88 protein-coding genes are annotated in these 113,031 nt (G+C 38.6%); 21 read left to right on the top strand and 67 right to left on the bottom strand.

Going from position 1 to position 113,031, the window contains the following annotated elements; genetic code table 11:
• Positions 1-5,210: FG-GAP repeat domain-containing protein (locus ACK4HU_RS12135; protein ID WP_409807096.1), on the bottom strand; the 5,210-nt coding region annotated here is incomplete at its 3' end.
• Positions 5,211-5,765: 555 nt separating this feature from the next.
• On the opposite strand from ACK4HU_RS12135, the gene ACK4HU_RS12130 reads away from it, so the two are divergent.
• From ACK4HU_RS12130 to ACK4HU_RS12120, 3 genes are all read left to right on the top strand, one after another.
• The gene (locus ACK4HU_RS12130; RefSeq protein ID WP_409807094.1) at positions 5,766-6,182 is read left to right on the top strand and encodes a sugar 3,4-ketoisomerase; all 417 of its coding nucleotides are present in this window, start codon (positions 5,766-5,768) and stop codon (positions 6,180-6,182) included.
• Entirely contained in the window at positions 6,179-6,598 is a 420-nt protein-coding gene (locus ACK4HU_RS12125; protein WP_409807092.1) for a sugar 3,4-ketoisomerase, read from the top strand. Before ACK4HU_RS12130 ends, ACK4HU_RS12125 begins: the two co-directional genes overlap by 4 nt.
• Before the next feature lie 72 nt (positions 6,599-6,670).
• Complete coding sequence (locus tag ACK4HU_RS12120) at positions 6,671-7,786, top strand: DegT/DnrJ/EryC1/StrS family aminotransferase (RefSeq protein WP_409807090.1); 1,116 nt, start codon at positions 6,671-6,673, stop codon at positions 7,784-7,786.
• Positions 7,787-7,791: 5 nt separating this feature from the next.
• Here the strand turns inward: ACK4HU_RS12120 and ACK4HU_RS12115 are convergent, their stop codons facing one another.
• The 12 genes from ACK4HU_RS12115 to ACK4HU_RS12060 are packed head-to-tail and all read right to left on the bottom strand — an operon-like array spanning position 7,792 to position 23,684.
• A complete protein-coding gene (locus ACK4HU_RS12115; protein WP_409807088.1) occupies positions 7,792-8,979 on the bottom strand; it encodes a DegT/DnrJ/EryC1/StrS family aminotransferase in 1,188 nt (395 codons plus the stop codon).
• The gene (locus ACK4HU_RS12110; RefSeq protein WP_409807086.1) at positions 8,980-9,585 is read right to left on the bottom strand and encodes a sugar transferase; all 606 of its coding nucleotides are present in this window, start codon (positions 9,583-9,585) and stop codon (positions 8,980-8,982) included. It abuts the gene before it with no gap.
• A complete protein-coding gene (locus ACK4HU_RS12105) occupies positions 9,585-10,826 on the bottom strand; it encodes a glycosyltransferase family 4 protein (protein WP_409807084.1) in 1,242 nt (413 codons plus the stop codon). The genes ACK4HU_RS12110 and ACK4HU_RS12105 overlap by 1 nt, the downstream gene beginning before the upstream one ends.
• Positions 10,823-12,733 carry a heparinase II/III family protein gene (locus ACK4HU_RS12100; protein WP_409807082.1) on the bottom strand — a complete coding sequence of 637 codons (1,911 nt, stop codon included), beginning with the start codon at positions 12,731-12,733 and terminating at the stop codon, positions 10,823-10,825. Before ACK4HU_RS12100 ends, ACK4HU_RS12105 begins: the two co-directional genes overlap by 4 nt.
• 12 nt (positions 12,734-12,745) lie before the next feature.
• Positions 12,746-14,890, bottom strand: coding sequence for a bi-domain-containing oxidoreductase (locus tag ACK4HU_RS12095; protein WP_409807080.1), 2,145 nt, complete (start codon positions 14,888-14,890; stop codon positions 12,746-12,748).
• Positions 14,891-14,903: 13 nt separating this feature from the next.
• Positions 14,904-16,868 carry an asparagine synthase (glutamine-hydrolyzing) gene (gene asnB, locus ACK4HU_RS12090; RefSeq protein ID WP_409807078.1) on the bottom strand — a complete coding sequence of 655 codons (1,965 nt, stop codon included), beginning with the start codon at positions 16,866-16,868 and terminating at the stop codon, positions 14,904-14,906.
• A gap of 45 nt (positions 16,869-16,913) precedes the next feature.
• The gene (locus ACK4HU_RS12085) at positions 16,914-18,449 is read right to left on the bottom strand and encodes a hypothetical protein (protein WP_409807076.1); all 1,536 of its coding nucleotides are present in this window, start codon (positions 18,447-18,449) and stop codon (positions 16,914-16,916) included.
• Between the two features lie 58 nt (positions 18,450-18,507).
• Positions 18,508-19,263, bottom strand: a complete 756-nt coding sequence (locus ACK4HU_RS12080; protein WP_409807074.1) for an FkbM family methyltransferase — start codon at positions 19,261-19,263, stop codon at positions 18,508-18,510.
• A gap of 43 nt (positions 19,264-19,306) precedes the next feature.
• Entirely contained in the window at positions 19,307-20,317 is a 1,011-nt protein-coding gene (locus ACK4HU_RS12075; protein WP_409807072.1) for a glycosyltransferase, read from the bottom strand.
• Positions 20,318-20,339: 22 nt separating this feature from the next.
• Positions 20,340-21,323, bottom strand: coding sequence for a glycosyltransferase family 4 protein (locus tag ACK4HU_RS12070; protein WP_409807070.1), 984 nt, complete (start codon positions 21,321-21,323; stop codon positions 20,340-20,342).
• On the bottom strand, positions 21,320-22,336 hold the full coding sequence (locus ACK4HU_RS12065; protein ID WP_409807068.1) for a glycosyltransferase: 1,017 nt from the start codon (positions 22,334-22,336) through the stop codon (positions 21,320-21,322). The genes ACK4HU_RS12070 and ACK4HU_RS12065 overlap by 4 nt, the downstream gene beginning before the upstream one ends.
• Positions 22,320-23,684 (bottom strand): hypothetical protein, encoded by a 1,365-nt coding sequence (locus ACK4HU_RS12060; RefSeq protein ID WP_409807066.1) that lies wholly within the window; start codon positions 23,682-23,684, stop codon positions 22,320-22,322. The genes ACK4HU_RS12065 and ACK4HU_RS12060 overlap by 17 nt, the downstream gene beginning before the upstream one ends.
• A 462-nt stretch (positions 23,685-24,146) precedes the next feature.
• Between ACK4HU_RS12060 and ACK4HU_RS12055 the strand changes: the two genes are divergently transcribed.
• On the top strand, positions 24,147-25,583 hold the full coding sequence (locus tag ACK4HU_RS12055) for an MBOAT family O-acyltransferase (protein ID WP_409807064.1): 1,437 nt from the start codon (positions 24,147-24,149) through the stop codon (positions 25,581-25,583).
• 2 nt (positions 25,584-25,585) lie between these two features.
• Positions 25,586-26,593 carry a hypothetical protein gene (locus ACK4HU_RS12050; protein WP_409807062.1) on the top strand — a complete coding sequence of 336 codons (1,008 nt, stop codon included), beginning with the start codon at positions 25,586-25,588 and terminating at the stop codon, positions 26,591-26,593.
• On the opposite strand, the gene ACK4HU_RS12045 is transcribed toward ACK4HU_RS12050, so the two are convergent.
• The 45 genes from ACK4HU_RS12045 to ACK4HU_RS11825 all read right to left on the bottom strand — a co-directional run bounded on the left by ACK4HU_RS12045 (position 26,590) and on the right by ACK4HU_RS11825 (position 83,067).
• A complete protein-coding gene (locus ACK4HU_RS12045; RefSeq protein WP_409807060.1) occupies positions 26,590-27,492 on the bottom strand; it encodes a hypothetical protein in 903 nt (300 codons plus the stop codon). The two genes, ACK4HU_RS12050 and ACK4HU_RS12045, sit on opposite strands and share 4 nt — an antisense overlap.
• Positions 27,489-28,355 (bottom strand): class I SAM-dependent methyltransferase, encoded by an 867-nt coding sequence (locus ACK4HU_RS12040; RefSeq protein WP_409807057.1) that lies wholly within the window; start codon positions 28,353-28,355, stop codon positions 27,489-27,491. Before ACK4HU_RS12040 ends, ACK4HU_RS12045 begins: the two co-directional genes overlap by 4 nt.
• A 133-nt stretch (positions 28,356-28,488) precedes the next feature.
• Positions 28,489-30,336, bottom strand: coding sequence for an asparagine synthase (glutamine-hydrolyzing) (asnB, locus tag ACK4HU_RS12035; protein ID WP_409807054.1), 1,848 nt, complete (start codon positions 30,334-30,336; stop codon positions 28,489-28,491).
• Between the two features lies 1 nt (position 30,337).
• Positions 30,338-31,531 carry a glycosyltransferase gene (locus ACK4HU_RS12030; protein WP_409807052.1) on the bottom strand — a complete coding sequence of 398 codons (1,194 nt, stop codon included), beginning with the start codon at positions 31,529-31,531 and terminating at the stop codon, positions 30,338-30,340.
• A complete protein-coding gene (locus ACK4HU_RS12025) occupies positions 31,528-32,691 on the bottom strand; it encodes a hypothetical protein (RefSeq protein WP_409807050.1) in 1,164 nt (387 codons plus the stop codon). Before ACK4HU_RS12025 ends, ACK4HU_RS12030 begins: the two co-directional genes overlap by 4 nt.
• A 15-nt stretch (positions 32,692-32,706) precedes the next feature.
• Positions 32,707-34,641, bottom strand: coding sequence for an asparagine synthase (glutamine-hydrolyzing) (gene asnB, locus ACK4HU_RS12020; protein ID WP_409807048.1), 1,935 nt, complete (start codon positions 34,639-34,641; stop codon positions 32,707-32,709).
• Positions 34,642-34,644: 3 nt separating this feature from the next.
• Positions 34,645-35,595: a glycosyltransferase family 2 protein gene (locus ACK4HU_RS12015; RefSeq protein WP_409807045.1), complete on the bottom strand. Its 951-nt coding sequence runs from the start codon at positions 35,593-35,595 to the stop codon at positions 34,645-34,647.
• A gap of 61 nt (positions 35,596-35,656) precedes the next feature.
• Positions 35,657-36,763 (bottom strand): glycosyltransferase family 61 protein, encoded by a 1,107-nt coding sequence (locus ACK4HU_RS12010; RefSeq protein ID WP_409807043.1) that lies wholly within the window; start codon positions 36,761-36,763, stop codon positions 35,657-35,659.
• Between the two features lie 44 nt (positions 36,764-36,807).
• On the bottom strand, positions 36,808-37,758 hold the full coding sequence (locus ACK4HU_RS12005) for a glycosyltransferase family 2 protein (RefSeq protein WP_409807041.1): 951 nt from the start codon (positions 37,756-37,758) through the stop codon (positions 36,808-36,810).
• Entirely contained in the window at positions 37,755-39,005 is a 1,251-nt protein-coding gene (locus tag ACK4HU_RS12000; protein WP_409807039.1) for a glycosyltransferase family 4 protein, read from the bottom strand. The genes ACK4HU_RS12005 and ACK4HU_RS12000 overlap by 4 nt, the downstream gene beginning before the upstream one ends.
• Complete coding sequence (gene asnB, locus ACK4HU_RS11995) at positions 39,002-40,858, bottom strand: asparagine synthase (glutamine-hydrolyzing) (protein ID WP_409807037.1); 1,857 nt, start codon at positions 40,856-40,858, stop codon at positions 39,002-39,004. The genes ACK4HU_RS12000 and asnB (ACK4HU_RS11995) overlap by 4 nt, the downstream gene beginning before the upstream one ends.
• 35 nt (positions 40,859-40,893) lie before the next feature.
• Positions 40,894-41,775 carry a glycosyltransferase gene (locus ACK4HU_RS11990; RefSeq protein ID WP_409807035.1) on the bottom strand — a complete coding sequence of 294 codons (882 nt, stop codon included), beginning with the start codon at positions 41,773-41,775 and terminating at the stop codon, positions 40,894-40,896.
• A 14-nt stretch (positions 41,776-41,789) separates the two neighbouring features.
• On the bottom strand, positions 41,790-43,055 hold the full coding sequence (locus ACK4HU_RS11985) for an ATP-binding cassette domain-containing protein (protein ID WP_409807033.1): 1,266 nt from the start codon (positions 43,053-43,055) through the stop codon (positions 41,790-41,792).
• Between the two features lie 6 nt (positions 43,056-43,061).
• Positions 43,062-43,919, bottom strand: a complete 858-nt coding sequence (locus tag ACK4HU_RS11980; RefSeq protein WP_409807031.1) for an ABC transporter permease — start codon at positions 43,917-43,919, stop codon at positions 43,062-43,064.
• Between the two features lie 38 nt (positions 43,920-43,957).
• Complete coding sequence (locus ACK4HU_RS11975; RefSeq protein ID WP_409807029.1) at positions 43,958-45,175, bottom strand: formyltransferase family protein; 1,218 nt, start codon at positions 45,173-45,175, stop codon at positions 43,958-43,960.
• 37 nt (positions 45,176-45,212) lie between these two features.
• Entirely contained in the window at positions 45,213-47,567 is a 2,355-nt protein-coding gene (locus ACK4HU_RS11970) for a GumC family protein (RefSeq protein ID WP_409807027.1), read from the bottom strand.
• 4 nt (positions 47,568-47,571) lie between these two features.
• Positions 47,572-48,405 carry a polysaccharide biosynthesis/export family protein gene (locus ACK4HU_RS11965; protein ID WP_409807025.1) on the bottom strand — a complete coding sequence of 278 codons (834 nt, stop codon included), beginning with the start codon at positions 48,403-48,405 and terminating at the stop codon, positions 47,572-47,574.
• Positions 48,406-48,469: 64 nt separating this feature from the next.
• A complete protein-coding gene (locus tag ACK4HU_RS11960; protein WP_409807023.1) occupies positions 48,470-49,774 on the bottom strand; it encodes a nucleotide sugar dehydrogenase in 1,305 nt (434 codons plus the stop codon).
• Positions 49,775-50,010: 236 nt separating this feature from the next.
• Positions 50,011-51,708: a capsule assembly Wzi family protein gene (locus ACK4HU_RS11955; RefSeq protein ID WP_409807021.1), complete on the bottom strand. Its 1,698-nt coding sequence runs from the start codon at positions 51,706-51,708 to the stop codon at positions 50,011-50,013.
• A gap of 9 nt (positions 51,709-51,717) precedes the next feature.
• The gene (locus ACK4HU_RS11950) at positions 51,718-52,806 is read right to left on the bottom strand and encodes a DUF1972 domain-containing protein (RefSeq protein WP_409807020.1); all 1,089 of its coding nucleotides are present in this window, start codon (positions 52,804-52,806) and stop codon (positions 51,718-51,720) included.
• Positions 52,799-54,394 carry a DUF4091 domain-containing protein gene (locus ACK4HU_RS11945; RefSeq protein WP_409807018.1) on the bottom strand — a complete coding sequence of 532 codons (1,596 nt, stop codon included), beginning with the start codon at positions 54,392-54,394 and terminating at the stop codon, positions 52,799-52,801. The genes ACK4HU_RS11950 and ACK4HU_RS11945 overlap by 8 nt, the downstream gene beginning before the upstream one ends.
• 13 nt (positions 54,395-54,407) lie before the next feature.
• Positions 54,408-54,995, bottom strand: a complete 588-nt coding sequence (locus tag ACK4HU_RS11940; RefSeq protein ID WP_409807016.1) for a glycosyltransferase family 4 protein — start codon at positions 54,993-54,995, stop codon at positions 54,408-54,410.
• Positions 54,996-55,458: 463 nt separating this feature from the next.
• Positions 55,459-56,637 (bottom strand): hypothetical protein, encoded by a 1,179-nt coding sequence (locus ACK4HU_RS11935; RefSeq protein ID WP_409807014.1) that lies wholly within the window; start codon positions 56,635-56,637, stop codon positions 55,459-55,461.
• A complete protein-coding gene (locus ACK4HU_RS11930) occupies positions 56,615-57,901 on the bottom strand; it encodes a hypothetical protein (protein ID WP_409807012.1) in 1,287 nt (428 codons plus the stop codon). The genes ACK4HU_RS11935 and ACK4HU_RS11930 overlap by 23 nt, the downstream gene beginning before the upstream one ends.
• 5 nt (positions 57,902-57,906) lie before the next feature.
• On the bottom strand, positions 57,907-58,884 hold the full coding sequence (locus ACK4HU_RS11925; protein ID WP_409807010.1) for a hypothetical protein: 978 nt from the start codon (positions 58,882-58,884) through the stop codon (positions 57,907-57,909).
• A gap of 185 nt (positions 58,885-59,069) precedes the next feature.
• Positions 59,070-60,947 carry an asparagine synthase (glutamine-hydrolyzing) gene (asnB, locus tag ACK4HU_RS11920; protein WP_409807008.1) on the bottom strand — a complete coding sequence of 626 codons (1,878 nt, stop codon included), beginning with the start codon at positions 60,945-60,947 and terminating at the stop codon, positions 59,070-59,072.
• On the bottom strand, positions 60,948-62,084 hold the full coding sequence (locus ACK4HU_RS11915; RefSeq protein WP_409807006.1) for a hypothetical protein: 1,137 nt from the start codon (positions 62,082-62,084) through the stop codon (positions 60,948-60,950). It abuts the gene before it with no gap.
• A 29-nt stretch (positions 62,085-62,113) separates the two neighbouring features.
• Positions 62,114-63,004, bottom strand: a complete 891-nt coding sequence (locus ACK4HU_RS11910; protein ID WP_409807004.1) for an NAD-dependent epimerase/dehydratase family protein — start codon at positions 63,002-63,004, stop codon at positions 62,114-62,116.
• On the bottom strand, positions 62,997-64,427 hold the full coding sequence (locus tag ACK4HU_RS11905) for a flippase (RefSeq protein ID WP_409807002.1): 1,431 nt from the start codon (positions 64,425-64,427) through the stop codon (positions 62,997-62,999). The genes ACK4HU_RS11910 and ACK4HU_RS11905 overlap by 8 nt, the downstream gene beginning before the upstream one ends.
• Positions 64,427-65,719 (bottom strand): hypothetical protein, encoded by a 1,293-nt coding sequence (locus ACK4HU_RS11900; RefSeq protein ID WP_409807001.1) that lies wholly within the window; start codon positions 65,717-65,719, stop codon positions 64,427-64,429. The genes ACK4HU_RS11905 and ACK4HU_RS11900 overlap by 1 nt, the downstream gene beginning before the upstream one ends.
• 9 nt (positions 65,720-65,728) lie before the next feature.
• Entirely contained in the window at positions 65,729-66,283 is a 555-nt protein-coding gene (locus tag ACK4HU_RS11895; protein ID WP_409806999.1) for an acyltransferase, read from the bottom strand.
• Positions 66,280-68,172: an asparagine synthase (glutamine-hydrolyzing) gene (gene asnB / locus ACK4HU_RS11890; RefSeq protein ID WP_409806997.1), complete on the bottom strand. Its 1,893-nt coding sequence runs from the start codon at positions 68,170-68,172 to the stop codon at positions 66,280-66,282. The genes ACK4HU_RS11895 and asnB (ACK4HU_RS11890) overlap by 4 nt, the downstream gene beginning before the upstream one ends.
• Position 68,173: 1 nt before the next feature.
• Positions 68,174-69,322: a DegT/DnrJ/EryC1/StrS family aminotransferase gene (locus tag ACK4HU_RS11885; RefSeq protein WP_409806995.1), complete on the bottom strand. Its 1,149-nt coding sequence runs from the start codon at positions 69,320-69,322 to the stop codon at positions 68,174-68,176.
• 38 nt (positions 69,323-69,360) lie between these two features.
• On the bottom strand, positions 69,361-70,341 hold the full coding sequence (locus tag ACK4HU_RS11880) for an NAD-dependent epimerase/dehydratase family protein (protein ID WP_409806994.1): 981 nt from the start codon (positions 70,339-70,341) through the stop codon (positions 69,361-69,363).
• 14 nt (positions 70,342-70,355) lie between these two features.
• Positions 70,356-71,321 carry a Gfo/Idh/MocA family protein gene (locus ACK4HU_RS11875; protein WP_409806993.1) on the bottom strand — a complete coding sequence of 322 codons (966 nt, stop codon included), beginning with the start codon at positions 71,319-71,321 and terminating at the stop codon, positions 70,356-70,358.
• Positions 71,322-71,378: 57 nt separating this feature from the next.
• On the bottom strand, positions 71,379-71,957 hold the full coding sequence (locus ACK4HU_RS11870; protein WP_409806991.1) for a DapH/DapD/GlmU-related protein: 579 nt from the start codon (positions 71,955-71,957) through the stop codon (positions 71,379-71,381).
• Positions 71,954-73,084, bottom strand: coding sequence for a DegT/DnrJ/EryC1/StrS family aminotransferase (locus ACK4HU_RS11865; protein ID WP_409806989.1), 1,131 nt, complete (start codon positions 73,082-73,084; stop codon positions 71,954-71,956). Before ACK4HU_RS11865 ends, ACK4HU_RS11870 begins: the two co-directional genes overlap by 4 nt.
• A gap of 8 nt (positions 73,085-73,092) precedes the next feature.
• The gene (locus ACK4HU_RS11860) at positions 73,093-74,196 is read right to left on the bottom strand and encodes a Wzz/FepE/Etk N-terminal domain-containing protein (RefSeq protein ID WP_409806987.1); all 1,104 of its coding nucleotides are present in this window, start codon (positions 74,194-74,196) and stop codon (positions 73,093-73,095) included.
• A gap of 3 nt (positions 74,197-74,199) precedes the next feature.
• Entirely contained in the window at positions 74,200-74,820 is a 621-nt protein-coding gene (locus ACK4HU_RS11855) for an acetyltransferase (RefSeq protein ID WP_409806986.1), read from the bottom strand.
• Positions 74,821-74,872: 52 nt separating this feature from the next.
• Positions 74,873-76,192: a UDP-glucose dehydrogenase family protein gene (locus ACK4HU_RS11850; RefSeq protein ID WP_409806985.1), complete on the bottom strand. Its 1,320-nt coding sequence runs from the start codon at positions 76,190-76,192 to the stop codon at positions 74,873-74,875.
• A gap of 10 nt (positions 76,193-76,202) precedes the next feature.
• On the bottom strand, positions 76,203-78,827 hold the full coding sequence (locus ACK4HU_RS11845; protein WP_409807109.1) for an SLBB domain-containing protein: 2,625 nt from the start codon (positions 78,825-78,827) through the stop codon (positions 76,203-76,205).
• A gap of 142 nt (positions 78,828-78,969) precedes the next feature.
• Complete coding sequence (locus ACK4HU_RS11840) at positions 78,970-79,488, bottom strand: DeoR family transcriptional regulator (protein WP_409806983.1); 519 nt, start codon at positions 79,486-79,488, stop codon at positions 78,970-78,972.
• A 108-nt stretch (positions 79,489-79,596) separates the two neighbouring features.
• Positions 79,597-79,968, bottom strand: a complete 372-nt coding sequence (locus tag ACK4HU_RS11835) for a hypothetical protein (protein ID WP_409806982.1) — start codon at positions 79,966-79,968, stop codon at positions 79,597-79,599.
• Between the two features lie 2 nt (positions 79,969-79,970).
• Positions 79,971-82,385 carry a penicillin acylase family protein gene (locus tag ACK4HU_RS11830; RefSeq protein WP_409806980.1) on the bottom strand — a complete coding sequence of 805 codons (2,415 nt, stop codon included), beginning with the start codon at positions 82,383-82,385 and terminating at the stop codon, positions 79,971-79,973.
• Positions 82,386-82,503: 118 nt separating this feature from the next.
• On the bottom strand, positions 82,504-83,067 hold the full coding sequence (locus ACK4HU_RS11825) for a DUF2911 domain-containing protein (protein ID WP_409806979.1): 564 nt from the start codon (positions 83,065-83,067) through the stop codon (positions 82,504-82,506).
• Positions 83,068-83,302: 235 nt separating this feature from the next.
• On the opposite strand from ACK4HU_RS11825, the gene ACK4HU_RS11820 reads away from it, so the two are divergent.
• On the top strand, positions 83,303-84,343 hold the full coding sequence (locus ACK4HU_RS11820; protein WP_409806977.1) for an endonuclease/exonuclease/phosphatase family protein: 1,041 nt from the start codon (positions 83,303-83,305) through the stop codon (positions 84,341-84,343).
• Here the strand turns inward: ACK4HU_RS11820 and ACK4HU_RS11815 are convergent.
• Positions 84,333-86,594 carry an efflux RND transporter permease subunit gene (locus ACK4HU_RS11815; RefSeq protein ID WP_409806975.1) on the bottom strand — a complete coding sequence of 754 codons (2,262 nt, stop codon included), beginning with the start codon at positions 86,592-86,594 and terminating at the stop codon, positions 84,333-84,335. The two genes, ACK4HU_RS11820 and ACK4HU_RS11815, sit on opposite strands and share 11 nt — an antisense overlap.
• Positions 86,595-86,719: 125 nt before the next feature.
• Between ACK4HU_RS11815 and ACK4HU_RS11810 the strand changes: the two genes are divergently transcribed.
• Positions 86,720-87,514, top strand: coding sequence for a thymidylate synthase (locus ACK4HU_RS11810; protein ID WP_409806973.1), 795 nt, complete (start codon positions 86,720-86,722; stop codon positions 87,512-87,514).
• Positions 87,515-87,586: 72 nt separating this feature from the next.
• The gene (locus ACK4HU_RS11805) at positions 87,587-87,970 is read left to right on the top strand and encodes a nuclear transport factor 2 family protein (protein ID WP_409806972.1); all 384 of its coding nucleotides are present in this window, start codon (positions 87,587-87,589) and stop codon (positions 87,968-87,970) included.
• A 94-nt stretch (positions 87,971-88,064) separates the two neighbouring features.
• On the opposite strand, the gene ACK4HU_RS11800 is transcribed toward ACK4HU_RS11805, so the two are convergent.
• From ACK4HU_RS11800 to ACK4HU_RS11790, 3 genes are all read right to left on the bottom strand, one after another.
• The gene (locus tag ACK4HU_RS11800; protein ID WP_409806970.1) at positions 88,065-90,875 is read right to left on the bottom strand and encodes an alpha/beta hydrolase family protein; all 2,811 of its coding nucleotides are present in this window, start codon (positions 90,873-90,875) and stop codon (positions 88,065-88,067) included.
• A 9-nt stretch (positions 90,876-90,884) separates the two neighbouring features.
• On the bottom strand, positions 90,885-92,804 hold the full coding sequence (locus tag ACK4HU_RS11795; RefSeq protein ID WP_409806968.1) for a M14 family metallopeptidase: 1,920 nt from the start codon (positions 92,802-92,804) through the stop codon (positions 90,885-90,887).
• An 88-nt stretch (positions 92,805-92,892) separates the two neighbouring features.
• Positions 92,893-93,429, bottom strand: coding sequence for a hypothetical protein (locus tag ACK4HU_RS11790; protein ID WP_409806966.1), 537 nt, complete (start codon positions 93,427-93,429; stop codon positions 92,893-92,895).
• A 373-nt stretch (positions 93,430-93,802) separates the two neighbouring features.
• Here ACK4HU_RS11790 and ACK4HU_RS11785 point away from each other — a divergent pair, with 373 nt between their 5' ends.
• The 10 genes from ACK4HU_RS11785 to ACK4HU_RS11740 all read left to right on the top strand — a co-directional run bounded on the left by ACK4HU_RS11785 (position 93,803) and on the right by ACK4HU_RS11740 (position 102,445).
• Positions 93,803-94,276 (top strand): Lrp/AsnC ligand binding domain-containing protein, encoded by a 474-nt coding sequence (locus ACK4HU_RS11785; RefSeq protein WP_111672109.1) that lies wholly within the window; start codon positions 93,803-93,805, stop codon positions 94,274-94,276.
• Between the two features lie 239 nt (positions 94,277-94,515).
• Positions 94,516-95,961 carry a Fe-S cluster assembly protein SufB gene (gene sufB, locus ACK4HU_RS11780; RefSeq protein ID WP_409806964.1) on the top strand — a complete coding sequence of 482 codons (1,446 nt, stop codon included), beginning with the start codon at positions 94,516-94,518 and terminating at the stop codon, positions 95,959-95,961.
• 79 nt (positions 95,962-96,040) lie between these two features.
• Entirely contained in the window at positions 96,041-96,805 is a 765-nt protein-coding gene (gene sufC / locus ACK4HU_RS11775; protein WP_409806962.1) for a Fe-S cluster assembly ATPase SufC, read from the top strand.
• 17 nt (positions 96,806-96,822) lie between these two features.
• Positions 96,823-98,091 (top strand): Fe-S cluster assembly protein SufD, encoded by a 1,269-nt coding sequence (sufD, locus tag ACK4HU_RS11770; protein ID WP_409806960.1) that lies wholly within the window; start codon positions 96,823-96,825, stop codon positions 98,089-98,091.
• Positions 98,092-98,095: 4 nt separating this feature from the next.
• The gene (locus tag ACK4HU_RS11765) at positions 98,096-99,319 is read left to right on the top strand and encodes a SufS family cysteine desulfurase (protein ID WP_409806958.1); all 1,224 of its coding nucleotides are present in this window, start codon (positions 98,096-98,098) and stop codon (positions 99,317-99,319) included.
• Entirely contained in the window at positions 99,316-99,747 is a 432-nt protein-coding gene (locus ACK4HU_RS11760) for a SufE family protein (protein WP_409806957.1), read from the top strand. The genes ACK4HU_RS11765 and ACK4HU_RS11760 overlap by 4 nt, the downstream gene beginning before the upstream one ends.
• Before the next feature lie 2 nt (positions 99,748-99,749).
• A complete protein-coding gene (locus tag ACK4HU_RS11755) occupies positions 99,750-100,088 on the top strand; it encodes an iron-sulfur cluster assembly protein (RefSeq protein WP_409806955.1) in 339 nt (112 codons plus the stop codon).
• A 26-nt stretch (positions 100,089-100,114) separates the two neighbouring features.
• Positions 100,115-100,537, top strand: coding sequence for a BrxA/BrxB family bacilliredoxin (locus ACK4HU_RS11750; RefSeq protein WP_409806954.1), 423 nt, complete (start codon positions 100,115-100,117; stop codon positions 100,535-100,537).
• A gap of 245 nt (positions 100,538-100,782) precedes the next feature.
• On the top strand, positions 100,783-102,069 hold the full coding sequence (locus ACK4HU_RS11745; RefSeq protein ID WP_409806952.1) for a citrate synthase: 1,287 nt from the start codon (positions 100,783-100,785) through the stop codon (positions 102,067-102,069).
• Between the two features lie 115 nt (positions 102,070-102,184).
• Positions 102,185-102,445 (top strand): acyl-CoA-binding protein, encoded by a 261-nt coding sequence (locus ACK4HU_RS11740; protein ID WP_409806950.1) that lies wholly within the window; start codon positions 102,185-102,187, stop codon positions 102,443-102,445.
• Between the two features lie 167 nt (positions 102,446-102,612).
• Here ACK4HU_RS11740 and ACK4HU_RS11735 read toward each other — a convergent pair whose 3' ends face one another.
• Together ACK4HU_RS11735 and ACK4HU_RS11730 are read right to left on the bottom strand one after the other, a co-directional pair.
• Complete coding sequence (locus ACK4HU_RS11735; protein WP_409806948.1) at positions 102,613-103,614, bottom strand: bile acid:sodium symporter family protein; 1,002 nt, start codon at positions 103,612-103,614, stop codon at positions 102,613-102,615.
• The gene (locus ACK4HU_RS11730; protein WP_409806946.1) at positions 103,611-104,360 is read right to left on the bottom strand and encodes a TrmH family RNA methyltransferase; all 750 of its coding nucleotides are present in this window, start codon (positions 104,358-104,360) and stop codon (positions 103,611-103,613) included. The genes ACK4HU_RS11735 and ACK4HU_RS11730 overlap by 4 nt, the downstream gene beginning before the upstream one ends.
• On the opposite strand from ACK4HU_RS11730, the gene ACK4HU_RS11725 reads away from it, so the two are divergent.
• Genes ACK4HU_RS11725 through ACK4HU_RS11715 form a run of 3 tightly spaced genes read left to right on the top strand, consistent with a single transcriptional unit; the run spans position 104,350 to position 108,287 of the window.
• Positions 104,350-106,797, top strand: a complete 2,448-nt coding sequence (locus ACK4HU_RS11725) for a BamA/TamA family outer membrane protein (RefSeq protein ID WP_409806944.1) — start codon at positions 104,350-104,352, stop codon at positions 106,795-106,797. The genes ACK4HU_RS11730 and ACK4HU_RS11725 overlap by 11 nt on opposite strands.
• Positions 106,798-106,803: 6 nt before the next feature.
• Entirely contained in the window at positions 106,804-107,715 is a 912-nt protein-coding gene (gene hemF, locus ACK4HU_RS11720) for an oxygen-dependent coproporphyrinogen oxidase (protein ID WP_409806942.1), read from the top strand.
• Positions 107,712-108,287 (top strand): phosphatase PAP2 family protein, encoded by a 576-nt coding sequence (locus tag ACK4HU_RS11715; RefSeq protein ID WP_409806940.1) that lies wholly within the window; start codon positions 107,712-107,714, stop codon positions 108,285-108,287. Before hemF ends, ACK4HU_RS11715 begins: the two co-directional genes overlap by 4 nt.
• Before the next feature lie 292 nt (positions 108,288-108,579).
• Here the strand turns inward: ACK4HU_RS11715 and ACK4HU_RS11710 are convergent, their stop codons facing one another.
• From ACK4HU_RS11710 to ACK4HU_RS11700, 3 genes are all read right to left on the bottom strand, one after another.
• Positions 108,580-109,926: a transglutaminase-like domain-containing protein gene (locus ACK4HU_RS11710; protein WP_409806938.1), complete on the bottom strand. Its 1,347-nt coding sequence runs from the start codon at positions 109,924-109,926 to the stop codon at positions 108,580-108,582.
• A gap of 367 nt (positions 109,927-110,293) precedes the next feature.
• On the bottom strand, positions 110,294-110,572 hold the full coding sequence (locus ACK4HU_RS11705) for a hypothetical protein (protein ID WP_409806936.1): 279 nt from the start codon (positions 110,570-110,572) through the stop codon (positions 110,294-110,296).
• A gap of 694 nt (positions 110,573-111,266) precedes the next feature.
• Positions 111,267-112,721, bottom strand: a complete 1,455-nt coding sequence (locus ACK4HU_RS11700; protein WP_409806934.1) for a sugar porter family MFS transporter — start codon at positions 112,719-112,721, stop codon at positions 111,267-111,269.
• Positions 112,722-113,031 lie beyond the last annotated feature (310 nt).

Below are 113,031 nucleotides of genomic sequence, written 5' to 3'. Positions count from 1 at the left end.
GGACTCTTTTGACTGATTTTATCGAAAAGCAATTCTTCCGGCTGGGTAAGGATTACCTCTTCGGTGGTGGAGCAATCCGAACCTACTTCGGTGATCTCTATCGTGTAAGTGCCCGCAGCAAAAACCAGAGCTTCCAATGCCGCCTGATTGATCGGTGCGGAACCGTTCACACTGTATCGGTAATTTGGATTTGAATTTCCACTCACCCGTATTTTCCCTGTAGTCTCACCAAAGCAAAGAATATCGACCTTCTCAAATACTGGATTAGGTGAGGCAATTACTGATACATCTGCTCTGGATGACACTGCGCAAATTGCAGCATCGGTTACTTCCAGATAATAGGTGACATCACCTAAAGCAAGATTGTAAACTGAAAGCTGACCATTGGCCGGGTCAATCTGATACATTAACCCAGTGCCAGTCGGGCTAAAGTTGGAAGCAATTGGCTGGGTCAATCCAGCGTCAAAGTACCAGGCAAAAGTTGGAGTCACTGTTCCAGTGATGGTGATTTCAGGTACAAGGAGCACTACTTCCCCTTCGCAGAAAACTACATCCAGATTATTACTCTGTACAGCATTTGTGTTATCTTCTACAAGAGTAAACTGACCTGTTACCTCACAGCCATTGGCATCAGTTATTCTGATGTCGTATTGACCGAGGGAAAGTGCAGTTACTAAGTAAATGTTGTTGGTCTTCGATACTTGAAATGCTGTAAGTGGCTGATTATTTATCGTGATAGTATAATCTTCCACCCCTCCGGCGATTTCAAATTCGATTTCTCCATCGTCTTCACCGCAAGCAGGACTCTTTTGACTGATTTCTGTAAAAATAAGTTCTTCAGGTTGTTCGATTACGATGTCATCAGAAATGGTAACACAATCGATTCCCTGTTGGGAAATTGATATTTTATAGGTGCCTACTGCAAAATTAAGTGCTTCAAGTTCTGTTTGGGTAATTGGAACCCCTCCATCGACACTGTATCGAAAGTCTGGGTTTCCGTTGGAAATTACTTTAATCTTTCCAGTCGGCAACCCGAAGCAGAGGACATCGGTTTTTTCGAAAATAGGGTTAGGCGCAGCTGACACTACGACAGTCGCCTGTTTGATATCTCCGGTACATTCTACTTTCAAATAAAACGAGTGTGTGCCTGCCGGTAGTCCTTCAATCAGTAAAACACTTTCGTCTGATATGGAATAAATAATTGAAGGATTTCCCAGATCTGCACCTGGAGCTAAAAGCGTTGTTGCAGCCGCATCTTTATACCAAATCAATTCCGTTGGAGATGCTCCTGACACTGTTTGAACAGGGGTGAACGTAACATCTTCGCCTTCGCAAACCGCCTGATCTACAATTACCAAATCAGGAAGGGGTAGCGGATCAACCGTGAAAGGAAAAACCTCTACACAACCTTTTTCATCACTTACTACCAAAAAATAATTTCCTGCGGCCAATCCGGTAATTTCAGGTAATTGATTGCCCAACAGAGCACCTGTGTTTGGATTGTCTTTTCTCCATTCTATCGTATAGTTTCCCCACCCACCGGTAACATTCACATTTTGGATGATCCCATTACTTTCATTACAAGAAGCTCCAATTATAGTAGGATCGCCTTGTAAAGAAATTGCAGCAGGTGGCGAGTCAACTGTAATTGTATTGGAGGTTGCGTTACAATTTTGAGCGGAGGTAACCGTAACTGTATAATCTCCAGCAGGTAAACCGGTAAAAATATTACTTGATTGAGCAGTGCCGCTATTTAGACTGTACATAAAATTACCGTCTCCACCCGTGGCAGTGGCGGTAATGTCTACCACATCTCCAAAGCATATAATTTCAGTAGCAGTGATACTTACTACTAACGGAGGGAGAACAGAGATGGAAACTGGTTCGATTACGGAGCAATATAGATCCCCCGAAACACCTACATAAAATTCTTTTGCCGCACCAGCAGGCAATCCTGAAATTACGATTCCTTCTCCATCAAAATCATACCTAATGTTTGAATTAATGGGATCCGGCCCGGCTGAGATTGGATTAGCTCCTAACAGGTCATAATACCATGTAATAATTCGCGGGTTTCCTCCAGTATCTATTATTGGAATAAGAATTGCGTCCTCACCTTCGCAAAATTCCTGATCCGCTAGGATTATATTTATCGGCAGTTTAGGATCATTTGTTAATTCAAACAGATCTGAGATTGTACAATTGTTTGTATCTGTAACTGTAAAAGTATAAGATCCGGGCGCAAGGTTGGTTTTGGTGTAATTTCCAGCTGATTGATTTGGTAAGGTTTCAATGGTGGTGCCAGCCAGGGATAGCGAAACCACGAAAGGAGCAACTCCCCCTTCAAAATCTATTGAATATTCACCATTAGGTAAATCACAAGAAGGAGGTGTCACGTCCTTATTGGTCAAAGTAATCGCCAGTGGCTCCTCTATTTCAAATGGAAAATCCGCAACACAGGCTGCGCCTGGATTTAGAGAAGCAATGGCTGTAAGTGTATAGTTACCTGAGGCGAAGCGTTGGATTAAAAGCTGATCATGTGTCAAAACAGTAGTTCCTCCATCAAGACTGTAAGTGATGTAGGGCTGGTGATCTCCAATTTCTATTCTACCTGATGTTTCTCCAAAGCATACAGCAGCAAATTCTAAAACAGTGATATTTGGTGCGGGATCGACATTCACTTCTATTTCTACAGGCGGCAGATTCGAGCAAACATCTTTGAAATAAAATAAATAAGGAGTCGCTGAAGCAGGCAGGTCATCGATTTGAAGGCTAAAATCAGGAAGAATGGTAAAGGTTGACCCACCTGGCCCTGGGCCATTAGAGATTATAGGTCCGGTAGGACTCCCCTGAAACCAGCTTACTTCATCTCCTATTAAGAGATTGGATACATTGTTGCCTACCTCGATAAGAATACTTCCATCGCCTTCGCAAATGGCAGGTGGAGGAGTAATTGTGAAGACTGGTCTTGGGATTAGCGGAATATCGAAAGGTGGATCATACACGCATTCTTCATATCGGAAACCATTAATATCAGGATTGATTTCGGCAACAAGTGGATCTCCGTCAGCCGGATTTACACTTGTTATAATTTTGTAGGTTGATATGAAAGATTGCCCAAATTGAAGTGGACCGTTATAGTCAGGTAAAGCGCTAATAGGGATTGTCTCTATTTCGGTTGCCGCCCCAAAAGAAAATTTTATCTGAGTGTCATCTGGCATTGGCCCTTCTCCTTCATTTTTAACAGTTACTTTAAATTCAATCACATTCGACCCCGAAGGATCAACACAAAGAAGTTTTGCCTCTTCTAGTAAAATTTTGGCATCCATAGCAGGAATACCTGAGGAAAAACAGCCATCTTCTGTATATAGGGTTCTCTGAACTAAAAAACTATTGAAAGGTCTCCTATCTGCAATTAGACATCCTGAGGCATCATAGGTTGGAAAAAAATAATCTTGTTCTCTTCCATGGTCGAGTTGGGGTTTAGGAATTGTCAAATCTTCATTAACATGAAAACTAAAGTAAGCATATTGATTCCAGACTGTTCGTGCAGGTGCCCATTTATTGCCATTGGATTTAAAAACTACTAGCCTTGCTTTAGGATCAGCTGGATATCTGCCTGTATTATAAGGCCTATCTTGAGAGTCAGTAACTATGATATCTGCCTCCCCATCACCATTAAAATCAGCAATTACCGGGCCTTCACCACCTGTTGCACCCCATACCGTTTGCGGAGGAACTCTATCAATTCCTAAACCATTTAAAATCCGAAGTGTTTTCTCATCCCTATATACTAACTCTTGACTTCCGTCTTGATCGAAATCGAACATAGTCAAAAGTGTATGGCCGGATTCATCATCAGTTGCCCTTGTCCATTTTTCAACTAATGTGGTATTTCCATTTACATAATTCAGCATGGAAATTTTGAATGGAGTGACAACCCCTATTTCAGAATCACCATTCCCATCAATATCACCAATAAATGCTAAACCAGTATTTCGATTAAAACTGTCAAAATCAAATGGCAAACCTGTGTCGTTAAATGTTTTTTGCGCTATCAATTTTGGAACTCCTCCTGGTTCTATGGTCCATACATAAACTAGTCGTGAGTTTGGAACATCAGTTCTTCCTGTAGTTACCACAATATCGAGTCTATTGTTGTACAAATCAATATTTGCAACAGAGGTTAATCCATCAGGAGTAAGTTCCCCATTCGCCATAGGGATTCTTAACTGAATGGTCGGTAACGGAGAAAAGTCCGGATTAAACTGATAAACTGTATTTCCACAGATTAACTCTAAGGTATTATTGCCAGGAATAACATCTGCAGCAACAGAAACTGAAACAGTACCGCCAAACGAACTTTTGCCTCCAGGGGTTATCCAACTAATACCTTGACCTCTGTCAGGATTCCAATCAGGTAATTTTCCACCATCAAAAACTTTATTGTCACCTGCATCAGGGTTTGCTAGATTAGTTCTCGATGGATCTAAAGTGAAGATCTCATTATAAATATAAACTGAGGGATGAATTGTATTGCTTGTTAAATCAAAATTTGCAATACCCGGAGTTCCTCCTGAAGCGTAAGTCCTTCCATTTTGACTTGCTGGCACATTTGCACCATATTTTTCAGAGGATATCCATTTGGGAAAAAAAATATCAGTACTCGTGTGATCATATGCTATCAATCTACTAGAAAGTTTCTGTCGATCTGCATAATCGAGATCTGCTGGATCACTTGCAATTGTTGATGAAGTAGCTACAATAATTAATGGATTGGCATATCCTGGGACTCTTGCAATCGCAAAAGGAGTGGGGCTTTCAAAATTAAGATCTGGTGTTGGAATAATTTTTTTTAGGACGAGTCCTCCTGCACCGTCTGAATTATAATTGTATACGGCAATGCCTCTTGTAACATATTCCGTTTCAGCTCCAGGATTAAAAGTGGGCATTTTCCACTCATTATTATCAACAATGTTTGTAAGTCGCCGGCCGGTTTCTGTTTTATATAAAATTAAAACTTCGACCTCTCCATCATTATCAATATCTCCTACGATAGGCGTTCCAAAAGTATTAACTTCTTCTTCACTTGCCCAGGCCGCTCTTCTAATATTAAAATTGGGGTTAAATGTAACAGTCTCAGCACAAATCAAATCTACTAGACCATTATTCTGGATTCTGAACCGTTCATCACCATAAAAAGAATTCACTTGAGCCCGTAAAAATTGAGGAATAAGGCAGGCTAATAATAAGAGAAATAATGAGTAGCGCTTTAAATTCATAGATGTTCCTCTCCCGTAATTCCAGCCATCATGTGATCTGTATTCCTAGCAGTTGTAAGGGAGAAATTTAATACCCAAACATACGCTTAAAATAGGCTTTATTCCACCTTTCAGCAATAAATGTGCTAATCATGAACTATCCTGTATTTGAAGAGAGAAAAAATGAAGATGAAGAAGTATGGAAGACAGAAAAAAAGTACGGAAGACCGATGTCGGCTGTTGGAGACGGGAGACGGAAGCAGGTGCGGAGCCGAGGACTAGAGAGGAGAGACAGAAATAGGTGGCATAACATAAAAGTCAATAAAATTCTCGAAAAATGTGATCAGAGCAGAAGTAAAACACTGAAGTTTAACTGGAATAAGGTGTTTGAAGTTTTGAAGTGGTCCTTCATCAAGAAATTTGGCCGATCAATTGATTCTAAAAAAGCTTTTAGGTTGATCGAGTCAATAAAATCAGGTTACTTCGCAGTCAATAAATCAAAGTATGAAAAGTTCCAGCCGCATAGGCGACGTCAAACTCATTAATCTCCCAAAATTTGAAGATCCGAGAGGTAACCTATCATTTTTGGAGGAATTAAAGCACATCCCTTTCAAAATAAATCGAACCTACTGGATTTATGATGTTCCGGGAGGTCAGGTGAGAGGTGGTCATTCTTTCATAGTTCAGGAAGAATTTATCATTGCCATCTCCGGAAGCTTTGACCTAGTAGTGAATGATGGGAAAGAATCAAAGACAATTTCACTTAATCGCTCCTACCATGGAGTATATATCCCAGCTGGGATTTGGAGACAAATGGAAAATTTTTCGACCAATTCAGTAGCAGTAGTGGTAAGTTCTACACAATTTGATCAAAATGACTACATCCGGGAATACAATGATTTTTTAAATTTCAAAATATGAATTTACATTCCTCATCTGTCTACGACTGCAGTATTTTGCGTTTGGATAAAATCCATAATCGAGCAGGCAATATCACCGTAGTGACTGGAGAAGAAACACTACCCTTCCCAATCAAAAGGATTTATTATCTATACGATATCCCAGGGGGAGAAGAGCGGGGTGGTCACGCTCACCGCGGTCTACATCAGCTAATTGTAGCTGTGTCCGGGAGCTTTGAGGTGATGCTTGACGATGGAAAAAACAAGAAAATAGTCCGATTAAATAGACCTGATTTTGGACTTATAGTTGTACCTGGTATCTGGAGGGAATTATTTGAATTTTCTTCCGGTTCTGTGTGCCTAGTTTTAGCCTCTGAAGTTTACACGGAAGCTGATTACATTCGAGATCACGAAGAATTCAAAACCTTAAAAGGCTAAACTAGCTTTAACACCCTATACCAGTACTCTAATCTTAAGTTAACGCTACTATAATTAATTTACTCTACTTTTATGATTAAATTCTTAGATCTCAAAGCTATAAATGACAGTTTCGAGCCCGAACTTTCAGATTCCATAAAAAGTGTATTGGATTCAGGTTGGTACCTTCAAGGGCAGGAAACTACTCAATTTGAGACTGAGTATGCGCAATACATAGGAAGCAAGCATTGCATAGGAGTAGCAAATGGCTTGGACGCACTTCGGTTGATCTTAAAAGCTTATCTTGTTCTGGGTATTTTTGAAGAAGGAGATGAAGTAATTGTTCCTGCCAACACCTTTATCGCTACATTTTTGGCAATTTCTGACAATAGGTTAAAGCCTATTTTGGTTGAGCCAGACGCTTACACATTCAATCTTGATTCTGCAGGAATAGAGGAGAAAATTGGTCCCAAAACCAAAGCAATCATGGCAGTTCACTTATACGGCCAAAATGCAATAGACCATAGAATCCTGGAGTTAGCAAAAAAGTACAATCTCAAAATAATTGAAGATAATGCCCAAGCAATAGGAGCTGTCTGGGAAGGAAGGAAGACCGGAAATATTGGGGATGCAACTGGACATAGTTTTTATCCAGGCAAAAATCTAGGCGCATTAGGTGATGGAGGGGCAGTCACAACCAATGATTCTGAGTTGGCTGAAGTGATCAGAGCATTGGCCAATTATGGTTCCATAAAAAAATATATCCACGAATATGCTGGATTAAATTCCAGACTGGATGAACTTCAATCAGCTATACTTCGAGTGAAGCTCAGGAGATTAGACCATGATAATCAACGGAGGAGAAATGTCGCAGCATATTATTTAGAAAACATAAAAAATATCCACCTACAAATTCCGGTTCTTCCTAAAAATGAGTTAGCAACCACCTATGAAGGTCATGTTTGGCACTTATTCGTTATAAAGTGTCGAAAAAGGGCTGAACTTCAAGCATTTCTTTCCGCACAGCAAGTTCAAACAATCGTTCATTACCCGATTCCTCCACATAAACAAAAAGCATATTCCGAACTTAGTCATTTGATGTTCCCAATTACCGAACAGCTTTCAGCTGAAGTAATAAGTATCCCTTTAAGTCCTGTGATGAAAAGTGAGGAAATGGAGAAACTAGTGGATATAATTAATTCATTTTAAATAGCTTAGCCGAACATTTTTTTAATTTTATCAACCACAAAATCAAGGTCTTCAGTTGTCAAATTCGATCCGCTGGGAAGACATAGTCCATTTTCGAAAATTCGATCAGAATTTTTATTTATGCCAAAAAACGGCGCGTTTTCAAAAATCGGTTGAAGGTGCATTGGTTTCCAAATTGGTCTACTTTCGATGTTAAATTTTTCCAGCCCCAATCTCAGCGTTTCTCTATCAATGCTATTGGTAAGTACGGGATCCAGCATAATTGTGGTCAACCATCGGTTTGAAAAAAAACCTTCTGGTTCGGCCAAGAAGCCAATTCCGGAAATTGAACCTAGTTCCCGCTTGTAAAATTCAAAGTTTGCTCTTCTTTGATTCACCCGATCAGGGAGGGCTTCCATCTGGCCTAAACCTATCGCAGCAGAGACATTACTCAGTCTGTAATTGTATCCTACTACTTTGTGTTCGTAATGAACTGCATTCTCTCTGGCTTGTGTGGATAAGAATCGAGCACGTTGGATGAGAATATCATCCGAACTAACTAAAGCTCCTCCCCCACTCGTGGTGATAATTTTATTGCCATTGAAGGAGAAAACTCCAAATTTCCCAAACGTGCCACAGGGTCTGCCATCCAAGGAAGAGCCTATAGCTTCAGCCGCATCTTCGAGGATCGGAATGCCGTATTTTTCACCAATAGCGGATATTTCATTCATTTTTGCAGGCATCCCATAGAGGTGCACCGGAATGATAGCTTTGGGTAGTTGAGCCTTTAGAAAACCTCCTAATTCGTTTTTTAGCACCCCATCCATTGAAGCTTTGATGGCATTTTCCAATTCTGATGGACACATATTCATTGTATCCATCTCACTGTCAACAAATACCGGGTGAGCACCCAGGTATTTGATTGGATTGGCAGATGCTGAAAAAGTCAACGATTGGCAAATGACAACATCGCCAGGTCCTACATCGGCCAGAATTAATCCCAAGTGAATTGCGGCGGTACCTGAACTCAATGCCGCAGCTGAGTAATTTAGGGCCAATTTGCTTATCTTTTCTTCAAAACGACCCAAGTGAGGACCCACAGGTGCAATCCAATTTGTTTCAAATGCTTCAGTTACGTATTGGTATTCTCGACCCGACATGTGTGGTGAGGAGAGCCAAATTTTCTTTAATTCTTGTTCCAATTTAATAATCAATCAATTGCCTTTAAATTTTTCCATCGTCACATAAGTTTCGGAGGATACTCCTTCTTTCTTAAACACTTTTACAGCAGTAATCCACACAATTTTGAGGTCAAGCATTAAGGAAATGTTGTCTACATACCAGACATCCAGCTTGAATCGTTCTTTCCATTCAAGTAGATTCCGACCATTGACCTGTGCCCAACCCGTAATGCCAGGTCGAACTTCATGCCTTCTAAGCTGGGTAGAATTATAAAATGGCAAGTATTCCAACAGAAGTGGTCTAGGACCAATTAGGCTCATTTTGCCGGAAATCACATTCAGGAGCTGAGGTATCTCATCCAAAGAGGTATTTCGGATGAATCTGCCGAGCTTAGTTAAGCGAAGATGATCTGGCAGCAAATCCCCATTCTTATCCCTTTCATTTGTCATAGTTTTAAACTTTATGACGTGGAAAGGGACTTGATTCTTACCTGGCCTTTTTTGTAAAAAAAATGGACTTCCTTCAATAGTTGCCTTCAACATGATGGCTACTAAAATAAAAATTGGAGATAAGATAAGAAACATAAGTAGAGACGCAACCAGATCTATGGCTCTTTTCCCAAATTTGGCGTAGATCATTACTGGTCAAAAACTTTTTCTTGAATAAGTGTCAAATATTTTTTTGCTAGAGCTTCTCTTTCAAAATTTTTCTTGACAAAATCATACCCATTCTCCCCTTCGATAATTGCCCGCTCTTTGTCTGATAAATAATCGGAAATGACATTAAAGTACTCTTCAGTATTTTCAGGTTCCACATAAGATCCTGCTTTGGACTCGATGATTAACTCTCTACTTACTCCATCAATTGCCATCAAAACGGGTTTTTTGCATGACATGTAATCAAAGGTCTTATTTGAATAGACCGTTTTAAAAGCATCAGCTTTTTTCAACACACTAGCTCCCATATCAGCGGCCAGAATGTATTTAAAAACTTCTGCCTTGGGAACTGGGTCAATAAAAAATACATTTTGCAAATTCCGGGTCACCTTTTCCTCTATCAAAAACTGTTTCCTCATACCCATTCCAATCATTACGAATACGACATTGGTGTGTATCAATCTTTCGGCAGCATCCAGCAACTGAACAAGATGATTAGCTACTCCATGCGCCCCGACATAAAGAACCACGAATTTATCCTCCCAACCCAACAATTTCCTGAAACTTTGAGCATCGAAGTTCTTGAGTAAATCCTCTGAAAGAATTAAGTCAGCAGCATTGGGAATCATGATCACTTTATCAGCAGGTACACTTTTCGTTTCAACTAGATGCTGTTTAAAAGCAGGAGTAAGGACATTAATTAATTTTGATTTTCTGTAGATGAAATTTTCAAATGCAAAAGCAAATTTTATCATTAGTCGATTAGAAAGGACTCCGGTATCAATTGCAGATTCAGGCCATAAGTCCCTTACCTCAAACACGAAAGGGATCTTCTTAATTCTACTGATGATATATCCTGAAAATCCGATAAAAAGTGGTGGTGATGTCACCAACACTAAATCATACTTTTCTTTTGCAACAAATATTCCCGCATAAAGTGAGGAAAACATGAAGGAAAAATATCCCCATAACCTCCCTACAAAACCCGAATTATAGGATTCGGATACATGAGATCTAATCACGCGAGTTCCATTCTGATTTTTGTTTTTTACGAACCTTCCCTTGTACTCTTTTGGTTTTTTACTTCCGTTATAGTGCACCATACCAGCAATCACCGTCACTTCATTTCCAAAATATTGCCAGGTTTTGACCATCTCATTAAATCGAGAACCACCAGGATCATCCTCTTCCAAAAAATATTGATGTATTAAAAGAATTTTCATAGTTCTTTTTTTGTGATAATTGTTTTCAAAAAATTATCGTCTGTGGAAATTTCGATTGCATTTTGAGTAACAAAACTACCGTAATAATTGCTTAAATATGATTTAATATTCAAATGAGATAATTGTGATTCGTTTTTGTCAAATGCCTTTAATTCATAAGTTTCTAAGTCAAGACCATGCCACAATTGATACATTACTGTTTGGCTAGGTAATTTGGAAATTTCGTCAATTATTTCCCATTTGAGCTCATTTTTCTGCTTTTTGACAATTCTTTTGTGTATAATCCCACTTTTTAGGTGCCTAAAAGCAGAAATTTCACCAATAATCATGTATTCTTTGTCACTTTCTTCAATTTTAAAACTTATTTTCTGCGTCCAAAAAAACCAAATGAACCTTTCTCCTTTCAGCATTTGGCTTTCTTTGTTCAAAGAAACTGTATTGTGCCCTAAAGTCCCCACAAAAAAAGGCGAGAGTTCCTCAGAGACATTATACCGATAAGATCCTGAGTCTTTTAAAATATTTTCTCCATCCACCCATAAGTCCAAGTGATTGTTATCAGCTTGTTGAGGTCTATCTTTATGACCTCCGCACCTTAGAAAGGTAAGTGAACCTGATTCACGGATTAAATAAAATCCTCCAACATCATATCGATTTATACCGAATTTCTTCTCTAAGGGTTGGAATATTAATTCTGATTTGGCTCTGTGAGGTATTAACCAAAATTCTTCCTCAAATTCACCTTGTTCATAAAGGTTTTTTTGACAGAGAAGTGTGTGTAAGCAGCTCAATTGAGGTCTGTAGTCTCTAAAATTTTGGGTGGAAAGAGAAAAAAACAAAGCTCCATCATTTGCTCCGTAATTTGGCAACCATCCATCTTTTTCATTTTGGCATTGATACAGAAAGTCCAGTGACTTATACGCCCTTTGGTAGACAATTTTAGAAAATGGCTTGCGATGAATTTGAGAAAGGGAAATCCCTAAGCTCAAAAGCTGTACAACTACCCGATGGTAGTTCATACTGAACTGGAGATAAGTTCCATCTTCATAGATTTGATAGGCTATTTCCTGTTCAAACCATAGTCTCCCTTCTTTGGCCCATTTTTTAGTTTCTGGAATAAACGGGAATACCATTTCAGACAAAGCTAGAAATAAGGTCTCTGTGATGGCATGGTTATTTCTGACTGCAATTCTTGAAAAATCGATATGGTGATAGACATGATGTAATGACCAGTAAATCACATGGATGATTTTATTCCAAAGTGAGGGTGTAAGGGATGGTGATTCTTTATAAAAATTAAGAGCGAACATCCAATTGAAAATCCGAAGGGAAATTTCCTGACTGCATTTCCAATTGGGACCTTGATTGATTGGGTTTTTCAAAATCCAATCTTCTATTTGACCTAATACATATTGACTATGATCTTCTTCATAATGGTAATCATAGCGAATAATATCGAACAAGAATGTAAATCTGGATTTTTCCCAAACGTATTTTATGTCACCTTGATATTCATTAAAATCTTGAATTTGACTCCAGTGAAGGTTAATATCAAACTTGAATCCTGTAACTGGATTGGTTATCCAGTCATAATCTTGGCCTAGATTTATCCACTCATTGAAGAAAAACTGGGTTTCGCCGGCTAGGATGCGATTTAGGTTATTTTCTAATTCGGTAGATTTTTTTTTGGGAAGACCAAGGCTTGATCGATCTTCAAAAAAAAACTCTGGGGTATCTTTTTTCCAATTTTCTAAACTTATAATTTCTTGAAAAGAAAAACTTGTGGGATGATTCTTCCGAAGTCGTCCAGTTCTTTTCTCTACCTCATGCTTTAAGCGGTAAAGCATATATTTGGAACCCATGTTTTGGGCTACCTGAAAATAGAGCCGCAGTTTGGAATTTTTTTTCAAGATTTCTTAAGGTTAATCCACTGAGATCCAAGACCTAGTTTTGAGACTTTCAATTGAAGCCAAAGCTGCTTTAGAAACGTTAATTATCTCAGATTTTTTGATTAGAGGTTCTCCACCTTTTTGCAGGAATTCAATGTATCTGTCGAATTGTGACTGATGTCCTTTGTCAAGTTTGGAGCTAACATCCTTAAATCCGCTGGCTCCAAAACCGGAAGTCTTTCGGAAGTTATCCATAACAAATGTTCGCTCGTTGGAGTAGACTTCAAGCCTTTCCTTGCTGTATGCTTTGGAGCCATTTGCGAAGTAATTGATTACTGCATTGCTTCCATTTTTGAATTTTACTAGAATGCTTGCATTGTCTGCGTTGATTTGAGGATTTTCACCTAGGGCATTGATGCAAATTTCCGTGATGGCAGATCCAGTAAGGAAGACACAAAGGTCTAAATAATGACATGCCTCACCAATTATTCTACCTCCTCCGACATTCATGTCATGTACCCAAACATTTGCAGGTATTGATCCAGCATTCATGGTGGCTACGATATTCATTGGACCCGGGCTAACACCCAGGTGTGATTTAATGGCTTGGATGTGCGGCGAAAATCTACGGTTGAAGCCAACCATCAATGATCCTTTTGTCTCTTCTTGATTAAGAACAGTAATTATCTTCTCTAATTCCTCGAAATTAATCGCAAGAGGCTTTTCTACAAACACGTGTTTGCCCGAATTTAAGGCTTCAATTACAAATCTAGCATGCGAATCATGTCTGGTAGTCACAAGAATTGCATCGACTTCAGAATCCTGAAGTATCACTTTATAATCGGTTGTACTATGAGTCACTCCAAATTTTTTGGCAAGCTGTGTACCCGATAGTCCACCTGATGAAGCGATGTATTTCAATTGAGCATTTGATCTCTTTAAGGCGGGCAACATGGTCATTTGAGCAAAGTTTCCTGCACCTATCAGACCCAAAATACCTTTGGAATTTGAGAACTTTTTATCTAAAAGTTTTAGTGTATTGAAATTGCTACCATCTGGAGTATTAGGATCTGAAGCAGGATAGACTAAAATGGAGGCAACCGATTTACTTGCACCTATAGAGCCATAAATATTTTGAAAGTCCCCCAAGTCACAATGATCAGTAATTAGTTCTTTGACTTTAAGTCTCCCTTGACTGATTGACTGCAATACAGCTTCGAAATTTCGCTTTTCGGTCCAACGGACGAATGGCAGAGGATAATCTTGACCTTTCTGTTCGTAATCTTCGTCATACCTGCCGGGTCCATAAGAGCAGGAAACCTGAAATGTAAGTTCTTTTTCATAAAAATCTGCTCTGCTAATATCAAGGCCAATTACGCCGACCAAGATAATTCTACCTCTTTTTCGGGACATCTTCGCTGCATCCGAAATTATGACATTTCCTTTTGCTGAGGCTGTAATAATTACTCCATCAGCACCTATGTTAGCTGTTTCGTTAAGTACTTCTTTGACCGAGTCACCACCTTTTGCTGGGTTTATAACTATCACTCCCCATTTTTCAGCAATAGCACATTTGGACTCATCGATATCAATTCCAATTACTCGGCAACCATTAGCCAGTAACATTTGCGCAGTAAGTAGTCCGATCAATCCGAGTCCTAGGACTACAATTGTTTCTCCAAAGGTTGGATTACAAAGGCGAATGCCTTGAAGTCCAATAGCAGAAATTACAGTGAAAGCTCCCTCCTCTTGAGACACGTTCTCTGGAATTTTTGCGACTAAATTTTGAGGTACACATACATACTCGGCATGAGGACCATTAGAAGCGACGCGGTCACCGACAGAAAACCCTGAAACTCCCTCTCCTACTGCTTCCACAAATCCAACATTACAATATCCCAAAGGCAAAGGTTGGCCAAGTTTGTTGAATACGGTCTCCAATGTCGGAAGCAATCCATCAGACTTGATTTTGTCCAAAACCATTTTGACCTTATCCGGCTGCTGTTTAGCTTTTTGGATTAAGTTGGCTTTACCAAATTCTACAAGCATTTTTTCAGTACCCAAAGACACCAAAGAATGGCTTGTCCTGATCAATAATGTACCTCTGGAAACTCTTGGAGCGGGCAACTCTTCAAGGGTAGTTTCACCTGTTTTAAATGATTGTATTATTTGTCTCATAATTATTTTAACTCTAAATTTTTGTTTTGAAATTTTGTCTTTGCAACATCCAAAGGTGGAAACAAACCATCCTCCATGGCTCAAAACTGAATTCAGTCAAGCCATCTTGCATTTTTCTCAGGTAATCCTTGCTTTCAAATGAATTTACTAGGTTTGGGTTTGTCTGACTAAATGCGTCAATTATTTCCATAAACCACTTCTTTCCTTCCAAACCAATCCAGCGTTCCTCAGGCGAAACGAATCCCATTTTGTCTTTCCTTTCCAAAATTTCCTTTGGAAGCAAATTTTCAAAAGTTTTCCTAGTTAGATATTTTTTTATGCCCCTAAAATAAATGAATCTCTCGGGCAGCCCTAATGTAAACTCCATCAATCTATGATCCAGATATGGATGCCTAGATTCTATTGAAAAGGCCATACTATTTCTGTCTTCATACCGTAAGATGGAAGGTAAAGGGTCCTCATTAATATGCCGAAGGAGCTGATCTTTTAGATTTAAGGGTTCCCCTAGTTCGTATAAAGAAGATCTTAAAGAAAGCCAAGATGGTTGGTAGGGCTTTGGTTTTCTAAGTTTATTTGGGAGTAGGAAATTGAAAAATGCAGGAAATTTGACCCTTAAAGCTCCGAGCAAGAACCCTTTAGGCCAGGTTCCTTTGGTCTTATAATAGGCTATACTTTCTTTAAATAATTCCATAAAATTCCAATTATCCAGCAAACCGGCATACAATGGCATGTCTAACCCCCAATACCCCCCTAGTTGTTCGTCAGCTCCTTGTCCGTTCAACATTACTTTTATGTCTAATTTTCCAGCGAGTTCGTAAACACACCACTGAGCAAACATGCTAGTACTTGCAAATGGATAATCCATGTGCCAGATAATTTTATCAAGATCATAAATCAGTTTCTCAAAAGAAGGGAAAACTTTATGAGCTTCGGTGTCTGCAGATTTTACTACCGTTTCTGCAAAACTCCATTCGTCATATTTAAGATCTTCACTGCAAGAGGTTATGCTTATTAATTTACTCTCTTTAGATCCGCGTTCATTCAATATTTCTCTTAGAAGAGAAAACACGGTCGGAGAATCAAGCCCACCAGAAAGGGCGCCTCCAATTTTAACATCAGCCCTAAGTCTGATTTTAATACTGTCCTTCAAGAGCTCCCTATATTGCTTCTGAGCTTCTATAAAAGAACCTTTCCATGGTTTGGGAATGAAGTTATACCATTTTTTTATTTCGTGAATTCCAGTTTCAAGGTTTACAATAATCATACTGCCCCTAGGACAGATTTCGATCCCTTTTTCCATAGTTTGGAAAGTATGATCTACTAGACCTTGGCTCAAGAAATCATAAGCCAAATTTAGGTCAAGATTAAATTCATATTCAGGCAAGACTCTTAGTTGTTTAACCTCGGAGGAAAATGCCAAATAAGTTTCAGAGATGGTATAGTAAAGCGGTTTTATTCCAAATCTATCTCTAACCACATATAATTTGTTTGTTTTGGTTTCGAACAGACCAAATGCAAACATTCCATTAAATTTATTAAGACAATCCTCACCCCATTCACTCCACGCTAGGATGATTATTTCTGTGTCGGTATTAGAGCTAAATGAATAACCAAGAACTTCAAGTTCTTTTTTGATTTCCAAATAATTAAATATTTCACCGTTGTAGGTTAAATATATCTTTAAATCATCGTTTCCATAGGGTTGATGACCTAAAAAGGAGGAATCTAAAATAGCTAATCTCCTATGTCCAAAGCCTAATTTCCAACCAAAAAAATCTTTGGGAATTCTTGATAATTTTAACCCACTTTTACTGGCTTTACTTGTTTCTTTACCCGAGTATTTTTCTATTTTTCCATCTTTGGAAACCAACAAATACCCCTCATCATCTGGTCCTCTATGGGAAACTTCAGATGTCATATCTTCTAAATAGGAAGAGGTAATTTGGCTATAGCAGAAAATTATACTAATTCCACACATTTAGTGAAATAATTTTTTAGATTAAGGTAGGAAAGGTATCATCATTTAATCATGAATTGGTACTTTCTTTTTGTATTCGTTTTCAAGTAGTAAGCTCAACTTTGTGGATTTCAGTGATTTCAATTCATCTCCTTTACTATTAGAGGTAATTTGTTGCCCAATTTCTCTATACATTTTCCTGAGGTAGGCCAATTTATCACAACTATATTTCCGAATGATTTTTTCATTACACTCACTCTGATAGTGCATAGAATCGGTAACTGTAGCCCTAAATCTGGAAGATGAAAATTCCACATATTCCCTCATCCCAATTCGATTGGACCCAACATCAGAAAGCGATATGATTCCAATGGCACCATTTTTTAGCCAAATAATGAGTAACAGCTCCTCTTTAGATAGAATTTCTACTTTAAAATCAGTCCAATCACAATAATCGTTCAGAAATAAGAAATGATCTATCCAATGACATGCATTTGAAATAATTCTACTTCCTGAAACTGGCCAGTTGTACCAATGAGCCTTATGAAGCGGGATTTCAAAAACTGTTGCTTTAAAGTGAATAGGTTCTCCTTTATTGATTTGGAAATCGTTGAAAATAAAATCATTGAAAATCTGATACCTTTTCTGAAAACATTGATAGAATGGTTTTTTTAATTGACTAACGGTAGCTTCAAAAGAATTGAAATCTTCCATTGTCGTTGCAATAGGTTTCTCGATTACCGGGATTACTCCCATTTTAAGCGCATCGATAGCTAAATTTGCATGCGTATGGTGAAAACCAGCAATTAGCCATACGGGATATTTCTCGTCTCCTAAATCTGCATGTGGGTTGGTGGATTTAGGTAAATCTCCTGCTTCAATGAGCAAGCAACTATCGATCTCATGGACTTTGTGTAAATGAATAAATGGTCTCAGGTAAGGCAAAGTAATTGTTCTGGCATAGTTTCCAAACCCAAATAAAACAGCCCCTATTTCATTCTTAGCCGGTAAATGTTTTTTTTGTTTCTGTTCCGGCTGCGTCAGAAATGCTGCTGAGATTGGTTTAAAGATTGATTTCTGCTTAATCAAAAGCGCTTGAATCTGATCAAAATCTAGTTCTAGAGAATTACTGGCACCTGAAATTGGGGGTAATTCATTGGCTAGGGCCTCAAGGGAAGAATCAATTTTTTGACCACCCGAAAGTTGACCCCAAAGTTTATCAGAATATTGAGGCTTTGTGATGGCTTTAGTCCAAAACGATGGTACCGCTATTAGGCTTTGGAAATGTTGGGCTGAAGAATGTGCAAAACAGAAATATTGATCTTGCTCATTTTTTCCTATTCCACATACCAGCCATTTGTCATTTCTGATTCGTTCGATTTTCTGTCTTGAAAGCACTTTTCTCAGAACATCAATTGGACGATATACTTTTGAATAGTTGAGAATCTTTTGGATTCCACTTTTTCCCTGTTCATAAATTAATCCATGGTTTCCATTAGGCCTAATTGCCAAATAAATGACTGGTTCCAAAAGAATTTCATTTTTATTGGGGGTTGGAACGAGAACTTCCTGATATAATTTAGATGCAAATCCAATTTCCATAATTTATTTTATCCCAAGTAAATATTCTGTCAGTTTTCCTTTTGGTGTTGAGCGCATGTTATCGTTTTACAAATCCCCAATCTTTTGTGATATTCGAATGAATAAATAAGGCATTTCCATAATTTTCTCCAATACAGATCGACCAATTACTGATTTCGTAAAGACCAAACATTTGATAACCCTGTTCATTTAAATGGTCTAGGATTTTTGAAAAGTAGGTATTACGTTTATTTTTCAGATCAAATCCGGTCTCTAGGTATATCAGGTCAATACTATTGGTTTTTAACATATTAGAAAATCCAGAAAGGACGTTCAATTCAAAGCCTTCAGTATCTATTTTCAGGAGATTGATGTGTGTAATATTATGCCTGATACAGAATTCGTCTCCACGCTGAACCTCTATTTCCTCTTTTTTTCCACACTCTGGATTCATAGCGAGTGGATTCAAAGAGTTCAATACAGAGTTTTCTTCCTCGTAAAAATTAATCATTACTTTTTCTTCTGTATCACCCAGTGCGATTTTGTTGAAATTCACGTTCGAAATATTACCCAAATTTTTTACCAAATTCTCATAGGTAGATTGGACAGGCTCAAAGACAAAAATCTTGGCATTAGGATGATTTTGAATCATTGCCTCAGAGAATGACCCGACATTAGCTCCAATATCAAAGACAGTAAGCAACGGTATTTGAATTTTATTTTCCAGATCAATCCATAAATCAATACCGATGGGTAAATCTTTAATCTTATAGATATAATACCCTGAAGCTTTCATCAATACTTTTCTTAAAAAGGTAGATGTTAAAAATCCCATACCTATCTGATTATAAGTTGATTATAATTAATTACTGATTAATTTAATTTAATTTTTCCAAAATTTGATCTATTTGGTTTGCGACCGAAAGTTTTGCGATGGGCAAATCATTATTTATTGCCACTATCATCGCATTAATGATTGATGATTTATCGTTTGGATTAAAGGTTAAAGATGGTTTAATAACCGCATGAACATAAGGGAGATCTGAGGCAAGAATCTTCATACCATACTGAGCCGCTTCTATAAGCCCAAGACCAAAACTTTCCTGATTAGAAGGGAAAATAAAAAAGCCTAGTTTTTGATACAACTTCCTGAGTACTTCTCTGCTGCACCAACCTAAATTCTCAACAGACAAACCTTCTGTTTGCATGGTATTAATTTTATCCAATAAAGCGGGATATTGGGGACTGATAGTAAGATATAATTTGCTTTGAGGACAAACTTTGAAAAGTTCTTTAAATGCTTCTAATAATTGAAGGTGCATTTTATTAGGATGTCCATCACTAATGTAAAGAAAGGAATATTTTTCCCGATTTGTGACAATTGTTTCTCGATTGTCAATCGAAGAATAAAAAGGCAAAACATCAATTTTTCCTGATCCTATATTCCAGTATTTGGCAAACTGAAAAGACATTTGTTCAGTTTGAACCCACCACTTATCTGTATTATTTTTGAATAATCGAATTAACCAAGATTTAGCCGAAATTAACAACCTTTCTTTAATCGAAAATTCTTTAGTGGTAAAAAAATAAATTGAGTTATGAAAATATGTATAAACATTTACTTTTAGTTTAAAAGTTGGAGGAATATTTCCAAAGCACAATACTGTGCTGAATCTATTCTGATTGGCCCGATAGAAAGAGTGTCTTTTTAGCAGCGAACTCTCCAAATATTGCACCTTATCTTCTTGAAGAAATTCGTAGTCTCCTTTTACTCGTAGATCTAACAAGTAAAAAACTTCCTTTTTACTCTTATAAAGTATTTCTACTAGATAATTTAAGAGAATCTTGCCCCCACTGTTATTTATATAGACTGCATCAAGAAGGACCATTTATTTACAATCGGAAAATAAATTAATTACTTAAATTTTTTTTGTATACATCTAAATATTGTCTAGCCACTTCAGATATGGTAAATCTATCCACATTTTTAAAACCTTGACTAACAAGTGTCGATACCATTGTAGAATCATGGATCAAATCCAGAATCGCATTTCTTATTGAATCAACCCGAAATGGATCTACAAAGTATGCCGAATTAGAGCCTGCAATCTCGGGCATTGAACTTATATTAGAAGTGATAACTGGTCTCCCGACAGCTTGTGCTTCAATGATTGGCATTCCAAACCCCTCATATTCAGAGGCAAAAAATAACATATCCGACTCCGCATAAGCTTGAATTAGCTGATCAAAACTTAAATCAGTTCGCTGCTCAAACTCAACTTTGCTTTCAAGCAATTCATCTAAAATAGATTTATCGTACAATTTATTAATAAGTAAAAGCTTAACATCCAATCCCGAACATGCTGCAATAAGACGACTTAAGTTTTTGTTTTTACCACTTCCAATTTGTAAAATGACCGGCTTTTCATTAACCACTTTTTGTATTTTTTTAAATCCGGGCAAGAGTGGATTAGGCACTACCACTATTTTATTTTCATTGACATTAATTGAATCTAATAAATCATGTTTAGTACATTCGGAAATAACAGTAATCACTTCTACTTTTTGACAGGGATCGGTGAGCCAAATTTTTTTATATACACGTTTCTTAATTCCGGATAATTCTTGATTGAAGTACCCTATGTCATGAATAGTCAAGATAGAATTTCTCTTAGGCAAACCATATGATAGAAAATGGACATCTCCAGTAATATGATTTATTTCTCCAGCATGTTTTTTAGCCCAAAGCACAGCTTCAAATCTATTCATACCTGTAGGGATATCATGATTGATGATATCCACTTCCTTTGACAATTCATTTCTTAAAGCACCAAATAATTGTTCAAAAGTGTAATTTCCGGGACGATTATCTCTATTAAAATGATGAACTATCATGCTTTGAAAGTACTATTTATATGCGAAATAACCGTTTGAGCACGCTGATCGAGACTGTGCTCTTTAAGAGATCTTTGATAACCAGCAGCAGCAATTTGGAGTCTTTCCGTTTCATTATTTAGGAAATACTCAATTTTGTCCAGAAGATCCGGAATCGACTCATAAAATCCCGCCTCAACATTTTCTTTGAAATAAAGGATAGATTCTTCGTTTTTTTCATGAAGTAAAAATCCTTTGGAAGCAGGAATATGAAAGGTACGTGAAGTAATTAAATCTCCGGATGATGCCCCCTTTACTTGTTCTGAAAGAATACCAAGGTTAATTTTTGAAGCACCAATAGCCGCGGCATACAAATCACCAAATACCCCTGAAGGTTGAATGTGACGATACAAAATTCTAGTTGTGCATTTTTCCCATTGAGTCCCCCATATCTTCAAGTTAATTGAAGGAAACCTCTGTGTGATTGCTTCAAGAATCTTTTGTTTTTTAGGGGAATAAGTACCGATAAAACTAACATCACAAAAATAGTCTGACGGAATAAATTCTTTTTCAATCGACTTATGAACTTCCGGGTCAAAGCCGTGAGGCACAAAAACCACATCTTTTAATCCTAATTGTTCCTGGTAATCCTTCGCTCCAAATGATTTGGTTGTAAAAATTTTGTCATACTTAGGCAATGTTTTTTGAAGCAAAGTACCGTGAGTGTGAAAACTAACATCTGGATAAAAATTTATAATTTTAACACCTTTTGATTTAAAAAAATCTAATGTCGAAGGAAAAACAAAAGCACCTTTATAAACTAAAACAAAGTCAGGAAGAAATCGGTCAAAAGCTTGAATGATCTGTCGATTAAAATCAACGAAGTAAAGAGGACGCAATATTTTTGATATTGACTTTATTAAGAACGAGGAAGCACTCAAAGGAATAAAATAGAATTCATCGACGACTTCAATGAGAGCCCCCGATCTTGAAAGTGCTTTAAAAAGACCACCTGCATTACTTCCTCTCCACATTGGACCTATACACAGTATTTTCATTTGATCTTTTAAGAATTAAACTAAGAATAAGTAAAACGATATAAATAGCCAAGTAAGTAATTAAAATTTGAAGATCAGCCCCAATTCCGAGAAAACCTGTAAACAACAAATATACTCCGAGAAAAGTACCTAATATATTAAATTTGGATCCATAAAAATTTGTAGAATCCCATAAAAGTTTAATAAAGACACCAATAAAAAAACAGCCGATAATGAGACCAGGCCATCCAAAATCAAGGAATAGATTGCCGGGAATAGTCATATTTATAGAATTATTATACCAATCCTCGGTTTCGCTAGCCGCATCTATTTCAAGCGCAAACCATACACCAAGGGCAATAACAGGTTTTTCAGGCCAAAATACTCTAGGCACCAAAGCAGCTGCTAAAGGAGCAGACGCAAGACCATTATAATATCCATTATCATAGGTCAAACCAATAATAGAGGAAACTTGAGCAATATTAGAAGAACGTTCAAAAGGGGACAATTTTTCTTCTTGATCAATGTCAAATAAAGCTTCGTTAGAAGCACCAACAAAAAACTGGGAAATTCGATCAAAACCAACGGACAATTGAGATCTTTGATCTCCAAATAAAGAAAAGAAGGAAAGGAAAGTTACTATAAGGACAATAACGGGTACAAATTTTAAAGAAAAGAAAGATTTCAAACTATTACTACCTATAAAATAGCTAAGTAAAAATACCAAAATAGGCAAAATTATTTCCATCCTTAAATAAGAAAACAGAAAAGCATTAAATCCAACTGAAACGGTCAGTATAATTGCAAGATTATATAGTGTTTTAATATTAAATTTTCCCGCATATTTTCCTAAAATAAATATACAAATTATAGGAATAACTTCAATAATGGTCTGAAAAGATCCTGGGAGTTCAAAGAAAATCCAATAGTTTTTGAAAGAAAATATAAGGCCAATATAGAATACTCTTTTCAAATTTTTTTCAGAAAGTTTAACTGAAAAATCTACTTTGGGAATTTTCCAAGTCATTATAGATTGATATCCGATACAAATTGCTTGATTTCCAATTGCGAAAACCAATGCTGCAATAGGGAAAAATTCGGGAATAGCATAGGGGTAAGCTGCGACACCATCCCCAAAATTAAAATCGTAAATCAACTGGATATTAGCTAAAACAGAAATCAGTAATCCTAAGAAGTAAAAATGAATGAGTGAAAACCTATTTTTTTTTAAAAAAACTGTAACTATTTCAATCAATAAAAAAAGAAAAAGAGAAATGGACGCTCCAAAATTTGGAATAGCCAAAAAAAACGCATAGTGAACAATGAACCAAAGGATGTGACGCATCAGTTAAGTAATTAACTTTTAAAGGGTTTTCAATGGAAAAATTTTGAGGCACAAGAGAATTAGATTCATCTTTTTTCAGTTACTTGCTTAAGACCGCAATTTAACACAAATTATTACTAATACAATAATGCAAAGTAATATTTTCTATTTTTAATATTAAATGCAAATAAGGAAAATAAAAATAATTTTTTGAGAACTTTATATCAACTTTTGATTTAATTGTCAAATTTATTAAATATTCCAAAAATATTATAAGTTATTGAAATGCAAGGACATAATATTTAATAAAATTATATAAATAGTTTAAAGTTAAAAAGAAGAAGCTATCCAAAATTTAAGCTCTTATTAAATTAATAATATTAAAAGCAAAAAATAATTTTAAAAAAAAAAAATTTTGAAAACAACTAAATCTGCCTATTTTTGTAATTAGATAATTACACAGCCTAAACACAAAATTAGTAAATGCTATTTAATTCCGTAGAATTTGCTGTATTTCTCCCTCTCGTATTCGCACTCTATTGGATACTAAAGAAAAAGGGAGTAGGAGCGCAGAACATATTTTTATTGGCAGCCAGCTATTTTTTTTATGGGTGGTGGGATTGGAGATTCTTGTTTTTAATATTATTCAGTACCCTGACAGATTTTTATTTGGGAAAAGCGATTTCAGCCGAATTTTCAGTTAGAAAGCGAAAATTGCTTTTGACTTGCAGTATTTTGATCAATTTGGGGCTGCTTGGATTCTTCAAATATTTCAATTTTTTCATTGAGAATTTCACCACAGCTTTCACAGTCCTAGGGGGCTCATTTGAATATTCCAGACTAGATATCGTCCTTCCTGTTGGAATAAGTTTTTATACTTTTCAAACACTCAGTTACACAATAGATGTTTACAAAAGAAAAATTCCGGCAACGAACAGTTTTATATCTTTTGCAACATACGTCAGTTTTTTTCCGCAACTTGTAGCTGGACCTATCGAGAGAGCTTCAAATTTATTACCTCAATTTGAGGAGAAAAGGAGATTCGATTATTTAAAATCAGTGGATGGACTCAGACAAATTCTGTGGGGCTTGTTCAAAAAAATTGTGATCGCTGATAATTGCGCCGAGTCGGTAAACATAATTTTTAATGATTATAATAATTTTAGCGGAATTACTCTTTTTTTAGGTGGAGTACTATTTGCATTTCAAATTTATGGCGACTTTTCGGGATACTCGGACATTGCTATTGGAACTGCCAGGCTGTTTGGCTTCAACTTAAAGCAAAATTTTGCATTCCCCTACTTTTCACGAGACATTGCTGAATTTTGGAGAAGGTGGCATATTTCCCTTTCCACTTGGTTTAGGGATTACTTGTACATTCCTTTAGGTGGTAGCAAAGGGGGATTAGCCATGAAGATTCGTAATACTTTTATTATATTCTTAGTAAGTGGCTTCTGGCATGGAGCCAATTGGACATTTCTAGTTTGGGGATTTTTGAATGCCTTGTATTTTTTACCACTTTTACTTAGAAACAAAAATCGTATAAATTTAGAGGTTGTATCAAAAAATAGGCTTTTACCAACCTTTAGAGAAGTTGTCTCAATAACTATGACATTCTTTGCAACAGTCATTGCTTGGATCATATTTAGATCTGAATCAATCACTGAGGCTTACCTTTACTTATTCAAGATATTTTCTTCGTCACCTTTGGATGGCCCAGAGCATCTACCCAAAACCACCATTTTTTTAACTATGATTTTTATTGTAATGGAATGGTTTGGAAGAGAGAATGAATTTGGAATCCAAAAATTAGGTTGGAAATGGAACAGAATTAGCAGATTGACCTTTTACTATATCCTTATTGGCTTAATTTTAGTTTTCTCAGGCCAAAAACAAGAATTTATATATTTCCAATTTTAATCATGAAATTGTTTATAAAAAAGATATTTTTATACTTCTTAGTGGGAACACTTCCCTTTATTGTTTTAATTATTGGGTATATAATTTTAGATCCATTTAGGGTTGTTTGGAAATATGACAATTATTCTAATCTTCATATCATTCCAAATCGTGATTATGTGACAACAGAAATGTATCTCAAGAATCGAAAGAATGAGGATTATAACTCTTTTATTTTTGGGAGCTCACGAACCTTAGCATTTAATCCAGACAGTTGGAAAAAGTATATCGGTCATGAAGCTAGACCATTTATATTTGATGCATCCGGAGAAACAATTTTTGGGATTTACAAGAAAATTGTATTTCTCGACAATTTAAATTCGAAATTAGAAAATGTTTTAATTGTTGTTTGCCCTGACTTAACATTCCAAACGACGGTCAATTCCCCAGGTCACCTTTTTATCAAGCATCCATCAACCTCAGGCGAAAGTTGGATTACTTTCCACTTGACTTTTTTGAAAAGCTACTTCAATACTTATTTCTTAAGAGCTTATTATGAATACACCTTTACTAAAAATATACGGCCTTTCATGTTCGATTACATCGAATTTAGAAATATATATTTTCATCCTATAACCAACAGTATGACCATTGAGGATAAAGAATTAGAAATAAACTTAAATCCTGAAAAATATTATGATGAAAGAGAAGGTGTGTTTTGGAAAAGACCTGAAAAGCAACAAGAGTATGATGAATTTATCGGAGTAACTCAAGAAAAAATGCTAAAAGAGATTTATCGCATTTTAAATTCAAAAAATAGTGAGTACAAGATAATTATAAGTCCACTTTATGAACAAAAGGAAATCAATGAAAAAGACTTGTATAAATTAGAAGAGATTTTTGGTAAAGATAAAATATTTAATTTTTCGGGCATTAATGATATTACTCTTAAATCTATAAATTATTACGAGTCAAGTCACTATAGACCTTCTGTAGGAGATAGTATTATAAACTATATTTATCAGAATTAATCCTTTGAATAACTAGACTCGAGCAATTTTGCTTTGACGACAGATTGTATATCAATATATAAGGATTTCAATTTTTCCGTGAATGTAAGTGAAACATAAGTCTGCTCAGGATCAGGAAGATCCATGATTTCCTCTGGTAATTGAAATGTATTTGGTACTGCTCTGTTATAATTTGCTCTTGAGAAAACACCAATATATTTAGTACTAGGCTCCCAAGCAAGCCATTTGTGCTTATACCAATTTCTATAGTCAAATTGGTGGCTATGTCCCCAAGTAGATATTTTTTTCAAAACTTGTTCATCGCTCAAAACCCAACAAAGATGGAGACATATTCCTTCAAGTTTGAAAGCTTTATCCATACCATTCACGAGTCTACTTATCTCAAAATGAATACCAGGCCATGAGACATTCACAGCAAAATTGGGACAAGATGAAATTACCTGATTTATTTTTCCTTCATGGTTTCTAGCCTCCATGATAAACCTTGTATTTTTCCAAAACTTTACCCAAGGACAGGTGTAGACGGGATGATTAGGATTATTTCTTATACCTTCTATATTTTTCATAAATTCTTCAGGTAGATAAAATTCATCGGCATCTTGAATGATTAAGTAGTCCATCCCCTCTTGTCGAGCCACCTGAAGTGCATGCTCTCGCTGAGCTTCGTCAGTTTCCCAAACTCCTTCGATAAATGTAATTTTTTCAGAATATGGTAGATCCTTTAGAGAATCTCGATTAAATTCAGAAACAAATTGCTTACGGGCGTTTTTATTGTACTTACTCCAAGGAACTGGACTATGGCTAAGATAGATTCTATCAACCATACCGCCGGTATTTTTAAGCATTCTATTTAAAGTTGAACTCCCATAAAATGCTAGAGTTAATATTCCAAATTTCATTGATTTCTTTTATAAATTTGATAAAACAGTCTATTTTTAATTTTAAATGCCTCTATATCTGCATGTAATTTTTCTGGAAAAAATCCATGGTTTTTCATATATAAATCAATTTCCCTCTGGGATACAACATAAACTGCATCTACATCAGGCTTGAATTCATCAATAGAAAAGCATACTGGATTTATGTTAATATAAAAACCTGGAATTTTTGATTGCAGTTTTTTACAGGTTTTAGGAATTAAAATTCGGTTATAATAGGCACTACGAATTGCATCAATAATTTTCCCCTCGGATAACAATTTTCTACCATCTTTCAAAGTACTAGCTACTTGCTGACTGATCATAAATTTATTGTCAATGTAATTAGGTGCCAAAATTGCAATTTTACCTTGATCGGAAACCAGTCTCATGCACTCTTCCAAAAACTTATGTGGGTATACGGTATGCTCTATTACAAAAACCGAAAATACCAAATCAAAACTTTTGGACTCAAAGTTATAATGCCCTGGATTTTTAATAACTTGAAAATTTGCTTTAGGAAATCTTTGTTTATTCCGATCCAAAATCTCAGATGAAAAATCAATCCCTGTGTACTTTTCTGAAAATTTAGGATTAAATTTTAGAATTGAGCTTTCCCCACATCCAATTTCCAAAATATTGGATGAAACGCTTGCCTGTTTTATAAGATGTCTATGAATTAATTGGGAATCTTCTTTCCAATAATTTTCACTTTCAGAGATATTTGAATAATAAGATAAGTTGTTGCTGTAAAATTGTGACATTTTTTCAGCCAAAGAATTTAATTTTTCTGTGTTGTTTGGGTCTAAAGAGGAAATCCAATCAATTTTATATTTTCTAAGCATATGTATTTCGTCTTAAATTTTGAAATTAATTATTTTAAGTTTATTTGACTCAGAAATAATTTTTCCAAAATTCTTAAACTTTCTTTCTTAAAATTTTGAGAAACCTTTCGGTTTAGGTAAAAAGTTTTACATTTCATAGTTCAACATTAAATATCTTAGCCCAAAGTGTGAGAGACATTGCCCTCCAGACTCTTTCGGCAATATTTCCATTTGATTTTCTTGACCTGATCATTTCAAGGTCTTGTTGAATCATTTTCTTCTCGACCCATGGAGAATCGGAAAGAATTTCTGAGACAAATTCAATTTCGTCTTGCAATATATGCTGTAAAGGAGTGAAAAAACCTAGTTTATCAGTTCGTTTATATACTTTTTCCGGTAAAAATTTCTTCCCAGCTTCTCTCAGAAGAACCTTAGATAACCCATTTTTAAAGAAACTATCTGGCTTAAAAGTAGAAACCAAGTCCAATATTCGGTGATCTAAAAAGGGCATTCTACCCTCAATCGATCTTGCCATTCCGTTACGATCGTCATAATGAACCAAATGAGGAATATGAACTCCCTTAATTGATTCCTCGATTCCTTCGTCCCATTCATAGGCCATTGCCAACTTAAAGCTGTTATTAGTTTGAGATGCTGCCTGTCTCAATTCTTGAGAAATAAAGTGTCTTCGATTTTCCCTTGATTTTTCTCTTAAATTTCTTTCCAATTCCGGAAATATTGCCCCAGCTATGATCCTGAAATTTTCATGCAGGCTTAAATTTGATTTATTCATTTCAGGAAATGTGTAGGAAAAATTCATCCTCCTTAGTTCATGAGAGAATAATTGCTTGATATTATGGGAATATCCTCTGAACAATTCATCTGCCCCCTGACCCCCCAAAACCACTTTGATCTTTAACTCGGCCGCCATATCCATCAAATAACCGTGCGCAATAATGGATGGATCACCGAATGGCTCTTCTTGAATCATTAATGTCCTTTCAAGCTTTGAGGATATTCTCACTTCGCCAAGATCTTTTTTAAATAGATTAAGTCTTCCTCCCCATTTTTCCATCACCGCATTTACGAAGGGACTCTCATCAAATTTTGAATTGGGAGTTTGAGCGGTAAACACGGATATTGGATTTAATGTAGTCGCCGAACTTGCGAGTATGCCCACGATAATACTGGAGTCTAATCCTCCACTCAAACTAGCCCCCAATGGCACATCAGCAATAGTTTGGGACACTACAGCTTCTCGAATGACATCTTCTAAATCCTCCAGGTCTTTGGTACCTACTTTTATCTTATCTTTTAATTTAACAATTGGAATATTCCAATAATTTATAATTTTCCCAAATTGTCTATTATGATCCACCCAAAAATAAGTCCCAGGCAGCACTTGTTTAATATCTCTAAAAAAAGTTTCTTCACCCAAATGACCGTAATTACCCAAAGCCAAGTACTCGGCTGCCATTAATGCATTTACTTTATTTTTTTCTTCAAATACCAATAAGGGTTTTATCTCGCTGGAAATCATCAGACTAGTTTTATTTTTTCGGATATAGATGGGTTTTTGACCATATCGATCACGTGAAACTAATAATTTTTCCCTTTCCTTATCCCAAATTACAATAGCCCACATTCCCACCATCAACTCAAAGCACTTTTCACCCATCAATTCGAATAGCTCTAGTATGGTTTCGGTATCTGAATGCCCTCTCCAACAATAGCCAGGGAAAAATTTTTGCCTTAGCTGAAGGTGATTATAAATTTCACCATTGAAAACCATCACATATTTAGAGCTTGAGGATATCATTGGTTGATGTCCTGCATCTGTAAGGTCTTGTATAGATAGCCTAGTATGGACCATACCTATCCCAGAATCCTTCCAAACACCCCGAGAATCAGGCCCACGATGGTGTAGTAATTTTTCAGACTTGGCTAGATAACTATCTATCAACAGGTCATCCTTACTCAGAATCACAGATATTCCGCACATATCAAGAAAATATTTTATATTTTATAGCTCTAGTTGCTACTATTACCCAAGAAAATTTAACTTTTAGCATGTACGAAAGTCTTTTTTGTGGAAATGCTAAAGGATTTATTTCCAGCGATTCACACAAAATTTTGTAATTTTTCACACAATTCTGTATTGAAAAACGTTCATCAGCCAAGCTTATCGCCTGACTTATTTTTTCTTGACTAAATTCATTCAATGCATCCTTCAACTGCGTAGCAGCAAGCTCAATGTCTCCAACTGGAAATAGTCTTACAACTCCCGAGGAATTAGAATCTTGCAGCAAATCTTCAACCCCACTTACCATACTACTGACTATTGAACAGCCCCCTCCTAAGCCCTCCATTACTGCTACTGACATACCTTCGTAATTTGAAGTTTGAAGCATCACTTTAGACTGAATAAGGTGAGCATTTATAATCTTATTATCTACCCATCCAAAAAACTTAATATGGTTAATCAATCCTTTTTCTTGAGTCAATTCTTTAAGTTCGTTTAATTTCGATCCATCACCAAAAACCAAAATTTTCCAATCCTGTATTTTTTTTTTCAAACTGACTGCTATAGGAATAATGTCTGATACACGCTTTTGTTCTTCCTCTACTCTTCCTATCCAAATAATTTGATTTTCTTTCTCGATATCGACACTTGGCTTTTCCAAAAAGATCCCGCACGGAATTACCACATGATGCTGGCAGTGACCGGATTGTTCGGCTTTATATTTTATTCGCTTTGAAACGGACACTGTTGCAGATAAGTATTTCTGATACTTTTGAAATAAGTTGTAATAAAAAGGATCATCACTGTGTAAAACCCCAATGACTTTATAATGCCGGGAGACAGCTAGGCAAGCTAACCAACAAGCCTCATCATCTGAAGGGATCAAACTAGCCCCTTTAGGGACGTGATTTAAAATTAAATTTCGATAGACATTGATTCTAAATTCTTGAGTTGCCAATTCAAAATTAAGACCTAGCTCAAGCAAATGAACATCTAAGGAATCACCCAGCATTGAAGCCATAGTAGGTCTATTTCCACCGGAAATAAATGGCTTTTTGGGCTTTATCGTTATAAATTTTGAAGAAATTCCTGAAGTTTGGCATTCCAAGAACGCATTGCACATCCATGAAGTAACTCCTCCTCTATGGTAAGGATGACATACAAATGCAATCATAAACTTTTCGATATTAGGTTTGACAAAAATTTAGAGAATTGAGCTTTATCAGAAATTGCCTTTGTACAATTAGCTGTCAGAAAAAGGTTACTTAGATCTCCTTTAGAATAATTATCCAAAGTTAAAGCAACTTGTTCTGCTGTTTCCTGAATCACATTAGGATGTCCCCACTCTTTAAACAAACTTTGAAAAGACCCGCTATCCTTACCGACAATCATGATAGGTTTATTAAAAGCACATGCTTCATAGAATTTTGACGGTATCACTTGGCGATCAGCAGTATCCCAGGCAAAAACCAAAATGATATCTGAATTCTGAAATGCGCTTGCCAATGTCGCTTCATCGAGATGTCCCAATTGGACAAACCTTAATCCTAGATAATTTAATTTTTCAAATACACCAATTGAACCTGCATAGTAATATTTAAATTTTGGGTCTTCCATAGAGACCTTTAGTAATTCGGGCTGCATTGCATGAAAGTGGATATTCCCGGCGTAGAAAAGCTTAATTTTATTATTTCCATCTTGTTGAAAAAATGAGTCAAGGGTATTTACTCGTCTTGGGCATTCAGGAATACAATGCCTTTGAACCAATATTTCTTTCCCGATTCTATCCTCGTCCAAAATTTTCCATTCAGGAGAGACATGAATAATATGATCAGCAGGCTTCAATTGCTTCTTGAGCCATTTTATACCAATCGCTAAATTTTTATTTGACAGACCTTCATCTAAGGAGTCTTGAACATCTACCCACCAAGATAGCTTAAATTTTTCCTTAACTTTCTTACCCAGCCAGATGGTACCTCTTGGGGTAAAAAACGATATGACCAAATCATAATCGTTTCTCAAGAAATTATCTATTTCTTTCTGACTCTTATAAAAACTATATCCGATGACATCCCCGAAAAAAATTAACACATAAAATGTAAAGAGCTTATTTAAAAATTTATTTTTGACATAATTCTCGAGCTCAATTTGTAAGACTCTTCCTGAGCTAAAATCAATTTTATCACTTGCTTTATTTTCTATAGTAATATAATCTATTTCCCATTTTTGATTTTCGAAAAATTGTTGATATTGCCCAACTCTCCTGACTAATGCAGCACTTTGGCTGTTATAATTTTTAGGGTGATGATAACAAAGAAATAATACTTTTTTCAACTTTAAAAAACTGATCTAGATCGACATTTTATTTACCCAAAAATTAAAGTTCAAAATCCGCCATGGTTCAAAACTAAATTCAATATCACCAGACATCACTCGATTAGTATAAGAAGCCACTTCATTGATGTTAAATTTTGTAGTATCCAATTTATCAGACACTATTTGGTCAAAAAACCAATCTTTACCCTCTTCTTTCATCCATCTTTCTTCCGAAGAAACAAAACCCATTTTGTCACGACGATTTAAAATTTCAGAAGGCACTATATCTTTGAAGGCTTTACGCAAAATGAATTTTCTCTCACCATTCTTGTAAATAAACTCCTCGGGAAGACCTAAAGCAAATTCCAATATTCTATAGTCCATAAACGGAGTCCTACTTTCTACCGAAAAAGCCATACTGTTTCTGTCTTCATACCGTAATAAGGAGGGAAGTGGGGAAATCTGAATTTGATCTAGCAAATTAGCTTTAAGGGATCTGTTCATTTTATTATTGGTTGTAGAAGAAAAATCTTTCAACCAAAATTGAGTTGGGTCGAGATCTGTCCGCATCCTTTCAGGATAGATCCCCTTTAAATTCTTAGGAAGTAAGGAATGGATTGCACCTAGCAGGAACCCAATAGGCAATTGGCCATGCTGAGATTTATAGGATTTAATTTCATTTTTCAGAACCCCAAACTTGCCTTTTCGGAGTAGACCGGAATAAAGCGGAAGGTCATTTCCCCCATATCCAGCCAATTGCTCATCTGCCCCCTGTCCGTCTATCATGACTGTTAAGCCAGCTTTATTTGCACCTTCAAAAACACACCATTGGCTAAACTGGCTTGTACTTCCAAACGGATAATCCAGATGCCATACCAATTTCTCCAGATCAGCCTGCAACTTTTCAAAATCAGGATACACTTTATGACTTCTGGAGTTAGTTTTCCTATTGATTATTTCAGCAAATTCAGTCTCATCGTATTTCTTATCCAGACTGCAACTAGTCACTGTTTCAAGGACCTTTGATTCATCCCCTGCCTCATCCAATAGTTCACGCATCAAGCATACAATAGTACTACTGTCTAGCCCACCGCTGAGTGCACTACCTACAGGAACATCACTTCTAAGTCGCAATTTTACAGCATCCTTGAGTAGTCTCCTGAATTCCTCACATGCCTGTTCAAATGTTCCAATCCATTTTTTGGGTTGAAAAGTGTACCAACTGGCAAGCTTAATGTCATCATTTGCCAGATCATAGGTCATGATTTGACCTGGCATGAGTTGGTTGATGTTTTTTTCGAAAGTATCCAACTCATGATCCAAATATCCATACTTTAAATAGTCAAATGCGATATGATCATTAAGTAGAAATTTATATTCATTTAAAAGTCTCAATTGTTTTACTTCAGAACTGAAGGCAACATATCCTGATTTTACAGAAAAGTAGAGTGGTTTTACCCCAAATCTATCTCTAACTGCCCACAGGATATTTTTCTTCCAATCCAAGATTAAGAAAGCGAACATCCCATTAAACCTATCTAAGCAGGCTTCCCCCCATTGATCCCAGGCTTGAAGAATTACCTCTGTATCCGAACCTGTTCTAAATGTTCTGCCCGTTTTCTCTAATTCGAGGCGGATTTCCAAATAATTATATACCTCCCCGTTGAAAATTATACATAAGGAGTCGAAAATCATCGGTTGATGTCCATGAGGACTCACATCCAAGATTGAAAGTCTTCTGTGGCCAAATCCCAATTTGAATTTATCAGCAGGTATTGATTCCAATTTATGCATTCCGATACTTTCCGAGTTGGTGTCTTTTCCCGCATAAATATTAGGTGAATCAAGGCCATTGTAAAGCATGTAACCAGAATCATCAGGACCTCGATAATTAATCAAATCGGTGCATTTAATTAAATGATTAACATCCACGCCACCTTTATTAATGAGGCCAAAAATTCCACACATAATTTAATTGAATAGTTGTTTAATTAATGTTGCATTCTTGTTGCCAAGTAGGTAAGCTAATAGCACGTACAATTTACCGCCTCTTACTTTCAGGTCAGGCTTCACCTGAATTGAAAATTTTAAAAACTCCTCAGCAATATTTGGTGTAGATTTTCGGATTTCAGCCCAAAATTGAAATAAAAAGTAGCTTAACTCCTCCTTCAAATCTTCATTAAACAATTGCCTATGCTCAAGTTCCCTGACAAATTTCTTTCTAAGGTCAAGTATTTGACTTAGCTTCAGTTCATTCCCGATAAATTTCCCAACTCGCATTTCCTCATGATCCCGGTATAGTGTTCTTGGAAGTTTGGCACCTGAAATTTTTGCCCCATTCATTAAGGCACGAAAAACCAAATCTACATCTTGATTGATCTTCAAAGTGGAATCAAATCCACCAATCTTTTCAATAAAGCTTTTCTTCCACATGATAGAACATTGGTTAATGTACCAACCTCCTAGTAGATTTCTTAAGATTAAACTTTCTTTACCATCCGAGTAGAGTGGGTACTCGGTTCTTCTTGGAATAATCGTAGGATTTGTCAGGGTACTTTCTGCGGTGATATGATCCCAAGGACCATAAATAGCATCCAAATATGGATGTGTTTGAAGAAACTCCAGTCGACCTAAAAAAAAGTCAGTCTCAATAAGATCATCAGAATCTAAAAAAACAACATAATCATTCTTGGCCAGTCCAATTCCTAAATTCCTTGCAGCCGTAGCACCCTGATTAGATGTTTTCATATAATTGTATTTCAGATTTGGAAATTCACTGAGAAGCATTCCCATAATATCTTCTATGGAACCATCATCAACTATAATTATTTCCTTATCTATTGAATCACATTTTTCAATTGATTCTAAAGTAAATTTTAACAAATCTTTTCTATTGTATACTGGGATAATAATAGAAACCATAAATTATAAAGTGGCAGGGCTAGGTTAGAAAAAAGCAATGCCAATACGGAAGATTGATTGGTCAACAAAATTGCTTTAAATTATTTTTAAATATAGATGGATCCAAATAGAAATTATACTTTTCATCGGATTTTTCTCCAATAATGGATTTATAATTGAAAGATAAGTAGTTGGAAAGATTTCTATAGTGTTCTGGAGTAAGTGATTCATCGGGGAAAATTTCAAAAAGACTTAACGAAAGTCCGCATCTGAAAATTATATTAGTCAAGCCTGCCCCATGGATTCCAATTATATGAGATGCACCAGAAAATAGTACAATTTGATCCTTAAGAGTAAGACTAGATGGATCAACTGGGATGAATCCGTGACTTTCTGCTATTTGGATAATTTCATCGTTATTAATAATTGCTCTTCCATGAACTTTAGGCCTGTATATAAATATTTTATCATTTCGATCCAATTCCCTTAAATGATCAACCGAATGTACTACATCCTTCACCCCTTCTGAAATAAATGAATCTTTTGATACAATTAATTTCTTCACGTGGTAGTATTCATTTTTTTTTTGGACTATTAACTTACGTTTGATAAAGGAGCTTAATTTCAAGAATTCCTGAACAAAAGGAATGGAACCAAAATAATAAGGCACCAGGATCGGAATGTGTGAGGGAACACCCTTGGACTCTAGAATGGAAATTTGGCCTAAGACGTCTATAAAAAAATGATAATAATTTTCCCATCCATACCTTAAACTTATTGCTTCATCGATGTGTGATGATTTACCTAGACCCAGAGCAAACTTGATATAAGAAGGAAGTATTGGCTTAGGCCTCCACGGATCTTCCACAAGCGGAAAAGAGAATTTGAAGACAAAATATTTACTCAAGATTATCCAACCCTGAGAGGGTTCCAAAATGGTATTTTCGAGCTTGTACACATAAGAAGAATAAATGTGTAATATAAATTTATGCTTTGCCGGGGCCTCAAAAAACAATTTTTTTAAAAAATCTTCACTGTAAAAATTAAGAATTTGGTCTTTATGGCTTGAAAAATGCAAAACTTCTATTTTGTCATTTTCTTCTTGAATTTCCCAAACTTTACTGTCAAGAAATTGAGAGAGTAAAAGACTTGTTTTACTTTTAAATTTTAGAAGTAATTGTTTAATCATTATACATTCAAGTGGTTCAGAAATATAAAAAATAGTGATTTAACTCAGCCAGATAAAAATTGTCGGAAGACAACAGCACGTTCATTTCCGAAAATTTCAGCAAAAAACCTTAATATAAATCTACCCTTTAATTTCAGATTAGGATTCAGCACTCTACTAAAGATTAGAAATTTCTTAGCTTCAGTTGGCATACTAATTCTATAAATAGACCAAATTTCAAAACAATAGTAAGCCATTGAATCCGAGTAAGATTGATTCCAAATATCATTTTGAATCATCATCTCCTTGAATTTAACACGAAGTTGAAATATCTGATTAATTTTCAGGGGATTTTTTTCGATAGCTCCCACCCGCTCGTTACCATGTTCCCGAATCAAGGCCCTACCGCCAGATACTCCAGTAATATTACCATTGGCCAATATGGCTCGAAAAAGTAAGTCTACATCCTGGTTTATTAATAGATCCAACCTGAAACCTTCAATTTTTTCAATAAATGATCTTTTCCAGAGAATGGAACAAGGATGAATGTACCACCCCGCCAGTAAGTTATAGAGAATCCTATCTTCATTACCGATACTATACAGTGGATAATTTAATGTTCTTGGTACTTCATTCTCAAATTTGTAAGCATATTCGCCCGAAAAAAAATCAAAATTACCATAAACACAGTCTAAAGTGTGATTTAAGTCAAATTCTTTCACTCTAGAACCGAAGAAATCACCTTCCAGAATATCGTCAGAGTCCAAAAAAAGAATAAATCCTCCTGTAGATTCTTTTAATCCAAGATTCCTGGCAGCAGGTGCACCCTGATTTTTTTGTTTTATAAATCGAACAGCCGGATATTTTGATCTGACGATTTCCTCTGTACCATCTGTAGAACCATCATCAACTACAATTACTTCTAAATCTATATCTTTAGGTTCAAAAATGGAATCCAAGGTATAAGATATTAAATTTGCTCTATTGAAGGTTGGGATAATTATGCTGACCTTCATTCTTTTGAAGGAAAGGCAACTGTTGTAGAATGGTACGAGAGCTTCTCAAGAAGCTTTTTTGAATTTGAAAGGTATGAACCGACTTTTTGAACTTGATTTCTTGTATTAATTTGGTTGCCTTGGTATTTGATAACCTTGAGAATAGCAGTTCCAAGCTGGTCTATGTCACCTGGATCGATAATCGAACAATCAGGAGATTCTTCAAATATTTCAGAATGCCCACCAACATTGGTAGTTATCAATTGGATATTGCTCGCAGCTGCTTCCAGAAGTGCATTCGCCATTCCCTCATTGTAACTTGCAAGAACAAAAGCATCCGAGGCCCTATAAACCTCAGCCAATTTAGAATGAGATATCTGTCCCAAATTGACAATTAAATGATCAATTCCTCTTTTTGTTGCTTCAGATATCAGATCCAGGGTATCGTTACTAGATCTATTCACAGCCACACATAGCAACTTCCAATTTTTTAAGGAATTTTTGACAGATGCCATGGCATCGAATAATACCAGCCAACCCTTTAGTTCCACTGGAGTGGCTACACAAATAAAGTAGTTAATTTTTTCATCCAACTTCAGCCTTTTCTTTATCGTTATTTTTTCTCCTTTTTCGGCAGGTCTGAACTTATCCATATCAACCCCATTGTAGACGACGCCTATTTGCCGTTGAATAGCCTTTGGAACCCACTCATTTGCGTCTTTAGCTAGCCGCCCACTGTTTGCCAAAACAAGATCAGAATTGATAAAAACTTCTTCAATGTGATGTATAAGCTTTGGATTTTCTAAAGGCCAGGCATGAACATCATCTCCCCTTGCTATGGCGGCTAATTTTATCCCTGTTTGCTCTTTGATTTTTGTCCCTATGTACCCAAAATCAGTTAAAAAATGTGCGAAAATCCAATCTGTATGTTTTAGTTCCGGCTTTGTGTTTATATATCTTGAAAAGGAGTCCGCTATCCTGTCATAATAATTATCAGAAAATAATCTATTAGGCATTTTAATGAAGGTAGGCACTCGATGAATCTTTATTCCATCTACCTCTTTAAAATAATTCTTGAAGGTCTCAAATCCTGTTTTCCAATAGCTATGAAATTGATGCAGTCCGAATGGTGGAAACCAATTAAAATCCACTAAAACATGGCATTCACAACCTAGTTCGCTGAGGGCTTTTATTTGTTGATGAATAAAGATGCCATTCATAGGTGCATTTCTCCTTGGATAATTTGGAGTGATTACAATAATTTTCAATTTATTTTCAGGAATGACTCTAATGCTACAAGTCCAAAAGCTAACGAAGGGTTAATACAGTCAGAGTGCTCTTTCAAAAGCTCCGATAACTTTTCTTTATTCAATAATTCAGAGTTTTTCAGTGCCAATACTTTACTCAAATACAAATTACGAGTGGGAAGATCTTTACAGAGCATTGATTTCAAAGGAGAATTAAATCCTGTCTTCTTTCGGTAAGCTAAATCTGAATTCAAATGTTTTTCTACCAAAAATCTGAGTGGAAGCTTTCCCCATTTTTCATTTTGTTTGAATTGGCTCGGTATAGCGAAAGAAAACTCTACGAATCGATGATCCAAAAACGGCACTCTAGCCTCTATGCCTTGATTCATTGTCATTCGGTCCACTTTGGCCAACATCTCATCAACTAAACTGGTTTTCAAATCCAAATACAGCATTTTGGTCAGTAAATCCTCTCCCGCACATTCCTCCCAAAACCCCTGAATTCGCTTTTTATATCTATTGACGTCCACCAGGGACCTTAGGGCAGGATTTATCATTTCCAAGCATTTTTCTTCTTCAAGAATTCTGTACCTATCCAAATACTTGATAGAGTCATTAATTTGAAGGTATGCCGAAGCCTCCTTAAAAGATTTAATTCCAAAAATGGAGCCAGTATATTTTAGCAATGAAGATCTTAGAGAAATCGGAAACCCCTGTAATACTGGTGGATTAAAAAAAGGAACATGGCGGTCGTATCCACCCATGAGCTCATCCGCCCCATCACCACTAAGCACCACTTTAACCTTTGACTTTGCCAGGGCACTGATTCTGCTTAAAGAGAGGGCACTACTGACCCCAAATGGCTGATCCAAATTCCCATAATGAGAACTCCAAGATCCAAAAAAGTCTGTGTTGATATCAAAGGTTTCATGGGTTGCACCTATTGAATTGGCTGTCTGAGATGCAATAATGGACTCATCCTCGGGCTCACCCGGAAAAGCCGCGGAAAAGGAATGAATTCCGTTATTTTCTTTAGCCGCATAATAAGATATGAGACTGGAATCTATACCTGCTGACAAAAATGTACCTACCGGAACATCAGCCACTAAATGATCCGATACAATACAACTAAGAAGCGAATCAGAAGCTTCAGCTACTTCTGCCACTGAATTAAACCCAACAGTGGAAGTGGAGGGAATATCCCAATAATTTTGTTCGCGAAAAAGGTTGTTTTCCCAGATTCCAAAATGGCCTGGTGAAAGTGCTTTAATTTCTTTAAACCAAGAATTTGGCTCGGGAACACTTCCTAACAAAAAATATTCAAAAATTGATGTGGGATCAGTTGAGACACTTATTAACCCACAAGTTGCTATAGGAGATACTTCAGATGCAAATAAAAAATTTTTGTCTGAAACATGGTAGTATAGTGGCTTGATACCGATCCGATCTCTTGCGATAAACAATTTTTTCCTGGAAATATCCAGAAGTGAAAAAGCAAACATCCCTGTGAGTTTTTTCAATACTGCACTAAAATCTCCGTCTAATTCTTCATAAAGATGCAAAATAACCTCACTATCTGAACTAGAGTGGAACTTATGACCTTTTTTAATAAGATCAGACCGGATTTCTACATAATTATAAATCTCTCCATTGCATATTAAAACCAACGAATTATCCTCATTTTTCAATGGCTGATTTCCCTTTGTACTTAAGTCAATGATTGATAATCTAGTATGAATCAGAGCCAAGTCTTCATTCTCAAATACCCCATAACCATCGGGCCCTCTATGATGCAGCGATGATGCAAATTTGTCAATGAATACAGAGTAATCCTTAAGACCATCTGCTTTAATAAAACCTGCTATACCACACATAAATAATTAGATAAGAATCAAAGAAAAAATAGGCATCACTTAATTTGGTATTCTCTTTTATACTCTTTGGAGATTAAGTTTATAATATAAAAAAGAATTTTCTTAAGAATTCGATAAATAAAGCCATCCTTAGTGGAAATGTAACGAAGTAATATCACCCAATTTTGTTGATAATTGTATCCATATACATATTTCATGGTGTGCAGATAATTCCTTTCAATACGTAAAAGTGAAGTTGAATTATAAAAAGAATTGGATAAAACTCTATACTGGCATAAAATCTCCATCATACCTTGGCAGGCATATTTTTCAAGCAGCCTGATATTCATCTGAAAGTCTTCGAATGGAATATCTTCATCGTATCTTCCTATCGCGTGGATACAGGATGTCCTGTAAAGTAAAGTTGGAGCGCACAGGGAATAATTTTGAATGAACTCCGACCTAATCTTGCCAGCCGGAAGATCATATACAGAATGCCAACCATTCTTCTCAAACCGATTCATTTCCGGTAAGACTTTACCATGCTCATCGATAAAATCAAAATTCCCATAAATAAAGGCGAGTGAGTCGGGAAGTTTATGGAAAAATGACACTTGAAGTTCAATTTTATTAAAACTCAAAATATCATCGCAGGAAATAAATTGGAAAAACTCTCCCTTCGTATGTTCAAGAGCCAAATTTAATGCAGCACAAACCCCCAAATTTTTATGGTTTGGGATGAATAGAGGATCTAAGGAACTAGTCTTTATCCACTCATTTATTTTTCCAACTGAGTCATCTTGGGAGTTATTATCTAGGATGATTAATTGGATTTGTTTGTAGGTCTGGTTCTGGATGCTATTTAAGGTTTCAACCAAAAATTGTTCGTGATTGTAACTTAATGCCACAACAGTAACCAGTGGTAAGGTCTCGTTCATGTTAAAAAATCGACCTAAGTATGAAAATCAACTACATAAGGAATATCAGGCCTCAGAACACCGGGCAAAATTTCGGTGTTTGAGCCAAATGATTCATTGGCAATCTCAAAACCGATTATTTCTGATTCTTTAAAAAGTAGATACCTTTGATTTTCCCCAAAAATGACATTGAATTTATATTGACCTGCATTAATGGTATAGGGGTCTAGTTGACCTTTTATGGTATAGATCCCCCTTTTACTATCCTTTTCTGTAGAAACAAATGCGCCATGATGGAAGATCTTAACTTCCTCAGTATTGACCAGTTCAAAAGTTACGTCCAAATTAATATTGGCCTTTTCATTGTAAAAAGTACATTCAAAATATACACCTGAGGAGATGGAAATATAATCCCCTTTCAGAGAACCTACTTCAAACTTCAAAATTTTAATATTTTCATTACCAATAATATTGGGAGATCCAAGTTCAAAATTCACAGATTGATTTAATTCGGAATTTTGTTGGTAATAATTCACCGCCTCTTGTGTTGAACCTTCAAATCCATGCATTCCGTTATGAAGGACAAGTCCCTTGGTACAAAGGCTTTTAACCGAAGCCATATTGTGGCTGACAAAAAGTATGGTTCTGCCCTCTTTGCTACTGATATCGCCCATTTTTCCCAAGCACTTTTTTTGAAACTCAGCATCACCGACAGCAAGGACCTCATCAATAATTAATATTTCGGATTCTAAATGGGCTGCTACTGCAAAGGCCAGTCGGACATACATCCCACTGCTATATCTCTTAACAGGGGTATCTACATATTTGGCAACTCCTGCAAACTCTACTATCTCATCAAATTTACTTTTGATTTCCAACTTGGTCATCCCCAAAATGGCACCATTCAAAAATATATTTTCTCTACCTGTCAATTCTGGATGGAATCCTGTTCCCACTTCCAAAAGAGAAGCTACCCGACCTTTCACATCAATAAATCCCTGAGTGGGTAAAGTCACACGGGAAAGTATTTTCAAAAGGGTACTTTTTCCAGCCCCATTTCTTCCGATTATGCCAAGAACATCCCCCTGATTGACCTGAAAATTTATATTCTTTAGTGCCCATGCATATTCACTACCGTCATTTACAGATCGATCGTTAGTAGAACCGATTTGAGCAAAGGGATCTTCTTTTCCTCTGAATTTAGCCCACCATCTATTCAAATCATGGCTTATGGTTCCCGTCCCAATTTCTCCTAATCGGTAGAGTTTGGATACATTTTCAACATTAATTACTGGACGCATAATAAATTAAACGGTATCCACAAATGATTTTTCAATTTTATTAAAAGTCAAAGCTCCCAGAAAAAGTAAGACCGAAGTAAATAGAAAACTATAACCCAACCATATCCAGCTCAAAACTCCTGAACCCAAAAAAGCATATTTGAAACTTTCAACAATGCTTGTAAGGGGGTTCAACCACAAAAAGAGCTGATACTTCTCTGATATTGAACTCATGGGGTAAATGACAGGAGTAGCATACATCAGAAGTTGTACACCGAATGCTATCAAGAAAGTAAGATCTCTATATTTAGTAGTCAATGCGCTTGATATAAGGCCAAATCCTAACCCCAATCCCCCCATTAAAAGTAAAAGGAATGGAGTTAAAAGAATAAATATATTTGGAGCGACATCTTTTCCTAATAAATAATAGATAATCAGGGTAATTAGGAACAAGCCAAATTGAATAGCAAATTTTAGGAGGTTGCTGATCACCTTACTCAAGGGGATAACTAGTCTAGGAAAATAAACCTTTCCAAATATTGGTGCATTTTCAGTAAATGTCTTGCTAGTTTGGGTGAGTGTCTCGTTGAAATAATTCCAAATCGTCACACCAGATAAATAAAAAAGAACCTGTGGAACTCCATCCGTACTCAATCCGGCCAAATTTCCAAAAATGAACATAAATGTTATTGTGGTCAATATAGGCTGGATAAAAAACCATAATGGTCCTAAGATTGTTTGTTTGTATACAGTTACGATATCCCGTTTAACAAATAACATTAATAAATCCCTGTATTTCCAGACTTTAGAAAAGCCTACACTTAGAGGTTCATTATTAGGCTCTATTCTAAAATCCCAGTCAAGAGATTCTTTTGGATTATTCATGATTGTTTTAAACAAACTTTTAAAAGACTGTATTTAGATCAATGGGTATTTTTGACAGGCTGATTTACCCTTTCCAAAAATTCCACTACTGTTGAATTGTTTTGTTTATTTCCGTATTCTTTAAGCGAAATATGATTGAAATCACAATGGTGTAGATCTGCACCAGATGAAATTAACCTTATCATGGATTTCAATTCGCCGGTTTCAGAGGCCTTAGTCATTGCGTACATGAGTACACTTGTGCCATTAACATTTACCGAATTAGGGTCGTAACCTTGTTTCAGTAGGTAGTCAAGCACATCGTAAGCACCATTATATGCCGCTACAATGCCTGCATCCCATCCGTTCTCATTTTTTTCTAAAAAATTATATCCGTTCTTCCCACACTTTTGAATAAAATTCAAGTTATTCTCAGCTGAAGCATTTAATATTTCATCCAGCCGATCAGGATAAAGCTCAATATCAAAATCGATTGTTGAATAGGTGCAACATTCAGGATCATTTCCCGTGATTTCGCCAGGTTTACTAATTGATCTTTTGGAAGTGATCTTGGAATGGCTAATTTTAAAATCTTCAATCGTTGCCAATTGATAAGGGCGAAATGAAAAAGCACGTATGAAGTTATGGATTTGGAAAGCAGTTTTCTTGAAATCCACGTTAATTTGGGAAAAATCAACAAAGCCTTTAGGGTAATAGGATGAATTTAAAACACTTTGAGGACATGAGCTTTCCTGTCCAATTAAAATTTGTTGAATATTTCGCTTGAATAAATCAAACCCTTGCAAATGATAAGTATTGAATAGTTCAAAACTATTCATAGTAAGCGGAAGTGGAAAAGATATCTGATCGACTATCTCACCTGTATCAATCCCATCATCTATCCGGTGTAAGGTTACTCCTGATTCATGCTCCCCATTTAACAATGGAAGGCAAGAAGTGTACATGCCTTTATACTTTGGCAATAAGGAAAAATGGATGTTGAAAAACTTTGCAGATTTAAACTTTTTAGTCCTTATGATTTGATCAAACTCAAGAGAAAAGAACAGTAAATCTTCTACCTCATAAAGTTTATCCAGGGAAACAATATCTACTTCTAACTTTTTAGCACAAAAAATAAGTGATCGCTGCCAGGTATTGACTTCAGAATCACGATTGCTTTTACAAACAACAATATCCTTCTTATCTATTCCTAATTCGATTAAATAAGATAGCGCATTGCAAGCCATTTGGTGGCTACCCCCAATTGCTATTTTCACCTAAACAAATGTATCTTTTATAATAAAAGAAGATGCATTATTTCTTATCATCATCATAATACCCATAACCGTATCCATAAGTGTACCCATAGCCATAGGTTACTTTTTTACCATCTACACCATTGAATATTGAATAAATATTCTTGATACCGTTCTTATTTTTTAGACCATTAAGTGCTTCCACGAAGCTTCTATGCGAGAAATTCTGACGAAACACGAAAATGGTTAAATCCACGAAAGCCAGCAGATCAAGCGTTTCACTAACTAGACCGACTGGAGGTGTATCCAGAATAATTACATCATACTCATTTTTTAACTCCTGCATTAAATTCGCAAATAGATCTGTGAAAAGAAGTTCTGCTGGATTGGGAGGCGTAGGGCCAGAAACAAGAATATCGAGATTTTCGTACCCGGAGTTTTTAACAATACTTCTCCAGTCTGATTCCTGTTGGCTAAGAAGAGTCGATAAACCTTTATCATTTTTCAAATTGAAATCTTCAAAGATTTTAGGCTTTCTCATATCACATCCAACAAGAATTGTTTTTTTTCCTGTTAAAGAATAAACAGATGCCAAATTCATAGAACAAAATGTTTTACCCTCACCCGAGACAGTCGAAGTAACCATTAATGTTATTTGTTCGTCCTTTGGAAGAATAAACTTGATATTCGCTCTTAAAGACCTAAATCCTTCAGCAATACCTGACTTACCATGATCCAAAACCACCAGATTACTTTTACTTTTATTGAATAAAATGGTAGATAAAACTGGGATCTTTAATCTATTCTCCAGGAATTTGACATCTTCAATTTTTGTCCTTGTCAATTCTCTACCAAAAACAATCACAATTGGGAAACAAAAACCCAAAAAAGCAGAAAGTATATAATTTCTAAAGTCTTGCGGACTTACTTTACCAAGCGATGTAGCTGGCTCAATTATTTTATTATTGGCCGTATTTGAAGCTTTTGTTATGGCTGATTCTGCACGTCTTTGCATCAAATAAGTATAAATATTCTCATTTAGATCAAATTGCCTTCTGATTCTAATTAAGTTTTGTTCAGTTTGGGGCAAACTTCTAAAAGACTCATCTATATTGGCAATTCTTCTTTTAAGATCCTGGATCAAGAATGCAGAGTTAGCATCGACATTTGACAAGGCCTCTCGAATTGAAGAGTTCAAATTAGCCATCTTTCTATTCGCTTCCTTAACTGCAGGAGATTCTTCGGTATTTGTGGCTAATAGTCTTGATTTATCTGTTTGAAGAGCTAACAAATTGGTAATTAATGTATTTAAGATAGGGTCGTCAATACCTAAACCAGCAGGAACAACTAAATCCCGGTAATTCTCTTGAACTAAATACTGTTGCAACTTTTGGTAGAAAGTACGCTTGAATTCTTCTTGATTCAATTGAGTTTCGTATTGCATCAATTGTTCATAGACAACAGAACTCTCATTCTCTAAATCATAAATTTTGTTGGTTGATCTAAAGGTCTCCAACTGTCCTTCAAAAAACCTGAGCGAGTCAGCGACACCCGCTACTTGAGAATCAATAAAATTAATTGTGCTTGCCGCTATTTCGTTCTTTTCGGAAAGTTCAAGGTTTAAATAAGTCTCCATCAACTTATTGATATAAACTTCCCCTTTTACTGGATTTGAAGTAAGTAATGATAAATTTAGAATAGAAGCATTTCGATCAACCTTCTGAATTTGCAAATTATTAGAATATTCCCAGACAAGAGAACTTAAATCTCTCAACCGAATTAATATTTCTCCTGACTCTTCGACATTTGTTTTTGAAACCTTAAAAGTGAAGTTGTTAGTTTTTACTTGTTCATCAAATTTAAACTCCTGTGCTTCAGGGATCAATTCTAAACGAGTTAAATTTCCATCAGGTAAAAATTTGAGATAATCGTCATCGATAAAAGCCACAGAATAATTCTTAGAATTATTCCAACTTATTTTTAAAAGACCATTTATGACTTGTGGAGATTTCCAATCAACCTCTACCAAGATTGGAATATTTTTATAAATTTCATTATTAATAAACCTGCCTTTTTCAAAATATTCAACCGTGAAATCAAGTTGATTGAGAGTGGCCTCAGCGATTGGTTTAGATTTAATTATAATAATTTCATTAAGCAAACCTATGTTACCATTATCCAATATACTTGGGGAATCAAAAAGTGCTAATGCTGACTCTTTCTCTTTTACAAAAAACAAACCAGATACCCTGTATAGCGGGATGGTCATTTTAGTCCATAAATAACCTGCCCCAGCAAATAAGATTACAGATAGAATAATAAATGGCCATATCCTTATTATTTTGGGAATAAGCGCTTTAAAATCAAATGATTTATTACCTTCTTGAAAAAGTAATTCTTCCTGTTCTTTCATTTATTTAATTTTTGCTAAGGGTGTAGATTAAAACAAATGTAGAAACGATAGTGGTCAAAAAAGTTAGGGTTTGTAGAAAATTAGCTCCAGATCCTATCTCTCTTACCTTAAGTGGTTCTGCATACAACAAATCATTTGGCCTTATAAAATAAAAATCTGACTTCAAAAGATTCTTGTCATTGAGATTAATTTTATGAATTTGGGAACCATCAGGATATTGTCTCACCAAAACAATCTCATCTCTTTTTGCCAATACATTTAAATCTCCAGCAATTGCAATTGCATCAAAAATCGTCGCTCTGTTTTGGAGTATGGTTTGTTTACCTGGCATATTAAATTCGCCCAAAGCACTAAATCTAATTCCACCTAGTCGTACTCGAACAAAATATTCTCCTTCTTTAACGTATTGCCTTACCGCAATTTCAATAATAGTCTTTGCCTCCTTCAAGTTAAATCCTTGGAGATTCACTTCTCCAATCAGGGGCAATTCGACTATGCCATTTTCATCTAGAGAATAACCATTCATAAAGAATACATCACCACCATTTTGACCTCCCATCATTCCTGCATTGGCATTATCACCATTTGTCATATCAAATAGCAGATTAAGCTCTGGACTGGTCGTTTTGATATTAATTTCTATAATATCGTTGGCTTGCAGTAAATACTCTTCCGAATTATAGGGAATAAGCTCACTGGATGTAACTAAAGGCTGAGAATCTACGCCTAAGTCTTGCATGTAAATTAATTTTTTATTAGAAATGCAAGAAAAAGAACCAGCAACCAATAAGGCTATTAAAAGCTTGGATTTATGCTGTTTTTTAAGTGAATGAATCATTTATTTTTTTATTATGATTATTTCTTTTTAAAGAAATGTTTCGTTGAAATTAATTGAGCTCAGATTACAACCGAGCATCCACATTGTTTTTATCCAAATTGCCTTTAACATCGAAGACAACTTGACTGCTTGATTTTACTATTTCAAATTTGGCAAATTCCTTATGTGCGACTGCTACGATTATAGCTGAATAATCCTTCAATTCAGGAAGCTCTCCATTCGATTTAATGCTAATCCCATACTCATGCATTACCTCATGTGGATTTGCCCATGGATCATAGACATCCACTTCCATATCAAAGGAACGTAATTCTTTGTAAATATCAATAACTCTGGTATTTCGCACATCGGGACAGTCTTCTTTGAAAGTGAATCCCAAGATTAAAACCTTGGCGTCGATCACTTTAAGGTCCTTTCGCATCATAAGTTTAATTACCTCAGTAGCCACGTGCTTGCCCATACTGTCGTTCAACCTACGGCCTGCAAGAATAATTTCGGGATGGTAGCCTACCTCTTGTGCCTTTTGAGCCAAATAGAACGGATCGACACCTATACAATGTCCACCAACTAAGCCTGGCTTAAATTTCAGGAAATTCCATTTGGTTCCCGCTGCTTCCAATACCTCATGCGTGTCGATTCCAAGCAAGTTAAAGATTTTGGAAAGTTCATTGACAAACGCAATATTAATATCCCGTTGACTATTCTCAATAACTTTGGCCGCTTCGGCGACTTTAATCGAAGACGCTTTATGAGTACCGGCTGTTATTACCTGCTTGTAAAGTTGATCCACATATTCAGCGGCTTCGGGGGTACTACCTGAAGTTACCTTTAAAATTTTGGCCACCGTATGTTCCTTGTCCCCAGGGTTGATTCGTTCAGGAGAATACCCCGCAAAAAAATCTGTATTGAATTTCAGTCCAGACACTTTTTCCAGAACAGGCACACATTCATCTTCTGTTACTCCAGGGTAAACAGTAGATTCATAAATTACCACATCACCTTTTTTGAGATATTTACCAATGTTCTCGGAAGCTTTGAGCATAGGTGTCAAAACTGGACGATTGTATTTGTCTGTAGGAGTAGGTACCGTCACAATGTAAATTTGGCAATCACTTAATTCCGTAGAATCAAAAGTTGGAAAAAAGCCATTTTGCCCCACACTCGGCTGGACTTTTTTCAAAACCGAAGATAAAAGTTTATCTTCAACTTCTAATGTGTAATCTTTCCCCGAGATTAAATCACTAATTCTCTTTTTATCTATATCAAAACCGATGACTGGAAACTTCTTAGCAAATTCTACTGCTAAAGGTAGGCCAACATACCCTAAACCTATAATCGCAATTTTACAATTTTTGATTGGTGTCAACATGACTTAAATATTTGATTTTTAGATTAAAACAAAAATAATTTTACTGCTCCGCTCTTTCAGTCACAAAATGACCTAGCATCTATAAAGGATTTACAAATATCTTTCAAAGAAAATAGCCATTTTGGCCATTAAAACTAAATTATTAAGAAAGGTATTTATAACATCAATTAATGAGTACCAAAGTTACTCATTTTTAAGAGATGTAGAATATTATTCCAAATCATATTCCAAAATTCCTAGTGAAAATTATAAATCAATTTTAAAGAGGAAGAGTAGGTGAATTTCTGTTTTCCTCCTTTAAATTCAGCAGAGGAAGATTCTTCACCTATCCACTGATAATTAGAGGAAGTGACAAATTGATTTGAAGTACTGACTATTAAATTTTTCCAGACAAAATCGTACAAGAAACCTGTTGAAAGATCCACCCAAGGATTTTGATCAGGTATTTCGTTCTTAATCCGATAATAAAAATCCTGATGGTTTTCAAGCCGCTGTAAGCGAATCCCAATTTTTGAAATTCCTTTGACTATGGAAGCTTCTAATAGCTGAACATTTGCCCCTACCCCTATACCAGTCCCCATGGATTCGCCAAAATTAGTAAAGCCTCTCACTTGATAGTGAGTTTGCCAACTGGTGTTCAATTCTCCCAATACAGGATATCGGATGTATCGATTTACTGATTCTTGCTGATGAACGATCTCGCCACGAAACTGCAGAAATTTTCCGGGTTGATTTAACTGTACCAATTTTTGAAACCCAAAAATATAAGCACGCGCATGTTCAGGATTTAATATGAATTCCCTCCAGTTAAAATTATGATCCCTTTTCCCAAACTCAGAATAAACTTCAAATCTACCTTTCACATTTTTGTATCGAAAAAAGACTGAAGCTTGCTGATCCTGAGCTTTCTGATCATAGAAAACCGTATTATCATTTTCGAAAAATTTCTCTTTCTGAAAAGCCTCAAAAACTGGCACCCTTCCTAGTAGAGTTTTCTCCACATCCGCATTGTATTGCTGGAAAGTACGATTCAAACCGACAGTCAGATTTTTCAAAAATGACGGTTGAAACGAAAAAGACATTCCGTTCACATACCGCCAATCCCCGCTGAAAGGTCTAAAATATTGGGCATTAAGTAGGGTATTTTGGGTAGGTTCTAAACCGGAATCTTCGGCTCTTCCAAAAATCATTTGAGCCTCCAACAAACCGATTCCAATATTTGCCGGGGATTTAGTTTTGATAAAAAAGTGCTTCATTCCCCTGGCATTATCACTAAAAATCAAAGATGAAAACTGCCCTGGTCCCCACCAAATATTTTGAGTACTAAATCCAAGCTCAGCTTTGCCAAATGTCAGAGAAACGTAGGATTGACCCCAGCTTGCAATCTGATTATAATCTCCATAAAACCGTTCGGGATGATCTCCGAAATTCCAAAAACGGAATCTGGCAAAAATAGAATTATCCGAAAACTGATCTGAGAACCCTTCAAATGGTTTATTTTGACTAAAGACAAACTCAGGTCTTAGCTGAACCTCTAAAAAATGAAACTTAAAAAACGCTCCCGTGGAAAATAAGGTTTGAAGCCCAGCTCCATTTTGCACCCCATAATTCCCCCAACCAAAGGGGCGATTGGAATTATAAACTGTTGTGCTCAAGAGGGGGAGAATTTTAGCTGATTTCTTATCAATTTGAGATTGAACCTTAAGCCCTACACTATCACTGGTTTCTTGATGTAATAAATCAGCAGTTTCCTGCTCCCAGATCAAAGGCCTTGAACCGAATGAGTATTTATGATAGCCTATACCCAAAAGCTGTGTTCTTCTGGCAGCTTCCTCCCAGACTGGAAAACCTGCAGGCAAGGTCTGAGACTTTAAAACCAAAGGATGGGTGAACAAAAAGAAAAACAATGAAAAATATACCCTATTAATACCCATAACTCCACTTCAAATCAACTTAAACATCTTCACATATTTTTTGGTAATGGCTTTCCAGGAATAATTTTTCTTTGCCAATTTGGACAAGTCTTCTATCATTGCAGCCCTATCCAATTCCCTAATTTGAAAAAGCAGTGTTTTCAATTCTACGAAATCGTTAAAATATAAAGCTTTCCCAAATGTGGTCTCTATGTTGTAATTTACCCCATAAGCAATAACCGGGAGTCCGAGATACATTGCCTCAACAAGGGAAGGATTTGTCCCACCTGCACTGTGACCATGTAGGTAAAAGAATGAATTTGATCGAAGCACATTCAATTCTTCCATCTCATAGATTGGGTTATACAGGATGATATTGTGGACTTTAGAGTATTCATGGTAAAGTTTCATGCCATAATCATTGGCATTCCAATTACCCACTACTACATAAGGCATGCCTATCTCACATTCCCTGAAGGCTCGAAGCTGCATTTCCACGTTATTTTCCGGTTCAATTCGACAAACTGTAAATACATATGGTGAACCTAGGAAGGAAAACTTTTTCTGGTAAGGGCCAGGTTCCACACTACTCACGTGATTGGCCCCATAGGCGATCAAAAAAGAATCCTTGCCATATTCTTCAGTTACATAATTCTGAATATGCTTGTTGTCGGAAATCACACTATCTGAAAATGTAACGGCCAGTCGTTCCGAGAACTTGAGGAATTTTTTGGCAAACCATCCCCATTTATCCCGCTTCCACTCCAACCCATCTATATGAGTCACAATTTTTGCTTGGGTAAATGTTTTGATCAACGGAATCATAATTGCCCCCGAGACACCCAATAAAAGAATGTGATCATGACTTTTGTAGGATTTCAACAGCGAAATCGAATCATATAGGATACTTTGTGCACCATTCGCCTTCCAATTTACATACACAAGTTTGGCTCCTTTGTAAGTTTCCAGCTTCTCCGGATAGGATTTACTTTCACAAAAAACAGTAACATCAAAGAATTTCGGTAAAAGATCAAGTAGATTGTCAACTAGTGTCTCAAACCCTCCATAATTTGCCGGAACACCGACAATCCCAAGAATTGCAAGTTTTTTCTTAATCATTCAAATAGTTCTTCATGGCCTGAATCATCTGGTTTCTCTCCGCCTCTACATTGATAAGGAAATAACGGTTTGTCGCCTGTATCATCTCGGCTGGATCTTGTACTCTGGAAATAGTCTCAAGCTTACTCATTTCCTCCAAAGCATCTTTTAAAACCAAAAATCTTAAAGAAACCTGACCATCGGGGTATATCAGATGCGCATCTCCTGAGGGCAGATCCGAATATATCGCTGATTGCAAAATATCAGAAGTCCAGAGATTGAAGGCCCATCTCAGCATTCCATCATAGCCTTTTGCTTTGGCTAGTTGAGTGAGAAAATAGATATCCCGGTAATCAGAAGTGAGTAATAGATTAGGTTGATTTTCTTTTTCAAAACAGGAGGTATAGAGTGAAGTCTTCTGGGAAGAAAGCACTCTTTTTTTAAGTTCGCCGGGTTCTACTACCACATTTACCGGCATAGAGTAGTCCTGTATCCATTCAGACAGAAAGGGGTAAAAATCACCTGCATACCCAAGCTTAAATTCCGGACTCACGGTTTTAATCCACTTCGCCAATTCAAGTGTTGTATTTGGATCTCGTTCATCAATAAAAAGCACGGTTTTTTCCAACCATCCTTTTTGTTTTAAATGCTCCGAAAAATCAATGAGAAAGGGCTTCCAGAAAGCTCGATATTCCACAGTTCCAGGTTTAGCCTGAACCGACACCACACTAGAGGAGCTTTCGTCGTAATAAAATAAAAATTCATTCCATGGAAATAAATTATGAACTGCTACTTGTCTACTAATTCCTTTGGAATGGGCCAATTCCACGTATTTATCAAAAACTCTAAAATCATAAGTGAATCGACCTTCTTTGGACTTTTTTACTTGAATCATCATTTCGTCAAAGGGTCGAATTCTTGTATTGTACAAATCCCAAAATACTGATGTGGTGATGGAGTTTTGATTGATTTGGCAGAGCTGATCAAACATTACCTCCAGCTTTTGCCAATGGCTTTGAGACCAAGGTTTAATCTGATGATGATCTGCCATCGCGATAGGAAACTGCCAGAAATCTGAGAAAAAATCCAGACTTGCCAGATCTTTTACCACCCTATCTTTGATAGTAAGCTTACCCTTTACTTCAGTCTTTTTTCCTTGTTCAGAAAAAGTAATGGAGTAAGGAAAAATGCCAGAGTTAGTGAATGAGCTTATTTTTAAATAGACGATAACCCATTGATTTTCTTCTGAGGGCAAAAACTTAAAATCAGGTTTGTTTTCTGCTCGATCAGGAACTTTTACTTTATTAAAAATCCCATTTGTCTTGGCCTCACCACAATTGCCCGCTGAAAAATCCGCCCAAATATCATGCAATTGGTAGAGCTGAAAATCAGCATCAGGCCCGGTATAAGTCACGCTGACTTCTCTCTTTGATTTTGACTCATAACGGATCGGGATCAAAATTCCATCATTTTTCCAGGCCACAAAATTCCCTTCGGCAACTTGCGGCTCATACAATTTATGCAATTCAAAAACTCTTGCTTTTTGAGCAAAATTGCACTGAGGGAATAGGAAAATGAGCAAAAGAAGATTTTTCAAAAACCAATTCATGTGATCAAATATTTTATTCAGGAGCCACTTGAAATCTCAATAATTGGCTCATTTTTTCATTAAAATTTTCCCTTGAAAATTTCCGGGAATGCTCCAGTGCATGTTGACTCAATCCTTGCCAAAATTGAAAATTTGTTTGCATTTCCTCAACCACTCGTTTAATCTCATCCAGATCGTAGTAATCAATTTGAAAGCCGTTTTGTCCATCCAGAACCAGTTCGGTTACTCCACCCGCTGTAGGAACGATCGATGGAAGCCCAAATTTCATGCCTTCAAGTATCGTCATTCCAAAAGTTTCTAAACATTCATCCTTATGTGTGAGGTTAATGACCACCGAGGCACTTTTATACCACGGTATGACATTATTTTGAACAGATAGAATGGTGAGATTTTCTGGAATATTTGACTTCAATTTCCAAAAATCCACATCTTCTTTTGAATCACTCAAAATCAAATCAAACCCTATTTGGGGCATTTCTTCAGCAAGTTTTAAAAACTCATTAACCCCTTTGTATGGACGCAAGGAAGCCAGCATCAATACTTTAAATTCTTCTTTAAGTTCATCATTGGCACCTGCTTGTTCCTCAATTTCCTGATTCACACAATTGTGGACTACGTGTGATTTTCTCGGTGCCAAAGACGGATTTTTGGACAAGAAATTGGAAACTACGATTATTTCATCTGCATAAGTTCTGACAGTCCAGAAAAGGAAATTATTGAGCAATCTGGGACTGATTTCGTATTCATGGACGTGAACGAGAACTCTCTTGCCTAGAAATTTCCCGATCCAAATTGCAGAAAAAGGAAGGATCGTATTTACATAAAAAGTACAGGAATCGCCCCAATGCCTCATCAAACGGATTGCCAACAGAAATTGGCTAAAAAAAAATGTAAACAAAGTAATTACCTTAAAACGCGAGCGGATATAATTGTTTGAATGATAAATGATGCCTGAGATTCCGGTTAAAAATCCTTCACTTTTACTTGTGTAGAGGTGCACTTCTTTCCCCATATCTCTAGCTAGGAGAATGGTATTTTTCAGTACTAGGGGACTCCCTGTATAATTATTGAGTAGGTGAAAAAAAAGAAGTTTTTCTTTCAATTTTGGATTGGTTGTAGAAAATTATTAGGAATACTGACAATAGAATATAAATAGTTGTCGAAAAAAATTCATGGGTAAACTGCTGTGCAATGATGAAAATGTAAAAACACATAGCCGAATAAAATACCAACCCCCTCCGAAAAAATAGCACTGCGAAAACAATCACAGATATAAGGTAGATTAGGTATCCTATAAATCCATAGGTATAAAGCAGTACTGAAGTCCCATTTTCGATATATCCAGTCGAATAGACGGTTCCTTTTGCAATACTTTCTTCGACAATGTTATTACCATGCCCAATCAAATACCCCAGCCAGTCTGTTTTTTCAAAAAATGCAATTCGGAATGCCTGTAATAAGTCTGACCTGGAAGTGAGCGTGCTCATGTTAAAAATGAGCTTATTGATAAATTCAAAAAAATACAAATAGAAACCAAAAGCTACGACAAGGCTTAGAACAAAGACTTTTCGATGTCTAAAAAACATAATAATATAAAACACCAAGAAACTATTTCTATTGAAGGTGAGGACAAGACCTATGGTTGAAATCCAAAATGCAACTCTGTCCAAAAGACCGGTTTTATTTTGATCCTGCTTCCAATAGTAAAGCAAAAACCAACTGATTAGCAAAGTTCCAAAAGCCTGAACAGTAGTGGTAAAGCCCTTTGCAGCATGCAAAAATGGTAAACCCTTATCATACATCGGATGCACATGTAGGTTCATCCCCACCGCATAAGAGCTGATTACGAAAAAAATCCCGAAGACAATATGGATGAATAGTGCCTTATACAAAATATCAAGTATGCCATGCTCTTGGCTTACTAAGACCACGAAGGCCAATCCTATGATTGGAAAGAAAATAATCAGTGAGGAGTCTGGTAAATTGGTCAAGTAGGTGACCAACATAAAAATCATTAAACTTACCAACACATATAAGCTTGCCACCGGTACCGTTTTCTTCAACACAACAGAATGAAAAATCAAGGCTCCTGTCATCAGTGTCATTAATGCTTTGTCTAACTGAAAACTGACGAGTTCGGTGCAAGTAATCAAGAAAAAAAGCAGAACAAGAATCACATGGAGCCCTTTTTCTCCTACCAAAATCAAAATTGGAGAAGGCCTACTTTGCGAGAGAGGTTGCAAGGATTTGAAGTTGATTTGATCGGGAATACTTCATTATTTTTTCTCTGGATTGAGCTTTCAGCTCATTCAGGCTATCGGGGTGTTGATAGAGGTCCATTATCCTCAAGACTGCATCCACTCCTTCTTTTTCATTAGAAGCAAAAAAACCGAGACCTGAATCCATCAAAATGGATTCCATCTGATCGGAATCCTTGGGACAAAGCACAACAGGTTTTCCAATCGCGAGGTATTCATAGAGTTTTGAAGATGGTATTCCTTTCATTGTTCCATAGGCAATACCTAAAAGTATGTGTGCTTTTTGAAGCATTTCTAACGCTTTTTCCCTTGGAAACCGATCGGTCACCTCAACGAAAGCGCTTAGGTGTGCCGGGACCAAAGCTTCGATTCTCTTCTTTTCCTTGATATCGTATCCAGCTCCCAAAAATATCAATCGGAATGGATAATTTTTTGTGTAGCAAGCTTCCAACACACTCAGTATCGGCCTTACATCTTGGGAGGGATAGAGCACCCCGCTATACATAATTGTAAACTGATCAGCTAATTGTGTAGAAGGAAGCTCAAGCAAACTTTCCTCGAATCCATTTTGAACTGTAATACCGGGTTTTTTAAGAAACTCAGAAATGCGCTGAGTGTAAGGTTTGGAAACTGAAACAATCAAATCGGCAGATCCAACCCATTTTTTTTCAAACTTAGACTCCAAACTTGCGATCCACTTTCTGATTTTTCCACCCGATCTTTCCATTTGAAGTTCATTGGTGGACCAGTCATCACGATAATCTGCAATCCAGGAGATACCAAGCTTTTTATGAAGTATGTACCCCAATCGAAACAGATAAAACGGTTCGCCGGAAATTAGAAGTTTCTCGGGCTTTTCTTTCTCAACCAGTTGTCTTAGGTAAGGCAAAAAATTGGAAAAAGAAGTGAATGCTAAGGTGAATTGAGCTAGGAATACGTCCAGTAATTTGGTGACTAAAAACAAGGGACGAAAAACACCTTCCCCAAATCGCCTGTAAGCTTGATCTAGGATTCCCGGTTTGAATGGAAGGTAATGCACTTCGTAATGGGGAAATTTTTCGATGATCACTTTATCACCAAGGGCCACTTTGGTATCCAAGTGCGTCTTTTGGTCTTTGGTCCATGCACGGGTTACGATGATGGGGTAAAATCCAAACCTGTAAAAATTCTGTGCCCAGTAGGTTAGCCGTTGCGCCGGAGTAAGGGTGCAAGGAAAAAAGTAGAAAGAAACTAAAAGAATTTTTTTCAATTCGATTAATTGACCGATTCCAATGAAGGTTCCACATTCGATAAGTTTAAGTCACGGAGTAGGTTTTCCATGACTTTTTCATTTTGGTGGTTGGAATATTTCCATGCGATTTGGTGAGAGATTTCTTTCTTTTTTTGAATTTCTTCTATTGAAATCGCATTCAAGGCTTCTCCCAATTCTTTCTCTTCAAATGAAGAGCCTACGATTCCATTTTTTTCTTCAAGGACTATTTTGCTCATCTCCGGAGAAGGACCAATTGCAATAGCTAGGCGGGCTTGGATAAACTCAAAAAATTTATTGGGAAGGGCATTGGCATAGTTAAAATTGACAGGCTCCAAAATGAATAGACCTATATCAAATCGATTAATGAATGAGGAAATTTCTTGGGTAGGAACTGGAGGTAAGAATTCAATTCTTTTTCCTTTTGCCAATTCTTTCAACTCTTGATAATAAGCCGGATCTGAAGGAATAAGCATCAATTTCAATTCAAACCGCTCATCTAAATAGTCCATGAGGTGGATCATTTTCTCAATTTTTCTGCTTCTGTTGGCTATACCATGATGAATAATCTGAATTTTATCCTTCTCAGGACTTGGGGTCAAGTCAGGCTCATATTCTGGTGTATTTAGAATCAAATATGCCTGGACTCCATAATCTTTCGTGTAATCTTTGGCTATTCCATCGCAAACAGTGATAAATTTATCAGCCTCGGGAATGTATTTTTTACAGACAAAATTGACAAATCGCTTGTGAAACCATTTCCAAATCAACATTTCACTAAATTCCTTAGCGTACTGTTCATGTGCATCAAATATGACTTTAGACTCGGGATGAGATTTTTTTAAGGCTACTGCTAATGGCCATGTTTCGGCATCATTTGCCAAAATCAAATCAAATTTTGGCTGCACCAAACTCAAATCTTTCAGACTACTATGACGCAAAAATTCCTTCACTCGAACACGAGCTAATCTTGTCACCATCATACCTAATTTTAAGGCGCGGAAAAATGGAGACTTTGCTTTGGTTAATGGGTAAAAAGGACGTATTCCAGCGTATTCAAGGCCACTCAGAACAATATCAAATCCTTGTTTTTCAAAAAAGGAAATCTGCCTAAGCACCCTCGGATCAGCATGCATTCGGGAAAAAGATAAAATGAGAACCCGCTTTTTCAAGATTCAAAAAGATTAGCTATCATTAAATGATTCCAACTACCATCTCCCTTAGTATGAGCTATTTGAGATTCAATGGGAAAATTCTCTGCGCCTTTTTTCAAAATTCCTTCTTTGCTCAAGATTTCCCGTGAAGCTTTGATTTTTTCCTGTGTTTTGGGATTATCCATCCAGGATTTTTGAGGAGGCTCAAAGCCGATTTTATCTTTTCTCCAAGCAATTTCTTTCGGAAGTAAATCCTCAAATGCAGCCCGCATCAAAAATTTAGTCCATCCGTCCTTGATTTTCAATTCAGAAGGAAGGCTGAATACAAATTCCACCAGTTCATGTGAAAGGAAAGGAAGCCTGACTTCCCTGCTATGAGCCATGGAGTTGCGATCCGCATATCTCAATAGTGTGGGCAATCCTATTTCAAAAGTCGAGAAATACAAATGACTATTCAAGTGACCCAAATCGAAGTTGAAATCATTGTGGGAAGACTTTCGAAAGGTGGCGAAGAAATCATCTGACATGAGCGTTGAGTTTTTCATCTTTCTATTCAACACTTTTCTTCCTACTTTATTTACCAAAGTTGGAAAATTAGCTGCAATAGATTGCCGAAATCCAGGTTTTGGTATTTTGGTATTGATGGTATTTTCTTCGTGAAGTTGTAGATAGGCAGAAAATTCATTTTGAAACTGAGCTCCTGAACGCTTCCGGATTTCATTAAAAAATGTCGTGAAATAAGGATGGTAGCCAGCTAGAATTTCGTCAGCTCCTTGTCCATCCAAAAGGACAGTTACTCCCTTCTTTTTGGCCAACTCATATACTTGATATTGGACCAATATGCTAGCTGACCCAAAAGGTTCCTCCTGATGATAGCAAATTCTGTCGAATACTCCTTCCAATTCGTCTATTTCACTGTAGATTTCATGTGAGTTTATTCGCGTTTTTTCTTTGACTTTTTCAATGAAGTAACCCTCGTCTTTATGAAAATTCTTGAACCTGGCCGAAAAGGTATTTTGAATTGATTCCGGATGATCCTTAAGTAAGTGATCAATCACACAGACTACTAACGAACTATCGATTCCACCAGACAAGCTCGAGCCCACTAAGACATCTGATCGAAGTCTTCGGCTTACCGACTCGATGAAGAGTTCACGGAACCGATATTTGGCATCATCGAGCCCAATCGAAGTGCTTTGAGCAAGGGGATTGATCGCCCAGTATTTTCTCACAGAGATTGATCCTTTTTTCCAGATCAGGTAATTTCCAGGAGCCAACTTCCTTACGCCTTTGAAAAAAGTCTGTCCCAGATCCGAATGGTTATCCAAGAGATCAAAATGCAGGTAATTGAATATCATCTCAGAGTCAGGACTTTTCTTCACGCCCACGGCCCAAAATTCTTTCATTTCTGAAGCAAAGTAAAATGCATCTTCAAATTGCGTGAAGAAAAATGGCTTTTCACCAAATCGATCCCGCGCACAAAAAACCTCCCCAGTTTGATTGTCATACAAGGCAAAGGCAAACATTCCATCCAAGTCCTGAAGACAGTCTTCCCTTTTTAGATCAAACAAAGCAAGAAGCACCTCCGTGTCAGAATTGCTACGAAACTTATAACCCTTTTTAATCAGATCCGCTTTGATTTCAAGATAGTTATAGATCTCTCCGTTGAAAGTGAGTGTATATCGATCCAAGTAATGCATCGGTTGAGCACCTGACTCGGATAAGTCCAATATTGACAATCTTCTGTGACCAAAACCAATCCTACCGTCTTCGCTCATCCAATGCCCAGACCCATCTGGACCCCTATGGATGATTGAATCAGTCATTTTCACCAGCTTTTCCTTGCTGATTAGATTCGGGTTTTCAGAAAGAATTCCTGCTATTCCGCACATTTACTTTTCTATTTCAAGTTTAGCCTCTTTATAATCATGTACTAGTCTATTTGCGATGGCTATAGGATCATGCCATTTGAGAACAAATTCTCTGCTTTTTTTTGCCAATTCCAACAAATCCGCTCTTGGCATTTCCAAGACGGATTTCAGTCCGGCTTTGATACTCTTGGAATGAACATTTATAAAAGGAAGTTCTTGTTTCATCTGAATTGGAATGTACTTGAGGTCTTCTTCTCTAATGTAAACCAAAACCGGCTTACCCAGCGCCATGGCTTCCACTGCCAAACCTCCATACCATCCAAAAAACAATTGATCGACCAATACATCAATATCCTGATAAATCAGTTTTGCTTCTGCGTTGGAGACTCCTTCGATGAGTACAAACTCAAATTGATATCCTTCAGATTTGAGCTCATCCAGAGCCTCAATTACGTAATCAGTACCTTTTCCTTTTCTATTACTTGGTGCATGCCCTATACGCAACGGTCGATCCATCAATTGGGTATAATGTGGTTCCCATTCTTCAAAAGAAATATGGGAGTAAGGTAAAAACTCAGCCCCCTCGGGTAGTACATAGAGCAAGTCTGGGTTAAGACCATAGACTTTGGAACAGAACTGGGACATCCGATGGATTTGGATTCTTTTCTGGGCATCTGTTCTTTCATTATAATAATCAGATCCCACTTGAGTTGCTGCTGTTACTTTGAAATTTTTCAGGCAAAAATCCCCCTGCCTTGCATCATCGCCTTGGTATTGTACAAACATTGGAATCCTACGCCATTTCAGTACACTAAGTTCTATGCCTTGCATCAAATTCAAATATCTCGAATAGAATTTCCTAAACAGATTGCGGGCCAGAGATGGAGTGGCGATGTATGGTTCTTGAATATACAAGGTGGTTCCAAAATTGAAATGGACTGCATCCCAATTTTGAAAAACATAAGTCAATGCTTTTAGCCTTTTCCATTCCCTTTGGAAAAAATTGTCCGAATCCTTCCATATAACTTTGTCTACTGGGTAACCCAAATAGTTCTGTCTCAAAGCCCAGGTTTGACTATCCACTTCAAGAATTAGCATATGTTTACTGATCCCTTGAGGATTTCCTCCTACAGTTGTGGGAAGATGGAGTACTTTCATTTTAAAGATATTCTTAAAAAATTATGCAATCAGGAGGTCACCAGATTTTTGACTTCATCTAGGTGATCCACAAGTAAGCGTGATGGAATATGAAGATCTCTTTTCATTGCCGAATTATCTCCAATTAAATCTCGTGGTTCCCCTTCCAAATATGAAAACTCGGGTGCAATTCCACAAAATATTCCCATTTGCTCCGCTATAGTCTTCAGTGAAAGAACCTCTGGGCCTGAAATATTATAAACTGTTGAACTTTCGCTAAGCATGGCAGCACGTGTGGCTATAGCTGCATCTGCTACATGAATGGGGTTAATCCGAATCCCTTGTTGACCATGTAGTGTAATTGGACGATGATTAATCACACTTTCCATTAATCTGGGAATCAACATCCCCATTTTTTGATTTGGGCCATAAATAAAAAAGAATCGGAGGACATTGACTGTAAAAACGTCAGAATAGCTTTGGGACAAAACTTCACCTGAAAGTTTACTACCTAGATAATAACCAAGCAAACCCGGAGAAGAAATGGCGGAATTTTCATGAAAGGCCTGATTGCCATTTCCATAAACACCTCCAGAAGAGGCAAAAACAAAACTTTTAACTCCAATTTGTCTGCCGTAATCCAATAATTTGGCTGTAGAAGCAATGTTTACTTTAAAGACATTCATAGCCTTCTTAGGAAAATCTCTAAAATGTGCGGATTGAGCCAAGTGAACGATGGCATCAACCTGTTCAGGCAGCTGATTTTGATTCCATTCCGTTTCAAGATCAATCGATAGGTAGGTTACATTGGGGATTTTTTTTGATGGTAAATTGTGAACCAGTCCAACCACTTCAAATCCTTCTGAGACCAGCAGTTTACAAAGTGATTGTCCCAACAGTCCGTTGGCACCAGAAATAAGAACAGTTCGAATTTTAGACATTCTTCATGTTTTTTAAGGGAATTATACTCAGGCCCAAGCCCAAGAATGCGAAGATTAGGCCGATTTTTATCAGTATTGTAACAGCGAATAATTCAGGCTTATAGAACCAAAAGGATAGGAAAATCACTGCAAAAGTCATGGCTAGAATCAAAGTCAGCCTCGTATAACTTATCTTAATTGGATGAAATCGCTGAGTAAAGAAGAAATAACTACCTGTGAGAAATAAATAGGAAATAGCAGTTGCCCATGATGCACCCAAAGCTCCATATTGAGGAATCAAAATCCAATTTAAGCCGAAGTTAATGACCGTCGTAACCCAAGAAAGGTGGGCAAACAAGATGGTCCTTTTTTCGAGAGAAATTCCAATACCTGTGATTTGTTGGGAAGCTTGAAAAACAATGGCAAATGCTAATAAGACCATAGGTAAGGCGCTTTTCAAATACTCCTCCCCCATCAATAAATGAATGATTTCGCCGGAAAAAAGTCCAATCACTCCCGCGATCAAAGCCATACCGAAAATCAAAATCATCAATACATCCCCATAAATTTTGGGATAAGACTCAGGATGATCAGCTCGAATTTTCATTGCCACCGGACTCCAAGCCTGTCCAAAAGCGGCAGAGACAAATAAAATAACAGATGCAAACCGGAATGATACCGAATAAATCCCTACTTCCTCTACAGAAGAAAAAGAAGCCAACATCCACCGATCCTGAGAGGTGAAAATCCAATAGGCCAATGCCGAAAAAATAAAAGGATAACCATACTGAAGAAGTTCTTTTGCCCATTTCTTAGAAAATGATGCAATTGAAAACTCATTTTTAACTATAAAAAGTGCCACAGGTAACACCAAAATGACAACCACTGCCTGTGCACCCAAAAGTCCGTCAATCCCTTTTCCCAAATAGACAACAGCGATCAATCCCAAGACCGCTGAGAGGACCCTTGAAATCATCGAAACCGTAAGAAAACTCCAAGGTCTAAATTGAAGCCGTATCACATCCAATAAATATTGCGTCCATTGATTTGCTGCCATTAGTAATAAGGCAGCAAATACGCCCAACCAAGTAAAAGCATAGGCTGTGCCTACCTCCGGAAAAAACACCAGACAAATTCCAGCGGCGAGAACCAATAAAACCGACAAAATCAAAACCTGGGCAATCAAACCCGAACTAACCAATTCCTTACGGTCTGATGGCTGCACCTCCGGATCCCAATAAAATCGCTGGAGTGAATTATTCAACCCAAAATTCCCCATGACTCCCAAAAGCGCTGTGCTGGTCAAAATCAATTCTAGGAACCCAAACGACTCGGGTGAAAGTGCTTTGGCAATGAAGGGAAAAGTAAAAAAATTAATGGTTTTGGATACCAGATCCGCTCCTCCGTAGATTGCGGAATCTTTTGCTAACTGCCTAAAAACCATCAGTTGGGGATTCTGTTATTTTTCAGAGGATGGCTAATTTTAGGTGACCGTTTTGGATATTCTCCCAATAAAGGATGAAATAAATTGATTAGGCTATCCCTTTCGCCTTTGAGTTTTGCTATGATTTCTCCAAAAACATATTGGCAACTGTCCAAGCCATGATATTTTTCAACATAAGCGCGTCCAGCTTCTCCCAGACTATGGCGAAGCGAAGGCTGAGTGACTAGTTTTCTTAAAACCTCAGTTATATTCTCAGGAGTTGCTGATACTATCGGACATTCATCAAAATATGACCAACGCCTGAAAGGAAGCATATAAGATTCATCCTCCAAGTTAGATATAATTGGTAAACCAGAGGCTAGGCCTTCCAATCCATTCATACCGTGGCCAGTGGCAATTAACTGCTCCACCAAAATATCGGCGTCTTCTGCTAAAATCCGCTTTACTTCTGCATTTTGAAGTTTTTCAAGTAAAATTAACCGAATCTTCAATCCTTCCTCCTGAAGCTCTTTTACTGCTTCCAAGATAAACTCTGATCCTTTAAATCCTCTATGATTGGGAGCATGTACTATGGTAACTACTTCAGTGCTACCATCCGCTTGACTTCTTCGTTGAGAAGCCTTCCAAAGGTCAAGGTCGATGTATAAAATGGTCGGTGCTAAAATATCCCAGCGACCGAATCCATCAGGCCCCATAATACCGGAAAATTGGAAATCAGCATGTCTTGTCCAATATTTTACACGCTGTTCGACAAGATCTTGATTTTTGGCTGCTTGGGGATAGGACATCATCAAGCCATGAATCAGAGATGTTGAGCGAATAGAGCGGTAAGAATACGAATCTGAACCGTAAGGTAGCATTACCGTTTTTTTTCCAGCCCATTTCAACCAATAGGCCTGAATCCACCAAATGGGCGTGGTGCCAATAAAAAAGCCATCGAAGGATAGGAAAAACACATCGTATCTTCTAATGGCATCCAAAAAGCCGAAATAAGGTTTAAAAGGATGTGGCAGAATAGAAAACTCCTCAGACAGAATTCTACCCCAATCTTCACGCTTGTTGATGCTGGAATAAAAATCAAGGGTAAAAGTCTCCGAAGTGAATCCCTTAGCCTTCATTGCTTCTGACCAATACTTGTTATTAATGATAGGCGTACTTCCCCAAACCAATCTTGGTTTAGCTGACAGGGAATTTATTCGGTGAAAAAAGACCCAAAGAGTCCCAAAAATCAAATAGATAGGTAGTCCTATCGCTAAAACTAGGGTAGAAAGAATTGCTTTTAAAAAATCCATCACAAAAGATTACTTAGAAGCAGGGGAAATATTCCTCGCTGGTGATCCGGCAATTTTACTTCCTGCGGGAAAACTTTTATTGACAAAACTATTGGCACCGACTATACAGCCGTCACCCAATATTACCCCGGCACTTATGATTGCATTAGGGCCGAGGTAACAATTGTTTCCGATTTGAACTGGCGCATACTCATAAGGTGAAGTTCCTCCCGATACTGCCCAATTCACGCTATCATGAGAATAAATCTGGACTCCGGAGGATATACTACAGTTAGATCCAATGGATAATCCTCCAGACCCATCCAATACCGTGAAAGGTCCAATCCATGTCTTTTGACCTACAGAAATTTCTCCAAAAACATAAGAAGAATCATAAATAGAACTTCCCTCACCAAATCCCAGTGATTTCGCTCTTTCCCAACGGTCAAAAATCAAATCAGCAAAAGGAAGGGATCTATTGAATTCTGACTTGAAAATCAGATCAAACTCCTGTTTTAAAGTTTGAAGCTTTTCGAAAAATTCCAGTTGTTCTGGAGAATGTTCTAATTTCTCAGACCTTTTCATTCAAAGGATTCATTGTTGAGGAAGATCTTACACCACCACTCAAAGTTCATGAAACTCCAGATCAAAAGTCGGTGGTTCACATGATCATTGACGTGTTCGTTCACGATTTTTCGAATATAGTCCGGATTGATGTATTCTGAAGAAACAGTTTTTTTATTGAGTAGCAATTCCTTGATGTAATCTGCATTCTCTCCTCTATACCAGCTTTCATCCGGTGCTGAAAAACCTTGCTTCTTTCTATTTATAATTTTTTCAGGCATGAAGTTTAACATAGCTTTTCTGAGCACATTTTTTCCATCATCAAATTCTTGATAGGTTTTGCTACGTTTCCTGAAGTCATTTTCATTAATCTTCAACATTTGCTCCAAATTGCCAAGCTTGTATTTTACAGGAATCTTCTGTGCAAAATTTACCAAATCATTGTCCAAAAAAGGAAATCGTTCCTCAAGGCTATTGGCCATACTGAGTTTATCTCCTACCAGCAATAGGCCAGGCAAGAAAGTCTTCGCCTCAAAATACAGGGAATTGTTGATGTGATCTTCTGGATGATCGTACTTCAATTTATCATTGAAAGTAAATACCCGCTCAAAAACGGTCTTGGGATGATTGAAATCTACGGCTTTTCTCACATCGGGAGTGAAGAGTTCTTCCCGCTGATGGTCTGGAACTAGGCGCTGCCAAAACTCATAATACAAATCAAAAAACTCACGCTGACTGACCGATTTGAAAATTCGATAATACCTCCAAGGATATCCACCGAAAAGTTCATCCCCTCCTGTACCCTGAAGGCAAACTTTGACAAACTTGGAGGCTAACCTTGAGATATAGTAGTTGGGGTAAGACATACCCACCCGCAAATCCTCTAAGTGATACACCACCCTAGGCAAAGACCATCGAATATCTCCAGCGTTCAAAACTTGCTCGTAATGCTCTGTTTTGAAATGATTTGCCATCAATTCCGCATCCCTTCGCTCATCGTAATTTGCCTCAACCCCAGAAACTTCACTCATGTCAAAGCCACAGGTAAAGGTGGTAAGACGGTTAACATGTTTACTCGCTTGGGCAGTAATGGAACCTGAGTCCATGCCACCGGAAAGATAAGATCCTACCGGCACATCGGAAATCATCTGTCGGGAAACGGCATTTTTAAACAATCGCTCAGTCTCTTTGGTGGCAGCCTCAAAGCTCAAGGAATCATCCTGAACTGAGAAATCATAATCCCACCAGGATTGGTGCTTGATCTGGGTGGTTTCAGCTGTGATTTTAACAGTATTGGCCGGAGGTAGCATCGACACCCCCTTGAACAGGGTGTTGAAGCTGAACATATTTTGGAAAGTAAAATACTCATTGAGCGCTTCCAAATTGAGTTCAACGCGAAACTCAGGATGCTTAATTATACTCTTGATTTCAGATGCAAAAACTACTGTTTTACCCGTAAACCAATAGTATAATGGCTTAACTCCAAATCGATCTCGAGATAAATACAGACTCTGCTCTGATTTATTCCAGGCTCCAATAGCAAACATGCCATTGAGCCGCTTAAAAAAATCAGGGCCATAGGCTGAGAGCCCTTCCACAATCACTTCTGTATCTGTGGTGGAAACAAATTCATGACCTCTTGATCTGAGTTCTTGCTTGAGTTCTAAAAAATTATAAATACAACCATTGAATACTACTACCCAATTACCATCCTTGGAGGTCATGGGTTGAGCTCCTCTTGGAGAAGTATCTAAAATAGCCAATCTTCGATGAGCAAACGCAATTTGATTATCCACAAAATAGCCTTCCCCATCTGGCCCACGGTGAGCCATCTGCTTAGCCATGGATTTAAGTGCAGAGAGCCCAAAAGGCTCTCCATTCAAATTAAAAACGCCAACAATTCCACACATACTAGAGTGACTTCAGCACTTCGACTACAAAAGCAAAATCCTCATCACTCATTCGATTATGAAGAGGAATTGACATAGAATGGTCATTTGCAGTTTGTGCACCTGGGAAGTCAGAAGGTTGAATTTGATATTTTTCTTTGTAAAAATTCAACATATGGACAGCATGAGTTCCTGGTCGGGTGGAAATCCCTCTTTCCTGTAATAGTTCCATGATTTCATTTCGAGAAGTAGGAGCCTTGGATTCATCCACTAGGGTGACATAGGATTGCCACCCATGTTGATATTCAGATCCAAATGTTGGAGTACTCAGCCATTTAACCTCTTTCAACTGGTCTGAATAATAAGCTGCCCACTTAGCTCTTTCTTGAATAAATTGATCCAACTTTTTGATTTGCACCACACCGACTGCTCCTTGAAGGTCAGTCATGCGATAATTATAGCCTAAAAGATTGAAATCGGGTAGAATATAAGGCCTTGGTCCATGATGACGTTGCTCTTCTGAAATGGACGCACCATGGTTCCGAAGCATACCTAAAAGCTCTGCCAATTGATCATCGTTAGTGGTGAGCATTCCCCCCTCTCCTGTAGTTATGGATTTTCGGGGATGAAAGCTAAAACAACCGATAGTACCCAGTGCTCCGGCAGGGGTTCCTTTGTACCCGGCTCCTGCTGCGCAAGCTCCATCTTCTACCAAAGGAATATCTCCGGCAATTCGCTTGATTTCATCCATATCGGCACAAAGGCCAAAAAGGTGAACAGGAATTATGGCCTTTGTCCTTGAAGTAATTCGTCGGGCAAGATCTGCTGGATCAATATTAAAGGTGAGTGGATCAACATCAGCAAAAACCACTTTTGCTCCGCAATACAAAACAACATTTGCCGTGGATACCCAGGTAAAAGCAGGAACTATCACCTCATCACCGGGCCCGACACCTAATGCTACCAAGGCAAGGTGAAGTGCCGTAGTGGCGCTTGTCACTGCGAAGGCATGCTTCACTTGATGTCTTTCCGCAAACAGTTGCTCAAACTCCCTGACCTTGGGACCGGAGGTAATCCAGCCACTCATTAAGGGTTCTTTAGTTGCCTCCCATTCCTCAATTCCAGTAACAGGAAGTGAAATCGGAATATTTCTTTTTTCTACAAGACTCATTTTATGTCAATTTTCAATAAAAAAAAATGGGCTCTTGATTATCCTTTGTCTACCCCTGTAGCAATTCTCCAATCAATCAATTTTAACAGTCCTTCTCTAAGACTGTATTTATATAAGAAACCCAACTCCTCCTCCGCTTTTACCCTTGAACCGATTCGGTTCTGAACCAAGGCTCTTGCATCATCTGCCGAATACGGCTTATAGGCTACTTTAAGATCTGAGTTCTTGAGTTCCAAAATTAAATCACAAAGTTCCCGGATGGATGTCTGAACTTCAGTTCCGACATTGTACATTCCAAACTTCACATCACTTTTCAACGCTTGGACATTGCATCGGGCTACATCTTCTACGTAGATAAAATCATACGCCTGACTTCCGTCTCCATTAATTGAAGGAGATTCGTTGGCCTCGATTTTATTCAGCATAATCGGAACAACACCCGTATACGCAGCAGTTTGATCTTGATGAGGTCCATAAACATTCATGTAGCGGAGGCCAATTACCTGAAGTCCATAGCGGTCATGGAAGGCTGTGGCCATTGCTTCTCCTGCGATCTTAGTCGCTCCGTAAAAATTCTTATTATTAAACGGGTGGGATTCTGTCATTGGAAGTTCGACCGCATCGCCATAGACCGAAGCGGAAGAGGACCAAACAAGCTTTTTGATTTTATGCTTTACACAAGCCTCCAATACATTGAAGGTACCAGCAATATTTACTTCAAAGGCAGTTCTAGGGTAATCCTTGCAATGCAATAACCACATCGCAGCTAAGCATATTACATAGTCCTTTCCCTGTATGGCCGTATCCAGAATATCGATTTCTCTAACATCTCCACCAATTGGAAAAATGCTGCATCGTGGATCTTTTAGCTGCTCTACGAGATAATCCTTCTGACCTCTTGCAAAATTATCATACACCACAACTTCCCCTACGGATTCCTTTAATAGTTCAGAAACCACGAAACTTCCAATGAATCCGGCACCGCCGATTACAAGGACTTTTGAATCTTTCAATTCCATAAAATATATTTTAATTAATTGTCAAATGGATGTTTAGCCAAGTCCAACTTGGCAAAGGGATGGTACTCTCCTACCAAACCTAAGGGCTTCATATGTCGAATGTCATGTACCAGCTGAATGCTACTCATGGCTTCTTCCAATCCAAACCCATTACCGTCCAGGATGTGTTGGTAGCTATGGGTATGAAGTTCAGTAAATCCATCGCTAAACTCAATTTTTTCACCTTCCATGGAGAGTGACCGGAACGTTCTTCCTCCTTTAGTCTTAACCGAATCAGGTAGTGTATCGGCATTAATACTCAAAAACCATCTGACTCGGGCTTTTTCAAGTTCGAGGTATCCCGCTGCGCGGTCATGAGTATGAACATGGACCTGATTAGTTTTTACCGGTCCGAAAACCCAGGTCAACATATCGTAAAAATGAACCCCAATATTGGTTGCGATGCCTCCGGATTTACTCACATCGCCTTTCCAAGAAGTGTAATACCAATGGCCTCTCGAAGTAATATAAGTCAGATCAATGTCATAAATCTTGTCTTTAGGTCCGTTTTGAATCCGTTCCTTCAAGGCAATTATGGAAGGATGAAGTCTAAGCTGTAAAATATTATACACCCTTTTGCTGTGTTCATTTTCGACTTCTTTCAGCGCTTCGATATTCCACGGGTTCAAAACCAAAGGTTTTTCACAGATTACATCAGCTCCTACTCTTAGTCCAAACCGGATATGAGAATCGTGAAGGTAATTTGGAGAACAAATGCTTACAAAATCAATTTTTTGCCCAGCGCGCTTTAACTTTTCAATATGTCGATCAAAGCGTTCGAACTCAGTGAAAAAATCAGCATCAGGAAAATGGCTATCCATCACACCAACACTGTCAAATTTATCATAAGACGCCAAGAGTCTATTCCCGGTATCTTTTATCGCTTTCATATGCCTAGGAGCTATATAACCTGCTGCTCCGATGAGGGCAAAATTTTTCATAGATTTGATTTTTTAATTTTTCGACAAGCGAATTTTCAAATATTTATTTCGGAAAAATCAGGGAACAACCTTGGAAACTTTCCCTGCCTTGAGCTGATATTCCTCACCAGACTCTGAGCAAACAGCCTTTCCTTCATTATCAAAAACCAATTTGTGTCCGAACTCACTCATCCAACCCATCTGACGGGAAGGATTTCCTACTACTAAAGCATAGGCAGGGATTGTTTTAGTTACCACGGCACCTGCACCTATAAATGCAAACTCACCGATATCGTGTCCACATACAATGGTGGCATTCGCTCCTATCGAAGCCCCTTTACCCACATGTGTTTTAGAATATTGACCGCGTCTATTTACTGCACTCCTTGGGTTCGTTACATTGGTAAAAACCATGGATGGACCTAAAAAAACATCATCATCACAAGTGACCCCTGTGTAAATTGAAACGTTATTCTGCACCTTTACATTTTTACCCAAAACTACTTCAGGAGAGATCACGACATTCTGCCCTATATTACAGTTTTCACCAATTTTACAGTTGGGCATGATGTGGGAAAAATGCCATATTTTGGTTCCTTTACCTATTTCGCAGCCCTCATCAACGATTGCTGTCTCATGTGAATAATATTCCTTCATTTGCTAAAAAAACTCTTAATCGTTTCAATAATATATGTTTGTTCCTCCTTTTTCATTTCAGTATGAATGGGCAGGGATAGTACTTTTTTACACAGCGATTCTGCCACCGGAAAGTCTCCTACATGATATCCAAATTCCAAATAGGCATTTTGGAGATGCAAAGGAACTGGATAATAAACCATAGAAGGAACACCCTTATTCTGCAAATGTTCTTTCAATTCTTCTCTTGAAGCACCTTCTACCTGAATGGTATACTGATGAAATACATGAGTTGAATTTGTTGCTCTTTTAGGAGTTTTGATGTGGGGATGGTTCAAAAATGCCTCATCATATCTATCAGCTACTTCATTCCTAGATTCAGAATACCGTGATAAATGCTTAAGTTTCACACGCAAAATAGCTGCTTGTAAGGTGTCTAGCCGAGAATTAACACCTATCGAATCGTGGTAGTATTTTTTCTTTTGGCCATGGTTGGCAATCATTCTTAGTCTTTCGGCCAATATTGGATCATTGGTGAACATTGCTCCTCCATCTCCATAACATCCGAGATTTTTTGATGGAAAAAAGGAAGTGGTACCGACATCTCCCATGGTTCCTGCCTGAGCTTTTCTACCATCCGAGAACGTATAAATTGCACCAATCGCTTGAGCAGTATCTTCAATAATTTTTAGGTTATGCTTCTGAGCAAATTCCAATAGATACTCCATATCAGAGCATTGCCCGTAAAGGTGAACCGGCACAATGCCAACTACTTTCGGACCGATGGCCTTTGCCAATTGAGTTGGATCGAGTTCGTAGGTGTCAGGAAGAACATCGACAAATTTTGGTTTTAAGCCCAATAGCGCAATGACTTCAACCGTTGCTACATAAGTAAAAGTGGGAACGATGACTTCTTGACCTGGCTTAAAGTCCAAGGCCATCATGGCTATTTGCAAAGCATCGGTTCCATTTGCGCATGGAATCACAAATTTTGCTCCTGTAAAAGCTGCTAGCTCTTCGGAAAAAGCCTTGACATCCGGACCATTTATGAATGCAGTATTATTTATAACTTGCTGTATTGCCTGATTTACTTCTGGTTTAATTTGTTCGTATTGCGTACGAAGGTCAACCATTTGAATTGCTGTCATCAATTATTCTACTTGATATTTTCCACCAAAACTTTATACACATTAAACAACACCCCAACGAACAATCCCAAAAAGATCGAGAAAATAAGGATGAGAGGCTTGTTGGGTTTGGAAGCTCCCAATGGAATAGCCGCTTTTTCCAAAACCGTGAAAATCGGGGTTTCTTTTTTTAGCTCAATAGCCGATTGCTCCAATTCTTGCTTGAGCGAATTGTACACGTTGTAGGCAATATTGAATTCAAATTGAAGTTGCTCTTCACGTGTTCTCACTCGTTGGGAAATAAGTCCTTGATTTCCATCCCGAAAGGAAGCAAGTCTCATCTGTGCTTCATTGAATTTTTTTTCTGTTTCAAGGACTCTTTCTTCGATAAACTCAATGTTTCTTCGCTGACGACCCACCTTATATTCTGTCACATAAGAGATCAATCTATCGAGTACCATGGCATTTACTTGGGCAGCGATCACCGGTTCGGGCATAGATACATTCAGGCGGATCATTTTGCCTTTCAGATCAATCAGAATCCTTTTCTTCAATTCACCTACGGCATACAATTCTTGCGAAGTCAAATTCAGGTATTCTTCTTGTTTTTCAGCTGTAGCCGCCAAATTTGCGGGAAACGGATCTGGCTTGGCAAACCAGCCAACGATCATTGCAGGAATGTTTATCACAAAACTCAGCGTTTTCTTTACAACGTTTGATGGCTGTTCCTCATAATAATATTCCTCCAAACTCTGAACCTGTCCAGCTTTAGATTCAAACCTGAACTTCTCTTTAGAGATTTCCCTCAAGAAATCTCGACTTTGTATTACATCGGGGAAAATTTCTGAAGTGAGTGCCATTTGGCCCGATTGCAATTGGGACATATTGATTCCTGCTAAACCTGCCAATGCCCCCATTTGACCTATTGAACTTCCTCCTCCTCCTTCTGATTCCAGGAGAATGTAAGAGGATGATTGATATTCTTTAGGAGTGGTGAAAGCGATCAAAATCCCAAAAACCAAACCCAAGGCTGAAAAAAAAATGAGATTTTTTTTCCTCTCAAATACTGACTGGATAAGCCCGATATAGTTGAGGGGTTCAGTAGATGGATTACCGGGTGAATTTAATGTCATAACTTATTTATTACCTAACCGAACCGCTGGGACACCAATAATAGTCTGATTTTCTGCTGTATTTTTAGTCACAACTGCACCGGCACCCACGATTACATTTTCCCCCAAAATTACCCCTGGTAAAATCACTGCTCCGGCTCCTATTCGACACATAGCCCCTACTTTGGCTCCACCCAGCACAATAGCTCCCGGACCAATCTCTGCAAAATCACCAATTTCGCACTCATGATGTACATGAGCTCGGGTATTAATCAAGACCCCTTCACCAAGTTTTACTTCAGGTCCGCAGAATGCGAATTCCATTAAGTCGGATCGTGTATTTGATCCAGATTGGTTGATTGCTGTTTTAGCAAGAATCCCCAAATGTATACCGCCTGAGTTAGTCAATTTTACTTTGAGACTTTTTCTGAAAACAGGATTTCCTACACCTAAACAAAAATTTGGGTTTGTTATAAAACTATCCCTTAATTCTTGGTCTTCAGTTAAGACTTTTTTTCCAAATGTAAAATTCTCCCTCTTTGAAGCATCATCATCAAAAAAGAATAGCTTGTCTGAGTCAAGTCCCAGTGAAAGCAACACTGAGTAAACCTCAAGTCCATGCCCTCCGGCTCCGGCAATAATCATTTATTCAAAATTCTACGCCCATGATAGTATTCTTCAGATTCTCTATTCATCATTATTTTGATCCAATTCCAAAATGTTCAAATCCTAAGGTCTTAAGGTATTTCTTATCATAAATGTTTCTACCATCAAATACCACTTTATTTTTTAGGAGCTTGGCCACAACTTCCCAACTTGGGATTCTGAATTCGGACCATTCGGTCACCAAAAGTAGCGCATCTGCATCCACCAAAGCATCATAGGCATCTTTACAATAAGTAACTTTATCAAAGAGATAATGTGCTTTAGCTTCTTCCATTGCCACCGGGTCATAAGCTCTTACCGTCGCCCCAGCTGCTCTCAATTCATCAATAATTACTCCCGCTGGTGCCTCACGCATATCATCGGTATTTGGCTTAAAGCTCAATCCCCACATTGCGAAAGTCATGCCACTGAGATCCTCACCAAAATGTGCTTTGACTTTCTTAGCAAGTACATGTTTCTGGGCATCGTTTACTTCTTCTACTGCTTTGAGAACCTTTAAATGGTACCCGTATTGCTTGGCAGTTTTGATGATTGCTTTCACATCTTTAGGAAAGCAAGATCCCCCATAACCAACACCAGGATAAATGAATTTATTTCCAATCCTTGGATCTGATCCTATACCTTTCCTTACCATGTTGGCATCTGCACCCACTATTTCGCAAAGGTTGGCAATATCATTCATGAAAGAAATCTTAGTAGCAAGCATAGCATTTGCAGCATACTTGGTCATCTCTGCTGAAGGGATATCCATGTAGATCATTCTATCTCCACTCAATTGAAAGGGCTTATACAAGCGTTGCATGATTACTTCAGCACGCTCGTCATCGACTCCTATTACTATTCTATCCGGCTTGAGAAAATCTTCAACTGCCGCACCTTCCTTTAAAAACTCAGGATTGGAGGCAACTGCAAATGGAAGATCCGAGCCGCGTCCGACCAAAGCAGCTTTGATCGCTGCTCTTACTTTTTCTCCAGTTGTTACTGGAACAGTGCTTTTAGTAGCAACTACGATATAATCGGTCATTTTTCTACCGATTTCATCTGCTACAGCAAGTACATATTTCAAATCGGCGGAGCCATCTTCTCCGGGAGGAGTACCGACAGCGATAAATGCAACTTCTGCACCTTGTATGGCGTCACCTAGGTCTGTACTAAAATGAAGTCTGCCACTTTTATAGTTCCTAAGTACCAATTCTTCCAAACCGGGCTCATAGATTGGCATTATGCCATTTTTGAGTTTTTCTATTTTGTTTAGGTCAATGTCCACACAGGTCACATCGATTCCCACATCGGCAAAACATGCTCCTGAAACTAAGCCAACATAGCCGGTCCCTACTACAACGATTTTCATAAACTATTAATTATTGACTACTGCTGTTAATTAAACTTTGTACCAAAATCCCAAGAGTTGCCAAGCTAGATGCTATTCCGAGCCAAGCAGCTGTAGAAAGCCGCTCTCTTTGAGGCTTTTTTGGAACTACTATTTCAGCACCCGGTTCGATTGGAGGGTAAAACTTAAACATGAGAAGTGAGTGCGTTCTACGAGCATCGCCATTAGCATAGATGACATAAGCCTTACTTTTTCTAGCTTCTTCTGTAAAGCCACCCGCTTGCGAAATATAGTTTCTCAAGTTGTTGTTTTTGACATATCTGGCAGTGGTAGGCATTAGTACCTCGCCCACCATTCTGATGGTCTGAAGTTCCTTTGGAACTCTTAAAATATCTCCTTCTTGAAGAATCAAATCCTCACCCGTACCGGGATTTCTTAAAATCACCTCCAGATTTATACCAATGATATCCTGCTGTTTAAATCTTACTTTGTTATAAATAGAATCTCTTGATGTTGAATCAAGGTTTGACATCTGATTATAATTTTCTAACAGTTTCCTTTGATCCTCTATTAATTTTTTTTCTTCAATAGTATTGATTTTGCCATCCAACCTTTCAAAAAGCAATAATTCGGCTTGGTTTAGTTGAGGAATTAGCTCGGGATCCACCTTTTCTCTAATTTCCTTCAGGTTTTTCTCTTTTATCTCTTTGGGAGAAATATCTTTGAAATAGATTGTCCTTCGAACGAGGCTAGCCCCTTTTGGATAAGCAAACTGGTTGAGACCTCCTGCTCTTTTAATTACATCTGAAATGCGCTCATTCGCAGAGGAAATAGCAAACTCGCCGGGGTAAGTTACTTCACCTTCCACTCTAATCAATTGTTCTCTCTCAAATCCAGGACTCTTTCTGATAAATATATGATCAAATGGCATCAATGGCCGATTACTTTCTTCTTCAGAAAGTTTCAAATCAGGATCAATAGTTAGTGTGTATAGTTCCGCCAACCTTCCCGAACTTGCATCGCGCACACGCCTGGCAATTTCTATGTAAGAATTGGAAGCTGACTGAAGTAATCCCCCTGCTTTCAATATCAAATCTCCTACAGTCATCGTAGAAGCATAAGGAAAAGTACCTGGAATATTGACCTCTCCGGATATTTTGACGTAGGTTTCTTCTTGAATATCGTATCGACTGGGAATAAAAAGTAAGTCTTCATTTTTAAGCTGAACATCTACTAGCGTTCCATCCAAAATCCCTTTTAGATCCAATGTAGTAGCTGCCAATGTCAAATCATCATTGGTTCGATACAAAGTGGCTCTATTTACAAAAGCTTCTGGTTTCAGACCTAGTGCCCGTTCAATAAGCATTTTTACTGAAGTCCCATTTTCTAAAGAATATTCACCTGGTCGAATGACCGCCCCACTTATTTGAACACGGTTTGCAAAACGGTCCATTGACTCACCAACAAGAATTTCATCTCCATCCTTTGGATTAAAAGTGTTAAAATCTGTTAGGCCGATATCAATTACCCTTCGCTCGTTGTTTTCAATTCTTCTAATTGTGAGGCGCTCTTTAAAGGCATTGCTAGCAAACCCGCCTGTATATATCTCTAAATCCGAAAGAGTTTCATTTGCCTTAACTTCAAAGAAACCTTCACGTCTGACTGGACCAATTACTTCTACTCTACCCTGTACTGGGGGAACAATTACCACATCATTATCCTGGAGGGAAATATTCGATTGAGAATTTCCCTTGGATAAAAATTCGTAAATATCAACTGTGGCTACTAGCCTACTATCGCGATATAACTGAACATTTCTAAATGAGCCATTTTCGTTAGGCCCTCCAGCTGCAAAAAGTCCATTGAAAACTGAAGCAAAGGAAGGTAAAGTATAGGTTCCGGGTCGGGATAACTCTCCCACCATAGATACCTTTATAGATCTAATATTACCCAGCCTTACTTGGATAAAGGTAGATGGATTAGAGCCCGAAAGCCCTGAGTAAATTCGACTTAATGAGGCTTTCAATCTGGCCGTAGCGGCTTCGATCGAAGCACCTCCTACTTGAATGGGGCCGATATTTGGGATCAAAATTCTGCCTTCTGGAGAAACTGTGACGTCAAATGACTCTTGAGAAGCACCATAAATGTCAATTAGGAGCTGATCTCCCGAACCTACAATGTAACCTTGAGGCGTAGCAATATTAAGACTTGGATTGAAATCCAGCTCTCTGTTATGAAACAATTTAAAACCGAAGATTTTTTTCTGAAAAGGTGTCAAATCATAGTAAGGATCCGCAATTCGGATCGAGTCAAAGGGGTCCTTTTGTGTCTGAGCACCTAATCCCCTTGCCCCTTGAGCACCCACAGAAGCATTTTGGGGATTAGCAGAATTCTGCAAGCCCATAATCCGTTGGCGGAGCTTACCTGCTTCGATAGGAGAAAGTCCCTGTTCCCGTGCCATTCCTTCAAGCTGTGAAGAGGTTAAGCCGCTTGCCTCTGCCCGTTTGATCAGTTGTTCGATCTGTGCGTCTGACAAATTATCTACTTTCAGTTTGCTTAAATCGCTAAGGTTTTGAGCTAAAACTGAACCTAAAATCAGAAAGAAAATAATTACTGTAATTAGAAATTTAGCCTGAAAATGTGTTTTGAAGTCTATCACCTTTTTATTAGATAATAATGGATTGCATATTTTTTTATACAAAAATCGCATCTTTTATTTACTTATTCTACGTGGTACAGCTTCGCCTCTTCAGTCCCAATACAGAACCTAGCAGAAAAACCCAGAAAGTCCAAAAAAATTAAATCCCCGCCTCTCGATCAAAGAGTACCAACCCACCGGAAGAAATGCGACTGGTGGCTAAAGTAAAGATCACTTTTCGTTCAATTAATTGCTCTATTCGCGCAGTAAGGTGGAGGATATATTCATCATTTAGATTGGCACCGGTAACCAATACGTCAATGGTACCCGTATCGCTACCTCGGGCTATGTCACCTGTGAGAACCACCTGTTCCACATCTCCCATTCTTTCCAGAATCTGTTCCAAAAGCATATCAATCCCCAAATATTTTCTGATAATATCCCTGATATTCACATAGAAGGGATGTTTTACGTTGGCTTGATATTCAATTTTATTTTTATCGGAATGCTTGACTAGAATACCTGCGCTAGTAAGATTATTTAGTTCCTTGCGAATGGCATTGGTAGATTCACCAAATTCTTCTGCAAGACCTCTGAGATGACTATGGTTTTTCGAATTCACAAAAAATTTCACCAAGAGGCGCAGACGAGTCTTAGAAGTGATTAATGATTCCAGCATAAAAAGTCCGACGAATAATGAGTAACAAAGGTACTCATTCAGATTACCTGAAAAAATAAAAAATCGTTTTTCGATGAAAAAATAGGATTTTTTTAAAAGGTAACAAGATTAGCCTTTATAGACATTAAAAGTGGTTTTCTGCAACATTTTTCTAAATAGGACTCCTGTCCATCCACTAAATGCCCCGAGCACAAATCCAACCACACCAGTTACAGCTATTAGAGTCATACCCGATCCCAACCCCATTAATTCACCCATCTTATCGGGGAGTGAACTTGCAGTAGTTATCCCCAAATAAATACTTTGACCAAGCCAAGTCAGTCCCATACCCAAACCACCACCGAAAAAACCCCCTGCTCCACTTGGGTAAATCAACGCAGTCAAAACACAGATTGCGATCATAACGACCCAAAAGGGGCTTAATGGATTAAGAAATACAACCACTAAAGCTGTTAGAATAGTCAAAAATATAAATCTCATAATTATTTCAGGATAGTTTTGAATAGCACACCTTCTTGATTTTCAAGGGCTCTCAGGTTGAAGTTTAAATATTCACCATTAGCCCAAATAGGAATAAAATTAGAATAGAATTTACTTCCTGGATTTCCAGATTGCCCGCCAGGATATATCCCAAAAGCTTGGATTTCAGATCCCAGCTCAACCACCATTCGCCAACTGGCACCATGTCTACTTCCTGTGGCATTCAACATTCCGGATCCTCCTCCTGTGTAAATATTTACTGCCGAGAACGGACCAAAATTAGGAACCAAATGCTGAATGGTGGTTTTTTTGAAATTTGCCCATGAATAATCACCTTCTTCCATTTCCCATTTTTTCATAGTAACCAATAATGAATCGAAGCCTGCCCGAGCATGATAATCAGCAGTCTCTACCTGTGTTGTTGATTTAATGTCAAATACAGGATCAGAGGAGGATCTTGACATCAACTCTACCGTTTGGTAGGTGTTAGGTCGGACTACTGGAACTCCTTGATCCACAAATTCCCTCCAGATACTTTCGAATGTTTCAGAAGACCAAATCGAGTAAAGCGTCTGCCCTTTTTGATTTGGGCTAGCGGCAAAATCCCAAGATTTTAACTCCTGAAGGTATTTATCCGCCTCAGGCGAATCAGATTTGTAGGTCCCAAGTAGCTTAATCAATACTGGTAAAGCCTCTGCTGCTTGGAGATTATAGTCGTCAAATTGAAGTTCTTTCATTTCCTCAACTGTAATCTGAGTCAATTCCCGTAGCCTTCTATTCAGCCTCCTATTTCTATAATGTTCATAAGAATTGTCAAAAACATAGTAGGGATAAGACGGATCAACAGGATGCTGATTGGCCGAGGAAACAAATCCACGTTCGGGATTAAGCGTTGCAGGATTGTGATCATTGGGAATAAATCCTTGCCACTCCATAGATGGATCTGCTCCATCCATAAAGAACTTGCCTTGACCAGGCCATTTGAGCGGGAATTTCCCTTGAATTCGCATTCCGATGTCTCCCGATTTGGAGGCAAAAACAAAGTTCTGTGCAGGGGATGTGTAATAGTCCAAGGCTTCATTGTAATCTGCATGATTTTTTGCCTTATTCATTGAAATGAAGGTTTTTTGCTCATTTGAGCCCATGTGGACCGTCCATTTCAATGCAAAATTCACGTCCTGTCTATCGCTTCGAAAAGTTTGGTCATAGACTACCGGACCATGATGGGTATATACCACCGTGTCTATAAAGGCTGCTTGACCCTTCACTTTGATTTCTTCAATTCTAAAGTCTGATGGTCTCCATTCATTTCCAAATTTGTATGCTTTTCGGGTGTCATCCTGAAAAGTGATCTTATACCAATCTCGGGCATCTTTTGTCGCATTGGTTACGCCCCATGCGATATCTTGGTTGAAGCCGGAGATAATGCCCAGTGCCCCAGGTAGTGTCGCTCCTTTTACCGAGTAAGTAGGCGTACTCAACTGCATGGAATACCACAGGGAAGGTAAATTCAAACTTAGGTGAGGGTCATTTGCCAAAATGGGATTTCCGTTTTTTGTCTTTCTCCCTGCTACAGCCCAATTGTTTGATCCCGTGCCTTCTACAGGCTGGGTAAGTGGGCTCATAATCAATTTTTCATCTGGATATTTTACAGTGTCAGGTTTGGAAACTGGAATTGGGGTAAAGTTCCACGTTTTTTCTGCTTCGATTATGGGATCATTTTCCCTCGGAAAATCAGGAAAAAGTTTGTTCAAACCTGCCTCACCGAGAATTTGACGGAGATTAGTGTATTCCAGATCCCGGTCCCCTACCAGCATATCGGACATATATTTGAGAAGTAAAAGGGATTTGTACGCAGACCAAGGTTCGGGACGGTAGTTGAGAATTTTATATTCAACAGGCAATCTTGCATCTGAAAGCTGAGAAATGTATTGATTCACCCCATCTGAATAGGCTTCGACCAGCTTCAATGTTTCAGGATCATTTTCCTGAATATATTTCAATCCGACTTCTGCACCAAAGGCTAGACCTTTTCTTCGGGTCATCCGGTCCAATTCGATGGCAATAGGTCCAACAATTTCAGAAATACGACCTGCTGCTGCCATGGTCTGAAATTCCATCTGCCAAAGTCTGTGCTGTGCGGTGACATATCCTTGAGCCCGATAGAGATCCAATTCGTTTTGTGCAAAAATGTGTGGAATCAAATTTTCATCAAATACCACTTCTACAGGTGCACTTAGGTTCTCAAGTTTAATTTCCTCTTGAGCAAGTTGATCTTCACTTTGGGTGTTTTGCCAAAATCCGTGATATGGATCTAATAGTGGTGCTATTGGGGGGATTTGGCCGAGTGGTATCGATACTATTACTGCCAAAGCGATGGTGATGGCCAAAACCAGAAAGAATGAAAAGTATTTCATGGTAGGGTGATAAATTAGAAAGAAGTGGGTCAATAATTCAAGCTTAGGATCGAATAAGACCCGCAAAATATAACAAAAAAATCCCCAGTGATCATCTGAGGATTTCAATATTGAGATTTTATTGAATAGCAATAGGGAGTTTTAGCTTTTCCCATCGAATGACTAAACCCGGGGATTCTACACTAATTGAAAGTCTCTCAGAAATGCTTGATTCCCATGTAGGCGTAACTTGAACTCGTAAAACATCCTTTTTCTCATCATATTGAAAATGACCATGCTCAAGCTCCCAATCTGAGTTGAAAATCACAGTCCAAGGACCACTTTCCTTTGGAATAGTAAATAGGGAATACTTACCCGCAGCAAGTGTCTTTCCCTCCACCATTACATCCTGAGCAAGGACTATATAAGTCGCTTCATTAGCCCCTGTTCTCCAGACTACGTTATAGGGTACAAGATCTCCCCAAATTGTCCGACCTTTCACCGATGGCGAACCATAATGTACACTAATAGTTTTACCGGATACTTGTCCTTCTTTAGTTTCGAGTGGACTTGGTCTTTGTTCTTCTTCTGAGGCAATTTCTGCAGGGGTGAGTTCTACTGTGGTTTCAGTAGATTTTGGCTGACAAGACAAGAAAAAAGAACAAGTCAGTGCCATCAACCAGTAAATAGAAAGCTTTTTCATAAAGGCGAGGGTTAAATTAAGGGTAAGTACGTAAAATTACTCCAAATCATGTGATTCCAAATAGTCGGGTTGAAAATGGTTTGTGATCAAATCATTTTCTACTTGTCACTTTGTTGCTTTCTTACCTAATCTTGAGAGAATTTTAGAACCCAAATACAGAAATCACGAGGGAATTTGGTTCAAAATTTGTCACATTTGATCTTGGGTATCTTAACTTGCTCTCAACCCAACCTAAATGAAATTTGTAACCGGACTGGTATTTTTATTATCTCTTCTCCTCTTTTCGAGTGTTTTCGTTTCGCCAGAGGTGTTTCCCTATGCGGGTTTACTACCATTTCTGATTCCTCCAATCTTGATTGTAAATTTCCTCCTTTTGGCAATTTTGCTTTTAGCTTGGAGAAGATTGGTGCTTTTGCCGATTTTGACTCTGGTGCTCGGTTACAAATTTTTGCTCATTTCATTTCAGTACCATCAGAAAAATCCGGAGGCAGAGGGATTAAAGGTGTTTACTTATAATGCCCATGGTTTTTTCTATCGGGACATGAGAACTGACGATAACGACAACGTTTTTACTTGGCTTGCCGATCACCCCGCTGACGTGAAGGTATTTCAGGAGTTTTACCAAGATAATACTTCCGCAGGAAGAAATGCCATAAAAATCATTGGAAAAAGCGGCGAATTTGAGCATTCTTATCACATTATTGATGGGAATGAAAAGAAAAAGTCGTTTGGGATGATTATTTTTTCTCGTTACCCCATCGTAAACGAAGGAGTGGTATTTGATACTAAACGAAGCAATGGGACAATTTTTGCTGACATTCAGGTCGGTGGCGATACCATCAGGATTTACAATACTCACTTGGAATCCATGGCTATACAGGCTGAATCTTTGAATAATTATGAAGAGGCCAGGTTGATCTACCGTCAAACATTGGGCAAACTTCATCGCGGAAGTCTTGCCAGAAGTCAGCAGCTTTCCATCCTATTTGAGCATCTCAATAATAGTCCTCATCCGGTGATATTAATGGGGGACTTGAATGAAGTTCCTTACTCTTTCGCCTATTTCAAATTGAGTCAAAAATTAATTAATGCCTTTGAAAAGGCTGGAAGAGGCTTTGAATTCACCTATAACCGAGTCCTCTTTTTCTTGAGAATAGATCATATTTTCGCAGATCCATCTTTGAAACCTGTTCATTTCAATACCCATCGTGAAGTGGACTATTCGGATCATTACCCCGTGACAGCGACCTACACCTGGGATGGATTTAAGCCTTAACTCTGGTAGCGGCTTTTTTATCCCATACTTTTTTGAGGGGAAAAAGTAAAAGTGGCAAAAGGAACAAATCTGCTAAAAAGGCAAAAACCAAGGTAAAACTGATCAATATCCCCGTGAAATGTGTGACTCCAAATTGGCTGAAACTTAGCAGCGCAAATCCTGCCACCAAGATAAGTGTCGTGAGAAAAATAGCACGGCCAGCCTCCAAGAAAGTCCGTTTGATTGCATAAAGCAGGTTTTTACCGGTATCCAACTCAGTTTTTAATTTGGTCATAAAGTGAATCGAATCGTCCACCGCAATCCCAAAGGCCACAGTAAACAGAATTGAGGTCGTCAGCTTAAATTCAATACCCAACAAAAACATCAGTCCTAACATCCAAACCAAGGGGATGATATTGGGGATCAATAATATAAATGCAAGCCTCCAGGAGCGAAATAAAAATCCAGCGACCAATCCAACCACTGCGAAAGCAACAAGCAAACCCTGAAGCATTTGGCGGGTCACAGATTCATGTCCTCGTTCGATCAAATAGGCTGTTCCAGTCCATCGGACTTTCAGCAAGTCAGGATTGATTTCCTTCTGAACAAAGTCCAAAATATCCGTCCGGCGTTTCCCCATTTCCAAGCTGCCCAAATCGGCCACTCGTGAGCTTATTCTACCAAATCCTTGATCAGGACTAATTACTTGAGGACCTTCCAGTTTGAGGATTTGATCAAAATAGCGTTGCATTCTGAGGTATTGTCCCTGCGATGGAAAAGTAAATGCTGCCGGACTTCCTTGGTTTTGAGCCTGATTCAAAGTCTTGACCAAACTGAGTGGTGAGATAAATTGCCTTTCACCAAAGGTTTCTGAAAGCTTGATTTCCAACTTTTCGATTTCCTTCAAAACTTTAAAGTCAAGAAGTGAAGCAGCACTATCACCCGCTCCCAAGAAAATTTCCAAAGGATTGGAACCGCCAAATTGCTGATCAAAATAGGCGAAATCCTCCTGTATCGGATGATCAAGTGGCAAATTGTCTAAGAGATATCCATTCACTTTGAGTTGGAATCCCAAGAAAATACAAAGGGAAGTAATTCCGAAAAATGTGATAAATACTACTTTTCTTTTCAGTAAAATCCAAGAAAACAATCCCTGAAGCATAGGTATTGAAACCTGTGCTTTTTCCCGATTTTTAGATAAAGTAAAAAGATATAGTAAACCGGGAGTCAACAAAATGACAGCAAAAAAGATGACCACTATTCCAACACCTGTCCATAGTCCAAAAGCCTTTAAAGCTGGAATGGAAGTGAAATAAAGTGACAGGAATCCAACTGCAGTCGTAAATATCGTTAAGCCTACAGCAAAGGTTAGCTCTGCGAAAGTGGAAAGTATAGCCGCTTCTTTGGAATACCCGCTTCTCAACTTTTTGAGCAAATGGGTGAAATAATGAATCAAGGCACTCAATCCTACAATCAGAAAAATGGTCGGCTGCATGACCGACATGATGTCGAGTTGCTTTCCAGAATATAAAATCGCTGAGAAAGCCCATAAAATCCCCAAACTCAAAACCAAAACAGGAACAATAACACCCCACCAACTTCGAAAGATCAGCACCAAAGTCACCAGAATTAATACTAAAGATGCGCTGAGAAAAAGTGTGAACTCAGATTGCATAAGACTCACAAAATCACCCTGCGTCTGAATTTTTCCTGCAATTGCTTTTGGATTGATTTCATTTTCCACGAAAACTTCTTGAATCTTCTGATAAAGTGTGTCTCCCTGTTCTTTACTGAGACCGGGATGATTTTTTATCAGAAAAAGCAAACTTTGCCCATCAGCTGAAATAAGGGAGCCCTTGAATTGATCTAGGTTGGACTTAGTTTGACTCAGCCGTTCCGCATCACTCCAATCCAGGACTTTTGAATAGCTGATTCCAAAAAGACCAATAACAGGAATCTCCAGATCGAGAATGGATAGTAATGTATCAATCCCAGGAATATTTGAAATTTCACTTTTTGCAGCGTTAGTTTTTTCAAGAAAAAGTATCTCTGTTAAAGCCCTGCCATCATTTTGAAGTGCGATCAGGAGGTAGTCATTATCGCTTTCGAAGTCTCGTTCAAACTGTTGATAAAAAGCCAAGTCCGGATCATCTTGCGGAAAAAACTGCTCAAAATCGTAGTCGAAAGCGGGAGTTGGAGGAAAAATTAGAATTAGAATACTTAAAAAAATACCGAATCCTAAGAGTGCAATTGCGATTGGTTTGCTGAACATTGGCTTAGGAAAATTGATTTTGAAATGAGCTTTGAAGTTACTTTTTAAAAAAGCAAAGCGATGGAAATGTTTATAAAATTATTCGAATCGCTAACTTGCCGACAAAGAAAATTTCAGAAATAACCATGCAGCAATACCACGATTTGATGAAACGAATCCTTGAGGAAGGAGTCAAAAAAACCGACCGAACCGGTACAGGAACACTTAGTGTTTTTGGACATCAGATGCGGTTCAATTTGGCAGAAGGATTTCCAGTGGTTACAACCAAAAAACTTCATTTACGCTCTATCATCGTAGAATTGCTTTGGTTCCTCAGAGGTGACTCCAACATCACTTGGCTCAAAGAAAACGGCGTGTCCATCTGGGACGAGTGGGCTGACGAAAACGGCGACTTGGGCCCGGTCTACGGCTATCAATGGAGACATTGGCCGGATGGCAAAGGGGGTGAAATCGATCAGATCAAAAATCTGATCCATCAGATCAAATCCAAACCGGATAGCCGCCGACATATCGTTAGTGCATGGAACGTAGCTGATGTGGATCACATGGCTTTGCCACCTTGTCATACGATTTTTCAGTTTTATGTAGCCGATGGCAAGCTTTCCTGCCAGCTCTATCAGCGAAGTGCGGATGTGTTCTTAGGGGTTCCATTCAATATTGCTTCCTATGCCTTATTCACGATGATGATTGCACAGGTTTGTGATCTTGAGCCGGGAGATTTTGTACACACATTCGGGGATGCACACTTATATTCCAATCATTTGGAGCAGACGGAATTACAACTCAGCAGAGAATTAAGACCGCTTCCTAGGATGAAAATAAATCCTGACGTAAAAGACATTTTCGAGTTCAAGTATGAGGACTTTGAATTGGTAGGCTATGATCCCCACCCGCACATCAAAGCTGCTGTGGCGATTTAAGGGATCGGGGATTTGAAATTCGAGATTTGAAGTTTTGGCTGAAAGTAATTTTGGCCTTTTTTACTAGAGCCTATGAACTCAATCGAACGTGAAAAACTAATTCATCACTATCTGGAAGCTTACAATGGGATGGATGTGAATGCTATGCTTGAGGTGCTGGATAAGGATATCCTTTTTGAGAATTATTCATCAGGGGAAAAAACCCACGAATTGTGCGGAATGGATGCTTTCCAAAAGCAGGCTGAGGAAGCCTTGGGTTATTTTTCAGAACGAAAGCAATCTATTGAAGTTATTACTCACAGGGAAGATGAAAGTGAAATTCATATTTCCTATCGGGCGATTGCGGCAATGGATCTTCCAAATGGAATGAAAAAGGGACAGGAAATCCGGCTACATGGAAAGTCTATTTTTCGATTTTCGGAGGAAAAAATTTCCGAGATTAGGGATTATTCCTGAGGTAGAAATAAACTTTTCCAAAGTTTGAAACTTTGGAAAAGTTAAGTCAGAAAGTAAATGGCCCCGAATTTTTACAGATTCGGAGCTTTCACATTTAGTCTCCTAGTTCGTATTTCAAGGTTTTTCCTTTTTCCACTGCAGGAAGACCTTCCGTCATCCAAAGTGGGGCCGGAGCACCTTTGAGGTAGTGGTCAAAGAATTGACTCAGGCGAACGGACAAATCTTTGGCATTTTTCCGCTGAACGAGGTTATGATCTTCTCCATTGTATTGAAGCAGCCAAGCTGGTTTGTCAAGGCGCTTCAAGGCCATAAACATTTCAATTCCCTGATACCAAGGAACTGATCCATCGGCATCGTTGTGCATGATCAAGACTGGAGTTTGCACCCGATCCATGGTGAATAACGGAGAGTTTTCAAGATAGTAAAGTGGCTTTTCCCATAGTGTTCCACCAATTCTGGATTGGGTTTGCTCGTATTGGAACATCCTGCTCATTCCTGTTCCCCAACGGATTCCACCGTAAGCGGAAGTCATGTTTACCACAGGTGCACCAGCACCTGCAGCTTTGAACATATTGGTGCGAGTGATCAAGTAAGCAACTTGATATCCTCCCCAACTCTGACCTTGGATCGCCATATTGGCTACGTCCACTCCACCTTTTGCAATGACAGCCTGCACACCGGGAATGATGCAATTGTATGCACTTGGTCCCGGTAGACCTAGATCATACTTGATATCCGGCACGAAGACCATATAATCATTGCTCACGAAAAACGGAATATTCACTGTAGATCTGCTTGGAGCGGGAGCTCTATAAGCGTGAAAAGTATCACTGTTTCGCTCGTAGAAATAAGTCATCAGTGGATACTTTTTGTTTGGATCAAATCCTTCTGGCTTGAAAAGCAACCCCTGCAATGGAGTCCCATCATTTGTTAAATAGGAAATCAATTCCACCGATCCCCATTTCATATTGGCCTGCTGAGGATTGAGATTGGAAGCTTTTGTCAAGGTTTTGAAGGTCAAATCCCCCAAATAGACATCTGCATTTTCCTTATAAGTACTTCTTCTCACTAGGATTTGATTTGAATCTTTGGCTTTGGTCAGTCCTGCATATCTATGGGCAGACATCAAAAGTTGCTTAGGAGCTGATTTTCCATCATAGGTCGTCGAGTAAAAACCAGCGTCCTTAGTCATTTCATTGAAGGAAGAAAGAAGTAGCGCTTCCTTTGGATCAATGGAGGTTTCGTCAAATCTCAACCGCTCTCTTCGAAAGACCAGCTGTTTTTTGCGCCCCTCTCCCACCGTTAAATTAACAGCCGCAGAAGGATTTTTTGGATCAATTTTCCAGATGTCAAATCGATCATTTATCAAAATAGCTGCATCATCAGCAAGCCATCCTTCGGAACCATAGTTACCCGGTAAGGACGGAGAATCGTGCAATTCCTCGTAAAAGGCAACCGAAAGAGCCTTGGTTAGATTAATTTTTGACTGGGATGCGATATCATATGCCACCCAAGAACTATCCCTCCCATCGTACCAATAAGCATATTTAGCACCGGAAGATAGCCTTGCAGAACCTGAAGCATTTTTTTCGATCAAGGTTGAGTTTCCGGTTTTCAGATCAATCAAATACAAATCCCTTCCTGTCTGAATATCCCAACTGTAAGCTCTTCTATAAGGACTATCAGTCCACCCTAAGGCGATGTCTTTGGTTATTTTATTCTCCAGCATCACATTTTCCACTTCGGGGGTTCCAATTTGAGTAAGACTCAAAGTCTTCAGATCAAGGACCACCAAGAAAGTGCGATTCTCTTCTCTGGACTTATTTTGAAGTTGCATTGGTTGAATCTCAGCATCCTGCCAACCCCAGATATCCAGACTTACTCTTTCCTCATCCAAGATCGTGGTGTCATTGGCATAAGCATAGTCAACATAGTCTTTAGCAACCCCAAAAAAGAGTCTGCTCTCATCCTCTGAAAACCGGACAGTTCCATCTGGGCTGATGCGGCTATTTTCGAGCTTTACTGCAGATTTCTCCACTTGGATAGCCAAGTCAGACTTTTTCACATCAAATATATACAAGGTGTGCTGAGGCTTTTTTGCTTTCAGAGAATCGTCTGTGGCTATGAAAGCTAGGTAAGAAGATTGTGGAGAAAAGGATAAATTGGAATAGGTAGTCATTTTCTCATGAACCAGTTTGCTTTCGCCAGTTGACAGATTCAAAATATGAACTGCGGCATTGTCCAATGTATCCTCCACTGCCAAAGTGTACTGCAAGAAGTCACCATTTTGAGCGAAACTGTAGTTTTTTACTCGCTCAAATTCCCAGGATTTAGCCCCGTCTAAAGATCGGACAAGGAGTTTTGTGCCATCGGTTTTTTTGGCTTTTTCTTCCTTTTTAGTAGAATCTGCAGGATCTGCTTTTTTTGGAATTTCTTTCTCGAAGTGAATTGCAATCCAGCTTCCTTTTTCGGTAGGAGTCGCAAAAGACTTCACTCGAGGAAGTTTTTCCAATTTACCAGTCGAAAGCTGCATAATGAAAAGGGTATCCTTCGGCATATCATCAGCTTTTTTCTTTTTCAACTTCAACACCTTGACGGAGTCCTTTAGCGCAACAATTTTACCCACTGCGAAAGCATCATCTGCCGTGAATAAAAAGCCAGTGCCTCGAGGAATTATTGTTTTAGCATTAGGTGTCTTGAAAGGAAAAATCTCCAATCGAGCATCTCCATCCTGAGGACTGATTTGATAGCCTACGAATTGACCATTTTTTGTGATTTTCTCCGAAGAAAGGTTTTCCCATCCGTCATAATCAGCATGTGTCAGAGACCTTTTTTGCTGCGCAAAAACACTTTGAGATGCAGTTATTAGTATTAAAAACAGCCATATGCTGTGCAACTTATTCATAGTATTCAATTATTGGTTTAAAGTAAATTCTCGCTCAAGAAATCCTCCACGAGTGGATGAAAGTTTGATTTTGCCTTTCACAGCATCATTTCCTTCTACCTTGACCTTGAAGGTCGCCGTCTTCTTTTCTCCAACTCCTGTATATCCGGAATAGATCGTCTTGTCATACAATGTTGGTGAAGTGATTTTCACTTTTGCATCCTCATATCCTTTAATCAGTTCCTTATCAAATTCCAGGGAAACACGATCCTCTTGAACGATTTTGACCAGTTTAGCTTGTTCTAGCGCAACCGGAAGTTTTCCTGTATTAGTCCAATCCAGTGTGATTTCAAATTCACCTCCGGAAAGTTTTCTCACTTTCATATCATTGATGGTCAACTGAGGAAGTCTTTTGGCCATGGCAAGGTTGAATAGCGCCTGCTTTTTGGCCCAGTCTTCCAACTGCCAAGGCGGACCGTTTTGACCAAAGAATTTGGGATGAAAACCGCCGATTTCCACTTCTCCAAGTTGGGGATGCATAAATGGAGTCCAAAGTTTGAAACCTTTACTTCCATTAGCTTCGTCGTCCCACATCAAGCCATCGTAGTCGTCGTAGATTCCGTCGCCATCATAATCTTTCATGGCGCCATTATTCCAAAGCTCATCCCCGTACCAGATACTTCCATAATAGAAATAACCGAAATCTGGTCCATGGCCAAAAAGAGGTTCAGGCTTCAATGGATCTCCCGTCATGGAATTGACCTTGTAGCGGGTAGAGTAAGTTTCATATACATCACCAGCCCAAGGGTAGGCAGTGAATGAAAGCCCAAGCTTATCCATCTCCTTATATATTGCCAAATCCTGAGGGTACATTCGCTCCTCTGATTTGGAGGTGGATGGTGGTCTGAGATGCATAGGCACTCGTGTATCCATACTATTCACTACCGAAATATTCGGATGGCTGAGCATCCAAAGTGCAGTGGATCGAGTTTCGATTTCGCTGAGGGGATATTCTCCCGCTCCACCTTGTGTATAGCCTCTTCCGGTCAAATCGCCACCTGAGTTTGGTCTCCAGTTCTCCGGATAGTTTCTATGCAAATCCAAACCTCCTATTCCATCTTCATTGAAGCTCCCGTCTCCGTCATTGTCGATTCCTTCGGTATACACCAGGTAATCTCCTTTCCCGGGAAAAGTACGCTTCATTAATCTACCTTTTGAATCTTTTGGATCGATGATGAAATTGGCCTTTTCCTTCTCTTCTGGAGTGATGGCCTTTTTTCTCATTTGGTAAATGATTCCATCTCCGTCCAAATCCTCTTCAGGATCTTCATCCAAAAGTCCGTCTCGGTCATTGTCGTAGGGACGAACTGTGCTTCTATTTCTCTGTTCGGTAAAGAGGTAAAGATTAGATCCATCCGGATTGTTCTGTGGACGAAGGTATATGGCTTTGGTGTCAATCAAAGCTGTGATTTCGGCATCTTTTCCATAGTTTTCGATCAAATGCTGAGTCAACCATAAAACGGACTCGCTTGCCGTGATTTCACCGGAATGTCTTCCTCCTTCGAAATAGGCTGCAGGTTTATCAGTGTCTTTACCCGTTTTTTTATTAGTCAAAGTCATCTGATAGATCGGCCTGCCTTCAAAAGATTCGTCGATCACATACAAATCAACGATGTCCGGAAATTGAGCAGCCCACTTCTCATACCAAGCGTACATGACATCCACGGTATGATATTTATCGAAGGTGAGTTTATCTCCAGGTGTGTATTCTACTTCGGGGAAAACAAATTTCTTGAAAAAGGATGGGCCATGGCGCTCACCGGAAACTGTATAAAATTTTAATTTTTCGTTTTTCTCGGGAAAGAGTTTTTCGGACTCAAAACTTCTAACCTGTGCAGACGCGATACTTGTGACGAAGCAGGCAATCGAAAATAGAGTGGCTTTTAACATAAATGCTTAAGATTGGATCCTTAAAAATAAGAAAGCCAAGCAAAGGGCTGCCAACCGCTCAAAAAAAAGACCGGATTAACCGGTCAGACTATTTATTGATTGTCAATTCGAATCGCTCTGGACTGTAAATTGAGTATCCGGGTACTGGTTTACAGTTAGGGAGTTTTCTAATCATGTGATCCAATCGCTCTTTAGTTCCCTTATCAACGTTTCCAACTACTTCAAAGCCTGAGACTCTGCCTTTGGCATTGACATCCAAGAGAATTTTCACCTCGCTGAGATCTTGACTTTTCTTTGTTCTGAATAGAAATGGAGAATAGCTATCGATCATTTCAAGCGTATGTTCAGGCCAAGCCCAATGAGAGTTCAGATCACGAGCAATATTTTCTTCAACTTGAGAAAGTGGTGATAGCTCCAATTCTTCAGGTTTTGAAAAATCATCTTGCCTCGATACGGCTATTAATTTTTGCAGTGAAAGCTTATGAAACTGGACTACGTTGAAGGAATTTTCAATTGCTTCAGAATTTTGTTGTGCAACTGCACTTCCATTTCCCAGTGGAAAAGTCCAGACTAGGCAGGAAATCGCCAGCACGCTTAACTTCTTGAAAACAGTAGTTTTAAACATAGCTTCAAAAGTAAAAGGAATAATGCATTTAAAAAAATCTAAAATGCATTTTTTTGTATTTTAAATCAAAAACCTTGAAAACAAAAAAGTCTTGCCAATGACAAGACCCTTTTCAGAATATAAACCCAAATATAACTTTAGAGATTAAAAGTTTTCCTTTTGATTAATAAAAATTCGGTTTTTTAATCAATTATAAACTATAATGACTACGTAATTTTAGCAAACCAAATTTTCAATTGTTTTTCAATAGATAGCCCAAAGTAAATAGATTCTGACAATAATTACAAATTGAAAAAAAAAATTTGCAATATTTTGAACAATCTCTAATTTACAGGCTCATTTATTAAAAATCATCTAAATCCTACTCAAAAAAATGGATAAAATTTTAGATATCGACAACATAGACCTGAAAATTATCTCTTTGCTGAATGAAGATGCTAAGACACCTTACACCGAAATAGCAAAGAAGGTATTTGTCTCTTCAGGAACTGTCCATGTAAGAATGAAGAAACTGGAGGATATGGGGATTGTCAAAAGTGCAACTCTTAATATCGACTTCTCCAAATTAGGCTATGATATTTCTGCGTTCCTAGGGATTTATTTGGAGAAAAGCTCACTTTATGACAACGTAATTGAGAAGTTAAAAGAGATTCCAGAAGTAGTGAGTGGATACTATACTACAGGCAATTATTCGATTTTCGCTAAAATCATCTGCCGAGACACCAATCACCTGCGACTAGTGCTGGACAGCATCCAAAAAGTTGAAGGAATCGACAGAACCGAAACATTGATTGTTTTGGAGGAAAGTATAAATCGTCCAATCCAGTTTTTCGACAAGGAGAAATAAGCTATCTAGATTAAATCTAAATAAAATAACTGAGGCGTTCAACGTCTTTAAAATCTAAATCCGGCTCAAACCGGATTTATTTTTTAACATTAGAAGACATTAAAAAAAGGCTTAATAAAGCTCAAAATTAACTGTTTTGCAGATCTCTCATAGATTTTTCACATGAGGACGAACATTGTATTTTGATATAATGTTGTACCTTCGTAGTTAAAATGTAATTAGTCTAAATAACTCAGCTCATGAGCAAAGACAACACGATTTTAGAAGAATTAACCTCCAAAGAATATGAACATGGCTGGTCGGTCAATTATGAAGCCGATGAAGCTCCAATAGGTCTTAATGAAGGAATTATTCAATGGATTTCTGCAAAAAAAGAAGAACCGAAATGGCTTTTAGAATGGAGGTTAAAGGCCTTTAGAACTTGGCTAACAATGGCTGAACCGGAATGGGCTAATGTCCATTATCCGAAAATTGATTTACAGGCTTTGAGATATTACTCTGCACCAAAGCAAAAAAAGAACGCAAAAAATCTAGATGAAGTCGATCCGGAGTTGATTGCAATTTATGAGCGCTTAGGTATTTCATTAAACGAGCAAAAAAGACTGGAAGGAATTGCCGTTGATGCAGTTCTCGATTCTGTTTCCGTTGCTACGACTTTCAGAGGGACATTATCGAAACTTGGAATCGTATTTTGTTCTTTCAGCGAAGCGGTAAAAGAACATCCTGAATTGGTAAAAAAATACCTCGGGTCAGTCGTACCGATGACAGATAACTATTATGCTGCTCTGAATTCGGCAGTATTTTCTGACGGTTCGTTCTGCTTCATTCCTAAAGGCGTTCGTTGCCCAATGGAGCTATCAACCTACTTCCGAATTAATGCAGCAAACACAGGTCAGTTTGAAAGAACTTTGATTGTTGCGGAAGATGAGTCTTACGTTTCTTACTTAGAGGGTTGCACAGCACCACAACGGGATGAAAATCAATTGCACGCTGCTGTAGTGGAAATCTACGCGGGAGCTCATGCCACAGTGAAGTATTCTACCGTTCAGAACTGGTTTCCAGGTGACAAAAATGGAAAAGGTGGGATTTATAATTTCGTAACCAAAAGAGGAATTTGTGCCGGAGATTATGCGAAAATTTCATGGACGCAGGTAGAAACCGGTTCGGCCGTAACTTGGAAATATCCTTCCTGTATCCTCAAAGGAGATCACTCTATCGGTGAATTCTACTCCGTGGCTGTGACCAACAATTATCAGCAGGCAGATACGGGAACCAAGATGATTCACATTGGAAAAAACACCAAGTCGAGAATAGTATCCAAGGGAATTTCAGCAGGCAAATCCCAAAACTCCTACAGAGGACAAGTGCAGGTGATGAAGCGGGCTGATAATGCCCGAAACTTCTCACAGTGTGACTCCTTATTAATGGGAGACCGATGTGGTGCGCACACGTTCCCATATATTGACATCAATAATGCAAGTGCCAAAGTGGAGCACGAAGCCACTACCTCTAAGATCGGTGAAGATCAGATTTTCTATTGTAATCAAAGAGGAATTGCCACCGAAGATGCAGTCGCATTGATCGTAAATGGTTACGCAAAAGAAGTCCTCAATCAGCTGCCAATGGAATTTGCTGTGGAAGCGCAGAAGTTGTTGGCGCTGACGTTGGAAGGATCTGTTGGTTAAAAGTGAGTTTCGTGGCAATAAATTCAAAACTGAATAGCACGCTGCCCGATCTCAAATTTCAAATGTCAAATATCGAATTATGTTATCAATAAAAAATCTACACGCATCGATCGAAGGAACAGAAATCCTGAGAGGAATTAATCTGGAGGTGAAAGCTGGTGAAGTTCACGCCATCATGGGACCTAACGGTTCAGGAAAGTCAACTTTGGCCTCTGTACTAGCTGGACGTGAAGAATATGAAGTAACCGAAGGTGAAGTGATTTTCAATGGTAAAAACCTTCTGGATCTCGCCCCTGAAGTAAGAGCTCGAGAAGGTGTTTTCTTGGCATTCCAATATCCTGTGGAGATTCCCGGAGTTTCATCCACAAATTTTTTGAGAACAGCAGTAAATCAAGTTCGTGAATATCGAGGATTAGAGGCATTAGACGCAGTGAAGTTTTTGACTCTAATGAAGGAGAAAATGAAGCTCGTGGAAATCGATCAAAAACTCCTCAGCAGATCGCTGAATGAAGGCTTTTCCGGAGGAGAAAAGAAGCGTAATGAAATCTTTCAGATGGCAATGTTAGATCCAACTTTGTCAATTTTGGATGAGACTGATTCCGGCTTGGATATCGATGCCTTGAGAATTGTTTCTAATGGAGTGAATCAATTGAAGTCGGACAAAAATGCCATGATTGTCGTGACCCACTATCAGCGTTTGTTGGATTACATCGTACCGGATTATGTTCATGTCCTTTTCAATGGACGCATCGTAAAATCAGGGACTAAAGATCTGGCACTCGAGCTTGAAGAAAAAGGCTACGATTGGATCAAAGAAGAAGTAGATTCTGCAGCCACAGTCTGAATTCAAAACCAACTCTCATGAGTACCTTGACAAAACAAGATACATTTATCAGCCTTTTAGAAACTGCTCCCAAAAACTTTGACTCCGCCAGAACTTTGGCCAGGGAAAGTTATTTGACTCAGGGAATCCCCGCTATAAAAGCTGAAGAATATAAATTTACCAACATTGGTAAAAAGCTGGAGCAAAACATCTCCAATTTCACTCCCGCTCTTCCTATTGAGGTTTCAACTGAATTAGTACAATCCTCAATTTTCGAAGGTTTTGAAGGAGATGTATTGGTATTTTCCAATGGAAAATTCCTTTCTGAACTTTCCTCTAAAATTGAAGGAGTTGAAGTTTCGCTGATCTCGGAAAAATCTGATTTGGCTTTGGGTAGCATCGCAAAACCTGAAAAAGATCCATTTGCAGCAATAAATCAGGCTTCTTTTGAAGATGGAATTTTCATTTCAGTTCCCAGAAAGACCCAAATTGAAAAAGCGATTCTTTTACTTTCTTTCAATCAGTCCAATGTAGGCCAAGTGATTCAACCGAGAATCTGGATTGAAGTTGGTGATTTTGCAGAGGTTACTTTTATCGATCAAACAATCAGCATAGGAAGCACTCCCAGTTTTGTAAATAAGGTTGTTGAATTAAAAGGTGGAGTAAATACCCAGCTCAATTACTACAGACTTCAAAACGAAGGAAAAAACACCATCGAAGTGAGCAATATCGAAACGGACATCCAAAAAGATGCAAAATTTACTTCGGTAAACATTTCTCTTTCCGGTGACCTCGTGAGAAATAACCTTAGCCTTAACCTCCTCGGAAGTAATTCCGAAGGAAATATGTATGGCATATTTCTACTAAATGGAAAGACTCATGTGGACAACCATACTAATGTGGACCACACAATTCCTCATTCAGAATCCAATGAACTATATAAAGGAATCTTAGCTGATCAAAGTCGAGGTGTTTTCAACGGAAAAATCTTCGTCCGGCAAGATGCCCAAAAGACCAATGCCTTTCAGCAAAATAATAATATTCTCCTTTCTGATGATGCGATCATCAATACCAAACCTCAGTTGGAGATTTGGGCAGATGATGTGAAGTGTTCCCACGGCTGTACTGTAGGTCAGCTTGACGAAGAAGCACTGTTCTACTTGCAAGCTCGAGGAATCGACAAAATGCAGGCGAAGGGCTTATTGCTCTATGCTTTCGCAGGTGAGGTTTTAGAAAAAATTGAAGTGGAGAGCTTCCGTACTTATTGTGACTCGCTGATTCAGGAGCGATTGGGAAGCAAATTCTAAATCTATGAGTTTAAACATCGAACAGATCAGAGAATTATTTCCGGTACTCCACCAAGAAGTGCATGGAAGACCTTTGATCTATTTAGATAATGCTGCAACAACTCAAAAGCCACAAGCCGTCTTGGATGCCCTGTCCAATTATTATGGAAATGACAATTCCAACATTCACCGCGGTGCCCATGCTTTAGCAGACCGGGCGACGCGTTACTATGAAAATACGCGAGAGTCTGTTCGAGAATTCATCCATGCGCGAGAAGCTGGTGAAGTTATTTTCACCAAAGGAACCACCGAAAGCATCAACCTTGTTGCTCAAACTTTTGGAAGGAAATTCATCGGAAAAGATGACGAAATCATCATTTCCACGATGGAGCATCATTCCAATATTGTGCCTTGGCAAATGCTCTGTGAAGAAAAAGGCTCAATTTTAAAAATCATTCCGATCAACGAAGCCGGTGAAATCCTTTTCGAGGAATTTGAAAAGCTGCTTTCTCCGAAGACCAAACTCGTCAGCATTGTACATGCATCAAATGCACTAGGAACAATCAATCCAGTCAAAAAAATTATTGACGTCGCTCATGCTGTTGGAGCGAAAGTTTTGCTAGATGGCGCACAATCCACTACACATCTTGAAATCGACGTACAGGAATTGGATTGTGACTTTTTAGCTTTTTCTGCTCACAAGCTCTATGGACCGACTGGCTTAGGAGTCTTGTATGGAAAACGAGCCATCCTAGAAGCCATGCCTCCATTTCTAGGAGGCGGAGAAATGATCAAGGAAGTGACTTTCGAAAAGACCACATACAATGACATTCCATTCAAATTTGAAGCAGGCACTCCAAATATCGCCGATGTAATTGCCTTCAAATCTGCCTTGGATTTTATCAAACAATATGGAAAACCTGCCATCAGAGCGCACGAAGACGCACTTTTAGTCCATGCAAATGAGGTGATGAAGGATATCAAAGGATTCATCCCGGTTGGAACCGCAGCTGATAAAGTCTCAGTTTTGTCATTCAATATCAACCAAATGCATCCTTTTGATGTGGGGCAAATGCTAGATGCCAAAGGAATTGCAGTGCGAACGGGGCATCATTGCACTCAACCTTTGATGAAAAGATTTGGAATTGAAGGAACTGTCAGGGCCTCTTTTGCAGTTTACAATACCAAATCGGAAATAGATAAACTAGCGGAAGGTGTAGCCCAAATCTCAAGATTTAAAAATAAATGAGTAGCATCAAAGACATACAAGAAGAGATAGTTTCAGAATTTGAAATCCTTGGCGATGACAAAGAGTCTACCATTTTTTATATCATGGAGCTTGGGGGCAATCTTGAAAAATTTCCAGAGCCCGAGCGAATAGAAGAAAATATCATCAAAGGCTGTCAATCCAAAGTTTGGTTAGTAGCTGACGAGGTAGAAGGCAAAGTTCACTATCAAGCCGACTCCAATACAGATATTACCAAGGGTTTGATTTCATTATTAATCAGAGTTCTGAATGATCGCCGACCTGAAGAGATTTTGAATGCTGATTTGAATTTTATTGATCGAATCGGGATGGGTAGCATCATTGGAAGCCAACGATCAAATGGACTTTCAGCCATGATTAAGCAAATGAAATTGTATGCATTTGCTTTCCAAACTAAGCAAAACGCCTAAAAATGGAAGCAGAAACTAATCTCGAAAACGGAAACGTAACCAGTCTGAGAGACAAGGTGGTCATGGCAATCAAACAGGTGTATGATCCGGAGATCCCCGTGGATGTCTATGATTTGGGTTTGATCTATGAGATTACAGTCTATCCTGTGAACAACGTCTATGTACAAATGACACTTACTTCACCGAATTGTCCTTCAGCAGAGTTTATTCCATCAGAAGTAAAAGATAAGATCCAACAAATTCAAGGGATTAATAACGTGGAAGTAGAGGTTACCTTTGATCCTCCATATTCTCAAGACATGATGTCAGAAGCAGCTAAGCTAGAACTTGGCTTTTTATAAAAATGAACATTTAAAAATAAAAAAATATGTATCCTGAAGAGCTCATTGCTCCCATGAGAGCAGAACTTTCAAACGTAGGATTCCAGGAATTCAGATCTGCAGAGCAGGTTGCTGATCATTTGGGTCCAAATCACAAAGGCACCACTTTGGTAGTAGTCAATTCCGTATGCGGTTGTGCTGCGGGTGCAGCAAGACCAGGTATTCGATATGCTGTTGATCAAGCTGAAAAGAAGCCAACGACATTGGCTACAGTCTTCGCTGGAAATGACCGTGAGGCAGTCGCCAAATTGAGAGAGTTGGTTTTGCCATATCCACCTTCTTCACCGGCCATGGCTTTGTTTAAAGACGGGGAATTAGTTCATTTTATCGAGCGCCACCATATTGAAGGTAGAACTGCCAAAATGATTGGCGACCACTTGGTGGAAGTTTTTGAACATTTCTGTGATTAAAAAAAGCCCTTATGGGCTTTTTTTCTTTAATTAATCGAGCAATTAAATTTCTAATTAGAAAGATTTTGTAATTTCTCAGAGTAAATATTTCCTTGCTATGGCTTGAGACCTTTTAAAACTCTCAGTAAAGACCACCAAAATATTATTCTGTCAAATCGAATAATAATAAACCTAAAAAAGATTCCATTTTATTATCTTAAGGCCACCTTTTAAAGTATTTCAATAAAAGTAATCCAAAAAACTATATGTCTGACTCCGCAAAATTGTCCTTTAACGGTCAAGAATACGAATTCCCTGTAATCACAGGAACTGAAAACGAAAATGCTATTGAAATTGGAAAACTCCGTGACACCACGGGATTAATCACCCTTGATCCAGGGTACAAAAACACCGGTGCTACCAAAAGCGCAATTACTTTTTTAGATGGCGAAGAGGGAATACTTAGATACCGAGGGTATAGAATTGAGGATCTTGCAGAGAAATCTACCTTCCTTGAAGTTGCATACCTTTTGATTTATGGTCAGCTCCCAACCCAAGCTGAGTATGAATCCTTCAATATAGAGATCACTCATCATACTCTTGTTCACGAAGACATCAAGAAAATATTGGAGGGATTCCCTTCCAATGCCCACCCAATGGGCGTTCTTTCCTCTTTGATTTGTTCGCTGACAGCATTTTATCCTGATTCCTTACATCCAAACAGAAGCAAGGAAGAGATTGATCTAAGCATCATTCGATTGTTGGCTAAGATGCCAACATTTGCAGCTTGGGCTTATAAAAATGAAATGGGCCATCCGGTGAATTACCCGGACAATACCCTTGATTATTGCTCCAACTTCCTGAAAATGATGTTTGCACTTCCTGCTGAAAAGTTTGAAGTGGATCCTATCGTATCCGCTGCATTGGATAAGCTTCTGATCCTTCACGCAGACCATGAGCAGAATTGCTCCACCTCAACGGTGAGAATCGTAGGATCATCTCAGGCTTCAATTTATGCTTCAATATCTGCTGGCATAAATGCCCTTTGGGGACCACTGCACGGTGGTGCCAATCAATCCGTGATCGAGATGCTCGAAGCAATCAAAGCAGATGGTGGCGATGCTAAAAAATACCTTGACAAAGCAAAAGACAAAAATGATCCATTCCGTTTGATGGGTTTTGGTCACCGAGTTTATAAAAACTTCGATCCAAGAGCAAAAATCATCAAAAAAGCAGCCGACGACGTGCTGGCCAAATTGGGAGTAAAAGATCCAATCCTGGAAATAGCCAAAGAATTGGAACATGCTGCACTCAATGATCAATACTTCATTGATAGAAAACTTTATCCAAACGTAGATTTCTACTCAGGTATTATTTACCGAGCACTTGGAATACCTACCGACATGTTTACCGTGATGTTTGCCTTGGGAAGACTTCCGGGTTGGATCGCTCAGTGGAAAGAAATGCGTGAAAACAATGAGCCAATCGGTCGTCCTCGACAAGTTTATGTTGGTGAAAATGAGCGTGACTATGTCAGCATGAACAAAAGATAATCTGAACTACTAAATCCAAAAAGCCATCCGAACGATGGCTTTTTTGATTAAAACTCATTCCAAATCGAAATTTTTATGTCATTTTTGGAAACTCAAATCGCCCAAAGCAGTTTTTATGAAACCAACTACACTTGAGGAAGCCATGGCCCTCACACAAAAATTCACCTCAAAGCCAAGCAATGAAGAATTATTGAAACTCTACGGATTGTATAAGCAGGCCACCGAAGGAGATAATGAATCTGAAAGGCCCGGAGGATTTGATTTCAAAGCAGCAGCTAAATTCAACAGTTGGTTAGCATACAAAGGAAAAAGTAAATCTGAAGCTACTGAGCTTTATATTGAATTGGTAGAAAACATTTCTGGGAAATACATGTGATACCGAAGACGCTGTCTCATTAATGCCGATTGTCACATTGAGCGAAGTCGAAATGTGGGGTAGTATTCGCTACAAATAGCCTTCGACTTTTGTCACACTGAGCGTAGTCGAAGTGTCAGGCTGACACAGAAAAGCTTTTTGAGACAGCCTCGTTTTTTTAATCATTTTCACAAAGAGTCTACGGATTTCCTTCTCCCAAAATACCCGGCAAGAATACTCCCTAAAATCAATTGCTGAATGTGGTAAAGCATCACCGGTAGCAACACTAACCCCAGAATTGCAGGATCCGGAAAAATAACTTTGCCAATCACTACCCCATGAACAAGGGACTTTTTGGAACCACAAAAAAGAGTCGTAATTCGATCTTGAATAGAAAACTTAAGGATTTTTGAAATCAATTCCAGAATAAGCCAAACCAAAATAAATATCCCCAACATGGTCGCTGCTATGGTCAGCAAAGTAGAAATCTGATAGGCTGAGAATAATTTCTGAGCGAAAGATTCAGCGAAGGTCGTGAAGACAATGATCATAATCACAGTTTGATCTACATACTTAAGTTTGGACAAATAGTCCTTGATTTTAGGAAAAAGCCAACCATGTGCAATAATACCAAGGACAACCGGCAGAATAACTTTGAGAGTCAATTCTCCAAGGGTAGACCAAAAATCAATTTCACCTTCTGCCCCACCACCCAATATCCCCATCCAAGCAGGAGTCAAAATCACACCCAACAGGCTGGAAATGCTTGCATTGAAAATAGCGGCTGGTAAATTTCCTCCTGCTATAGACACCATCACCACCGAAGCACTGACTGTCGATGGCAAAGCCGATAAGTATGAAATCCCCAATTTAAAATCCGGATCAACCCACGGCATGATCTGCAGCAGGAAATAAACTAAAACAGGGAAAATCAAAAAAGTTGACACCTGAATCAGTAGATGAAGTCTCCAATTGGAAAGCCCGGATCGAAGTTGTTCGGGATCAAGCTTGACTCCATAAAAAAAAAACACAAAGGCAATCCCCACATTGATAATTGACTTCCATGGAAATCCTGAATCAATCGAACCCACTTCAGGTAATAGAGCAGCCAGTCCAATTGCACAGAAAAGTCCAAGAAGAAATCCATTGATTCCTACCCTCCGTAGCGTCTGAATCAATCTATGGATCATGTACCCATGAGTCTTTTAAAATTATCACAAAGAATAGCTGTGGCAATCGCAACATTTAAAGATTCAGCATTGCCATAGCCGGGAATGGTTACCTTTTGGGTTACTTTTTTTTCAATCTCCGGTGAAATTCCCTTGGCTTCATTTCCCATCACCAGTACGCCACACTTAGGTTTTTTCATATGATGGATATTTTCTCCATCCAGAAAGGCCCCATATACCGGCAAGTTCCATCTTTGAATAAGGGGGCCGAGATCTTCATAGAAAAACTGGACACGGGTAAAAGACCCCATCGTTGCTTGAATTACTTTAGGATTGTAGAATTCCGCAGTTTGAGGAGAAAAAACCAGTTTCTTGATTCCATACCAATCTGCGACTCGAATAATTGTACCTAAGTTTCCGGGATCGCGAACATCATCGAGGGCAATAATCAATTCTTCATTTTCAGGTTCAAATGAATTATTTTCTTTCATTTTCACTACGGCGAGTGCCGAGTCGTTGCTTTGGTATTGCCCCAACTGCTCGAGTTGATTTTGAGTCACTTGAATCAATTCTCCCCGAAATGGCTGAAGTAGTCGGGCATGCTTTTTTTCAAAGAAATCAGTCACCAAAAGTAACTCCACTGAAAAATCAGAATTCAAAACTTCCAGAACACTTTTCTCTCCCTCAACAAAGAACTTTCCGCTCTCGATTCGGTATTTTTTTTGATGTAAGGATTTAATAAACTTAACCGTATTTTTGCTTAGCATTCCTTCAGCTTATTCCGATTTGAAATCCTCCAAATATATACTTTTTATAGCGCTTCTTGGGATTTGCATGGGCTGTTCATTGACCAAAAATCTCAAAGATGGGCAGTATGCGCTTTACGAAAATGAGATCGAAGGAATAGAAAAATCAGATAGAGAGGCACTTAATGGACTTCTCGAACAGTCTACCAATACGCGGCTTTTTGGAAGGTCGCTAGGAGTCAGTATTTATCGAGTGGGTGAGCGGTTTTATGATAGTGTAGAACTTGCCGAAAAGCAAGTTTTGAACCGCAAAGAACTATCAGCCCTCCGACTGGCATCAGATTCACTACCGGATGATCGAAAGCTCAAAAAGCGAGTCGACAAATTGGCTTCGAAAATTGAAAGTCTGGACAAAAAGTTAGAGTTTGGGAATGCGCTGATGCGAACTGGGAATCCCGTGACGCTCTTGGATAGTATTGAAATTGAATCTTCTGTGGACAATCTCCAGGGATATCTCGTCAATCATGGCTTTTTTGATTCAAAAGTTGATTATGAAGTTGAAACAGAGGAAAAAAAGGCCTTCGTTACTTTTCTCATCACTGAAAAATCACCTTACATTCTCGACTCTGTATATACCCGGTCGGAAAACAAAGAGATAATCAGACTCCTTAATCAGACCGAAAAAAGTTCGCAAATCAAAAAAGGGGACTTCTACAATCAGGATAATATCTCCGCTGAACGCAACAGAATTGAAGAACTTTTGAAAAACAACGGTTTTTTCATGTTTTCTAAGTCCTATATCAATTATATCGCCTACAAAGACACGACAACCAAAACAATCAAACTCGAGCAGGTAATCCAAAAACCAACATTTGCGGACATTCACGAAACCTACACTATTGATTCGATCAACTTCCAGATCAATCCTCCAAGTAATGAGTTCGCTGACCGGAGAGTCTTAGAGAAATATCGTGATATAAACTTTTCATTTTATCAGGATCGATATTCTGCCAAAATATTGGCTTCCAGGATTTTTTTCCAACGAGGTCAGGCTTACAGTCGAGTTTCAGCAATTGAAACTCAGAGACAACTCAGCAACTTGGATTTGTTTCGGTTTGTAAATATTTCCTTTGACACACTCGGTACCTCACTGACAGCCAATATTTTTACACAACCCAATCAAAAATATCAGTTGACCAACCAGGTGGGTATGACAATCACCGAACAATTGCCTGGTCCATTTTTTAGTACTGCGGTGAGAAACCGAAATTTCTTTCGGGCCGGCGAAATTCTGGAATTCAATTTTCGAGCAGGACTCGAAGGGGTCGCCTCCGCTACGGGTCAAGGGGTCTATCAAAGCTCCGAATTGAATACAGGTGTCACCTTAATCTTACCGCGATTTTTGGTTCCTTTTGTTCCAAGTACGCTTCAAAAATTTGGACGCTACAATCCTAATACACGAGTAAGGCTGGGATACAACTATACCAACCGTCCTGAATACACGAGAAACTCTGTCAACAGTCTACTCTCCTATACTTGGGCAACTTCAAATAATAGAATATTCTACACCTTCAATGCTGCCGACCTGAGTTATATCCGGACTCCAAAGATTCAACCGGAGTTTTTGGACATCCTGAACAATCTGCAAAATCAAGGAAACAACCTAGTTTGGTCATTTCTACCTTCCTTCATCAGTAGCATCTCGGGTCAGACTATTATCAATTTTAATAAATACGGAAATTTCAAATCCAATAAGGCCTCGCTACTTCGACTGTTTGCTGAAAGTGGAGGAACCACCTTGAATTTCATGGATGTCCAAAGTAACAATGAACCTGGAATTGAATTTGCAAACTTTCAGTGGGTCAAATCTCAATTGGATTTTCGTAGATACTACCCCGTCAATAAAATACAAACCTTTGCCTATCGCTTTAATTTAGGTTGGGCTCGACCTTATGGAGTGAGTTCTGGGATCTTGCCTTATGAGAAATACTTCTTTGCCGGAGGAGGAACAAGCATCCGTGCATGGCAAGCAAGACGACTTGGGCCAGGAAGCTCCGTGCCCCCAGCCGGAGTACGAGGAGAATACGACTACACCAATGAACAACCTGCCGAAATGATTATGGAGACCATGCTTGAATACCGAAGGAAATTGTTCGGATACTTTGACATGGCGCTATTTATAGATGCAGGAAACAGCTGGATGATTGGATATGATCCTGCACGTCCGGGAGCGGATTTTCGGTATGACCGATTTTACAGAGAAATCGCCGTGGGAGCCGGTTTTGGATTGCGGATGGACTTTGATTTTCTGGTTATTCGATTGGACCTGGCTACAAAAGCGCTTGACCCGGCAAAGCCACTAGGAGAGCGTTGGGTTTTTGACAACATCAGTTTCCGCCAACCTTTTGGGGTCCGAGGTCAAACAGTATTAAATTTCGGGATCGGATATCCTTTTTAACGCATCATGAGTAGAAAAACAAAAACCGAGATAGCTGAAATATACAGGCAAATGCAGGATCATATCTGCGCAGGCCTGGAGATAGGTGATGGAGTCGGTAAGTTCAAAGAAGACCAATGGACCCGTGAAGATGGAGGTGGTGGTCGAACCCGAATCTTTCAAGACGGAGCGATCATCGAAAAGGGAGGCGTGGCTTTCTCAGCAGTTCATGGACCAACTCCTGAGAAGATCCTTCAAAAATTAGGACTGCAAAAGTCTGATTTTTTTGCCACAGGCGTATCAATCGTACTGCATCCTTTCAGCCCTATGGTCCCGATCATTCACATGAACATCCGGTATTTTGAAATGGAAAATGGCATCCACTGGTTTGGGGGTGGCATTGACCTGACTCCTCATTACATAGATCCTCAGGACGCAAAACATTTTCACCAAGAAGTCAAAAAGACCTGCGATCAGTTTGATTCCGAATATTATCCCAAATTCAAAGCTTGGGCAGATGACTACTTTTTTGTAAAGCACCGAAATGAAACCAGAGGTATCGGAGGAATTTTCTATGATCGACTCAGTGCGAAATCTGATAATCACTTTCAGCAGATACTCGATTTCAGCCTGGAGATTGGACGGCTTTTCCCAAGAGTCTACTCCCATTTTATGCAGAAAAACTCAAGTGTTCCTTTTGGCCCCGAAGAAAAAGCATGGCAAAATCTCCGACGCGGGCGCTATGTGGAGTTCAATTTGGTATGGGATGCGGGAACCAAGTTTGGATTGGATACCAATGGACGAACTGAAAGTATATTGATGAGTATGCCACCTCAAGCTGAGTGGACTTATATGCATGAACCACAGCAAGGAAGTGCTGAAGAATTCACCCTCAATCACCTGAAAAAAGACATCGATTGGTTAAATTATGAGTCATGATCGAAACGCTTAAAAATTGGGATGAGCAACTCTTCCTCTGGTTAAACTCCTTCCATGCCGACTGGCTGGATCCGATTATCTTTCAAATGACGGAAACCAGCACCTGGATTCCACTTTATGCAGTTTTGATTTATTTGATTTTCAAAGTGGATCGGGCCAATGCCTGGTGGGTTTTGGGCGGAGTAGCGCTCACAATTCTGGCAGCTGACCAATTCACTTCCGGGTTTTTAAAGCCCCTTATGGAGCGACTGAGACCCTGTCATGACCCTCGATGGGAAGGCATTATGCATAATTACGGTCGATGCGGAGGCCTTTATGGATTTGTCTCCTCTCATGCTGCAAATACCTTTGGTCTCGTAGTTTTTCTTAGTCTAAAGCTAAAGGGAAAATTAAAGTATCTGCCTTGGCTATTTCTATATCCTGTGGTGGTCAGTTATACTCGGATATACCTTGGAGTACATTATCCTTTTGACATTTTCTTAGGAGCCGTCATTGGAGCAATCGTAGCTTGGATTTCTTGGTTTATTATCGTGTTTGTAAAGAGAACCCTGATCAAGCAGGCCTTAAAATAAATCTTTGAAAGTCTCAGCAGAATCCGCGCTGCATTCCGTTGATTATTTAACAATTGTAAAAGGAAAGGAAGCACGGAAGATACAACTGTGCATCCAGAAGGAGAACATCCTGCAGACAGCTCAGAACATCCTGCCGAAGGTGGAGAGCATCCAGCTGATGGAGATACCACCGAAAATGCTGCTAAATAAGCTTAAGGTCCTTCAATAGGAATCTTTTAAAAAAAAGAGAAGGCTGTCAGTTTTGACGGCCTTCTCTCGTTTGTAAGTAATTGGATACTATCTGACTTTCCCTTTACAAATCCACTTTCCGCTGAAAGCTGAAAGTTGACTGAGCCTTCACTTCCTTACCATCGATCTCCAAGTAAGGATACGCCAGAAAGTTGATCGGACCGGAGACAGGACTTGGGTTGAGATTTAAGTCTCTACCTCGACTTAGTTCAATTCGATTGGCCGGGTGACGTCCAAAATAATAGGTCGCCAACGCCGTGTATTTATTCGCTTCGCTGATATCCACAGGCCACCATTTACCGTCAGCATAAAACTCCGCCCAACAGTGATAGCCATCGATTCCCCCTTCATTTCGATCGGAAGGTATGGATGCGCCAATTGCAAAGCGAGCCGGAATATCGACCGATCTGGCTAAGGAAATAAAGAAAGAATGGAATTCTGAACAATTTCCAGTCTTGGAATCGCAGGCATAATTAGAATCGCCACGACCAAAATCTCCAAACTTCATATACCTCATGTTATCACTAGTGTAATCATATAGCGCTCTAGCCTGGATCAAGTGGCTGTCTCTGATTTTTGGACCCAAGGCTTCTTTGGCGATCTCTTCAAACCTCCCTCCTCTTGGCATAAGAATATTGGATGCAAGGAAAACATCGGGATTTGGAGAAGGAGCTTGGTATGGACCTTTTTCTTTTCGATCAACGGAGTAGTTGATTTCTACTGACTTCCCACTATCCTCCGGTCCCAACTCCAAGTACATGATCGTATTATCGTACACCTTATCATCCAGATTTCGATGCTTTCCCGGAATGTCAAGGGATAAGATTTCTACCTTTTGGAAGTCATCCGACTCCGCGATAGGTATCCACATTTTTGCGGGTCCGGTCAGGATAGGAACCTGCACTGAATAATAAAATTCAAAGGAGTCTTTCCCTTCTACTACACCGAGAAGGCTGTTGTTTGATTGTTCTAAAGGCACACGATACCAGGTTTTATCTTCTTTGTTTTGTTTCCAACTGTAAAAAGGCTTGCCATTGAGCTTATGCACGGTCATCTCTGTCACGGTCATTGCACCTGGTTCTCCCTCCATGAAAAAGTCCACATCATACACTTCACCGCTGTCATCCACTAAATCCACACAGGCAAAATGCCGCTTAGGCCCCAAATTAGAAAGGTACTCCGTATGTACCCGAATTAATTTCATTTTGAGGTCGTGATTTTCATCCTTAACCGGGAAAACCCCGTCATTCTCAGCAGTCTTCACCGCTATAAACTCCTTGATACAAGATTCGATTTCGGCAATTGAAACTATTTTTAAAGGAGCCTCTTGTTCTTTGGATTCGGTTTTAGGTTGGCAGGAAAAAGCCACAAGTGCGGTTATGAAAGCAAAAAACCAACTTAATCTATTCATTCTTTAGGTTCTAATGTATTTAATCTCAAAGATAAAAAGTCAAGTGGGTTAATTTTGGTTTGTCTGAATGGTTTTGAGATTACTTCGTGAAATGTAAACCCTGTTGTCGGTAAAGCCAATTTCGTGGGATTGGTATCAAATAAGCTTTCTGAGTGTATTCCTCCTACGACTGAACTAAAGTGCACAGGTATTCAGAGGTTTTGATTCGATAGAGCTTGTTTATTAATAGTTTCAATAATAGTTTTTGAAATGTACACGTAGCGCTCAACCCTTTAAATCCCTTTTCCTAAGGGGTCTAAACCAAATGTAAAATCACGTCTACTAACCCGAACCTTAGAAATAGGCAAAAAAGTAATGTCCTTCACCATTAGCGCGGACAATCCGATAATTCCAAAATCAGATTTTTTTCTGTCCCAACAGAACAGATTTCAAGTCCATGTTCAGAATCCTGAATTTCGACCTTAAATGTTTGTCGGTTCATGTTTATGAAAAACTCCCAATTTCCTGATCTCAAGCCATCAAAAGCCTGCTCAAGTTTAATGCTCCAGATTTGCCCTAAAGCATTTTTTCCCCCAATATGGGTAATGGTTTCCACGCCTTTATCCAATTTTTTTGAAGAATATAGAATTTGATATCGGTCACACATATGGATTCTATTTATGGAATTAATGGCTAAGATGAAGTCTTATTGGTTCCACGAGGGAAAAAACAAGGGAAGTGTACTTAGCCGAAAACACCACTCCCATTTTTATATATGCAAGATTTCTGCCTTATATTCTGATAATCAATCAGAAGCGGAGGACGGCAGGATTGACTACCTCACCCCCTCGCTCCCGATACGCTTTGCTTCCCGATTCGTGAACTCTCGGGATTTTAAACCTCGGGACAAGCTCTCTCCTTGAGGAGAAGGAGCTCGTTCGCTGATCGAATTGAACTTTGAAGTTCTATTTGAGCTGATGGCGGAAAAATGACCCCGGAGGGGTCTAACTTTTCAATAGCCCCGGGTAAGGAGGCATGACACAACCCGGGGTATAAAACGTCAATAGGAATTAGTGCTGGAGCAGTAGGTTGTTTTGGAAAAGGGAGTTAATGCCAGCACAATCGAAATTTAAGGTTGGGAAGTTTAGAAGTAAGGAAGTTAGGAGAATGTATTGAAAATTGGAACCAAATCCCCCTTACCCCCTTTGATAAGCCTTACCCTTCAAACAATAACTAGGTAGATCAGGGGGGATTTGCGGAGGAATGATTTTGTAATTGTATTTCAAGTCCAGCCCCGATTGATATATCGGGGGAGAAGCAGGACAACGGAAAGTAGGGAATGGGCATTTACCACTCACTGATTACTGCAGAAAACTTCGACTCCCCCCACTGCGGACAAGCCGCTCAGCCTGACCCACACTCAACTCCTTCTCCAACTGCTCCAGTGTCTTTCCTTTTGTCTCGGGCAATATCCACCAAATCATCACAAATCCCACTGCGCAGATGACTCCGTAAAGCCAGAAGTTATTGGCCCAACCGAGATTCTCTTTAATTGCAGGAAAGCTGTAGGTCAGCGTGAAATTCCCCACCCAATGTGCCAAGGCTCCAATAGAAATTGCTGCTCCACGGATTCGTGTTGGAAAGATCTCCGATAGCACGACCCATAGCAAGGGAGCTAGTGAAATGGAATAAAACATCACATTCAACAGCACCAAAACCACTACCGAAGTCCCACCCAAATCTGCATAAAAGGAATACCCTAATCCCGCATATAACACTGTCATGGCTGCGAGACAGACCAATAAGATGGATTTTCGCCCATATTTATCCACCGTGGCAAAGGTCACAAAGATCGAGGCCACCATCACCCCACCGATCACGACGATATTGAGCATCATCTGCTTCAGCGTGAATCCCGCTGCCTGAAAAATATCCGCTGCATAGTAGATCACCACGTTGATGCCGCTCCATTGCTGGAGAAAAGCTAAGAATATTCCAATTGCAAGGAGTTTGAGCACATTTTTGCGCAGCAGGTCCTTAAAATTTACAGCGCCCAGATCATCGTCTTTCAAGGTGGAGAGTGTTTCATGGAGAGAGTCTTTGGCATATTCCTCCCCTCCTATTTTCTTCAAAACTTTCACTGCTTTCTCCTGCTGATTGTTTTTTATCAACCAGCGGGTGCTTTCCGGCACGAAAAACATCAGCACAAAAAACAGCACCGCAGGCAACACCTCCGCTCCAAACATCCAGCGCCATCCCTCCTGCCCACTCCAACTTGCCGCAATGGCTGTAAAATCAGCATTTTCTGCCAAGTCTTTATCCAAAAGAGAAATCTGCCAATTGGCGATCTGAGCGAGGAGTACACCGATCATGACCAAAAACTGATTGATCGTCACCAAACGACCTCTCTTCTCGGGTGGGGCGAGCTCAGAGATATATAATGGAGAAAGGTTGAGCGCGATACCCATCGCAATCCCTCCCAATATCCGGTAGAAGTTAAACCACCAAAAGGTATCTGCCATAGCAGTCCCAATCGCAGAGAGGGAAAACAGGAACCCTGAAAAAATGAGCAGCCGCTTTCGCCCAAGTTTGTCACTTAGGAAGATACATAGGATGGCTCCGACCATACATCCTATCAGCGCCGAGCTCGTCCCCCAACCTTGATCGGATGGAGAAGTGATATTGAAGAATGGCTCATAGAAAGGCTTGGCCCCACCAATCACCACCCAGTCGTATCCGAATAAGAATCCGCCCAGCGCGGCAGTCATACTGATCAGCCAGATATAAGTTTGGTTGTAAGGGTAGGTTTGAGCCATGGGGTATTATGGGAAAAGTAAAATTGACACCAAAAAATACCGGAATTTCGGAAAGATACAATCCTGTCTATGAAGCAAGCGTTCAATTTTCAATGGTCAATTTTCAATGACCAATTTTCAATTCTCAATGACCAATTTTCAATTCTCAAATAATCCCATTATTAACTTGAGTATTGAATTTTAACATTGATAATAATGGATATACGCAATTCTGCCAGTAGCCAAACTCTATTTAGTTTCACCTCGGCTTCGCTCGGTGTCCGTTAGTTTTGTTTTAATGGGAGGGGAGGAATATGCGGCTGCGCCGCAT

Origin of the sequence: Algoriphagus sp., from assembly GCF_046296635.1 — a bacterium.
GTDB lineage: Bacteria > Bacteroidota > Bacteroidia > Cytophagales > Cyclobacteriaceae > Algoriphagus.
Note: the sequence above shows the minus strand (reverse complement) of the source record. Positions and strands in the feature narration are given on the sequence as shown.

What these genes read in the sequence shown, in the direction of transcription:
- ACK4HU_RS12130 (WP_409807094.1), top strand. Translation starts at nt 5,766, where the DNA reads ATGAAAAGTTCCAGCCGCATAGGCGACGTCAAACTCATTAATCTCCCA.
- ACK4HU_RS12125 (WP_409807092.1), top strand. Translation starts at nt 6,179, where the DNA reads ATGAATTTACATTCCTCATCTGTCTACGACTGCAGTATTTTGCGTTTG.
- ACK4HU_RS12120 (WP_409807090.1), top strand. Translation starts at nt 6,671, where the DNA reads ATGATTAAATTCTTAGATCTCAAAGCTATAAATGACAGTTTCGAGCCC.
- ACK4HU_RS12110 (WP_409807086.1), bottom strand. Translation starts at nt 9,585, where the DNA reads ATGATCTACGCCAAATTTGGGAAAAGAGCCATAGATCTGGTTGCGTCT.
- ACK4HU_RS12105 (WP_409807084.1), bottom strand. Translation starts at nt 10,826, where the DNA reads ATGAAAATTCTTTTAATACATCAATATTTTTTGGAAGAGGATGATCCT.
- ACK4HU_RS12095 (WP_409807080.1), bottom strand. Translation starts at nt 14,890, where the DNA reads ATGAGACAAATAATACAATCATTTAAAACAGGTGAAACTACCCTTGAA.
- asnB (WP_409807078.1), bottom strand. Translation starts at nt 16,868, where the DNA reads ATGTGTGGAATTAGTATAATTTTCTGCTATAGCCAAATTACCTCTTCC.
- ACK4HU_RS12085 (WP_409807076.1), bottom strand. Translation starts at nt 18,449, where the DNA reads ATGGAAATTGGATTTGCATCTAAATTATATCAGGAAGTTCTCGTTCCA.
- ACK4HU_RS12080 (WP_409807074.1), bottom strand. Translation starts at nt 19,263, where the DNA reads ATGGGATTTTTAACATCTACCTTTTTAAGAAAAGTATTGATGAAAGCT.
- ACK4HU_RS12075 (WP_409807072.1), bottom strand. Translation starts at nt 20,317, where the DNA reads ATGGTCCTTCTTGATGCAGTCTATATAAATAACAGTGGGGGCAAGATT.
- ACK4HU_RS12070 (WP_409807070.1), bottom strand. Translation starts at nt 21,323, where the DNA reads ATGATAGTTCATCATTTTAATAGAGATAATCGTCCCGGAAATTACACT.
- ACK4HU_RS12065 (WP_409807068.1), bottom strand. Translation starts at nt 22,336, where the DNA reads ATGTGGAGAGGAAGTAATGCAGGTGGTCTTTTTAAAGCACTTTCAAGA.
- ACK4HU_RS12060 (WP_409807066.1), bottom strand. Translation starts at nt 23,684, where the DNA reads ATGCGTCACATCCTTTGGTTCATTGTTCACTATGCGTTTTTTTTGGCT.
- ACK4HU_RS12055 (WP_409807064.1), top strand. Translation starts at nt 24,147, where the DNA reads ATGCTATTTAATTCCGTAGAATTTGCTGTATTTCTCCCTCTCGTATTC.
- ACK4HU_RS12050 (WP_409807062.1), top strand. Translation starts at nt 25,586, where the DNA reads ATGAAATTGTTTATAAAAAAGATATTTTTATACTTCTTAGTGGGAACA.
- ACK4HU_RS12045 (WP_409807060.1), bottom strand. Translation starts at nt 27,492, where the DNA reads ATGAAATTTGGAATATTAACTCTAGCATTTTATGGGAGTTCAACTTTA.
- ACK4HU_RS12040 (WP_409807057.1), bottom strand. Translation starts at nt 28,355, where the DNA reads ATGCTTAGAAAATATAAAATTGATTGGATTTCCTCTTTAGACCCAAAC.
- asnB (WP_409807054.1), bottom strand. Translation starts at nt 30,336, where the DNA reads ATGTGCGGAATATCTGTGATTCTGAGTAAGGATGACCTGTTGATAGAT.
- ACK4HU_RS12030 (WP_409807052.1), bottom strand. Translation starts at nt 31,531, where the DNA reads ATGATTGCATTTGTATGTCATCCTTACCATAGAGGAGGAGTTACTTCA.
- asnB (WP_409807048.1), bottom strand. Translation starts at nt 34,641, where the DNA reads ATGTGTGGAATTTTTGGCCTCATTAATAAAGGTGGCGTGGATGTTAAT.
- ACK4HU_RS12015 (WP_409807045.1), bottom strand. Translation starts at nt 35,595, where the DNA reads ATGGTTTCTATTATTATCCCAGTATACAATAGAAAAGATTTGTTAAAA.
- ACK4HU_RS12010 (WP_409807043.1), bottom strand. Translation starts at nt 36,763, where the DNA reads ATGATTAAACAATTACTTCTAAAATTTAAAAGTAAAACAAGTCTTTTA.
- ACK4HU_RS12005 (WP_409807041.1), bottom strand. Translation starts at nt 37,758, where the DNA reads ATGAAGGTCAGCATAATTATCCCAACCTTCAATAGAGCAAATTTAATA.
- asnB (WP_409807037.1), bottom strand. Translation starts at nt 40,858, where the DNA reads ATGTGTGGTATAGCAGGTTTTATTAAAGCAGATGGTCTTAAGGATTAC.
- ACK4HU_RS11990 (WP_409807035.1), bottom strand. Translation starts at nt 41,775, where the DNA reads ATGAACGAGACCTTACCACTGGTTACTGTTGTGGCATTAAGTTACAAT.
- ACK4HU_RS11985 (WP_409807033.1), bottom strand. Translation starts at nt 43,055, where the DNA reads ATGCGTCCAGTAATTAATGTTGAAAATGTATCCAAACTCTACCGATTA.
- ACK4HU_RS11980 (WP_409807031.1), bottom strand. Translation starts at nt 43,919, where the DNA reads ATGAATAATCCAAAAGAATCTCTTGACTGGGATTTTAGAATAGAGCCT.
- ACK4HU_RS11970 (WP_409807027.1), bottom strand. Translation starts at nt 47,567, where the DNA reads ATGAAAGAACAGGAAGAATTACTTTTTCAAGAAGGTAATAAATCATTT.
- ACK4HU_RS11965 (WP_409807025.1), bottom strand. Translation starts at nt 48,405, where the DNA reads ATGATTCATTCACTTAAAAAACAGCATAAATCCAAGCTTTTAATAGCC.
- ACK4HU_RS11960 (WP_409807023.1), bottom strand. Translation starts at nt 49,774, where the DNA reads ATGTTGACACCAATCAAAAATTGTAAAATTGCGATTATAGGTTTAGGG.
- ACK4HU_RS11955 (WP_409807021.1), bottom strand. Translation starts at nt 51,708, where the DNA reads ATGGGTATTAATAGGGTATATTTTTCATTGTTTTTCTTTTTGTTCACC.
- ACK4HU_RS11950 (WP_409807020.1), bottom strand. Translation starts at nt 52,806, where the DNA reads ATGATTAAGAAAAAACTTGCAATTCTTGGGATTGTCGGTGTTCCGGCA.
- ACK4HU_RS11945 (WP_409807018.1), bottom strand. Translation starts at nt 54,394, where the DNA reads ATGAATTGGTTTTTGAAAAATCTTCTTTTGCTCATTTTCCTATTCCCT.
- ACK4HU_RS11925 (WP_409807010.1), bottom strand. Translation starts at nt 58,884, where the DNA reads ATGATGGTGACAAGATTAGCTCGTGTTCGAGTGAAGGAATTTTTGCGT.
- asnB (WP_409807008.1), bottom strand. Translation starts at nt 60,947, where the DNA reads ATGTGCGGAATAGCAGGAATTCTTTCTGAAAACCCGAATCTAATCAGC.
- ACK4HU_RS11915 (WP_409807006.1), bottom strand. Translation starts at nt 62,084, where the DNA reads ATGAAAGTACTCCATCTTCCCACAACTGTAGGAGGAAATCCTCAAGGG.
- ACK4HU_RS11910 (WP_409807004.1), bottom strand. Translation starts at nt 63,004, where the DNA reads ATGTCTAAAATTCGAACTGTTCTTATTTCTGGTGCCAACGGACTGTTG.
- ACK4HU_RS11905 (WP_409807002.1), bottom strand. Translation starts at nt 64,427, where the DNA reads ATGGTTTTTAGGCAGTTAGCAAAAGATTCCGCAATCTACGGAGGAGCG.
- ACK4HU_RS11900 (WP_409807001.1), bottom strand. Translation starts at nt 65,719, where the DNA reads ATGGATTTTTTAAAAGCAATTCTTTCTACCCTAGTTTTAGCGATAGGA.
- ACK4HU_RS11895 (WP_409806999.1), bottom strand. Translation starts at nt 66,283, where the DNA reads ATGAAAAGGTCTGAGAAATTAGAACATTCTCCAGAACAACTGGAATTT.
- asnB (WP_409806997.1), bottom strand. Translation starts at nt 68,172, where the DNA reads ATGTGTGGAATTGTTGGCGTTTTTAATTTGAATGGAGAGCCTTTTGGG.
- ACK4HU_RS11885 (WP_409806995.1), bottom strand. Translation starts at nt 69,322, where the DNA reads ATGAGTCTTGTAGAAAAAAGAAATATTCCGATTTCACTTCCTGTTACT.
- ACK4HU_RS11880 (WP_409806994.1), bottom strand. Translation starts at nt 70,341, where the DNA reads ATGGAATTGAAAGATTCAAAAGTCCTTGTAATCGGCGGTGCCGGATTC.
- ACK4HU_RS11875 (WP_409806993.1), bottom strand. Translation starts at nt 71,321, where the DNA reads ATGAAAAATTTTGCCCTCATCGGAGCAGCAGGTTATATAGCTCCTAGG.
- ACK4HU_RS11870 (WP_409806991.1), bottom strand. Translation starts at nt 71,957, where the DNA reads ATGAAGGAATATTATTCACATGAGACAGCAATCGTTGATGAGGGCTGC.
- ACK4HU_RS11865 (WP_409806989.1), bottom strand. Translation starts at nt 73,084, where the DNA reads ATGACAGCAATTCAAATGGTTGACCTTCGTACGCAATACGAACAAATT.
- ACK4HU_RS11860 (WP_409806987.1), bottom strand. Translation starts at nt 74,196, where the DNA reads ATGACATTAAATTCACCCGGTAATCCATCTACTGAACCCCTCAACTAT.
- ACK4HU_RS11855 (WP_409806986.1), bottom strand. Translation starts at nt 74,820, where the DNA reads ATGATTATTGCCGGAGCCGGAGGGCATGGACTTGAGGTTTACTCAGTG.
- ACK4HU_RS11850 (WP_409806985.1), bottom strand. Translation starts at nt 76,192, where the DNA reads ATGAAAATCGTTGTAGTAGGGACCGGCTATGTTGGCTTAGTTTCAGGA.
- ACK4HU_RS11840 (WP_409806983.1), bottom strand. Translation starts at nt 79,488, where the DNA reads ATGCTGGAATCATTAATCACTTCTAAGACTCGTCTGCGCCTCTTGGTG.
- ACK4HU_RS11835 (WP_409806982.1), bottom strand. Translation starts at nt 79,968, where the DNA reads ATGAGATTTATATTTTTGACTATTCTAACAGCTTTAGTGGTTGTATTT.
- ACK4HU_RS11830 (WP_409806980.1), bottom strand. Translation starts at nt 82,385, where the DNA reads ATGAAATACTTTTCATTCTTTCTGGTTTTGGCCATCACCATCGCTTTG.
- ACK4HU_RS11825 (WP_409806979.1), bottom strand. Translation starts at nt 83,067, where the DNA reads ATGAAAAAGCTTTCTATTTACTGGTTGATGGCACTGACTTGTTCTTTT.
- ACK4HU_RS11820 (WP_409806977.1), top strand. Translation starts at nt 83,303, where the DNA reads ATGAAATTTGTAACCGGACTGGTATTTTTATTATCTCTTCTCCTCTTT.
- ACK4HU_RS11815 (WP_409806975.1), bottom strand. Translation starts at nt 86,594, where the DNA reads ATGTTCAGCAAACCAATCGCAATTGCACTCTTAGGATTCGGTATTTTT.
- ACK4HU_RS11810 (WP_409806973.1), top strand. Translation starts at nt 86,720, where the DNA reads ATGCAGCAATACCACGATTTGATGAAACGAATCCTTGAGGAAGGAGTC.
- ACK4HU_RS11805 (WP_409806972.1), top strand. Translation starts at nt 87,587, where the DNA reads ATGAACTCAATCGAACGTGAAAAACTAATTCATCACTATCTGGAAGCT.
- ACK4HU_RS11800 (WP_409806970.1), bottom strand. Translation starts at nt 90,875, where the DNA reads ATGAATAAGTTGCACAGCATATGGCTGTTTTTAATACTAATAACTGCA.
- ACK4HU_RS11795 (WP_409806968.1), bottom strand. Translation starts at nt 92,804, where the DNA reads ATGTTAAAAGCCACTCTATTTTCGATTGCCTGCTTCGTCACAAGTATC.
- ACK4HU_RS11790 (WP_409806966.1), bottom strand. Translation starts at nt 93,429, where the DNA reads ATGTTTAAAACTACTGTTTTCAAGAAGTTAAGCGTGCTGGCGATTTCC.
- ACK4HU_RS11785 (WP_111672109.1), top strand. Translation starts at nt 93,803, where the DNA reads ATGGATAAAATTTTAGATATCGACAACATAGACCTGAAAATTATCTCT.
- sufB (WP_409806964.1), top strand. Translation starts at nt 94,516, where the DNA reads ATGAGCAAAGACAACACGATTTTAGAAGAATTAACCTCCAAAGAATAT.
- sufC (WP_409806962.1), top strand. Translation starts at nt 96,041, where the DNA reads ATGTTATCAATAAAAAATCTACACGCATCGATCGAAGGAACAGAAATC.
- sufD (WP_409806960.1), top strand. Translation starts at nt 96,823, where the DNA reads ATGAGTACCTTGACAAAACAAGATACATTTATCAGCCTTTTAGAAACT.
- ACK4HU_RS11765 (WP_409806958.1), top strand. Translation starts at nt 98,096, where the DNA reads ATGAGTTTAAACATCGAACAGATCAGAGAATTATTTCCGGTACTCCAC.
- ACK4HU_RS11760 (WP_409806957.1), top strand. Translation starts at nt 99,316, where the DNA reads ATGAGTAGCATCAAAGACATACAAGAAGAGATAGTTTCAGAATTTGAA.
- ACK4HU_RS11755 (WP_409806955.1), top strand. Translation starts at nt 99,750, where the DNA reads ATGGAAGCAGAAACTAATCTCGAAAACGGAAACGTAACCAGTCTGAGA.
- ACK4HU_RS11750 (WP_409806954.1), top strand. Translation starts at nt 100,115, where the DNA reads ATGTATCCTGAAGAGCTCATTGCTCCCATGAGAGCAGAACTTTCAAAC.
- ACK4HU_RS11745 (WP_409806952.1), top strand. Translation starts at nt 100,783, where the DNA reads ATGTCTGACTCCGCAAAATTGTCCTTTAACGGTCAAGAATACGAATTC.
- ACK4HU_RS11740 (WP_409806950.1), top strand. Translation starts at nt 102,185, where the DNA reads ATGAAACCAACTACACTTGAGGAAGCCATGGCCCTCACACAAAAATTC.
- ACK4HU_RS11735 (WP_409806948.1), bottom strand. Translation starts at nt 103,614, where the DNA reads ATGATCCATAGATTGATTCAGACGCTACGGAGGGTAGGAATCAATGGA.
- ACK4HU_RS11730 (WP_409806946.1), bottom strand. Translation starts at nt 104,360, where the DNA reads ATGCTAAGCAAAAATACGGTTAAGTTTATTAAATCCTTACATCAAAAA.
- hemF (WP_409806942.1), top strand. Translation starts at nt 106,804, where the DNA reads ATGAGTAGAAAAACAAAAACCGAGATAGCTGAAATATACAGGCAAATG.
- ACK4HU_RS11715 (WP_409806940.1), top strand. Translation starts at nt 107,712, where the DNA reads ATGATCGAAACGCTTAAAAATTGGGATGAGCAACTCTTCCTCTGGTTA.
- ACK4HU_RS11710 (WP_409806938.1), bottom strand. Translation starts at nt 109,926, where the DNA reads ATGAATAGATTAAGTTGGTTTTTTGCTTTCATAACCGCACTTGTGGCT.
- ACK4HU_RS11705 (WP_409806936.1), bottom strand. Translation starts at nt 110,572, where the DNA reads ATGTGTGACCGATATCAAATTCTATATTCTTCAAAAAAATTGGATAAA.
- ACK4HU_RS11700 (WP_409806934.1), bottom strand. Translation starts at nt 112,721, where the DNA reads ATGGCTCAAACCTACCCTTACAACCAAACTTATATCTGGCTGATCAGT.